General features: G+C 71.7%; 93 protein-coding genes and 3 pseudogenes (1 of these 96 only partly in view). 49 read left to right on the top strand and 47 right to left on the bottom strand.

The window, feature by feature from the left end:
- From ACH4ZA_RS28815 to ACH4ZA_RS28780, 8 genes are all read right to left on the bottom strand, one after another.
- Positions 1 to 650, bottom strand: partial view of a phenylacetate--CoA ligase family protein gene (locus ACH4ZA_RS28815; RefSeq protein WP_398432290.1) — the 5' portion only. The gene continues 637 nt to the left of window position 1, outside the view; only the first 650 of its 1287 coding nucleotides appear in the window; the start codon lies at positions 648 to 650; its stop codon lies off the left edge, out of view.
- A complete protein-coding gene (locus ACH4ZA_RS28810) occupies positions 647 to 1666 on the bottom strand; it encodes a TauD/TfdA family dioxygenase (RefSeq protein WP_398432289.1) in 1020 nt (339 codons plus the stop codon). The genes ACH4ZA_RS28815 and ACH4ZA_RS28810 overlap by 4 nt, the downstream gene beginning before the upstream one ends.
- Positions 1660 to 4809 (bottom strand): amino acid adenylation domain-containing protein, encoded by a 3150-nt coding sequence (locus tag ACH4ZA_RS28805; protein ID WP_398432288.1) that lies wholly within the window; start codon positions 4807 to 4809, stop codon positions 1660 to 1662. Before ACH4ZA_RS28805 ends, ACH4ZA_RS28810 begins: the two co-directional genes overlap by 7 nt.
- Entirely contained in the window at positions 4785 to 5375 is a 591-nt protein-coding gene (locus tag ACH4ZA_RS28800) for a DUF6817 domain-containing protein (RefSeq protein ID WP_398432287.1), read from the bottom strand. Before ACH4ZA_RS28800 ends, ACH4ZA_RS28805 begins: the two co-directional genes overlap by 25 nt.
- Positions 5368 to 12960, bottom strand: coding sequence for an amino acid adenylation domain-containing protein (locus tag ACH4ZA_RS28795; protein ID WP_398432286.1), 7593 nt, complete (start codon positions 12958 to 12960; stop codon positions 5368 to 5370). Before ACH4ZA_RS28795 ends, ACH4ZA_RS28800 begins: the two co-directional genes overlap by 8 nt.
- 23 nt (positions 12961 to 12983) lie before the next feature.
- Positions 12984 to 18734: an amino acid adenylation domain-containing protein gene (locus tag ACH4ZA_RS28790; protein WP_398432285.1), complete on the bottom strand. Its 5751-nt coding sequence runs from the start codon at positions 18732 to 18734 to the stop codon at positions 12984 to 12986.
- Positions 18735 to 18818: 84 nt separating this feature from the next.
- On the bottom strand, positions 18819 to 20114 hold the full coding sequence (locus ACH4ZA_RS28785; RefSeq protein ID WP_398432284.1) for an MFS transporter: 1296 nt from the start codon (positions 20112 to 20114) through the stop codon (positions 18819 to 18821).
- 86 nt (positions 20115 to 20200) lie between these two features.
- A complete protein-coding gene (locus ACH4ZA_RS28780) occupies positions 20201 to 20407 on the bottom strand; it encodes an MbtH family protein (protein WP_398432283.1) in 207 nt (68 codons plus the stop codon).
- A 553-nt stretch (positions 20408 to 20960) separates the two neighbouring features.
- Here ACH4ZA_RS28780 and ACH4ZA_RS28775 point away from each other — a divergent pair.
- The 3 genes from ACH4ZA_RS28775 (at position 20961) to ACH4ZA_RS28765 (ending at position 24208) form a co-directional block, all read left to right on the top strand.
- Positions 20961 to 22217 carry a helix-turn-helix domain-containing protein gene (locus ACH4ZA_RS28775; protein ID WP_398432282.1) on the top strand — a complete coding sequence of 419 codons (1257 nt, stop codon included), beginning with the start codon at positions 20961 to 20963 and terminating at the stop codon, positions 22215 to 22217.
- Between the two features lie 145 nt (positions 22218 to 22362).
- A complete protein-coding gene (locus tag ACH4ZA_RS28770) occupies positions 22363 to 23703 on the top strand; it encodes an AMP-binding protein (RefSeq protein ID WP_398432281.1) in 1341 nt (446 codons plus the stop codon).
- A 100-nt stretch (positions 23704 to 23803) separates the two neighbouring features.
- Positions 23804 to 24208 carry a hypothetical protein gene (locus tag ACH4ZA_RS28765; protein ID WP_398432280.1) on the top strand — a complete coding sequence of 135 codons (405 nt, stop codon included), beginning with the start codon at positions 23804 to 23806 and terminating at the stop codon, positions 24206 to 24208.
- Positions 24209 to 24228: 20 nt separating this feature from the next.
- On the opposite strand, the gene ACH4ZA_RS28760 is transcribed toward ACH4ZA_RS28765, so the two are convergent.
- From ACH4ZA_RS28760 to ACH4ZA_RS28750, 3 genes are all read right to left on the bottom strand, one after another.
- Positions 24229 to 24582, bottom strand: a complete 354-nt coding sequence (locus ACH4ZA_RS28760) for an antibiotic biosynthesis monooxygenase family protein (protein ID WP_398432279.1) — start codon at positions 24580 to 24582, stop codon at positions 24229 to 24231.
- 97 nt (positions 24583 to 24679) lie between these two features.
- Positions 24680 to 25723, bottom strand: a complete 1044-nt coding sequence (locus ACH4ZA_RS28755; protein ID WP_398432278.1) for an SPFH domain-containing protein — start codon at positions 25721 to 25723, stop codon at positions 24680 to 24682.
- A 4-nt stretch (positions 25724 to 25727) separates the two neighbouring features.
- Positions 25728 to 26159 carry an NfeD family protein gene (locus ACH4ZA_RS28750; RefSeq protein ID WP_398432277.1) on the bottom strand — a complete coding sequence of 144 codons (432 nt, stop codon included), beginning with the start codon at positions 26157 to 26159 and terminating at the stop codon, positions 25728 to 25730.
- A 308-nt stretch (positions 26160 to 26467) separates the two neighbouring features.
- Between ACH4ZA_RS28750 and ACH4ZA_RS28745 the strand changes: the two genes are divergently transcribed.
- The 7 genes from ACH4ZA_RS28745 to ACH4ZA_RS28715 all read left to right on the top strand — a co-directional run bounded on the left by ACH4ZA_RS28745 (position 26468) and on the right by ACH4ZA_RS28715 (position 32644).
- A complete protein-coding gene (locus tag ACH4ZA_RS28745) occupies positions 26468 to 28153 on the top strand; it encodes a ribonuclease J (RefSeq protein WP_398432276.1) in 1686 nt (561 codons plus the stop codon).
- 93 nt (positions 28154 to 28246) lie between these two features.
- Positions 28247 to 29020, top strand: a complete 774-nt coding sequence (locus ACH4ZA_RS28740) for a spermidine synthase (protein WP_398432275.1) — start codon at positions 28247 to 28249, stop codon at positions 29018 to 29020.
- Positions 29021 to 29055: 35 nt separating this feature from the next.
- Complete coding sequence (locus ACH4ZA_RS28735; protein WP_398432274.1) at positions 29056 to 29541, top strand: MarR family winged helix-turn-helix transcriptional regulator; 486 nt, start codon at positions 29056 to 29058, stop codon at positions 29539 to 29541.
- Between the two features lie 102 nt (positions 29542 to 29643).
- Positions 29644 to 31128, top strand: a complete 1485-nt coding sequence (locus ACH4ZA_RS28730) for an MFS transporter (protein WP_398432273.1) — start codon at positions 29644 to 29646, stop codon at positions 31126 to 31128.
- Between the two features lie 62 nt (positions 31129 to 31190).
- Complete coding sequence (locus tag ACH4ZA_RS28725) at positions 31191 to 31676, top strand: pyridoxamine 5'-phosphate oxidase family protein (RefSeq protein WP_398432272.1); 486 nt, start codon at positions 31191 to 31193, stop codon at positions 31674 to 31676.
- 120 nt (positions 31677 to 31796) lie between these two features.
- Positions 31797 to 32213: an SRPBCC family protein gene (locus tag ACH4ZA_RS28720; protein ID WP_398432271.1), complete on the top strand. Its 417-nt coding sequence runs from the start codon at positions 31797 to 31799 to the stop codon at positions 32211 to 32213.
- Entirely contained in the window at positions 32213 to 32644 is a 432-nt protein-coding gene (locus ACH4ZA_RS28715) for a MarR family winged helix-turn-helix transcriptional regulator (protein ID WP_398432270.1), read from the top strand. Before ACH4ZA_RS28720 ends, ACH4ZA_RS28715 begins: the two co-directional genes overlap by 1 nt.
- A 107-nt stretch (positions 32645 to 32751) precedes the next feature.
- Here ACH4ZA_RS28715 and ACH4ZA_RS28710 read toward each other — a convergent pair.
- Both ACH4ZA_RS28710 and ACH4ZA_RS28705 read right to left on the bottom strand, forming a co-directional pair.
- Positions 32752 to 32939: pseudogene (locus ACH4ZA_RS28710) on the bottom strand (diacylglycerol kinase); the annotation flags it as partial.
- Positions 32940 to 33035: 96 nt separating this feature from the next.
- Positions 33036 to 36443 carry a hypothetical protein gene (locus tag ACH4ZA_RS28705; RefSeq protein WP_398432269.1) on the bottom strand — a complete coding sequence of 1136 codons (3408 nt, stop codon included), beginning with the start codon at positions 36441 to 36443 and terminating at the stop codon, positions 33036 to 33038.
- Positions 36444 to 36608: 165 nt separating this feature from the next.
- Between ACH4ZA_RS28705 and ACH4ZA_RS28700 the strand changes: the two genes are divergently transcribed.
- Complete coding sequence (locus ACH4ZA_RS28700) at positions 36609 to 37022, top strand: cytidine deaminase (protein WP_398432268.1); 414 nt, start codon at positions 36609 to 36611, stop codon at positions 37020 to 37022.
- Positions 37023 to 37658: 636 nt separating this feature from the next.
- Here the strand turns inward: ACH4ZA_RS28700 and ACH4ZA_RS28695 are convergent.
- Both ACH4ZA_RS28695 and ACH4ZA_RS28690 read right to left on the bottom strand, forming a co-directional pair.
- Positions 37659 to 38225: a GNAT family N-acetyltransferase gene (locus ACH4ZA_RS28695; RefSeq protein ID WP_398432267.1), complete on the bottom strand. Its 567-nt coding sequence runs from the start codon at positions 38223 to 38225 to the stop codon at positions 37659 to 37661.
- A gap of 182 nt (positions 38226 to 38407) precedes the next feature.
- Complete coding sequence (locus tag ACH4ZA_RS28690; RefSeq protein ID WP_398432266.1) at positions 38408 to 38845, bottom strand: Lrp/AsnC family transcriptional regulator; 438 nt, start codon at positions 38843 to 38845, stop codon at positions 38408 to 38410.
- Positions 38846 to 39014: 169 nt separating this feature from the next.
- Between ACH4ZA_RS28690 and ACH4ZA_RS28685 the strand changes: the two genes are divergently transcribed.
- From ACH4ZA_RS28685 to ACH4ZA_RS28675, 3 genes are all read left to right on the top strand, one after another.
- Positions 39015 to 40292 carry an ArgE/DapE family deacylase gene (locus ACH4ZA_RS28685; RefSeq protein WP_398432265.1) on the top strand — a complete coding sequence of 426 codons (1278 nt, stop codon included), beginning with the start codon at positions 39015 to 39017 and terminating at the stop codon, positions 40290 to 40292.
- Positions 40293 to 40812: 520 nt separating this feature from the next.
- Positions 40813 to 41580: a hypothetical protein gene (locus ACH4ZA_RS28680; RefSeq protein WP_398432264.1), complete on the top strand. Its 768-nt coding sequence runs from the start codon at positions 40813 to 40815 to the stop codon at positions 41578 to 41580.
- Positions 41581 to 41963: 383 nt separating this feature from the next.
- The gene (locus tag ACH4ZA_RS28675; protein WP_398432263.1) at positions 41964 to 42269 is read left to right on the top strand and encodes a WhiB family transcriptional regulator; all 306 of its coding nucleotides are present in this window, start codon (positions 41964 to 41966) and stop codon (positions 42267 to 42269) included.
- Positions 42270 to 42334: 65 nt separating this feature from the next.
- Here ACH4ZA_RS28675 and ACH4ZA_RS28670 read toward each other — a convergent pair whose 3' ends face one another.
- The 4 genes from ACH4ZA_RS28670 to ACH4ZA_RS28655 form a co-directional block, all read right to left on the bottom strand.
- Complete coding sequence (locus tag ACH4ZA_RS28670; RefSeq protein WP_398432262.1) at positions 42335 to 43885, bottom strand: polysaccharide lyase family 1 protein; 1551 nt, start codon at positions 43883 to 43885, stop codon at positions 42335 to 42337.
- Between the two features lie 1088 nt (positions 43886 to 44973).
- Positions 44974 to 47007, bottom strand: a complete 2034-nt coding sequence (locus ACH4ZA_RS28665) for a calcium-binding protein (protein ID WP_398432261.1) — start codon at positions 47005 to 47007, stop codon at positions 44974 to 44976.
- A 215-nt stretch (positions 47008 to 47222) separates the two neighbouring features.
- On the bottom strand, positions 47223 to 48740 hold the full coding sequence (gene glpK / locus ACH4ZA_RS28660; protein ID WP_398432260.1) for a glycerol kinase GlpK: 1518 nt from the start codon (positions 48738 to 48740) through the stop codon (positions 47223 to 47225).
- Positions 48741 to 48764: 24 nt separating this feature from the next.
- Entirely contained in the window at positions 48765 to 49610 is an 846-nt protein-coding gene (locus tag ACH4ZA_RS28655) for an MIP/aquaporin family protein (protein ID WP_398432259.1), read from the bottom strand.
- Positions 49611 to 49982: 372 nt separating this feature from the next.
- Here ACH4ZA_RS28655 and ACH4ZA_RS28650 point away from each other — a divergent pair, with 372 nt between their 5' ends.
- From ACH4ZA_RS28650 to ACH4ZA_RS28640, 3 genes are all read left to right on the top strand, one after another.
- Positions 49983 to 50423, top strand: coding sequence for a DUF6325 family protein (locus tag ACH4ZA_RS28650; RefSeq protein WP_398432258.1), 441 nt, complete (start codon positions 49983 to 49985; stop codon positions 50421 to 50423).
- A 78-nt stretch (positions 50424 to 50501) separates the two neighbouring features.
- The gene (locus ACH4ZA_RS28645) at positions 50502 to 50789 is read left to right on the top strand and encodes an SHOCT domain-containing protein (RefSeq protein WP_398432257.1); all 288 of its coding nucleotides are present in this window, start codon (positions 50502 to 50504) and stop codon (positions 50787 to 50789) included.
- 315 nt (positions 50790 to 51104) lie between these two features.
- Positions 51105 to 51899: an SDR family oxidoreductase gene (locus ACH4ZA_RS28640; protein WP_398432326.1), complete on the top strand. Its 795-nt coding sequence runs from the start codon at positions 51105 to 51107 to the stop codon at positions 51897 to 51899.
- A 68-nt stretch (positions 51900 to 51967) separates the two neighbouring features.
- Here ACH4ZA_RS28640 and ACH4ZA_RS28635 read toward each other — a convergent pair whose 3' ends face one another.
- Positions 51968 to 53806, bottom strand: a complete 1839-nt coding sequence (locus tag ACH4ZA_RS28635) for a glycoside hydrolase family 15 protein (RefSeq protein WP_398432256.1) — start codon at positions 53804 to 53806, stop codon at positions 51968 to 51970.
- A gap of 422 nt (positions 53807 to 54228) precedes the next feature.
- Between ACH4ZA_RS28635 and rph the strand changes: the two genes are divergently transcribed.
- Positions 54229 to 56832 carry a rifamycin-inactivating phosphotransferase gene (gene rph, locus ACH4ZA_RS28630; RefSeq protein WP_398432255.1) on the top strand — a complete coding sequence of 868 codons (2604 nt, stop codon included), beginning with the start codon at positions 54229 to 54231 and terminating at the stop codon, positions 56830 to 56832.
- Between the two features lie 69 nt (positions 56833 to 56901).
- On the opposite strand, the gene ACH4ZA_RS28625 is transcribed toward rph, so the two are convergent.
- A complete protein-coding gene (locus ACH4ZA_RS28625; protein WP_398432254.1) occupies positions 56902 to 57213 on the bottom strand; it encodes an NIPSNAP family protein in 312 nt (103 codons plus the stop codon).
- A 117-nt stretch (positions 57214 to 57330) separates the two neighbouring features.
- Between ACH4ZA_RS28625 and ACH4ZA_RS28620 the strand changes: the two genes are divergently transcribed.
- The 3 genes from ACH4ZA_RS28620 to ACH4ZA_RS28610 are packed head-to-tail and all read left to right on the top strand — an operon-like array spanning position 57331 to position 59565.
- The gene (locus ACH4ZA_RS28620; RefSeq protein ID WP_398432253.1) at positions 57331 to 58308 is read left to right on the top strand and encodes a GNAT family N-acetyltransferase; all 978 of its coding nucleotides are present in this window, start codon (positions 57331 to 57333) and stop codon (positions 58306 to 58308) included.
- Between the two features lie 5 nt (positions 58309 to 58313).
- Complete coding sequence (locus ACH4ZA_RS28615) at positions 58314 to 58892, top strand: GNAT family N-acetyltransferase (protein WP_398432252.1); 579 nt, start codon at positions 58314 to 58316, stop codon at positions 58890 to 58892.
- Positions 58893 to 58923: 31 nt separating this feature from the next.
- Positions 58924 to 59565 carry an ATP-binding protein gene (locus ACH4ZA_RS28610; RefSeq protein ID WP_398432251.1) on the top strand — a complete coding sequence of 214 codons (642 nt, stop codon included), beginning with the start codon at positions 58924 to 58926 and terminating at the stop codon, positions 59563 to 59565.
- An 80-nt stretch (positions 59566 to 59645) separates the two neighbouring features.
- Here ACH4ZA_RS28610 and ACH4ZA_RS28605 read toward each other — a convergent pair whose 3' ends face one another.
- Complete coding sequence (locus tag ACH4ZA_RS28605; protein WP_398432250.1) at positions 59646 to 60923, bottom strand: MFS transporter; 1278 nt, start codon at positions 60921 to 60923, stop codon at positions 59646 to 59648.
- Positions 60924 to 61048: 125 nt separating this feature from the next.
- On the opposite strand from ACH4ZA_RS28605, the gene ACH4ZA_RS28600 reads away from it, so the two are divergent.
- A complete protein-coding gene (locus ACH4ZA_RS28600; protein ID WP_398432249.1) occupies positions 61049 to 61483 on the top strand; it encodes a VOC family protein in 435 nt (144 codons plus the stop codon).
- Between the two features lie 54 nt (positions 61484 to 61537).
- On the opposite strand, the gene ACH4ZA_RS28595 is transcribed toward ACH4ZA_RS28600, so the two are convergent.
- Positions 61538 to 62173 carry an RraA family protein gene (locus tag ACH4ZA_RS28595; protein ID WP_398432248.1) on the bottom strand — a complete coding sequence of 212 codons (636 nt, stop codon included), beginning with the start codon at positions 62171 to 62173 and terminating at the stop codon, positions 61538 to 61540.
- Between the two features lie 356 nt (positions 62174 to 62529).
- Here ACH4ZA_RS28595 and ACH4ZA_RS28590 point away from each other — a divergent pair, with 356 nt between their 5' ends.
- Positions 62530 to 62685, top strand: a complete 156-nt coding sequence (locus ACH4ZA_RS28590) for a DUF6131 family protein (protein ID WP_351686184.1) — start codon at positions 62530 to 62532, stop codon at positions 62683 to 62685.
- Positions 62686 to 62772: 87 nt separating this feature from the next.
- On the opposite strand, the gene ACH4ZA_RS28585 is transcribed toward ACH4ZA_RS28590, so the two are convergent.
- Positions 62773 to 63969 (bottom strand): PP2C family protein-serine/threonine phosphatase, encoded by a 1197-nt coding sequence (locus tag ACH4ZA_RS28585; RefSeq protein WP_398432247.1) that lies wholly within the window; start codon positions 63967 to 63969, stop codon positions 62773 to 62775.
- A gap of 140 nt (positions 63970 to 64109) precedes the next feature.
- Here ACH4ZA_RS28585 and ACH4ZA_RS28580 point away from each other — a divergent pair, with 140 nt between their 5' ends.
- From ACH4ZA_RS28580 to ACH4ZA_RS28570, 3 genes are read left to right on the top strand one after another with little or no spacing between them, the layout of a single operon-like run.
- The gene (locus ACH4ZA_RS28580) at positions 64110 to 64463 is read left to right on the top strand and encodes a VOC family protein (RefSeq protein ID WP_398432246.1); all 354 of its coding nucleotides are present in this window, start codon (positions 64110 to 64112) and stop codon (positions 64461 to 64463) included.
- A gap of 46 nt (positions 64464 to 64509) precedes the next feature.
- Positions 64510 to 64899, top strand: coding sequence for a DUF4440 domain-containing protein (locus ACH4ZA_RS28575; protein ID WP_398432245.1), 390 nt, complete (start codon positions 64510 to 64512; stop codon positions 64897 to 64899).
- Between the two features lie 59 nt (positions 64900 to 64958).
- Positions 64959 to 65933, top strand: coding sequence for a DUF1648 domain-containing protein (locus ACH4ZA_RS28570; RefSeq protein ID WP_398432244.1), 975 nt, complete (start codon positions 64959 to 64961; stop codon positions 65931 to 65933).
- Between the two features lie 5 nt (positions 65934 to 65938).
- On the opposite strand, the gene ACH4ZA_RS28565 is transcribed toward ACH4ZA_RS28570, so the two are convergent.
- Entirely contained in the window at positions 65939 to 66652 is a 714-nt protein-coding gene (locus ACH4ZA_RS28565; protein ID WP_398432243.1) for a hypothetical protein, read from the bottom strand.
- A 130-nt stretch (positions 66653 to 66782) separates the two neighbouring features.
- On the opposite strand from ACH4ZA_RS28565, the gene ACH4ZA_RS28560 reads away from it, so the two are divergent.
- On the top strand, positions 66783 to 68174 hold the full coding sequence (locus ACH4ZA_RS28560) for a penicillin-binding transpeptidase domain-containing protein (RefSeq protein ID WP_398432242.1): 1392 nt from the start codon (positions 66783 to 66785) through the stop codon (positions 68172 to 68174).
- Positions 68175 to 68256: 82 nt separating this feature from the next.
- Here the strand turns inward: ACH4ZA_RS28560 and ACH4ZA_RS28555 are convergent, their stop codons facing one another.
- The 5 genes from ACH4ZA_RS28555 to ACH4ZA_RS28535 form a co-directional block, all read right to left on the bottom strand.
- Positions 68257 to 68781, bottom strand: a complete 525-nt coding sequence (locus ACH4ZA_RS28555) for a hypothetical protein (RefSeq protein ID WP_398432241.1) — start codon at positions 68779 to 68781, stop codon at positions 68257 to 68259.
- 95 nt (positions 68782 to 68876) lie between these two features.
- Positions 68877 to 69722 carry an RNA polymerase sigma factor SigF gene (locus tag ACH4ZA_RS28550; protein WP_398432240.1) on the bottom strand — a complete coding sequence of 282 codons (846 nt, stop codon included), beginning with the start codon at positions 69720 to 69722 and terminating at the stop codon, positions 68877 to 68879.
- Positions 69723 to 69816: 94 nt separating this feature from the next.
- Positions 69817 to 71580, bottom strand: coding sequence for a thiamine pyrophosphate-dependent enzyme (locus ACH4ZA_RS28545; protein WP_398432239.1), 1764 nt, complete (start codon positions 71578 to 71580; stop codon positions 69817 to 69819).
- Positions 71581 to 71594: 14 nt separating this feature from the next.
- On the bottom strand, positions 71595 to 73178 hold the full coding sequence (locus ACH4ZA_RS28540; protein ID WP_398432238.1) for an FMN-binding glutamate synthase family protein: 1584 nt from the start codon (positions 73176 to 73178) through the stop codon (positions 71595 to 71597).
- A 157-nt stretch (positions 73179 to 73335) separates the two neighbouring features.
- Entirely contained in the window at positions 73336 to 73539 is a 204-nt protein-coding gene (locus tag ACH4ZA_RS28535) for a cold-shock protein (RefSeq protein WP_059190954.1), read from the bottom strand.
- A gap of 361 nt (positions 73540 to 73900) precedes the next feature.
- Here ACH4ZA_RS28535 and ACH4ZA_RS28530 point away from each other — a divergent pair, with 361 nt between their 5' ends.
- The 4 genes from ACH4ZA_RS28530 (at position 73901) to ACH4ZA_RS28515 (ending at position 79136) form a co-directional block, all read left to right on the top strand.
- On the top strand, positions 73901 to 74728 hold the full coding sequence (locus ACH4ZA_RS28530; RefSeq protein WP_398432237.1) for an IclR family transcriptional regulator: 828 nt from the start codon (positions 73901 to 73903) through the stop codon (positions 74726 to 74728).
- 151 nt (positions 74729 to 74879) lie between these two features.
- Entirely contained in the window at positions 74880 to 77075 is a 2196-nt protein-coding gene (locus tag ACH4ZA_RS28525) for an MMPL family transporter (RefSeq protein ID WP_398432236.1), read from the top strand.
- 169 nt (positions 77076 to 77244) lie between these two features.
- A complete protein-coding gene (locus ACH4ZA_RS28520; RefSeq protein WP_398432235.1) occupies positions 77245 to 78435 on the top strand; it encodes a sensor histidine kinase in 1191 nt (396 codons plus the stop codon).
- Between the two features lie 23 nt (positions 78436 to 78458).
- The gene (locus tag ACH4ZA_RS28515) at positions 78459 to 79136 is read left to right on the top strand and encodes a response regulator (RefSeq protein ID WP_398432234.1); all 678 of its coding nucleotides are present in this window, start codon (positions 78459 to 78461) and stop codon (positions 79134 to 79136) included.
- 24 nt (positions 79137 to 79160) lie between these two features.
- Here ACH4ZA_RS28515 and msrA read toward each other — a convergent pair whose 3' ends face one another.
- The gene (msrA, locus tag ACH4ZA_RS28510) at positions 79161 to 79673 is read right to left on the bottom strand and encodes a peptide-methionine (S)-S-oxide reductase MsrA (RefSeq protein WP_351687585.1); all 513 of its coding nucleotides are present in this window, start codon (positions 79671 to 79673) and stop codon (positions 79161 to 79163) included.
- A 381-nt stretch (positions 79674 to 80054) separates the two neighbouring features.
- Here msrA and ACH4ZA_RS28505 point away from each other — a divergent pair, with 381 nt between their 5' ends.
- On the top strand, positions 80055 to 80774 hold the full coding sequence (locus ACH4ZA_RS28505) for a hypothetical protein (protein WP_398432233.1): 720 nt from the start codon (positions 80055 to 80057) through the stop codon (positions 80772 to 80774).
- A 36-nt stretch (positions 80775 to 80810) separates the two neighbouring features.
- On the opposite strand, the gene ACH4ZA_RS28500 is transcribed toward ACH4ZA_RS28505, so the two are convergent.
- Together ACH4ZA_RS28500 and ACH4ZA_RS28495 are read right to left on the bottom strand one after the other, a co-directional pair.
- The gene (locus ACH4ZA_RS28500) at positions 80811 to 81257 is read right to left on the bottom strand and encodes an ATP-binding protein (protein ID WP_398432232.1); all 447 of its coding nucleotides are present in this window, start codon (positions 81255 to 81257) and stop codon (positions 80811 to 80813) included.
- Positions 81258 to 81563: 306 nt separating this feature from the next.
- Positions 81564 to 82496, bottom strand: a complete 933-nt coding sequence (locus ACH4ZA_RS28495) for a hypothetical protein (RefSeq protein WP_398432231.1) — start codon at positions 82494 to 82496, stop codon at positions 81564 to 81566.
- A gap of 530 nt (positions 82497 to 83026) precedes the next feature.
- Here ACH4ZA_RS28495 and ACH4ZA_RS28490 point away from each other — a divergent pair.
- Positions 83027 to 84232: an FAD-dependent oxidoreductase gene (locus tag ACH4ZA_RS28490; RefSeq protein WP_398432230.1), complete on the top strand. Its 1206-nt coding sequence runs from the start codon at positions 83027 to 83029 to the stop codon at positions 84230 to 84232.
- Positions 84233 to 84360: 128 nt separating this feature from the next.
- On the opposite strand, the gene ACH4ZA_RS28485 is transcribed toward ACH4ZA_RS28490, so the two are convergent.
- Positions 84361 to 85269, bottom strand: coding sequence for a restriction endonuclease (locus ACH4ZA_RS28485; RefSeq protein ID WP_398432229.1), 909 nt, complete (start codon positions 85267 to 85269; stop codon positions 84361 to 84363).
- Positions 85270 to 85488: 219 nt separating this feature from the next.
- Between ACH4ZA_RS28485 and ACH4ZA_RS28480 the strand changes: the two genes are divergently transcribed.
- Positions 85489 to 85839 (top strand): hypothetical protein, encoded by a 351-nt coding sequence (locus ACH4ZA_RS28480; RefSeq protein WP_398432228.1) that lies wholly within the window; start codon positions 85489 to 85491, stop codon positions 85837 to 85839.
- A gap of 72 nt (positions 85840 to 85911) precedes the next feature.
- Positions 85912 to 87048, top strand: coding sequence for a VanZ family protein (locus tag ACH4ZA_RS28475; protein WP_398432227.1), 1137 nt, complete (start codon positions 85912 to 85914; stop codon positions 87046 to 87048).
- A gap of 1 nt (position 87049) precedes the next feature.
- Here the strand turns inward: ACH4ZA_RS28475 and ACH4ZA_RS28470 are convergent, their stop codons facing one another.
- Both ACH4ZA_RS28470 and ACH4ZA_RS28465 read right to left on the bottom strand, forming a co-directional pair.
- Complete coding sequence (locus ACH4ZA_RS28470; protein ID WP_398432226.1) at positions 87050 to 87499, bottom strand: hypothetical protein; 450 nt, start codon at positions 87497 to 87499, stop codon at positions 87050 to 87052.
- A gap of 166 nt (positions 87500 to 87665) precedes the next feature.
- A complete protein-coding gene (locus tag ACH4ZA_RS28465) occupies positions 87666 to 87947 on the bottom strand; it encodes a hypothetical protein (protein ID WP_398432225.1) in 282 nt (93 codons plus the stop codon).
- A 137-nt stretch (positions 87948 to 88084) separates the two neighbouring features.
- Between ACH4ZA_RS28465 and ACH4ZA_RS28460 the strand changes: the two genes are divergently transcribed.
- On the top strand, positions 88085 to 90217 hold the full coding sequence (locus tag ACH4ZA_RS28460) for a DUF4139 domain-containing protein (protein WP_398432224.1): 2133 nt from the start codon (positions 88085 to 88087) through the stop codon (positions 90215 to 90217).
- A gap of 7 nt (positions 90218 to 90224) precedes the next feature.
- Positions 90225 to 91820 (top strand): mucoidy inhibitor MuiA family protein, encoded by a 1596-nt coding sequence (locus ACH4ZA_RS28455; RefSeq protein ID WP_398432223.1) that lies wholly within the window; start codon positions 90225 to 90227, stop codon positions 91818 to 91820.
- On the opposite strand, the gene ACH4ZA_RS28450 is transcribed toward ACH4ZA_RS28455, so the two are convergent.
- Entirely contained in the window at positions 91807 to 92349 is a 543-nt protein-coding gene (locus ACH4ZA_RS28450) for a hypothetical protein (protein WP_398432222.1), read from the bottom strand. The genes ACH4ZA_RS28455 and ACH4ZA_RS28450 overlap by 14 nt on opposite strands.
- A gap of 136 nt (positions 92350 to 92485) precedes the next feature.
- Positions 92486 to 93274 carry a heparin lyase I family protein gene (locus ACH4ZA_RS28445; RefSeq protein WP_398432220.1) on the bottom strand — a complete coding sequence of 263 codons (789 nt, stop codon included), beginning with the start codon at positions 93272 to 93274 and terminating at the stop codon, positions 92486 to 92488.
- A 248-nt stretch (positions 93275 to 93522) separates the two neighbouring features.
- Here ACH4ZA_RS28445 and ACH4ZA_RS28440 point away from each other — a divergent pair, with 248 nt between their 5' ends.
- On the top strand, positions 93523 to 94239 hold the full coding sequence (locus ACH4ZA_RS28440) for a glycoside hydrolase family 75 protein (RefSeq protein WP_398432219.1): 717 nt from the start codon (positions 93523 to 93525) through the stop codon (positions 94237 to 94239).
- A gap of 29 nt (positions 94240 to 94268) precedes the next feature.
- Here ACH4ZA_RS28440 and ACH4ZA_RS28435 read toward each other — a convergent pair whose 3' ends face one another.
- Genes ACH4ZA_RS28435 through ACH4ZA_RS28415 form a run of 5 tightly spaced genes read right to left on the bottom strand, consistent with a single transcriptional unit; the run spans position 94269 to position 98611 of the window.
- Complete coding sequence (locus tag ACH4ZA_RS28435) at positions 94269 to 94580, bottom strand: L-rhamnose mutarotase (RefSeq protein WP_398432218.1); 312 nt, start codon at positions 94578 to 94580, stop codon at positions 94269 to 94271.
- Positions 94577 to 95659 carry an aldo/keto reductase gene (locus ACH4ZA_RS28430; protein WP_398432216.1) on the bottom strand — a complete coding sequence of 361 codons (1083 nt, stop codon included), beginning with the start codon at positions 95657 to 95659 and terminating at the stop codon, positions 94577 to 94579. Before ACH4ZA_RS28430 ends, ACH4ZA_RS28435 begins: the two co-directional genes overlap by 4 nt.
- Positions 95656 to 96414 (bottom strand): SDR family NAD(P)-dependent oxidoreductase, encoded by a 759-nt coding sequence (locus ACH4ZA_RS28425; RefSeq protein ID WP_398432215.1) that lies wholly within the window; start codon positions 96412 to 96414, stop codon positions 95656 to 95658. The genes ACH4ZA_RS28430 and ACH4ZA_RS28425 overlap by 4 nt, the downstream gene beginning before the upstream one ends.
- Positions 96411 to 97748: an enolase C-terminal domain-like protein gene (locus tag ACH4ZA_RS28420; RefSeq protein ID WP_398432214.1), complete on the bottom strand. Its 1338-nt coding sequence runs from the start codon at positions 97746 to 97748 to the stop codon at positions 96411 to 96413. Before ACH4ZA_RS28420 ends, ACH4ZA_RS28425 begins: the two co-directional genes overlap by 4 nt.
- An 11-nt stretch (positions 97749 to 97759) precedes the next feature.
- Positions 97760 to 98611, bottom strand: a complete 852-nt coding sequence (locus tag ACH4ZA_RS28415; RefSeq protein WP_398432213.1) for a fumarylacetoacetate hydrolase family protein — start codon at positions 98609 to 98611, stop codon at positions 97760 to 97762.
- Positions 98612 to 99485: 874 nt separating this feature from the next.
- Between ACH4ZA_RS28415 and ACH4ZA_RS28410 the strand changes: the two genes are divergently transcribed.
- From ACH4ZA_RS28410 to ACH4ZA_RS28395, 4 genes and pseudogenes are all read left to right on the top strand, one after another.
- Entirely contained in the window at positions 99486 to 100535 is a 1050-nt protein-coding gene (locus ACH4ZA_RS28410) for a sugar ABC transporter substrate-binding protein (protein WP_398432212.1), read from the top strand.
- Between the two features lie 120 nt (positions 100536 to 100655).
- Positions 100656 to 102257: a sugar ABC transporter ATP-binding protein gene (locus ACH4ZA_RS28405; RefSeq protein WP_398432211.1), complete on the top strand. Its 1602-nt coding sequence runs from the start codon at positions 100656 to 100658 to the stop codon at positions 102255 to 102257.
- Positions 102258 to 102259: 2 nt separating this feature from the next.
- Positions 102260 to 103303 (top strand): ABC transporter permease, encoded by a 1044-nt coding sequence (locus ACH4ZA_RS28400; RefSeq protein WP_398432210.1) that lies wholly within the window; start codon positions 102260 to 102262, stop codon positions 103301 to 103303.
- An 87-nt stretch (positions 103304 to 103390) separates the two neighbouring features.
- Positions 103391 to 104059 (top strand): annotated as a pseudogene (locus ACH4ZA_RS28395) (FadR/GntR family transcriptional regulator); the annotation flags it as partial.
- 305 nt (positions 104060 to 104364) lie between these two features.
- Here ACH4ZA_RS28395 and ACH4ZA_RS28390 read toward each other — a convergent pair.
- A complete protein-coding gene (locus ACH4ZA_RS28390) occupies positions 104365 to 104583 on the bottom strand; it encodes a hypothetical protein (protein WP_398432209.1) in 219 nt (72 codons plus the stop codon).
- A 41-nt stretch (positions 104584 to 104624) separates the two neighbouring features.
- On the opposite strand from ACH4ZA_RS28390, the gene ACH4ZA_RS28385 reads away from it, so the two are divergent.
- Complete coding sequence (locus tag ACH4ZA_RS28385) at positions 104625 to 104909, top strand: alpha/beta fold hydrolase (protein WP_398432325.1); 285 nt, start codon at positions 104625 to 104627, stop codon at positions 104907 to 104909.
- A gap of 97 nt (positions 104910 to 105006) precedes the next feature.
- On the opposite strand, the pseudogene ACH4ZA_RS28380 reads toward ACH4ZA_RS28385, so the two are convergent.
- From ACH4ZA_RS28380 to ACH4ZA_RS28370, 3 genes and pseudogenes are all read right to left on the bottom strand, one after another.
- A pseudogene (locus ACH4ZA_RS28380) lies at positions 105007 to 106074 on the bottom strand (arabinofuranosidase catalytic domain-containing protein); the annotation flags it as partial.
- 150 nt (positions 106075 to 106224) lie between these two features.
- Positions 106225 to 106632, bottom strand: a complete 408-nt coding sequence (locus ACH4ZA_RS28375; protein WP_398432208.1) for a hypothetical protein — start codon at positions 106630 to 106632, stop codon at positions 106225 to 106227.
- A gap of 442 nt (positions 106633 to 107074) precedes the next feature.
- Positions 107075 to 107872, bottom strand: coding sequence for a FadR/GntR family transcriptional regulator (locus ACH4ZA_RS28370; protein ID WP_398432207.1), 798 nt, complete (start codon positions 107870 to 107872; stop codon positions 107075 to 107077).
- Between the two features lie 373 nt (positions 107873 to 108245).
- On the opposite strand from ACH4ZA_RS28370, the gene ACH4ZA_RS28365 reads away from it, so the two are divergent.
- The 6 genes from ACH4ZA_RS28365 to ACH4ZA_RS28340 all read left to right on the top strand — a co-directional run bounded on the left by ACH4ZA_RS28365 (position 108246) and on the right by ACH4ZA_RS28340 (position 114881).
- A complete protein-coding gene (locus ACH4ZA_RS28365) occupies positions 108246 to 109610 on the top strand; it encodes an ABC transporter substrate-binding protein (RefSeq protein WP_398432206.1) in 1365 nt (454 codons plus the stop codon).
- Positions 109607 to 110521, top strand: a complete 915-nt coding sequence (locus ACH4ZA_RS28360; RefSeq protein ID WP_398432205.1) for a carbohydrate ABC transporter permease — start codon at positions 109607 to 109609, stop codon at positions 110519 to 110521. Before ACH4ZA_RS28365 ends, ACH4ZA_RS28360 begins: the two co-directional genes overlap by 4 nt.
- Positions 110522 to 110636: 115 nt before the next feature.
- Positions 110637 to 111488 (top strand): carbohydrate ABC transporter permease, encoded by an 852-nt coding sequence (locus tag ACH4ZA_RS28355; RefSeq protein WP_398432324.1) that lies wholly within the window; start codon positions 110637 to 110639, stop codon positions 111486 to 111488.
- A 105-nt stretch (positions 111489 to 111593) separates the two neighbouring features.
- Positions 111594 to 113609, top strand: coding sequence for a hypothetical protein (locus tag ACH4ZA_RS28350; RefSeq protein ID WP_398432204.1), 2016 nt, complete (start codon positions 111594 to 111596; stop codon positions 113607 to 113609).
- Positions 113606 to 113953, top strand: a complete 348-nt coding sequence (locus ACH4ZA_RS28345) for an L-rhamnose mutarotase (RefSeq protein WP_398432203.1) — start codon at positions 113606 to 113608, stop codon at positions 113951 to 113953. The genes ACH4ZA_RS28350 and ACH4ZA_RS28345 overlap by 4 nt, the downstream gene beginning before the upstream one ends.
- A 37-nt stretch (positions 113954 to 113990) precedes the next feature.
- Entirely contained in the window at positions 113991 to 114881 is an 891-nt protein-coding gene (locus tag ACH4ZA_RS28340; protein ID WP_398432202.1) for an amidohydrolase family protein, read from the top strand.
- Positions 114882 to 115026: the final 145 nt, after the last annotated feature.

The raw sequence follows: 115026 nt of genomic DNA, 5'->3' as shown, positions 1-115026 counted from the left end.
TAGCCGCTCACCAGGTGCAGCTTGCGCGGCGAGGTGATCCGGCGGCCGAGCCGTCGCGCCCACCTCGTGAGGAAGGCGAAGTGCGTCGAGTCCACCACCAGGAGATCGGGTTCGTAGAGCTCGATCTCGTCGAGTGCCTTGACGATCTGCCACTCCGGGGTGGCCAGGAGGTCGTGGGCCACGGTGAGCACCAGGGTGCCGTCCGCGAGGGTGCGGTCCTCCATGGTCGAGAATCCCGTGGCGCACTCCACGTCGGAGCAGTTCGGCGGGGCGAAGCGACAGATCCTGGGCCGGCTGCCGGGACGCCACAGCTCGTCGAAGCGGCGGTTCACGCCGAGTGCGGTCGCCTGCCGTCTCGCCAGGTCGTAGGCCAGGATGGCGCTGTTCAGCCGCTCGCCGGAGGTGCCGGAGCTCTGGAAGCGCATGACGTGCGGTGAGTTGAGGGTGTAGCCCTTGGCCAGCACGCCCGCGGGGAAGTTCCGCCGGTAGTGGGACTTGGAGGTGGGCGGCAGCCGGTGGAAGTCCGCCAGGCCCCGGATGTCCTCCGGCCGCAGACCGCTGGCTTCCATGTGCTTGCGGAAGAAGACGGTGTTGTCGAACGCGTAGGCGATCTCTTCCCGCACGGCTTCGAAGGTCGTCGAGTCGCTCATGCCATGGCCACCAGGACCGTGCGGGAACCGGTGTAGGGGTTCCGGCCGTGCGAGAACTGCTCGTTGTCGACGATCATGATGTCGCCGGCCTGCCAGGGCAGGGCGATCTCCTCCGCCGCGTAGGCGGCGCGGATCTGCGCCAGATCCTCCGGGTCGAGGGGCGTGCCGTCGCCGTACAGCGCGTTGCGGGGCAGCTCGTCCTCGGCGAAGCTCTCGCGCAGCTCGCGCTCGACGTGTTCGGGAAGCGAGCTGACGTGGAACAGGTTCGCCTGGTTGAACCAGACCGTCTCCCCCGTCGCCCTCGCCTTGACGGTGGCCTGCACCACGTGCCGGGTGCGCAGCCGCTCGCCGCCCAGCCACTCCGCCTGGATGCCGTGCTGCTCGCAGTAGGCGTCGACGTGGGCGCGGTCCTCGGTCTGGAAGGCCTCCTGCCAGCTCAGGTCCATGCCATGGCCGAAGTTGCGCACGTACATCACGCCGTGCCGCTCGAAGCGCTCACGGGTGGCCTGCGGCAGCCGGGCGTGGACGCGGGCGCTGTCCGCGACGGGCGTCTCGCCGCCCGTGGCGGACGGGACGACGCAGGTGAGGAACAGGGTGGCGGGCCAGGAGTCCGTGTACGACATCTCGTTGTGCTGCGGGATGGTCTGGTCGGCCGGGTACTCGGTGGACGTGAAGACGTTGCCGTCGACCCGCCGGCGCGGCGTGGAGCGGTTGTCGTAGTCGCGCAGCTCGCCGTCGAGGCCGGTGGCGAGTTCGGCCAGGCCCGCGGCGTCCAGCGGTGCGAAGCCGCGCAGCAGGACGGCGCCGTGCTCGTCGCGCAGCCGGGCGAGGGCGTTCCCCGAGTTCGCGAGCCACTCCCGTGCGTCGAGGCCGGTGAGGGTCGGTGTGCAGGACACCGCGCGCGTTCCGTCGATCAGCGGGGCCACGCGGACCAGCGTCTCGCTGGTGACCGCGACGGACCTGCGGGCCCTGCCGAAGCGGCCGTTCGCGCCGGTGTCGGTCGTCTGGGTCAACATGCGTCTGCCGCCTTCTTCTCGAGGAGCCGGTCGATGTACTCGGCGAGTTCCGACACCACGGGGAACTCGAAGAGGTTGCGCAGCTTGAAGCTCACCTTGAAGTCGTCCCGCAGCCTGGCGACCAGTTGGGTGGCGAGCAGCGAGTGGCCGCCCACTTCGAAGAAGTCGTCGTCGGCGCCGACCTGACGCAGCAGCAGCAGTTGGGCGACGATGTCGGCGACCCGGCGTTCGGTCTCGGTCCGCGGCTCGACGTAGGCGGTGGATCCCTGGGTGTAGAAGCCGGGTTCGGGAAGCATCGAGGCGTCGACCTTCCCGCTGCTGGTGAGGGGGAAGGCGTCCAGGGCCACCAGGTGGGCGGGCAGCATGAAGTCCGGGAGGCGTTCGGCCAGGAACTCGCGGAGCCACTCCGCGTCGCCGCGACCGCCCTCGGCGTCGATGAGGTAGCCCACGAGGTGGGCGCCCGTGCTCTCGCCGGCCTCCACGACCAGGCTGCCGGTCACCCGCGGGTGCTGGCGCATGACCGCCTCGATCTCGCCCAGCTCCACGCGGAAGCCGCGCAGTTTGATCTGCCGGTCGACGCGGCCGAGGAACTCGACGGTGTGGTCGGGAAGGAGGCGCACCTTGTCACCGGTGCGGTACATCCGGCCCGCCGGGTCCGGGCTGAACGGGTCGGCGACGAACCGGGCGCTCTGCTCCTCGGTCGGGGACAGATAGCCGTGCGACACGGACGAGCCGCCGATCCACAGCTCGCCCGGCACACCGACCGGCAGTGGCCGGCGCCCGGGGTCCAGGACGTAGGCGCGGGCGTGCCGCATCGGGGTGCCCAGCGGGACGCTGGAGGCCAGGGCGGCCAGGTCGTGGGAGGCGGTGGCCTCCCCGCAGAGCACGCCGACGGTGGTCTCGGTCGGGCCGTAGTGGTTGTAGAGCCTGCAGTCGCCGAGGTAGTCCTTGAACAGGTTGTACCAGCCCCAGCCGAACGGCTCGCCACCCGCGACCAGCGCCTGGTGCGGCATCAGCCGTTCCGGCGCCTCGGCGACGGTGAAGACTGCCTCCAGGTGCGAGGGGGTGATCTTCAGGAGGTCGTAGCTCTCGCGGGAGAGCAGCTCGGCGAGCGCCTGCGCGTCCGCGGAGACCTCCGGCGCGACGATCAGCAGCTCGCCCCCGGTGACCAGCGGCGGGAACAGCGCGGTGTTGCCGAGGTCGGTGCCCAGGGTGCTCAGGGCGACCGAGTCGACCGGGCCGGTCAGGCGCAGCCGGTCGAGCACGCCGTCGAGGTAGGCGGCGAGGTGGCCGTGCCCGATGAGGACGCCCTTCGGGACGCCGGTGGAGCCCGAAGTGAAGATCACGTACGCGGGGTCGTCGTCGGCGGTCGCCACCTGCGGGCCGTCGCTCGTGTGATGGGCGCAGACCGTGAGGTCCGCGTCCAGGAGGACGGTGTCGCAGTCCTGCGGAAGGGTCGGGGCCGTCTCCTCGGTCGCCACGGCGTGGCGCAGACCGACCGCGTCGAGGACCGCGGACCGGCGTTTGGCGGGCAGGCTCGGGTCGATCGGCACGTATCCGGCCCCGGCCTTGGCGATCGCGAGCATGGCGACGACGGCGAGGTCGGAGCGTTCGAGGCACAGTCCGACCAGGTCGCGGGCGCGCACGCCGCGCCCGGCCAGCTCGTTGGCCAGCCGGCCCGAGGCCTCGTCGAGCTGCCGGTACGTCCACGAGCGCGTGGCCGTCCGCAGCGCCGTGGCGTCGGGGGCGAACCGCGCGGTCCGCTCGACCTGGCGGTGCCAGTGCTCCCCGGGGCGCTGTGACGGCTGCGCGGGGTTCACGGCCGCGACGAGCTCGCGCGCGGCGTCCTCGTCCAGCATGGCCAGGTCGGGAACGGCGATCCCGGGATCGCCGCCCAGCGCCGACAGGGCGGCGCGCAGGCACGCGAGGAGCGCCTCGATGCCGCCCTCGGCCAGGCCGAGGACCTGGTGGCGCAGGGTGAGCCGGATGTCGCCGTCCAGGACCTGCGCGCTGAGGGCGACCTTGCGCGTGTCGTCGGACGGTTCGATCCACAGGTCGCCGAAGACCGGCTCGTGGGGTGAGCCGAACTCCGTGACGTCGTGAAAGGCGAAGCCGGGGATGCCCGCGACGTGCTGGCCGGCCGGGTCCAGGGAGCTCTCGTCGGCCTGCTCGAAGCCTTCCAGCTCCAGGTCCACCGAGCGCAGCAGATCGGTCAGCGTCGTTCCGTCGGCGACGTCGGCGAACACCGGCGCATGGGTCTCGAACAGGCCGATCGAGGTCCGCAGTTCGGGGAACGGCCGTCGGGTGAGTCGCGCGGCGACCGCCAGGCGTTCCGGCCGTCCGGCGGCGTGCCACAGGGCGACGAACCAGCCGGTCAGCAGCACGCTGCGCAGACCGCCGTCGCAGTCGTCGCCGAGGCTTCGCAGCCGCTGCGCCAGGGGTGCGGGGACAGTCCAGCGCACGTCGGCGAGGGAGGTGTCGTCGGAGAGGAGTTCGAGCGGCAGGTTCAGCGGGGGCAGCTCCGTGAGGCGGGCCGCGCGGTCGGCCGCGAGCTCCTTCTGGCGCGGGCTCGCCGCCCCCTCGTCGACCTGCCACTGGGCGTAGTCGGCGTACTGGACGATGCCGTCGCGGCTCCAGGGGGCGCCTTGCAGCCGGGCGGCGCAGGCCTGCCGGAGGTCCCGGAGGAACACCTCGGCCGAGAGGGCGTCCATGCTCATGCGCGGTGCGGAGACGACGAGCGAGCGCTGTCCGCCGGTGTGGGTGAAGAGGGTCAGGCGCAGGGGCTCGGCGTCCTCCTCGGCGCTCTGCGCACGCGTCTCCTCCTGTACGAGGGCGGTGAGTGCGGCGTCGTCGCCGGAACGCTCCGACAGGAGGAACCGGGGACGGTCCTCGATCACCATCAGCGCGGTGCTGTTGTCGCCCAGCACCTTGCGGTAGACGGTGCGCAGGCTCTCGTGCGCCGATGCCACGTCGTGCACGGCGTGTTCCAGCACCTCGCGGTCGAGCGACGTGCCGAGGCCCACCCGGGCCACCGTACGGCCGGCCCGTCCGCCCGCCACGAGCCCCAGGACGTGCTCCTGCTGCCTCGACAGACGGAAGCCTTCCCAGGCCTGCGACATCAGTTCTGCTCCGGCTCGATCCACAGCTGCCCCTTCGTGTACGTGTTCCATGTGTCGACTGCGTCCGGACCGAGGTATTCGGCGGCGATCTGCCAGAAACCCGCGTATTCGGCCGGGAGGTTGAGATGGGAGTGGCTGACCTGTTGCGGCATGTGCGCCAGGACGTCGCCGAGTTTCATGCGCAGGAGGTCCTCGAATTCATCCCGGTCCAGCGGAATGTCCTCGCCGGTGCGCCGGTCCTTCAGGGCCGGCTCCCCTTTCGGGCGCATGATGTTGCGGAAGCTCTTGCCGAGCGACGCGTAGTTCATGACGGAGAATGTGTGGATCATCTGCTCCACCCGGGCTCCGACGAACGCTCGGACCTCGACGCGTCTTTCCTCGGGAATGGACTCGACGTTGTCGTTGTGCAGGCCCTCCGTTCCGTACACGCCGTGGAACAGTCCCGCGAGGCAGACGTGCTCCCCCGCCTTCATGTCCTGGAGGATGGCGCAGGCCCGGAACATGTGGTCCAGGAGGGTCTCGTCCTGGTGCGCGATCTTGTGCAGGCCCAGCTGCACCAGGTCGCCTCGATATCGTTCGGCGTCAAGCATTCGGCATTCCTCGGTTGTCCTGCGGTCGCCGCTGCGACCGGATGTCGTTCCATGACCTCTTCTTCCGCGACTCTTCCTTTCCTTCCCACAGGTTTTCCAGAGTGCGGTTGACGACGCTGAGCCTCGCGTCCGGTTCGGTGGACAGGAGTTTCACCAGTTCGGTCAGGCACTGCGTCAGACGACGGACGGTGGATTCCGCGAAGAGGCCGACGCGGTAGTCGATTCCGCCTTCCATTCCGCCTTCGGGGGTGGCCACGAGCGTGAGCTTGATGTCGTGGACCGACAGGAGGAATTCCGCGTCGATCTCCTCGGCGCTCACGTCGGGGAGGTCCCAGTCGGGCAGCGGGACGTCCTCCAGCAGGAACCAGGTGCGGTAGACCGGCGCCGACTCGCCGGCGCGGCGTTCCGGCCTGACGGCCTGGACGACGTGGTCGAAGGGCACGTCCTGGTTCGCGTACGCCTCCAGCGCCTTCTCACGGACCTCCCTGAGCACGTCCGTGAAGGTCGGGTCGCCGGTGAACCGCGTGCGGATGGCGAGGCTGTTGACCAGGAACCCGATCGTGTTCTCCAGCTGCGGGTGCGCGCGGTGGCCGGCGGGGACGCCCACGACGACGTCCTGCTGACGGCACCACCACTGGAGCAGCACCTTCCAGGCGGCGAGGTACCCCATGAACGTGGTCGCGCGTTCCGCCGTGCAGACGTCCCTGAAGCCGGCGGCCACCGCGGGGTCGACCGCGAGCGGCGCCCGGGCCCCCTCGATCACCTCGGAGTCGTCGATCGTCCCCTCGGTGGGGAGGGCCAGCACGGGCAGCGGAGCGGCCAGTTCGCGGCGCCAGAAGTCGATCTGCCGCCGGAAATCGTCCGAGTCGGCCTGCCCGGCCTCCCAGAGGGCGACGTCGGCGTACCCCACGCCGGGTTCGGGGAGGACGGCCGCGTTCGCGCCGCGGTACAGCGCGCTGATCTCACGGACCATGATCGAGGTCGACCAGGCGTCCCAGACGATGTGGTGCACGGACACGACCAGGACGTGCTCGCGCGGTCCGACGCACAGCAGCCGCACCCGGAAGTGGGGTCCGCTCGCGAGGTCGAAGGGGGTGCGCGCTTCCTCGGCGATCACCCGCTCGGGAGCGAGCATCACCGGGTCGTCGCTCACGTCGACGACCTGGAAGTCCAGCGGTTTGCCGGTGCCCGGCATCTGGTGCGGGGCGTCCCCCGTCGCCTCGAACGACAGCGACAGGACGTCGTGCCGGTCGACGAACGTCTCGAAGGCGCCGCGCAGGGCGGCGACGTCGAGCGGCCCGGTGAGGCGGAACGGCTGGACCAGGTTGTACGTGGTGCTGCCCGGGACGAGCTGGTCGTGGAACCAGAGGCGGGCCTGGGCGGCCGTCAGCGGAACCGGGGCGCCGGCGTGGTCCGTGCGGGTGGGCCCGGACGCCGGGGCGGGGGCGCCGCCGCCGTCCGCGGAGTCGATCGCCGCCGCGATGCGCTCCAGCGTCGGGTTGTCGAAGATCACTCGGATGGGGATCTCGACGTCGAGGGCCTTGCGCAGCCGTACGACCGTGCGCATGGCGGTGAGCGAGTCGCCGCCGAGCTCGAAGAAGTGGTCCTGCCGGCCGACCCGTTCGACGTTCAGCATGCTCACCCACACGGCCGCGACGATCTTCTCGACCTCCGTGGCCGGCGCCTCGTACACCGTCGGCTCGTCGGGCTCGTCCGGCACCACGAGGGCCTTGCGATCGACCTTGCCGTTGGCCGTGAGCGGGAGTTCGGAGATGCCGACGACGGTCTCGGGCACCATGTAGCCGGGCAGCTTGGCGCCGAGGAACTCCCGTACGTCCGCGGGGACCTGGTGGCCCTCCTCGGGCACGACGAACGCGATCAGCCGCTTGGCCCCCTGGGGGCGGCCGTGGACGACGGCCACCGCGCCGCGCACGGCGGGGTGCTGGAGCAGCGCCGTCTCGATCTCGCCCAGTTCGATCCGGTACCCCTGGAGCTTGACCTGGAAGTCCGCACGGCCGAGGAACTCGATCTCGCCGCTCGGCAGGAACCGTCCCAGATCGCCCGTCCGGTACAGGCGTTCGCCCGTCACGGGATGGCGCACGAAGCTCGCGGCGGTCTTCGCCTCGTCGTGCAGGTATCCCTCCGCGAGGCCCGTGCCGCCGATGCACAGCTGCCCCGGGACACCGGTCGGACGCGGCCGGAACGCCTCGTCGAGGACGTGGAAGGTCTGGTTGCGCATCGGGCGGCCGTAGGGGATCGACGGCCAGTGGGCCGGTACCTCGCCCACGGGGTGCAGGATGGACCAGATGGACGCCTCCGTGGCGCCGCCGAGGCTCACGATCTCCGGCGTGCCCAGGACCCGCCGGATACGCTCGGGCAGGGTGACGGGGAACCAGTCACCGCTGAGCATCACCAGCCGCAGCGCGTCGCTCTTCGCCCCGCCCACCGTCATGTGCTCGACGAGCAGCTCCATCAGCGCCGGCACGGAGTTCCACACGGTGACACCGGACCGTTCGGCCAGGTCGAGCCAGACCGCCGGGTCGCGGTGCGAGGCCGGGTCGGGGACGACGACGGCGCCGCCGACGGCCAGCGGACCGAAGATGTCGTAGACGGACAGGTCGAAGCTCAGGGACGACAGGGCCAGCGTCCGGTCCTGCTCCCCGACCGCGAAGCGCTCGTTGACGTCGGCGACCGTGTTCAGGGCGCCCCGGTGACTGATCATCACGCCCTTGGGCACTCCGGTCGAGCCCGAGGTGAAGATGACGTAGGCGAGGTCGTCGGCGGCCGTGGCCGGCCGGGCTGCGTGCGGCGCGCCCGGGTCGGAGGGCAGCGTGTCCACGGCGAGCACCGTGCCGTCCGGCCCCAGCGGCCCGGTCAGCCGCCCGGCGATCCAGGACTGGGTCAGCACGGCCCGGACCCGGCCCTGGGCGAGCAGGAAGCGGATCCGCTCCTCGGGCAGCTCCGCGTCCACCGGCAGGTACGCCGCGCCCGAGGCGAGGATGCCGAGCACCGCGGCGCTCTGCTCCCAGCCCTTCTCCATGACCACGGCGACCAGGTCGTTGGGCCGGACGTCCAGCGCGGTGAGCCGGTCGGCGATCACCCGGGCGCGGCCGGCGAGCTCTCCGTAGCTCAGTGTCCGGGTCTGTGTGATCACAGCGGGCCGGTCCGCGGCGCGCTCGGCCATGGCGAAGAACGGCTCGTGGAGCAGGCCCGACGGCAGGCGCCCCGCGGTCCGGTTGTAGTCCTCCCGCGCCGCGGCGTCCGCGGCCGGCAGGAGCGAGGGCACAGGCTCGTTCCAGCGCGCCTCGTCGTCCGCCAGCCATCGCAGCAGGTCCAGGGTCGCGGAGTGGATCGAGGCGACCAGCCCGTCGGGGAACAGCTCGTCGACCGCGTCGATGTCCAGGGTCAGGGCGCCCTCCGACTCGAAGACCTGGGCGTCGATCCACACCTGCGGCGTCTGGGAGATGCTGAACACCTCCTGCCCCAGGCCGATGTCCTGGCCGTGGTCGAGGAAGAGGCTGGTGAACACCGCCGGCATCGCCGCGTCCGGGCGCACCTTCTTGATCTCGCGCAGGACCCGGACGCCGCTGAACAGACGGTGGTCGATGTCCGTCAGCAGCTGGTCGCGCACCGCCCGCGCCCGCTCGCCGAACGAGCCCGCGTCGGACGCGTCGACCTCCAGCAGCGTCACCGAGGTGAAGTCGCCGACGACGGCGTCCACGCCCGGGTGAAGCGGAAGCCGGTTCGCCATGGGCAGGTTGAGCGTGAACCTGCGGTGCGTGGCCCAGGTCGCCATAGCCTCGCTGTAGGCCGCGATGGTCAGCGCGGTGGGGGTGATGCCGCGGCGGGCCGCGACCGCCTTGAGCCGGCTCCAGCGGTCCTCGTCCAGCGTTCCGCTCACCCTGCTGAAGCGGGGCGTGTCGATGCTGCGCGGCTCGCGGGCCAGCGGCAGCTCGGGGGCGGGGGCGAAGTCCGGCACCCGCTCGATCCAGTACGCCTGCGCACGGCGGTACAGGTCGCTCTCCTCCAGGCTCTGCTCGGCCAGGACGTAGTCCCGGAAGGAGAGCTGGACGTCGGGCAGGTCGACGTCCGGGTCCCGGTAGAGGCCGGCGAGTTCGCGCAGCAGGACGTTGGAGCTGCGGGCGTCGGTGATCAGACCGTCGATGCTGTAGTGCAGGCGGGTGCGGTCACCGTCCAGGAGGGTGGCGCGCAGCTCGAACAGCGGCCAGCGCTCGGGCGCGAACACCTGGTGGGACATGGCGTCGCGGGTGGCCTGCAGCGCCTCGCGCGCCGCGTCGTCCCCCAGCCCGCGCACGTCCTGGGCGGCGATGACGTAGTCGGGCACGTCGGTGAGGATCCGCTGCTCGCCGGTGGGCAGCACGATCGCACGGAGCATGCCGTGCCGCTGGATGAGCGTGCGGAACGCGTCCTGGAGCCGGGGCAGGTCGAGGCCGGCGACCTCGAACTCCTCGTAGCCGTGCATGCCGACGTTGCCGATGTCGAAGACTCCGGTGCGGCCGATCCAGTAGGCCTGCTGCACGTCCGTCAGCGGGAAGGGCTCCGCCACGGCGGCCGGGTCGGCCACGGCGAGCGGCAGCGCCGCGGGGGCGTCGTCGCCGGACTCGTCGCGGGCGGCGGCCACCGCGCGGGCCAGGCCGCGGATCGTCGGCGCCTCGATGAAGGTGCGCAGCGCGACGTCGACGCCGAACAGGGCCCTTATCCGGGAGACGAGCTGGGTGGCGAGCAGCGAGTGCCCGCCCAGCTCGAAGAAGCCGTCCTGCGGTCCGATGTCCCGGCCGCCGAGGAGGTCGGCGAAGACCGCGGCGACCTCCCGCTCGGTCGGGTCCTGGTAGTCGGGTGCGGTCGTCGGCACCGTCTCCTGGACGGCCGGTTCCCGTGCCGCGCTCTGCTCGGTCCGGCAGCCGCAGCCGCCGACCGCCCCGGCGGGCGGCGGGTCGATCCAGCAGCGCTCGCGTTCGAACGGGTACGACGGCAGGACCGTGCGGTGCGGCGGGGCCCCGCCGGCGAGCGCCTCCCAGTCGACCGCGACGCCCTCGCACCAGAGTTCGCCGACGGCCGCCAGCAGTTCCGGCTCGTCCGTCCCGGCGACCGTGGGCAGGCAGGCGACCGCGTCGGCGCCGGCGGCCCGGGCAAGCCGGGTCAGCACCTGTCCGGGGCCGACCTCCAGAAGCACCGCACCGGTGTCGCGGACGGCGGACAGCGCGTCGTCGAAGCGGACCGTGGCGCGGATCTGCCGGGCCCAGTACGCGGGGCTGGTGGCGTCCTCGTCGGTGATCCAGTCGCCCGTCACGTCGGAGAGGAACGGGATGCGCGGGGGCGAGAGCGTCAGCCGGGCGGCCTCCTCCTCGAAGGCGGCCGCCGCGCCGTCCATGAGGCGCGAGTGGAAGGCGTGGGAGGTGCGCAGCCGCTTGGAGACGACGCCGAGAGCGGCGAGCCGCTCCTCGAACGCCGTGATCGCGTCGGCGGGACCGGAGACCACGCACTCGCGCGGTCCGTTGACCGCGGCGAGGTCCACGCCGTCGAGCAGCGCCGACACCTCGTCCTCGGGCAGCGGGACGGCCGTCATCACGCCGGCGGGCGCGGACTGCATGAGGCGGCCGCGCACGGCGACCAGACGCAGCGCGTCCTCCAGTGACATCACGTCGGCGACACAGGCAGCCACGAGTTCGCCGAGGCTGTGACCGACCAGGGCGACGGGGCGCACGCCCCAGGACTCCCAGAGCCGGGCGAGCGCGTACTCCAGGACGAAGAGCGCGGGTTGCGCGATCTCGGTGCGGTGGACCGTCGGATCGTCGCCGCGGACGGGGCCGTCGAGACCGAGCACGGGCCGTACGTCCACGGCCCCCTCGGTCAGCGACAGCAGGAGGGCGGTCGCCCGGTCGGCCTCCGCCCGGAACACCGGCTCCTGGGCGTAGGCCGCTCGGGCCATGCCGGCGCGCTGGGCGCCCTGGCCGGGGAAGCCGAAGACCACCTCGCGGTCCTGGCCCGCGACGGTCGCACCGGCACGCGGCCGGACGCCGGCGCTCAGCGCCTCGACCGCCTCGCCGACGCCGCCGGCGACGACGAACCCGCGGTGCGCGAGCCGTCCGCGGCCTCGCTGCAGGGTGTACGCGACCTCGTCGAGGCGCTCGTCGGGGTTCGCCCGGAGGTGACCGGCGAGCCGGTCGACGGCCGTCGCCAGCGCGGTGGGGGTCGCGGCGGAGACCGGCAGGACGTGCCGGGCACGGCCGCGGGCGGCGGCGGGCGTGCGCGCGGGGGCCTCTTCGAGGACGACGTGGGCGTTGGTGCCGCCGATGCCGAACGAGCTGACGCCCGCCCGCAGGCGCTCGCCCTCCCAGGGCGCCAGGGCGGTGTTGACGCGGAACGGGCTGTCGTCCAGGCCCAGTTCCGGGTTCGGCTCGGTGAAGTGCAGGGACGGCGGGAGCTGCCTGGCCCGGAGGGAGAGGACCACCTTGATGAGACCGACCGCACCGGCCGCCGTGTCCAGGTGCCCGACGTTCGTCTTCACCGAGCCGAGGGCGCAGCGGCCGGCGGGGCCCGTGCCGAAGACGCTCTTGAGCGCGGCCACCTCGACGGGGTCGCCGAGCGGGGTGCCGGTGCCGTGGGCCTCGATGTACGTGACCGTGGACGGGTCGACATCGGCGACGGCGAGCGCCTCCGCGATGACGTCCGCCTGTCCCTCGACGCTCGGCGCGGTGAAGCCGACCTTGCGCGCGCCGTCGTTGTTGACGGCGGACCCCCGGATCACGGCGTGGATGACATCGCCGTCGGCGAGGGCGTCGTCGAGCCGCTTGAGCGCGACGACGGCGGCGCCGCTGCCGGCGACGGTGCCGTCCGCGGCGGCGTCGAACGCGCGGCAGTGGCCGTCGGACGACCTGATCCCGCCCTTCTCGTGCCGCTGTCCGCGCCGCTGCGGGATGACGGTGGCGCCGCCGGCCAGCGCGACGTCGCACTCGCCGTTGTTCAGGGACTGGCACGCCATGTGGACGGCGACGAGGGAGGTCGAGCACCCCGTCTGGACGCTGACGCTCGGCCCTCGCAGGTCCAGCTTGAAGGAGACGCGCGTCGGCACGAAGTCCTTGTCGTTGCCGAGGGCCGTCTGGAACTCGCCCACCCGTGCGACCAGGTCACCGTTGGGCAGCAGGTTGCGGTGCAGGTAGGCGCTCTCGCCGACACCCGCGTAGACGCCGGTGACCTTGTCCGTGGCGCCCGGGGCGCACGCCGCGTGCTCCAGGGCCTCCCAGGCGCACTCCAGCAGCAGCCGGTGCTGCGGGTCGAGCATCTCGGCCTCGCGGCGGGAGAAGCCGAAGAAGGACGCGTCGAAGCCCTCCATGTCGTCGAGCACGCCGAGCCGGCGCACGTAGTCCGGCCGGGCGGCCTCGTCCGGGTGGACGCCGGCGGCGTGGAGTTCCGCGTCGGTGAACGTGGTGAGCGACTCGACGCCGTCGCGCAGGTTGCGCCAGAAGGCGTCGAGGGTGTCCGCGCCGGGACATCGCAGGGCCATGCCCACGACGGCGACGGCTCCGGCGGGCGTGCCGCCGTCGTCCGGGAGGTCGTTCGTCATTCCTGTCTCCAAGATGTCGGAAGTCACCGCGCGGTCCTCCGCGGTGCCTGTGCGCGCGAACGCGCCTTGCGTGCGGCCGCCCGGCGGCGTCCCGCGTCACCCGTCGCGGAGAGGCCGTGCCCCTCGTCGGCGAGATGCCGGGCCAGGCTCCGGACGGTGGGGAACGTGAACAGGTCCACCACCGGGATCTGCCGTCCGAGCCGTTCCGTGAGCCGGGCCTGCACGCGCAGCAGAAGCAGCGAGTGCCCGCCGGCCTCGAAGAAGTTGTCCTCGGCGCCCACCTGTTCGACCGCCAGGACCTCGCTCCACACATCGGCGACGAGGCGTTCCGTCGCGCCGTTGAGCGGGGCCCGGGCCGGGGCGCCGCCGGCCCGGGCGGGAGGGGGCAGGGCTCGCCGGTCGGTCTTTCCGCGTTCGCCCCGGGGCAGTGCGTCCATGAGGACGATCGAGGCGGGCACCATGTACTCCGGCAGCTTCTGTTCGAGGTGCGCCCGCAGCTCGGCCGCCGTGACGGATCCGGCGAGGGCGGCGTAGCCGACCAGCACCGGTCTGCCGGGGACGTCCTCGCGGAGCACGGCCGCCGCGTCCATGACGCGGGGGTGGGCGTTCAGGGCGGCCTCGATCTCGCCGAGTTCGATGCGGAAGCCGCGGAGTTTGACCTGGGTGTCGTCGCGGCCGAGGAATTCGAGGGTTCCGTCGGCGGCGGCGCGGACCCGGTCGCCCGTGGCGTACATGCGCTCACCCGGCGGCCCCCAGGGGTCGGGCAGGAACGACGCCGCCGTCCGCCCGGGGTCGCCCAGGTAGCCGAGGGCGACTCCGGGTCCGGCGAGGTGGAGGTCCCCGTGGACGCCCGGCGGGACCGGCCGCAGCCGCTCGTCGAGCACGTACGCGCGGACCCCGGCCAGCGGCCTGCCGATGGGGACGGTCGTCGCGTCGTGCGAGTCGTCCGGCCCGGGTTCGTGCAGGGTGGCGGTGATGGTGGTCTCCGTGGGGCCGTAGGCGTTCAGCCAGCGCACTCCGGCCGGCGCCGCGGCCCGCCACTGGGCGAGCCGTCCGGCGTCGACCCGTTCGCTGCCGACCACGACGAGCCGCAGAGCGGGGCAGGCGTCCGCCGGGTACCGGTCGAGCTGGGCAACCCACTCGTGCCAGTACGACGCCGGAAGGTTGAGCACGCTCAGGCGTTCCCGGCGGGCCAGCTCGGTCAGCTCGGCGATCCCGGGCACGGGTCCCGTCGGGAGCAGGACGACCCGGCCGCCCCGGACGAGGGTGGCGAAGAGCTCTTCCGCTGCCACGTCGAAGGCGGTGGAGGCGAACTGGAGCACCCGGTCGTCGGGGTGCAGCCCGTAGCGGTCCGCGACCGCTCGCAGGGTGTGGGCGAGGTTGCCCTGGCTCACGCACACCCCCTTGGGGGCGCCGGTGGTTCCCGAGGTGTACAGGACGTAGGCGGTCGCCGCCGGGGAGGTGACGCCGGGCGCGGGGTCAGGGGCGGTCCCCTCCGCGCCGAGCGCCTCCTGTACGGCGACGAAGGGGAGGTCGCCGCGCGCGGGCCGGCCGTCCGCCGAGGAGCCCAGCACCAGGACCGCCCGCGAGTCCGCGCACACCTGCTCGAGCCGTTCCTGCGGGGCGGCGACGTCGACCGGGACGTAGGCGGCCCCGGCCTTCATGATCCCGATCAGCGCGGCGGGCCAGTCGGGGCCGCGCTCCATGCGCACCACGACGGCGCTGCCCGGCCGGACGCCGCGGGTCCGCAGGTGGGCGCAGATCCTGTCGGCCCGGGCGGCCAGTTCGGCGTAGGTCAGGGACCGGCCGTCCTGGCTGACCGCGGGGCGCTCGCCCCAGCGGGCGCAGGCCTCGTCCAGCAGCCGCACCAGCGTGTCCGCGTCCGCCCCGGACGTCGTCCCGGCGTCCGCCGAAAGGGCCTCCAGCTCGGCCGCGCCGAGGAGGGACAGCGTGTCGAGCCGCGCCTCGGGGGCGGTCAGCGCGGACTCCAGCAGGGTCGTGAGGTGACCCGCGAACCGTTCCACGGTCGCCCGGTCGAACAGATCGACGTCGTACTCGATCGCGCCGCGCAGGGCCCCCGACTCGAGCGAGGACTCCTCCCAGACCAGGGTGAGGTCGAACTTGGCCACCGGGCTGACGGATTCGTCCACCGTCATGGAAAGACCCGGTGCAAGGACGGTGTCCCCCGGCACGTTCTGCATCGCCATCATGACCTGGAACAGGGGGGTCCAGCTGGGGTCGCGGGGCGGCCGGACCGCCTCCACCACCTGCTCGAAGGGCACGTCCTGGTGGTCGAAGGCGCTCAGCGCGCTCTCCCGGACGACCGCAAGGAACTCGGCGAACGTCTGCTCCTCGTCCCAGCGGGAGCGCAGCACCAGCGTGTTGACGAAGAACCCGATCATGTCCTCGAGTTCCGGACGGGTCCGGCCGGACACCGGCGTGCCGACGCTGACGTCCCGGACCCCCGCGTACCGGCCGAGCAGCAGCGTGAAGACGGCGAGCAGGGTCATGAAGCGGGTGGCGCCGAGGCGTTGGCTCACCTCGCCGAGCCGGGCCGTCAGCTCGCTCGACAGCAGCACCGGGACCGAGTCGCCGACATGCCGGGGGGAGGCGGGGCGCGGGCGGTCGGTGGGCAGGTCGAGCACCGGCGGCGCGCCCGCCAGGCAGTCCGCCCAGTAGCCGACCCGTCCGTCCCGGTCGGCACGGTCGAGGAGCGCGCGCTGCCAGACGGCGTAGTCCGTGTACTGCACCGGGAGCGCCGGTCGCGGTTCGGCCGAGCCGTCGAGCGCCGCCCGGTACAGCGCCACCAGGTCGCGCAGGAGGACGCCCACCGACCATCCGTCGCAGACGGCGTGGTGCATCGTCACCAGCAGCACGGACCGTCGCTCGTCCAGTCGCAACAGGCGGAAACGGACGAGCGGGCCCTGCGAGAGGTCGAAGGGGAGCAGGGACTCCGCCCTGGCGCGCTCGGTGGCCGTCGCGCTTCGCACGGACTCGGGCAGCCGCTCGAGGTCCTCGGTCTCCAGCCGGACGTCACCGGCCTCGTCGACCATCTGGACGGGTTCGCCGTCCGCGGTCGCCACCAGCCGGGTGCGCAGCGAGGCGTGGCGCCGCACCAGTGCCCGCAGGGCGTGGCGCAGGGCCGTCGGGTCGAGGACGCCGGTGAGCGTCACGGCCAGGGGGACGTTGTAGAGGGCGCTGCCGGGGTCGAGCCGGTCGAGGAACCACAGCCGCCGCTGGGCGAAGGACAGCGGCTGGGGTCCCGGACCGGCGGGGACCAGGGGCGAGGCGGCGCGCACGGACCGGGCCGCGGCGGCGCGCCGCGCGAACGCCGACACCGAGGACGCCTCGAAGACGTCCCGGACTCCGAGCTCGGCGCCGAGACCGGCGGCGACGCGGGCGACAGCCTGGGCCGCGAGCAGGGAGTTGCCGCCGAGCACGAAGAAGTCGTCGTGCGCGGAGATCTCCGCGGCCCCCAGCAGCTCCGACCAGACCCGGGCGACGAGTTTCTCCGTCGCGCCCCGCGGGGGGACCCGCGTCGCGGACCGGACGGTGTCCCGTTCCTCCGGCTCGGGCAGGGCCCTCAGGTCCGCCTTGCCGTTCGGGGTGACCGGCAGTTCGTCGAGGGGCACGTACCAGGTCGGGATCATGGCAGCGGGAAGCCGCTCGGCCAGGAACGACCGCAGGCGGCGCGGCTCGGCCCGCGTCCCGTTCGTCATGACCACGTAGGCGGCCAGCGCGCGCCGCTCGCCCTCCCCCTTCAGGGCGACGACCGCCTCGCGCACGCCGGGACAGGAGCGGAGCACGCCGGCGATCTCGTCCGGCTCGATGCGGACCCCGCGCAGTTTCACCTGGGAGTCGGCGCGGCCGAGGTATTCGAGGACGCCGTCCGCCCGCCAGCGGACGATGTCCCCGGTGCGGTAGAGGCGTTCGCCGTTTCCGAAGGGGCTCGGCACGAAGCACTCCGCGGTGAGGCCGGGCCGTCCGACGTATCCGCGGGCCAGACCCGGACCGCCGATGTGGAGCTCGCCGGGAACGCCGATGCCGGCGTGTCCGCCGTGCGCGTCGAGGACGTACAGGTCGGTTCCGGCGATCGGCCGGCCGATCGGGACCCGGGCGTCGGCGCGCGGGACGCCCACGTCGTGGCAGCTCGCGATGGTGGTGCCCTCGGTCGGGCCGTAGGCGTTCACCAGCCGGACGTCCGTAGCGGCGTCCCGTACCGCCCGCACCCTCCGCTCGTCCGCGGCCTCGCCGCCGAAGTAGAGAGTGCGCAGCGGCCGGAACATCGCCGGGTCCGCGTCGGCGCACTTGTGGAACAGGGCGGTGGTGAGCAGCATCGTGGTGATGCCGTCGGCCTCGATGCGCCGGCGGAGCGCCGGGGGCGACAGGACGTCGTCCTTGGGGACGCCCACCAGCCGCGCGCCGTTGAGCAGCGCCCCCCAGATCTCGAAGGTGGCCGCGTCGAACGAGGTGTTGGCGACCTGGCCCACCACGTCGGAGGAGTCCCAGCCGAGGTAGTCGGTGTCGCGGACCAGGCGCACGATCCCGCGGTGGGTGATGGCCACGCCCTTGGGCAGGCCGGTCGAGCCCGAGGTGTACAGGACACAGGCCTGCTGGTCGGGATGCGGCGTGGGGAGCTCCGCCGGTCCGGCGGACTTTGCGCCCAGGTCGCCGACCGGGAGCACGGGGACCTCGCCCGTGAAGGAGACGTCGCGGTCGGCGATCACCAGGCACGCACCGCTGTCGGCCACCATGTGGGCCAGCCGCGCGTCGGGATGACCCGGGTCGAGCGGTACGTACGCGGCGCCGGCCAGCAGCACCGCCAGCATCGCGACGACCAGCGAGGCCGAGGGCTCCATGGCGAGTCCGACCGCGCTCTCCGGCCGTACGCCGCGAGCCACCAGGACCCTCGCCGTGCGTTCCGCCCGGGCCTGGAGCTCCCCGTAGGTCAGGGTGGCGTCCGGGTACACCGCGGCCACGGCGTCCGGGGCGGTCCGGCACCGGTCGCGCACTGCCTCGGTCACGCCGACGGCGGCCGTACGCACCGGTTCCGTTCCCCACGCCGTGAGCAGCGCCCGCTCCTCGGCGGTCGTGTGCGCGAGCCGGTGCAGCGGGGATGCGGGTGCGTCGAGGGCCGACTCCAGCAGGGCCGTGAAGTGGTCCGCGAACCGTTCCACCGTGGCCCGGTCGAAGAGGGCGGTGTCGTACTCGATCGTGCCGCGCGGGGTGCCGGCGGGTGACGCGCCTTCCCAGAACAGGGCGAGGTCGGGGGACGAGGGCCGGGTGGGGCCGGGGGCCGGTGCACAGTGCGTGTCCCGCACGGCCGTCATCAGCCGGAACGGCGTCGTCCGGGCGGAGTCGTCGCGTTCGTCCGGGTGCTCGGAGGCGTCCGGCAGGCCGTCCCTGATCCCCGTCAGGAACTCCCCGAAGGTCTGGGTGTCCTGCCAACGGGAGCGCAGCGCCGTCGGGTCGTGCGGAGGGGGCCCGGCCGGCACTCCGACGCAGACGTCGGCGGCTCCCGCGCAGCGGCCGGCCAGCAGGGCGAACACGGCCGTCAGCGTGGTGAACCGGTCGGTGTCGTGAGCGGCGGCGACCCGGTCCAGACGTCGTGCGATCGACGCGTCGAGCGCGACCGTCACCGAGTCGCGCGGTTCACGGCGTACGGAGGACCGCAGGCGGTCGGTGGGGATTCCTGGCGACGAGGGTGACGACGGCGACGAGGGCGACGAGGGCGCTTCGCCGGAGGGGTACCGCTCGTGTGCGATGTCCGCCACGTCGGGCTTCTCCTTCAAAAGGGCGTGGCTCACTGGCATACGGAGCCGGGGGCGCGGATCCGGCCTGCTCGCCGGACGGGATTCTCAGGTGGAGCTGACCCGGCTCGGCTGCGCCGGACCGTCCGCCGGCTCGGGCAACTGCCGCATCGCGCGCACCGGTGACAGGAGCACGACCAGGGAGGGCACGAACAGTCCGGCCGCGGACACGACGACCGTCTCGCGCAGACCCCAGGAACTTGCCAGGGCGCCGCCCATGAGCGAGCCCAGTGAGAGGGTTCCCCAGGAGAGCGAGCGCACGGTCGCGTTGACCCGGCCCTGCAGATGCTCAGGGGTGATCGACTGGCGGAAGCTGATCACGGTCACGTCCCACACGGGGATGCCGAAGAACCCGACGAAGGTGGCGACTGCGGCCAGCGCGGCCGAGCCGAGGGAGTTCCCGTCCACGGCGGCGAGCAGGAGAAAGCCGACTCCGGGCAGGGCCACGGCGGCCGCCAGGGTCGGGCCGACGCCCAGCAGGGTGTTCAGCCGCTCGGACAGCAGGGCTCCGACGAGCCCGCCGACGCTGCCGACCGCGACGATGAGCCCCACGGCCGTGGAAGTGAGTCCCACCTCACGGATGAGGTAGAGGAAGTAGACGGCCATGATCGAGCTGAAGAACAGGCTGAGGAAGAAGACCGCGACAGTGCACCAGCGGAGCAGCGGGCTGCGGCCGACGACGGCGAATCCCTCGCGGAGCGAGGCCCGGACCGACTGCTTGCCCTCGGCCTCCCCTTCTGCCTGGGGTGCGGTGTCCGCGGGCAGTCTGGTCAGGGCGAGGGCCGAGATCAGATAGCTCACGGCGTCGATGGCGATCACCGCGGGAGCGCTCATCACGCCGATGAGTCCACCGGCGATGCCCGGGCCCGCGACCTCGGCGGTCGAGGCGGACGCCTGCAGCTTGCCGTTGGCCTCCATCAGCCGCTCGCGACCGACCAGTCCGGGGAGATAGGACATGTAGGCGATCTCGAAGAAGACGGTCATGACGCCCACGAGGAAGGTCACGACGAGGAGCTGGGTGATCGTCAGCACGTCGAGCGAGTAGGCCAGCGGGACCCAGGCGAGTGCGGCGAACCGGATCGCGTTCGCCGCGATCAGGATGGGCCGCCGGGCCCGGCGGTCCACCAGGACACCGACGAAGAGGCCGAACAGCAGGAAGGGGAGCGTCTCGAGGGCGCTCAGCAGGCCGGCCTCCATCGGCGACGCGTGCAGGACGACGACCGCGGTGAGAGGCAGGGCCACATAGGTGATCTGTGTGCCCAGGAACGAGATCGACTGACTCGACCAGAACAGGGCGAACGCTCTGTTCCGGAAGAGGGAGCCGGGCGGATGCGGTGTCTGCACGGCCGTACCTCCGGTTTCGGCGGGAGTGGGATGGGAGCGAGGGAGGGAAGGGAGCGGCTGCGGGCCCGCACCTGTGCCAGGTGCCGTCACTCCATGGAGAAGCGGAGGCTCAGCGGCCTCATGTCCGTCCAGTGGGTGTCGACGTAGGCGAGGCAAGCCGACCGGTCCGCCGGGCCGTGGACGACGGTCCAGCCGGCGGGCACGGCGCGGTGGTCCGGCCAGAGCGCGTGCTGCCCTTCGTCGTTCGCCACCACGACCAGACGGCTCCGGGGATCGTCCAACGCATTCACCATCGGTTCACTCCTCGGGTTGCCCGATCGTTCCAGCGGCGCGTCACCGCGGACCGCTTTGCGGGCTTCACGTTGTCACGTTGATGACATCACCTTTCCACAGTGATCAGAATTTTGGCAACTACTTGTCAAACCCTGTGCCTGAACGCTAGCGTGACGTCACGTCCGGCTCGGACACCACAGCAGCAGCAACACTCTCCAAGCCTTACGAGGGGATCTCCTGACATGCGATGTTTGCACCGACTCGGCGCCGTTCTCGGTCTGGTCGCGATCGCTTTCGCCATCGGTTGCGGCAGTGCCGCGACAGAGTCGACCAGCCCGACCGGAACGGCCTCGATCGCAGGTCCCGGAACCCCGAGGATCGACTGGCCGTGACCCCCGGCCCCATCGGAGTCCCGCGACGGATGCCAGAAGGTTGCCAACCTGACCTCAGTGTCATTACCAAAAATTGACAACCGAACTGACAACTGCCAAACTGTCGGTGACATGGGGGTGGGGGAAGCCGCGATCAACGGCTTCCCCCACCCCCGTATACGTGGCAAGGGAGGGTTGAGCCGTGGTCGATCGGTCGGACTTCGGTAAGCGACTGCGAACGCTCAGGCAGGAACGCGGAATGTCTCAGGCGCAGTTGGCCGGCGACGAGATGTCCGCCGGCTATCTCTCCCGCCTGGAGTCCGGTGCGCGCCCGCCCACCCCCAAGATCGTCTCCTACCTCGCCGAACGGCTCGACGTGGCCCCGTCCGCGTTCGACGCCCCGCCGGTCGCGGAGGAGGCGCCGGTCGCGGACCTGGTCCGCGCGGTCACCGCCACACCCGACGGCGACGGCCGGGTCGACGAGCTGCTGGAGCGTCTGACGCGCCACCAGGCCGATCTGTCCCTGCCGTTGCGATGGATGGCGTTGTGGTCACTGGCCGGGATCCGGTCGGAGGGCGCCACGCACGAGGCTCAGCTCCCCCTGGGCCAGGAACTGCTCCGGACCGCCGAGGAGAGCGGCATCCCCGAGCTGCGTGTCCGCTCGCTGGTCCACGTCTCCCGGATCCACCGCTCGCTCGGTGACATGAAGGCCGCCAACGCCTGTGCCGACGACGCCTATTCCACCGCGATCGAGCATGACGTGCCCCGCGCCGACACGGTGCGCGCGCTCATGATGCTGATCTCCACGGAGGCCGAGGCCAGCCAACTGCACGACGCACTGAGGTATGTGGCGGACCTGGAGGTGCTCTCGAAGGACACCACGCGGACCATGCGGGTCGAAGCCCTGTGGACCGCGGCGAGCGTCTACGTGCGGCAGGGGAACCACGCGGCCGCCGCGGCCCGCCTGGCCGAGGCGCTGGCCATGAGCAGCAGCGCCGACGACCTGCGGCTGTGGGTGCGGCTGCGCTTCGCCGCCGCGTCGCTCTACCTGCAGATGCACCCCTGCCGGCTCGCCGACGCACAGCAGATCCTCAAGGAGGTCGAGCCCGCACTCGCCCTGGTCGGGGACGCCGGTCAGCGCCTGGAGTTCCGCACGATCCGCGCCCACGCACATTTCCAGGCGGGTGAGCTCGACGCCGCACGCGCCCTGTGCGAGGAGATCCGCCCGGACGCCAAGAAGCTCGAGTTCCGCGACATGATCCGGTTCGAGGTGCTGGTCCATCTGCTCGACATCATCTCCGGGCAGGTGGAGGCCGGGGTGCGCGCCATCGAGGCGCTGGCCGGCAAGGCGCACGAAGCGTCCAACATGGATCTCGCCGCGGAGATCTGGAAGAACCTCGCGGAAACCCTGGCCTTCGTCCAGTCGGCGAAGTCCGGGCCCGGGGCAGTCGATTCATAGCCCCCACCTCACGGTCCCCGCCCGGTCCCCCGCGCTCGCCGTCCCCGCCTCGCGTTCTGCTCCGAGGCGGGACGCACGGGCCTGCGCCAGGGACTTCGGCGGCAACGGACAGGGTGGGTCCATTCCCTGAGCTGGAGGAAGCACAGTGATCACCGATCCCGCCCTGGCCACCCGCCGGGCGCCCGCCGTGCGCACGCCTCACGCCGCATCCGCCCCCGCCCCGGCACGGCCCGCGAGTCCCGGTGCGCGGACCGCCGCCGCGGCACGGACGCTCTCGCCGTCGGCGTCACCGAGCACACTGGACGCCCTGTTCGCTCAGACCGCCCGGCGCCACCCGGACGCGGTCGCCGTCCAGGACGCCCGCGGCGAACTGCGTTTCGCCGCGGCGGAGTCGTGGGCCGCACGCCTGGCATCGGTCCTGGTGCACAGTGGCGTCCAGCTCGGCGATCCGGTGATCATCCACTGCGACGACCACCGGCAGGCGCTGGCAGCGCAGTTGGCCGTCCTGAAGGCGGGAGGCGTGTGCGTGCCCGCCGCGCACGGTCTCGGCCGTTCGCAACTGCGGGGCATCGCCTCGGTCAGCGGCGCCTCGACCGTCCTGTGCAGCCGCTCCACGCGGGAAGCCTGGTCGCGGCGGTACACCACTCTCCCGCTCGACGACGAGGACACCCGCCGGCGGATCACCGCTCAGCGGCTGGAACCGGCACTCCCCCTCTCCCACTCCAGGGAGGCCGCCTACCTGCTGGTCGACGACGGCGGCCGGCACGGGCTCACCGGGCACCTGGTCGACCACCACGCCTGGCGGCTCGCCGTGGCCGAGCGGATCCGGACGGCGGGCCCCGCTCCGCGCCGGGTCTTCGTGGCCGGACCGCCCGCAGGCCCCCGCGCGCTGTCCGCGATGTGGTGGGCGTTCGCCGGCGGAGGCTCACTGCGCACACTGCCGGGTACGGGAGCCCCGGCGCACCGCGACGGGACGGTGTCCGCCGCCGTGTTCAGCCCCGAGGAGTACGACGCCCTCGTGGACGTCCTCCCCGTCCGGCCGCGGCTGGTGCAGCTGGTCGGCGGTCCCGTGCCGAGCGACCTCGTGGCACGACACTTCACGGCGCTGCCCGGCACCCGGCTGCGTGCCGACTTCGCACCCGCGGACGGCGCCCTGCCCTGGATCTCCCGGGAGTTCACCGCGGCCGGCGGCACGACGTCCTGGGCGGGCACGATCGGCGCCCCGCTGCCCCAGGTGCAGGTGAGCGTGGTGGACGGCCGGGGCCGACCGCTCGCGGACGGACAGACGGGCGAGCTGTGCGCAGCCGGCCGCGCTCTCCCCTTCGACACCGTCCGCCGCCCCGGGCGCGCCCTGCCCGCCTGGGAGGACGCTCCGCTGCTGCGTTCCGGAATGTCCGGCCGACGCCTGCCGGGCGGCGCGTTCGAACTGGTCGATCCGCCGGCGGCGGCCAGGGAGGAGAACCGGGTGGGGGTCGAGGGGCGCTGATGCTCACCGATCGCCCCTGGCCGCTCACCGGTCGCCGCTCGCGCCGCCGAAGCCGGAGAAGGGCGTGGAGGGGCGCCGGCGCCCCTGGCAGACTGTCGCCATGCCGCAGGACGATCTCGAGACAGTGCAAGGCGAGCTCATCAGGACTCGCGCGGAGCGCGACGCACTGCGACGAGAACTCGGCGACCTGAGAGCCCTGCTGCGCATGAAGCTCGGCGTCGCCACGGACGCCGAGATCGTCGACGAGGTCCAGCGCCTGTGCGACGAGCTGGCGGGACTCACGTCGGCGGAGCAGGCGGACGACGGGCGGTGGTCGGGAATCGACGGCCTGATCACGGAGAACCGCAGGATCCACGCGATCCAGGCCATCCGCACCGAGTTCGGAACGAGCCTGCAACTGGCCGTGGACCTGCTCAACGAGCGCTACACCCGTCTGCGTCACAGGCATCCCGACCGCTTCCGCGAAAGCGCCGACACCTACTGGGACGGCTTCCGCTCCTTCTGACAGCGGCTCCCCCGGCGGGCCTACGCCCGCGTGAACCCGTGACTGCGCTCGACCTTCGCCACGTGCAGCGTGTAGGCCTCGTACCACTCGGCGCGCCCGCGCTCCTGCGCCGCGAGGTGCTCGGCGTCGCACCGCCACTGCGTGAGCTCGTCGGCGTCGCGGAAGTACCCGACGGTGATGCCCAGCCCGCCGGGGGTCTGCGCGTGATCCATCCCCAGATATCCGGGGACGTCCTTCACCAGCTCCTCCATGCGTGCGGCAGTCTCGGCGTATCCGCTCTGGTCCTGGGTGCGCACCGTGGTGAACACAGCCACGTAGTAGGGGGGTTCGTAGGCGTCGACGGGCACGACAGGCGCTTCCGAATGATCACTCATGGCACCACCGTAGGACAGGATCCGCCCGTCGATCGGCGTCTTCGCCGAACCGGCTCCCTGACGCGTCCCCCTCCGACCAGGCCGACGAGGCGTGCTGTCAGCGAGAGGGCTCGCCCGGGAGGGAGTCCGGCGGCGGAGTGCCGCGTTCGGCCCTGGCCGCGTCGGCGAGGGCCGCGGCGGCGGCTTCCGCCGCCTGGGCCGCGTCGTCGGCGGCCTGGGCGTCCATGTCGTCCCCGGGTCGCTCACGAGTGGCCGGCGACGGGGGCAGCACCTCGCTGAAGGCTCGGGACATGCCTTGGAGCGCGGAGGTGATCTCGCTGGGGATCACCCAGAAGTTGTTGCCCGGACCCTGCGCGAGCTGGGGCAGCGTCTGGAGGTACTGGTAGGCGAGCAGCTTGGGATCGGGGTCGTTGCGATGCACGGCCTGGAACACCTCGTCGATGGCCCGGGACTGGCCCTCGGCCTGGAGGATCGCGGCGGTGCGGTTGCCCTCCGCGCGCAGGACGGCGGCCTGTTTGTCACCCTCGGCGGTGAGGATCTGCGACTGGCGCTGCCCCTCGGCCCCCAGGATCGCGGCCCGCTTGTCCCGCTCCGCCCGCATCTGCTTCTGCATCGCGTCCTTGATGCTCTGCGGGGGGTCGATGGCCTTGATCTCCACCCGGTTGACCCGCAGCCCCCATTTCCCGGTGGCCTCGTCCAGCACGCCCCGGAGCTGGCTGTTGATGGTGTCCCGTGAGGTGAGCGTCTTCTCCAGGTCCATGGATCCCACGACATTGCGCAGCGTGGTGACGGTGAGCTGCTCGACCGCCTGGAGGAAGTTCGCGATCTCGTAGAAGGCCGCCCGCGGATCCGTGACCTGGAAATAGAGGACGGTGTCGATCTCGACGACCAGGTTGTCCTCGGTGATGACCGGTTGCGGCTTGAAGGAGACGACCTGTTCCCGCAGGTCGATCACTCCGTGCACACGGTCGATGTACGGGATGACGAAGTTGAGGCCGGGATTCAGGGTCCGGAGGTAGCGGCCGAGCCGTTCGACGTTGCGGGCGCGCGCCTGGGGCACGATGCGCACCGCCCGCACGACGGTGAAGACCGCGAACACGGCGACGAGCAGGCCGGCAATCAGGAACGCCGAGGTTTCCATGGTTTCAGTCCCGGGGGTAGACGATCGCGGTGGCTCCGTTGATCTCTATGACGTCGACGGTTCTTCCGGCGGGGATCACCAGCGTTTCGTCGTAGGCGCGGGCCGTCCATTCGTCGCCGTCGATACGGACCCTGCCGCCCAGGCCCGTCACCTCCGAGACGACGAAGGCGCCCTTGCCGATCAGGGCGTCCACGCCGAACCGTGCCGCTTGCGGCTGGAGCACGTGGCGCAGCGCGATGGGGCGCACGAACAACACCGTGGCCACGGCGACGACCGTGAACACGGCGAACTGGAAGGGGAGCGGCAGCCCGACCGCCGCGGACCCCGCCGTGACGAGGGCGGCCGCGCTCAGCATCCCGAGTGCCGCGGTCAGCGTGAAGATCTCCACCACAGCCAGGACCGCTGCGATGATCAACCAGATCAGCCATGGTTCCATGACGTGCCTCTTCTGACCGGTGCCGGCATGAAAGGGCGGGACTCCCACCATTGGACCCCGAAACGGGACGGTTCAGGTACCCCTGGGCGGGCAATCCCCGGCGATCCGACGGTGGCACGTCGGCCATGCCACGCCCGGATCGACCGCTTCACACCCCTCATACGGGTTTCTACCCCTCAGGGAAGATCACTCCACCCGTGCCGCCGGGCGGGGCCGGGGGCGCGCGCGGCCGGGCCGCGCGGCGCGACGCAGGGCGGCACAGGGCAGGCGGTGGATCACACCGCCGGACTCTTCGGTAACGTGAGGTCATGAGCCATCCGCACCCAGAACTCAAAGCCGCCCCGCCCTTGCCCGAAGGCGGGCTGAGGGTCACCGCCTTGGGCGGCTTGGGCGAAATCGGTCGCAACATGACCGTCTTCGAGCACGCCGGCAAGCTGTTGATCGTGGACTGCGGTGTGCTGTTCCCCGAGGAGAACCAGCCCGGGGTGGACGTGATCCTTCCGGACTTCACCTCGATCCGTGACCGCCTGGACGACGTCGTGGGCATCGTGCTCACCCACGGGCACGAAGACCACATCGGTGGCGTTCCCTATCTGCTGCGGGAGCGGACGGACATCCCGGTCATCGGCTCGAAGCTCACCCTCGCATTCCTGGAGGCCAAGCTCAAGGAGCACGGCATCCGCCCCCGCTCGGTGCGCGTACGCGAAGGCGACCGGCGCCGCTTCGGTCCGTTCGAATGCGAGTTCGTAGCGGTCAACCACTCCATCCCGGACAGTCTCGCCGTCGCGATCCGCACCGGCGCCGGGATGGTGCTGCACACCGGCGACTTCAAGATGGACCAGTTCCCCCTGGACGACCGGATCACGGACCTGCGCGCCTTCGCCCGCCTGGGCGAGGAGGGCGTGGACCTGTTCCTCACCGACTCCACCAACGCCGAGGTCCCCGGCTTCACCACCTCCGAGCGCGAGCTGAATCCCGCGATCGAGCAGGTCATGCGCACGGCGCCGCGCCGGGTCATCGTCTCCAGCTTCGCGAGCCATGTGCACCGCATCCAGCAGATCCTGGACGCCGCGCACCAGCACGGCCGTAAGGTGGCCTTCGTGGGCCGTTCCATGGTCCGCAACATGGGCATCGCCCGCGACCTCGGTTACCTCAAGGTCCCGTCGGGCCTGGTGGTGAGCACCAAGGAGCTGGAGAAGCTGCCGGACCACCGGATCACGCTGGTGTGCACGGGCTCCCAGGGCGAGCCGATGGCCGCGCTGTCGCGGATGGCCAACCGCGACCACGCCATCCGCATCGGCAGGGGCGACACCGTCCTGCTCGCCAGTTCCCTCATCCCCGGCAACGAGAACGCCATCTACCGGGTGATCAACGGCCTGACCCGGTGGGGCGCCAACGTCGTCCACAAGGGCAACGCCAAGGTGCACGTGTCCGGCCACGCCAGCGCCGGGGAACTCGTCTACTGCTACAACATCGTCCGCCCGCGCAACGTCATGCCCGTCCACGGCGAGTTCCGCCACCTGCGGGCCAACGCCGACCTCGCCATCCGCACCGGCGTCGACCCGGACCGCGTCGTCATCGCGGAGGACGGCGTCGTCGTCGACCTCGTCGACGGCCGTGCCTCGATCACCGGCAAGGTGCCCGCCGGGAACGTCTACGTGGACGGCATGGAGGTCGGCGGCGCGACGGAGGCGTCCCTCAAGGACCGGGTCACGCTCGCTCAGGAGGGCGTCATCACGGTCGTCGCCATCGTCGACGCCGACACCGGCGCCCTGGCCGAGGCTCCCGACTTCCTGGCCCGCGGCTTCGTCCATGACGACGCCACCTTCGAGCCGGTCGTTCCCGTCATCGAGAAGACGCTGGCCAACGCCGCTCAGGAAGGCGTGGGCGACGCCCACCAGCTGGAACAGCTCATCGCCCGCTCCGTGGCCAACTGGGCCTTCCGCACGCACCGGCGCAGGCCGCTGATCATCCCCGTCATCATCGACGCCTGACCGGCCGGACCGCTCCACCGCTCCCCCACGCCCCCGCTCCCTCGCCGGAGCGGGGGCGTCAGCCGCCCCGGCTCACACGCGAAAGGTGAACGGATGGGCCTGCGTTTCGAGGAGATCGACTGGCAGCCGACACCCCTCGGCGAGATCAGTCTGCGGCGCCGGCGCCACCCGGTCTCGGGCGACGACGTGTACGAGGTGAAACTCGGCGACGAGTTCCTGATGTCCAGTCTCTTCACCGCCGGCGAGATCGCGCTCACGGAGCTCGCACTGGCCGAGCTGCCGGACGCCGAGGGGACCGCACTGGACGTCGCGGTCGGCGGACTCGGGCTCGGCTACACCGCCCGGGCGGCCCTGGACGACCCGCGCGTGCGCTCGCTGACCGTAGTCGAAGCGCTCGCCGAGGTCATCGACTGGCATCGGCGGCACCTGGTGCCCCTCGGCGCCGGGCTGACCTCCGACGAACGCTGCCGCCTGACACACGGTGACTTCTTCGCGCTGGCCGCCGACCCCCGCGGCCTGGACCCGGAAGCCCCGGGCCGGCGCTTCGACGCCGTCCTGCTGGACGTCGACCACTCGCCGCGTCACGTGCTCCACCCGCGCCATGCGGCCCTCTACCGTCCCGCCGGACTCCGCGCGCTCGCCGAACACCTGCGTCCCGGCGGGGTGTTCGCGCTGTGGTCGAACGATCCCCCCGACGAGCAGTTCATGTCGGCGCTCTCGGAGGTCTTCGCGCACACGTCGGCCCGGGTCGTCGGTTTCGACAACGCCCTGCAGACCGGCACGTCGACCAACACGGTCTACCTGGCCCGCACGGCGCCCGGCACAGCGCCCGGCACGACGCCCTCCAGCAAGGTCTCTTCCGGATAATCCGTCTCGGATCCAGTTGCCCTACCCTGGCAGACATGACCGCCATGGCACCCAAGCGCACCGAACCGGACCTGTCGTTCCTCCTCGACCGCACCAGTCACGTCCTGCGCAGCAGGATGTCCGCCGCCCTGGCGGAAATCGGCCTGACGTCCCGCATGCACTGCGTCCTCGTCCACGCCCTGGAGGAGGAGCGCACGCAGGTCCAGCTCGCCGAGCTCGGCGACATGGACAAGACGACGATGGTGGTGACGGTGGACGCCCTGGAGGCGGCGGGCCTGGCCGAGCGCCGCCCTTCCCGCACGGACCGGCGGGCCCGGATCATCGCCGTGACCGAGGACGGCGCGCGCGTCGCCGGGCAGAGCCAGGAGATCGTCGACCGCGTGCACCGCGACGCCCTGGCCGCACTGCCCGCCGGGGACAGGGAAGCCCTTCTGCGCGCCCTCGAACACCTGGTCGCCGACGACCTGGCGCATCCCGTCGAGACCCCTCGCGCCGCCCGGCGGGCACGCCAGACGAGGTGAGGGGGCCAACGAGAGCAACGTAAGACCGAAGCAAATAGTCTTCAACAAAACTATCTGCTACGGTCTCTCCTGTCGTCCCGACCGACCGACAGGAGGCCCCCCATGTCCACCTCAGTGAGCCCCGCCCGCTTACCCGCCGCAGCCCGCACACGTCGGCTCGCGCTCGCCGTCGTCGCCGCCGGAATGCTGATGATCGTCCTGGACGGCTCCATCGTCACCGTGGCGATGCCGGCCATCCAGGACGAGCTGGGATTCACCCCAGCCGGGCTCAGCTGGGTCGTCAACGCCTATCTCATCGCGTTCGGCAGCCTCCTGCTGCTGGCCGGCCGGCTCGGCGACCTGATCGGCCGCAGGCGCATGTTCCTGGCCGGCACCACGCTCTTCACCGCCGCCTCGCTGCTGGCCGGCGCGGCCACCTCGTCCGCGGCGCTGATCGCCGCCCGCTTCCTCCAGGGCATCGGCAGCGCCATGGCCTCCGCCGTCGGCCTCGGCATCCTCGTGACGCTGTTCACCGAGCCGAGGGAGCGCGCCAGGGCCATCGCCGTCTTCAGTTTCACCGGCGCGGCCGGCGCATCCATCGGTCAGGTCCTCGGCGGCGTGCTCACCGATGCGCTCGACTGGCACTGGATCTTCTTCATCAACCTGCCGATCGGCGTCGCCGTCCTCTCGACCGCCGTACGCGTGCTGCCCCGCGACGTCGGCCCGGGCCTCGAAGGGGGCGCCGACGCATGGGGCGCAGGCCTGGTCACCGCCGGTCTGATGCTCGGCATCTACACCGTCGTCAAAGTCGAGGAACACGGCTGGTCGTCGGGGCGCACCCTGGGCACGGGAGCCGTCGCCGCCGCCCTGCTCACCGCGTTCCTCGTGCGTCAGGCCACCGCCGGTAACCCCCTGATGCCGCTGCGGATCTTCCGCTCGCGCAGCGTCCTGGCCGCCAACCTGGTCCAGGTCCTGATGGTCGCCGCGCTCTTCTCCTTCCAGATCCTCGTCGCCCTCTACCTCCAGCAGGTGGGCGGATACGGCGCCGCCGAGACCGGGCTCGCGATGCTCCCGGCGGCCGCCGTCATCGGCGCCGTCTCACTGGGGGTCTCCGCCCGTCTGAGCACCCGGTTCGGCGAGCGCGGCGTCCTGCTGGCGGGCATCGCAGCGCTCATCGGCGTCCTCGCCCTCCTCAGCCGCCTTCCCGTGCAGGCCCATTACGCCGTCGACCTCCTGCCCGCCATGCTGCTCGCCGCAGGCTTCGGCCTCGCGCTGCCGGCACTGACCGCACTGGCCATGTCCGGCGCCGACGAGGAGGACGCCGGTCTGGCGTCCGGCGTCTTCAACACCACCCAGCAGATCGGCATGGCGCTCGGCGTCGCGGTCCTGTCGACCCTGGCCGCCTCCCGCACCCGGAGCCTCACCGCGGGCGGGCACACCACGGCCGAAGCGCTGACCGGCGGATACCGGCTCGCGTTCGCGGTCGGAGCGGGGCTCCTCGTCGTCGCCTTCGCCCTCGCGTTCACGATGCTGCGCCGTCCAGGACGCCGAACCGCCGCGGAGCCGTCCGCCGGCACGGCGGCTCCGGCCCACGCGACGAAGGCCTGACCGCCACACCCGTCACCGCACACCCGTCACCGCCCGCACGACTCCCCCGAAAGGCTGATCCCATGAACGACCACGCCGCCCACGAGACCACCGCCGACGTCACCGACTCCCGCGCCGAGGGCGTCACCGACGGGAGCGCCGGCTCCGGCGCCGAGAACGACGGCCCGGCCCCTCGCGCGCTCTCCGGCCAGGAGCTCTCACGTCTGCTGGAGCAGCAGCGGTTCGGGGTGCTCGCGAGCGTCAGGAGCACCGGCCACCCCCACCTGTCGACCGTCCTGTACGACTGGGACGCCGAGGAGCGCACACTGCGCGTCTCCTCGACCGCCGACCGGCTCAAGGTCCGCCAGCTGCGCCGGAACCCGCACACCTCACTGCACGTGAGCGGCCCGGACGTCTGGTCGTTCGCCGTGGCGGAGGGCGAGGCCCGGATAGTCGACCCCGCCGACGAAGCGGTCTCCGGCGAGCCGCTCCCCGACCGGCGGGTGACCATCGTGATCCGGGTGTCCCGCCTGTACGGGACCGCCCTCGACATCCCCGCCCAGACGTGAACGACGGCGACGCCTCACGGCCGGGGACGGCCGGTGAGGCGGCGCGAATACCGCTCGCCCTCTGGACAGATGGTCTTCGCACAGATAGTCTGTGGACACATCATCTTCGCGGAGGCATTCATGTGGGAGTACGAACACGCCGTCGAGACCAGCGCCGCCCCCGAGGCGATCTGGCGGCTCTGGGCCGACGTCGACAACTGGGGCCTCTGGAACGCGGAGATCGAGAAGATCGAGATCGCCGGCCCCTTCGCGCCGGGCACCCGGATCACGATGACACCGCCCGGGGACGACCCGATCGAGCTGCACATCGCCGAGGCCCGGCAGAACGAACTGTTCGTCGACGAAGCCCGCTTCGGCGACCTGCTGCTGCGCACGACGCACCGGATCGACCCGATCGGCACCGGCCGCGTCCGAGTGGTGTACCGCATGGAGATCACCGGCCCCGGGGCCGACGAGGCAGGCGCCCACATCGGGCCCGGGATCACCGCCGACTGGCCCGACACCATGGCCGCTCTGGTCGACCTGGCGCAGCGCTGATGCCCCTCGACCCCGAGGACAGCCCGGGACTGCTGCTCTGGCACGCCACACTGCGCTGGCAGCGCGACATCGCCGCAGCACTGGCCCCCCTCGAACTCACCCATGTCCAGTTCGTGTTGCTCGCCTGCACCTGGTGGCTCAACTCCCAGGGCGAACACCCCAACCAGCTGGCTCTGGCCCGGCAGGCGGGCACCGACGTCAAGATGACCTCCCAGGTCCTGCGCACCCTGGAGCTCAAGGGGCTCATCGAGCGCGAGACCGACCCCGCCGACACGCGCGCCAAGCGACTGCGCGTCACCGACGTCGGCGCCGAGCTGGCCCCGCGCGCGGTCGCGGCCGTCGAGCTGGCCGACGCGCGCTTCTTCGAGCCGGTGCCCGTCGAGGACGCGGTGGCGCTCCTCCGTCGGCTGGCCCGTCCGCAGCACCCCTGAGACCGGCGCCGGGGGCAGACGCGCGGGCCGTTCGCCATCGGTGACCGCACTCTGGAGATTGAGCCGATGAGGCAGCGGGGCGGCCCGATCCCGCAGCCGGGTCAGCCTCAGGTGAGCGCCGCCCTCCGGAGCCGCCTCAGTCCCTGGGGGACTTCACCGGAGGGACGCCGGGGCGGTTACGGGGCACCCGTACGCGCAGGGCATGGGGCCGGATCGTGCGGCATACGGGGGTCGGCAAGGCCGAAGCCTCACCGTCGACACCGACCTCGATCCCGGGTTCGTCCGCGTCGACCATGCCCCCAGGATGCCGAGAGGACGCCTTGATTCTCTACCGGTCAGCACCTGCCGCTGACCGAGATCTCTGGTGCGTCTCACCCCCGCCGCGGAGCGGTCATTCCTTCTCCGTCATGACCCTGTGCGCCTCGTGGCGCACGTCGGCGCTCGCGTGCGTGCGCAACCGGCGCAGCACAGAACGCCATTCCTCGGGCCAGCGGAGCGCGCCGCCGGTTGCCCTCACCAGGCCGACCGCCAGCAGGCCCGTGGTGGTACCGCCGTCTCGGGCGAACCGGTCGGCCTCAGCCAGCAGGGTTGCGACGCGCCACGGAACAGCGCGCGACGCGCGCGACGCGCGCGACGACCACAACCGCTCGGACGTGTGCACGGCGACGCTCACCCCGGCGCCTTCGAGGGCGTCCGCGAGTTGCTGGAGCCGCTCCATCAAGGCGGCCGACCCCACGGCGTGCTCCACCAACCCGACCAGCAGCCCGGCTCGTTCACCGATCAGCAGGGGCTCCGGCGCCAACTGACCGGCGACCGCGTCGAGCAACTCGGCCCCCGCCCCTTCCACATGGCCGAAGTACGTCAGATTCCGTAGCCGCTGCAGCGCCGGCAGGTCCCGGCCCTCCTGCGCCTGACAGCCGCCCTGCGCCGTGTGCATCGCCGCCAGCAACTCGGCCACCGCACCGTGGTAGACGCTCCCCGGCGCGGCGCCGCCCAAGGGGTGCGGCAGTCCGGACAGGGCCAGGTCGCGCAGCACGGACCCGGCGGTCTGCCAGTACGCACGCTCGTCGAGGTCGCAGGCCGTACGGGAGATGCGTACCGCGAGTTCGGGTGAGTAGCGGCACCACGCCCCCATGGCGCGCAGCAGGCCGTAGCCGCTCCCGACGCCCTCCGTGAGGGCCAGGGCGGCGTCGTACACCGCGACGATCACCGCGGAGTAGGCACGACGGTGCGTCTCGGTCAACTCCCAGGGAGTGACGTCCAGGAGGGCTTCGTGCACGGGGCGGGTGTCGCCGCGAGCGACGTCGTCGAGGAGGCGCCAGGCCTCCGGCTCGCCGAGCAGCGGCGGCAGAGCGCGCACGACGGCCGCGCGCACGTCCGGGTGGCGGTCGGGAGCGCCGAAGGCGTTCGCCAGCAGGGCCACCGCCCGCCGGGGCGGCAGGAACCCCGCGGCGAGCCGTACGGCCTCCTTGCGGGAGGTCACCTTCACCGGCCGCTCTGCGGTGAGCAACGCGTCCAGCGCAGGGGCGAGTTCGGACGGGGCGGTGAATCGGGCGACGCGGGACGCCGCGTACACGGCGACCCTGGCACGGTCGCCGTCCGCCTGCTCCAGCAGCGCCGGCAGGACGGCGTGCGGCCGGTCGGTCCAGGGCAGCGCGCCGAGGGCCGCCTCGGCGACGACCACTTCCGGGTCGTCCTTGTGCGCGAGCGCCAGAGCCCTGCCGAAGCCGGGCACCGGGGCCGCGGCCCGGATGAGGGCGGCTCGTTCGTCGAGCGGCAGCGAATCGTCCGCGACCGCCTCCTCGACCAGCCCGACCGCCCTGCGCTGCTGGCGCGGCAGCCACCGGTCGCTGTCGCCGAGGTCGGGCAGCGGCCGCCGGGCCCCGTCCGTCAGGAAGCGCCCGTACGGCGGCGCGGCGCCGAGCAGGGTGTCCAGCAGGTCCGTGCGCTGCCGGGCGAGCACCCGCAGCACGGACGGCAGGACGACGGACGACGGCTCTAGCGCGACGATCCTGGCGACCCGTTCGCCGCGGGTCTTTGGCGCGGCCAGCCACAGTTCGGCGGCCGCCCGGAACGTCGCGTCGTCTCCGCGCTCCACGGCCGCGGCCAGCCGCTCCTGCACCTCGGGCATCCGACGGGCGCGCGGTCCCAGTGCGGTGGCCAGGCCCAGCAGCAGCCGGTAGTCGGCCCTCCCCGCCCCGGCGTCGAGCCAGGGGCGCAGTGCGTCGAACACCTGGTGTTCCTGACCTCGGCGCAGGGTCCGGTGCAGCGGACCGAAGTCGGGGACGCCGACGCGGCCCGTGATGCCCTCCAGGGCGCCCAGCGCCCAGTCCCGCAGGTCCGACGCCTGCGCCGGAGCGTGCTCCACCAGCACCCGTACGGCGAGGGTGCGCAGCGCCGACAGGGTCTCGGCGGAGGTGTCCCGTGCCTCCAGCGCACCGGTGGCGATCGCGTCCAGGAGCGGGGCGTCGCCTGAGCCGAAGAGCCGTGGGTGCGTCCAGGCGAGTGCGCCGAGCGCCTCGGCGCGCACCGGGTCCTGCTCGTTGCGCAGCCGCCGGGCCATCGTGGCCAGCATCTCCGTGATCGCCCCCCGGCTGCCGTCCCGGGCGGCGCAGGCCACGAACAGCGGCCAGGCGGTGGCCCGGTCGTCGGCGTCGAACCGCCCGATCCCGGCGAGCAGCGCGGGACGTGCGTCCTCGATCGGGCCGTGGGCGAGGATGTCCAGCTCCTCGAACCAGTAGTCGGTGCCGTCGAACCCGGCCTTCGCCCGCCGGACTTCCGCCGAGCGGCGCTCGCGCGTCAGCAGGCCGAGGACGCTCAACGCCGGGTCCACGCCGCCCGGTTCGACGGCGACCGCGTCGATGAACGCGGGGCGCCGGCCGGGCGGGATCGCCTTCACCAGCGCCGGGAAGTGACTGCCGCGGGTGAGCCAGTGCCGGCCGAGTGCCGCCAGCGACGAGGGTGCGGCCGCCCGCACGAGCCTGTGCAGCACTCCGGACGGGGGAATCGGCTCGTAGCGTTGTTCACGGCGGTCGGGCGAGGTGATCCAGCGGATGACGCGATCGGCGTCGGCGGTCACCAGGGGGCTCAGTCCCCGGTTCAGCTCGGGCGGGAGACTGCCGGGGCCCTGCCGTTCCAGCAGCGTCAGCACCCGCTCGGGGCGCATCGGAGCGAGCGCCGCGACCATGGTGGCGTGCCGGCGCCACCACTCGTCCCGCTGCTCCCCCTCGGTCCGGTCGGCCAGCGCCCGCCCTGCGTGGTCCAGCACCGGGTCCGGATGCCGGCGCGCCAGTCGTGTCCAGTCGTCGACGGCGTGTGCCAGCCCCGACAACTCCCGTGTCACGAAAGGGGTGGAGCAGGCCGGAAGCAGCCGCGCGGCCTCGGCGTCACCCCACTGCGCGCGCATGCGCGCCACCAGTCGCTCGGCCAGTGCGCGACGGTCCCCGCGGCCGAGCAGACGGGCCAGCCGGATGCGCAGCACGGCCGGTGCGTCGGCGTACGCCTCTTCCACCGCCTCGTCCGGTAGGGGCAGTTCCCGAGCGCCGCGCAGCGCGTATCCGGCGACGACCGGATCCGGGTCGGCCAACCGCTCGGCGAGGAAGCCCCCGTCCCGTCCCACCAGGGCCGCCAACGCCGCCAGCCGCCGCTCGTACGGCCCGCGCCCGTCCAGCTCGGACAGCAGTGGGGCGAGTGCCCCGTCGTCCGCGAGCCCGCGTGCGGTTCGCGCCGTCAGGGTCAGGCGGGCGGGGAACGGCAGCGGTTCGAGGGCGGCGAGCAGTTGCTCCGCGGTGATCGGCATCCGCCGATTGTGCCCGGCGGGCTCTGCTCGAGCGAGTGAACAGACGCCCTGCCCCGGCTCGCCCCCGTCGGCGCACACCCCGTGATCGCAGGCGTCGCCGATATCCACTTGCGCGCGCTCCTCGCGCAGGTCAACGTCATCTGACCCCTCACGAAGGCGAAGAAGATGACCACGCAGACCCACCCCGTCGACCACGAGCTCATCCAGGCCGCAGCGCAGGTCGCCCGCACCCGCTGTCGGGGCGACAACCACACCGTGGCGGCGGCGGCCCGCGATCGTGACGGCCGGATCATCACCGCGGTGAACGCGTACCACTTCACCGGCGGTCCCTGCGCCGAGCTGGTCCTCATCGGCACGGCAGCCGGCCAGGGCTCCTACGAGCTGGACACGATCGTCGCCGTGGGTGACCGCGAGCGCGGAGTGATCCCGCCGTGCGGCCGGTGCCGGCAGGCCCTCCTCGACTACTTCCCCGCTCTCAAGGTCATCGTCGGCGACGGCGACCGCGTCCGCACCGTGCTGATCACCGACCTGCTGCCCCACACCTACGTCTGGGCCGCCCACCAGCTCGACGCGGAGTGAACCGCCGGTTCCGTCGTCGGCCGTCGGGCCGTCGGGCTGTCGGGCTGTCGGACGGGGCCTGTCGGACGTGCGGAGGGCACACCGCAGGTGGGGTGGGCGGAGCGCCGGCAGCGGTACGCACGCTCGACGTGCGAGCGGGCGTCCACCGGGTCATCTTGGGGGGAGAGACGGTATGCCGTCGCCGTCACCTCCACGTCTGGAGGCACCATGCATTACGACCCAACGGACGCCCAGAAGAAGGCCTTTGAGGAGAGCGAGGCCGATCCCCACAGAGTCGGCGAGCACACGGGACACGTCCGGGAAACCACCCGGGTGAGACTGACGGACGACGGGCTGGGTGGGCCCGACCCGAGTGAGCGCGTCCGCTGCCTGTCCTGCCCGTGCCCCGACTTCCAGGCCGGCGGCCCGCTCGGGCGATGCAAACGCAGCAGCTGCCGCCACGCGATCAGCGAGCACGACCTGCCCACCTGAGCGCCCGGTGGTAGAGCGGATCGACGTCGCCAGTAGGGGCCGCCGCGGAACTGACCCCCGCGTCCCGACCCACCGGCCCACCGGCCCACCAACCCACCGGCCCACTGACTCACCGACTCGCCTGCGGGACGGGCGCGAGGGTGTCAGCGGCTCGTCGGTGGCTCGTCAGTGGCTCGCGCGACGTACGTGCAGGTGGCCCGGGTGGGGGAAGGAAGGTGGCGCCGCAGGCAGAACGCGGTGGAAGTCGAACCGGCTCTTCTGCGCGACCCGGCACGACGCCCGGTTGTCCACCTGGTGGAGGAGTTCGAGACGCTCCAGCCCGTCGGCTTCGAAGGCGCCGAAGGCCCAGCCGCAGAGTGCGTCCACGGCGCGAGAGGCCACTCCCTTCCCACGGGCGTGGGCCGCGGTCCAGTAGCCCACCTCGGCGGCCGGTTCGCCGGACGCGACGCCCTTGAGGACCACACTGCCGAGCAACGGCCCGCGGAGGCCGTCGGGTTGCGCCTCGAGGACGGCGAAGTTGAACCGGTCCCCCGCCGACCAGCTCTGCTGCTGGGACCGCACCCACCGCGTCCCCTCTGCTTCGTTCCGCACGGTGTGGCTTGTCCACCGGCGCAGTTCGGCATCCCGGAACGCCTCGGCCAGCGGCGCTGCCTCCTCCAGGCTCCAGGGGCGAAGAACGAGCGCGGGAGCAGCCGGCGTCGCGGCGACCCGGAGAACGACAGGACTGATCACCGGCCGATCATATGCGGCGGCGCCCTCACCGGAGTCCGACCTGCTCCGCCCTGACCTGCCGCTTCGGTCTCCTCTTCGATGTGCGCTTCGGTTTCCGCTTCCGTCAGTCGGCCCCTTCGAGCGCCACCGCCGGCCGGCGGACGACGTGAGCCTCGGCGCTCGCGGTGATCCCACGGTGTCGCTCACACGCGAGGCCGGTTCAGCAGCCGGGAGAGCACGATGGCGCTCTCGGTCCGTTCGACCGGAGCGGTGGCGCGCACGCGTTGGATGGCCTGTTCCAGATGCGTGATGTCTCTGGCGAGCATGTGGACGACCGCGTCCGCGGCGCCGGAGACGGTACAGGCTTCGACGACCTCGGGGATGCCCTCCAGGGCTCGGCACAGTTCGGCGGGGGTGGGATTGCCGGTGCAGTAGATCTCGACGAAAGCCTCGGTGTGCCAGGCCAACGCCTGAGGATCGATGAGAGCGGTGAAACCGCGGATCGCGCCGGTGGCCACCAGACGGTCGAGACGCCGCTTGGCGGCGGGCGCGGACAGCCCGGCCGCCTTGCCGATCTGGGCGTACGGGGCGCGTGCGTGGTGCATCACGTAGCGGATGATCGCTTGATCGATGGCGTCCATGACCTCACTCCAGACGTCAGAGCCCGCCGCTCGGCGCAAGGAATCGCCGTGAGCCCGCTGACATTGCAAGAAAGCGACGGTAGGCAGCATCAAATGGCGATTGCTTGCGTTGCCCGCCGAACATAGTCTCCGGCTTGTCCTGATGTCACGTGCCGGGAGAAGTGTCGAGATGACAGCACGTCTGAGCGATGTGGAAGCCTCCGCGCTGGGCGCGGTGGACGAGGCGGCCATCGCCCGGTTGCTGCTGGAACTCCTCGCCGTCCCGAGCGTGACGGGGAGCGCCGCGGAGTCCGAGATCCAGCACGTCCTGGCCCGGCGTCTGGAGCGGATGGACCTCGATGTCGACCTGTGGTCCATGAATTTGCCCGAGCTGCGTGCCCATCCCCGGTTTCCCGGCAGCGAGGCCCCGCGCACGGAGGCGTGGGGCCTGGTCGGCGGCACGCGGCCCCAGGGCGACGGGCCGACCCTGGTCCTCCAGGGGCACGTCGACGTCGTCCCCTCCGGGGACCTGGCGCGATGGGAGGGCGACCCCTTCCGCCCCCGGGTCGCCGGGGACGTGGTGCATGCCCGAGGAGCGTGCGACATGAAGGCGGGGGTGGTGGCGATACTCGCCGCCCTGGCCGCGATACGGGAGGCGGGCGCAAGGCTGCGCGGCCGACTGTCCGCGCACTTCGTGGTCAGCGAAGAGGACGGAGGACTCGGAGCGTTCGGCACCCTCGAACGCGGCCACACCGGTGACGCCTGCATCATCACCGAACCGACCGGCGGCGCGCTCATGACTGCGAACGCCGGCGCCCTGACCTTTCGCATCCAGGTACCCGGCCGGGCCACCCACGGCAGCACCAGATACGTGGGAGTGAGCGCCATCGACGCCTATCTGCCCATCCACCGCGCGCTCGCCGACCTGGAAGCCCGCCGCAACGCCGGCTGCGACCCACTCATGTCCGAATACCCCATCCCCTACCCGCTGTCCGTCGGCACCGTCCGTTCCGGCGACTGGGCCAGCAGCGTGCCCGACCTGCTGGTGGCCGAAGGAAGACTGGGCGTCCGGCTGGGCGAGGACCCTGCCCGGGCACGCACCGAACTGGAGGCGTGCGTGGCCGAAGCCTGCGCGGCCGACCCCTGGCTGCGCTCCCACCCGGCCACGGTGACGTGGCCCGGCGGACAGTTCGCCAGCGGGCGGCTGCCGGCCGGGCATCCGCTCGCAGCCCGGGTCGGCGACGCGCACGCCGACGTCACCGGCGGCCCGCGACCAACTGAGCGAGGCGCCCCGTACGGCAGTGACCTGCGACTGTACGCCGGGGCGGGCATCCCCACACTGCAGTACGGCCCCGGCGACGTACGCCACGCACACGGTCCGCAGGAACAGGTCCGCGTGAGCGAAGTCGTCACCGTCACCCGGGCACTGGTGCTCGCCGCACTGCGCACGGTCGGCACGAAGGAGTAGCCCCCGGCGGCGGCGCCGACGGTGCGGAGGCGCGGCAGCGCCGAAGCGGCCGACTGGAGTGGTCGACGGCCGACTCGGGCGCTCAGTCACAAGATCACGCACCCGGGTGCTTCGGTCAACTCTGCGATCAGCGAACCGAGTCCGGTTCAGCCCGAACTCGGCAGGCCGGCGAGCAGTGCCGCGGCGGCCCTGCCGAAAGGGTCGATGCCGCCGGCAGCGCGACAGAGGATGTGCGCGCTTTCGCCGTGACGATCATGAGTGTGGCCAGATCAGCGGCCTGGGACGGGCTCATTCACAGCCCCGCTCCGCCCGAACGACACAATGCGCCCGGCAGCGGCCTTTCGGGCACCACGCGGAGGCCGAACCCAGACAGTACGGCGGCACCGCAGATTGATCCCGCCCGACGACTCGACGCCCCACTGCAGGGCCGTGCCGCACGAGCTCACTGCCGCACATGATTGCGGTTACCGACGCAAGGGCATACCAACGCTCAAGGGCTGAGGGGACCTCTGGGGGGCGCATGCTGGCTTCGAGCTATGCCGGAATCTCATACGAAGCCTGGAGCCTCCTCTTCGGCTGCATCCAAACTGTCACAGTCTTCACGGCGCTTGTCTTCGGCATTTCCCAACTGCGGATCGTGCAGCGTCAGCGCAGTGCGGAGTCGCTTTCTTCGATGCACACAGAGTGGCGTGAGATTGAAAGCGAGGCGATGTACCTGCTTTACGATGTGCCTGCTTTCCGCGGGTCGCTGGACGACCGCGCAAGCCAGCTCGTCGACTGGCTGGCCTCCAACACAAGGCCTTCTTCGTCACCGCCGGACGGACAGCAGCAATGCGAAAAATACCTGGAGTACGCACCGCTTGTCATCAATGCCCTGAGTAACCTGTCGGCCTATCTCGAGAACTCGGCCCTGCGCGAAAAAGCCCTGTTCTCTCAAATGCATACGCGCCTCTTGGAGATCTACTACGCCCTGGAGCCGTACATTCTCCTGGTGAGTTACAGCCGCCAGTCCCGGTGGGGACTTCGGGTCCGCAGGCTGGGAATAGGAGCCGCACGCTATCACCTGCGATCACGCGTTCAAGCCGCATACGGCCTGTCTTTGCGTGGCGTCAACATACTGCCCGAGATCAGGTCTGGAATATCCGACCTCCCCAGGGGTGGGAAAACTTTCATTCCCGGCATGCGGCAGTGCGCCGAAAGAGACAGGCGCGACATGGACCGGATCGGGAGCATTGCCGCCCAGCACGTGGAGTGGGAAAGGGTGGCGGAGATTCTGCGCAAGGTATGACCTCCTTCCGCTTGCGGGATCCCAGCCACGACGCGACGGATAGCCCGGCACGGGGAGCCGTGATCGCGTTCATGAGGTGAGCGCAGAGCCCTCGGCCATGCGGAAGTCGAGCCCCCGCCGAGGAGCCCTGCGGCCCATCGGGCGGGCGGCCCGCGAAGCTGTGGTCGACCGGGCCTTCCGGACCCCGGGGCGGTCGAGCCCGGTCCACAGCAGCGACCGCTTCGTGCCGTCGCGGTCCTGGATCGCGGGCGGGCCGCCGTCACCCCCTATCGCAAATGAGACATACAAGCCTAAGATGCTCGGAACCTCTGCCGGAGTCGCGGCGCTGTGGCGCGCCGCGACCATCGCTCGTCCTGCCCTCGGGCGGCTTTGAGAGGTGCACCATGACCCGCTCATGTTGCGAACACCCGGAATCCGACGACTGGCGCGAACGCGCCGCGTGCATCGGAGAGGATCCCGAGATCTTCTTTCCGCTGTCGGACGTCGCGGCTCCCGGCGCGGAGGCGTCCCTGGCCCGCGCCGTCTGCCGCCGCTGCGCCGTGCTCGTCGCCTGCCGCGACTGGGCCCTCGAGCACGGCGAGGACGACGGGATCTGGGGCGCCACCACGGCTGCCCAGCGTCGTGCCATCCGAAGAGCGGCCATGGATCCGGCACCGCAGGCCAGACGCCACGGGGGCGGGGCGGGCTGAGTCGAGGGGTCGGCGGGAGGGAACCGGCCGGCCGCCTGCGCGGCCGGCCCGGCGTCGCCGTTCGGTCAGGCGTAGGTCTCGAACTCGGCCACCTTCGGCGTGGCGCTGGACCCCGTGATCTCGAAGGTGACCTTCTTCAGTGAGGTGGCGGTGAAGGAGATCGTGCCCGCTCCGCTGCCCGAGGACAGCACCGCCCCGGTGTCGCCGTTGAGCACCCGCCAGGAACGGATGTCGCCCGCGGCTCCGGCAGCCTCCCGAAGGGTCACCTTGGAGATGGCGGTCGTCGTCCCCCACTTGATCGAGATGGATCCGGTGGAGCCGGCCGGTGACCAGTACGTGCTCGCGTCACCGTCGCGGACATTGCCGTAGCTGGTGCCGGACGCCTTGCTGGAGCCGTCGGCGGCCGCGGCCGCACCGAGGCTCAGGTTGGCCCCGGTGGGCGCCGACGATGTAGCGGTGGGCGTCTGCGTGGGCGTGGGATTCGAGGGGGGCGTCGCGGTCGGCGTCGTCGCGGCGCAGTTGCCGTCCGACACCTTGAGCCCGGTGTTCGCGCCCGCCGTCGCGGTCACGATCGCCGACACGCAGGACGCGGCGTCCAGGCTGTAGGCGTAGGGAATGGCGACGGTCGTGTTCGACGTCGGGTTCGGTCCTGCGGGGTTGTTGTCCTCGCCCCGCGCCGTCCACGTCACGTTGTCGAAGACGTTCCCGCCGACCTGCCAGTACCCCGGCAGGTCGGTGTAGAAGGTGCCGAGGACGTCCTTGGAGTCCTTGAAGTAGTTGTTGTCGACCTTGGCCTTGCCGCCGGCGCGGGGATTGATGCCCGATTCGTTCAGCCGGACGTAGTAGTTGTTGTAGATGTGCGCGGTCGCGCCACGCAGCAGGGGCGTACGGGAGTCGATGTTCTCGTACCGGTTGTGGTGGAAGGTGACGGGACCATTGCCGAGGTCGCTGTCGCTGGAGCCGACGAGGCCCCCTCGACCGGAGTTGCGCAGGACGCTGTAGGACAGCGTCACGTACCGGGTGTCGTCCTTCATGTCGAACAGGGCGTCGTAGCCTGCCGATTCGCCGCCGGAGGCGGTCAGCGTGGCGTGGTCGACCCAGACGTTGTGCACGTCGCGCTCCATGCCGATGGCATCGCCGCCGTTGGAGGTGGGCGAACCGGACTTCTTCACGTTCTGGACGGTCACGTTCTGCACGATGATGTTGCTCGACTGCCGGAGGTGGATGCCGATCTGATCGAACACGGCCCCACCGCCGACGCCGACGAGGGTGACGTTGCTGATGCCCTTCAGCTCGATCACGCCGGCGGCGGTGTTGCAGCTGCCGCCCGACACCTTCGCCGTGTTGCCGACGGTGACGGTCCCCTCGACCTGGATGACGATCGGGGTGCTGCTGGTGGCCCGGCTGCACAGGGCCTGGTGGATCTGAGTGCCCGTGGTGGCCCTGACCGTGGCCCCTCCGGCGCCGCCGGTGGTGCCGCCGTTCTGGGTGGCGAACCCGGTCGCGCCGGCGCCTGCCGCCGACGCGGCGGGCAGCGACAGGACCATGCCGGTCGCCGCCGCCAGGGTCAGCGTGCCAAGTGCCGCGGAGAGTCGCAGAGCGACTGGCTTTCTCATTCTCGCCTCGTTTTCGTCGTCGAGTACCGGGGGTGCCTGCCTGCCACGTCCTGGACGTGTCCGGCCGTCGAGGGCCGTCGTGAGCAGTCAAGGAGCCCCCAACCCGTCATGCTCATGTCATTCATTTGGACGACTTGGCCCTGCCGGCCCATTGCTGTGTCAGGCCCGCCGCGCATACGGAACCGGCGGCGGTGTCGCTTCCGTACGAGCGGGGCGGTGTTGCTGCGATGCGAGCGGGAAACGCCGCCGCGGGCGGGAGACCGACCGGCTGAACGGGCTGGGGAACTGCCGGCCGGCGGCCGTGGCGAGCAGGCTCGTCACGCGGCCGCGGCCGTGGTGTGACCGCGATGCAGCGATGCATCCGCGCCCGGAACGCACTCCCGGGCGGCCCGGGGTGCAGCCCGAGCCGAGCCGGGAGTGCGCCCCGGAGTTCCGCGGCGCATCTCGGTGCGGTCGGCCCGGGTCAGCCTCGCGCCGGATCGGTATCGGCGCGTAGGCATGTCCCACGGCTGATACCGCGGGCCGCTTCCCCGCCACGTTCGGCAGCGTCGGGAAAGCGCTTTCTCTCCGCGAGGATAGGACGACCTCTCGCGGGTGACAAGTATGTGAACGCCGATCGATCGTCGAAATGTTGTCACCACCCTGAAGCTGGCCCACAGACGCAGATCACACTGAACAGACAGGGATTTCCGCAGGCGACCCCGCCCCGCCCCACCACGCCGCTGTGCACATTCGAGTTCATATACGTGATCAATGTCTACCGATCTGCCGCAGGACGGCTCGTGCCGAAGCGGTTCCCTCTGTGCTCCCCCCGCGCCTGCGTCGTCGTGGTGGTCGTGCGGCTCGTTGTCTCCGCCTGCGAGCCGGGGGGAGGGGCCATGCTCGCGCTGCTGCTGAGCAAGTGGCACGACCGGCGGTTGCCCCGCCTGTCTTGCCTGTCCCGTTGACCGCCTGACCGGCCGGCCTTGAGCCGACGACGCGCGCAGCCCGGCGGTGGCAGCGTCTGCGGGCGCGCACACCGGGGGGCCGGGGTACGTGTCGGGCCCCGCACGGCGTGCGGGGCCCGGGTCGCCGGTGTGCGGTGCGGCTCAGGGGCAGCTGAGGCGCGTGTCGCCGGGGTCCGTGGTGCAGGTGTCCGTCTGGAGACCGCCGTTGGCGGTGTCGTTGCCGGACACGTTGTCGACGGTGTTCAGGTTGTCGGTGCCAGAGTTGCCGATCAGGTTGTCGTTGCCGGGGCCCGCGGTGAGGGTGTCGTTGCCGGGGCCGCCGTCGAGGCGGTCGTTGCCGTACCCGCCGTGGACGGTGTCGTTGCCGCTGCCCGCGTCGACCGTGTCGTCACCGCCGAGGGCGCAGATCACGTCGTTGCCGAAGGTTCCGGTGATGGTGTCGTTGCCGCTGGTGCCGATGCGGGTGCAGCCTCTCGCGTTGTCGACCGTGGTGATCGCCGTGGCGGTGTTGTTGCCGGTGCTCGGGTCGGTCTGGGCCGCGCCGGCCGTGGCCCGGTCGGTGAGGGTGCCGGTGGCCCGTGGCTCGGCGGCGACCGTCACCGTGGCTACGGCTCCGGGGGCGAGGACGCCGAGGGAGCAGCTCGCGGTGGTGGCGGTGATGGTGCAGGTCCCTGAACCGGTGGTCGCCGAGACGACGGAGACGGCGACGCCGCTGAGGGTGTCGGACAGGGAGACGCCGGTGGCGGTCGCCGTGGTGCTGTTGTTGGTCACCCGGACCGTGTAGGTGGCCCGGTCGCCGATGCTGACCGTGGTGGGGCCCGACTTCGTCACCGACAGGTCCACGCCGGTCGGCGGCGGGGAGCCACCGCCCTCGAATCGGGCCAGGGCGAAGTCGTCGCCGGGTCCGCCGGCGCCGGCGGCGACGATCTTGCCGTCCGTCTGGAGGGCGACCCCACGGGCTGCGTCGTTGCCGCCGAAGTCCGCGGTCGCGAGGCCGCCGGTGCCGAAGCCGGTGTCCTGGCTGCCGTCGGGGTTGTAGCGCAGGACGGCGAGATCGCCGCCGGTTCCGTTGCTTCCGGCGACGACGATCCGGCCGTCGCCGGGCTGCAGTCTGACGTCCGCTGCTCCGCCGCCGGGGGTGATCACCCTGCCGTTGCCGTCGAAGCCCGTGTCCAGGGCGCCGTTGGGGAGGTAGCGGGCCAGGGCGAACCTGGCGCCGCTGCCGCCGACGGCGACGATCTTCCCGTCGGGCTGGAGCGCGAGTCCTTCCACGGACTCGTAGTCGCCGAAGTCCGTGCGGACGATGCCGTCGCCGTCGAAGCTCGTGTCCACGCTGCCGTCCGCGTTGAAACGCATCAGCGCGAAGTCGAACCTGGTCGAGCCGACCTGCCCGCCGACGACGATCCTGCCGTCGGGCTGCAGCGCCAGGGCGCGGCCGTCGCCGCCTTCCTGGAGAACGGGACCCGCCGGGTTGGCGGTCACCGTGCCGTCGCCGCCGAACGTGGGGTCCGGGGTGCCGTTGCCCGTGAGGCGCAGCACCGCCATCCGCCCGCCGGCATAGCCCGCCGCGACGATCCTGCCGCCCGGGTCGACGGCCACGTCGAGGGCCTCGGTCGGTCCGTCGAAGTCGGCGAAGACCCGGCCGTCGTCGCTGAAGGAGTCGTCCAGGGTCCCGTCGGAGTTGTAACGGGCGACCACGAACCAGCAGCAGTCCTCGTAGTCCCGCCAACTGCTGCCCACCACGACGATCTTGCCGTCGGCCTGGAGCGCCACGGCGTGCGCCTCGCTCCATTGGAGGCTCGGGCCCATGTTGTTGACGGCTGTCGTCACGGTGCCGTCACCGCCGAAGCCGGTGTCCAGGGTGCCGTCGGAGTTGTGGCGGGTCAGCGCGAAGCGGCTTTCCACCGCTGACGCGTCGACGGAAGCACCGACGGAGACGATCTTCCCGTCGGGCTGGACCGCCACGTCGTCGGCATGATCGTCGTCGGCGATGCCGGTGAGCACCTTGCCGTCGCCGCTGAAGGTGACGTCCAGCCCGCCCGGGGCAGCGGCCGCGGCGCCGGGGAGAGTCAGGACCAGGGCCAGGACGGTCGCCGCGACGGCCGCGACCCGGGCCGGAAGGGACCGGCGGCCGGCGTGTCGCTGTCGCGCCGGTCGTGTATGTGGTGTGAACATGCGCGACAGCCTTGCGTCGTCCCTACGCGGCGACGGCCACCACGAGCGGCGTTGCCCTCACCGGACGCACGAATCCATCCCGGCGGGTGAGCACGGTCGGCGGCTCGGCGGCGGCTCGGCCGGCCACGGGCTGCGTCTTCGCGCACGCCGGGACCGGGCGCCGCCCGATGGCACGGGCGGCGCCCGGTCCCGTCCGGACTGCTCGACCTTCGCGACTACTCGACCTTGGCCCAGTCGAGCGTGCGCTCCACCGCCTTCTTCCAGCCCGCGTAACCCTCCGCGCGCTGGTCCTCGGACCACTGGGGCTCCCAGCGCTTGGACTCCTGCCAGTGGGTGCGCAGCTCGTCGGTGTCACGCCAGAATCCGGTGGCCAGACCCGCCGCGTAGGCCGCTCCGAGCGCGGTGGTCTCGGCGACGACCGGACGGCTGACCGGAACCCCGAGGACATCGGCCTGGATCTGCATGCACAGGTCGTTGGCCGTGACCCCGCCGTCCACCTTCAGCACGTCCAGGTGGACTCCGGAATCCTGCTCCATGGCCTCGACGACGTCGCGGCTCTGATAGCAGATGGACTCCAGGGTCGCCCGGGCCAGGTGGCCGTTGTCGTTGTAGCGGGCCAGACCGACGATCGCCCCACGCGCGTCGGACCGCCAGTACGGAGCGAACAGACCGGAGAAGGCGGGAACGAAGTACATTCCGCCGTTGTCCTCGACGGAGCGCGCCAGGGTCTCGCTCTCCGCCGCATCCTTGATGATCTTCATCTGGTCGCGCAGCCACTGCACCGCGGACCCGGTGACGGCGATGGAGCCCTCCAGGGCGTAGACCGCCGGACTGTCGCCGAACTGGTACGCCACGGTCGTGAGCAGGCCGTGCTGCGAACGCACCAGCTCCGTACCGGTGTTGAGGACGAGGAAGTTGCCCGTGCCGTAGGTGTTCTTGGCTTCGCCCGGCGCGTAGCAGACCTGTCCCACGGTGGCCGCCTGCTGGTCGCCGAGCACCCCGGCGATGGGGATGGCGGCGCGGAGCGGCCGGGAGGTGCGGGTCACGCCGAACGCCTCGCGGTGGGAGGACGGGTTGATGGTGGGGAGCATCTGCCGGGGGATGTCGAAGAAGCCCAGCAGCTCGTCGTCCCAGTCGAGGGTCTCCAGGTCCATGAGCATGGTGCGGCTGGCATTGGTCACGTCGGTGGCGTGGACGCCGCCGTCGGGGCCGCCGGTGAGGTTCCACAGGACCCAGGCGTCGGTGTTGCCGAAGAGGGCGTGGCCCGCTTCCGCCGCCTCGCGGACGCCGTCGACGTTCTCCAGGATCCACTGGATCTTGCCGCCGGAGAAGTAGGTCGCCGGCGGCAGCCCCGCCTTGCGCCGGATCACGTCGCCCCGGCCCGAACGCTCGAGGGCCGCCGCGATGGAGTCGGTGCGGGTGTCCTGCCAGACGATGGCGTTGTAGTAGGGACGTCCGTTGCGCGGGTCCCAGACCACCGTGGTCTCACGCTGGTTGGTGATGCCGATCGCGGCCAGGTCCTCGGGTGAGAGGTTGCCGTGCCGCAGAGCGTTCTGGATCACCGAGTTGGTCCGCTCCCAGATCTCCACCGGGTCGTGCTCGACCCACCCCGAGCGCGGGAGAATCTGTGCGTGCTCCAGCTGGTGCTTCGCCACCTCGTTGCCGGAGTGGTCGAAGATCATGAAACGGGTGCTGGTGGTGCCTTGGTCCACCGCGCCCACGAAGTCAGCCATGGGTTGCCGCCTCTGCTGTGGGGGTCATTCCTCGGGGGCCGGAACACGGCCGGGAGGCTCCGGCTCCGCCGTAGGCAGGAACCGGCCGATGAAGGCCTTGTAGAGCCCGGCGCCGAGCAGGCCGCCGATCAGGGGGCCGATGATCGGCACCCAGAAGTAGAGGTTCCCGTACTGATCTCGCCATGCCGTGCCGTAGCCCGTGATGAAACTGGCCAATCGGGGTCCGAAGTCACGTGCCGGGTTGATCGCGTACCCCGCGTTGGTGCCCCACGCCATGCCGATGGCCACGACGATCAGACCGACGATGAACGGGGCCAGGTTGGCGCCAGGCGGCGTGTTCAGCAGGTCCGTGACGGCCAGGATCAGCAGGAGCAGGATCGCGGTGCCGATGATCTGGTCGCGGAACGCGCCCCACTCGTGGACCGGCAGGTTCGGATTGCCGTTGGCGGGGAGCGTGGAGAACACGCCCTGCGTCTTGATGGTGTGCCCGGGGTCGGCCTTCGCCAGCGCCTCGGTGTAGTTCCACCGCACGAGGAGTGCCGCCACGAAGGCGCCGGCGGTCTGCGCCAGCGCGTAGGGGGCGACCTTGCGCCACGGGAAGCCCTTGAACGTGGCCAGGGCGACCGTGACCGCGGGATTGAGGTGGGCGCCGCTCAGTCGTGCCGCGACGTAGACGCCCAGGGTGACGCCGAGGCCCCAGGCCCAGGCGATGCTGTCGTGGTTTCCGAGTCCCCCCGGCGGTGTCGTGAGCGCTCCGCCGGCGACCACCTGGGCCACCACGCCACAGCCGAAGAGGATGAGAATCATGGTGCCCACGAACTCGGCCGCCAGTTCGCCGACCAATCCGTGCATTTTCAATCGCTCAGCCATGGAAGCCCGCTTCCCGCCGGCTCGGCGCCGGCACGTCGACTGCTCGAGCTCTCCCGCACAACAGCATAGGGCGATCATGGACTAAACGCACAAAACGATCCGGAGCGGAATCCCGTGCATGCTGCATCCTCCGCACCCGAGACCCGGGCCGCCACGCCGCGCCCCCTGCCGCCCCGGCCATGCCACGGCCGTCCCGGCCAGGTCACACGTCCGCGACGTGACGGACGTACTGATGTCCCTGACGTCCCGGACATGCAGCGCCCCTGACCCAGTGCTGCAATGGCTGGAAAGCACCGTCCCTCGGATCCGGGCGCGGGCGACCGACACCGCGGCGGAACACGGCCGGGCCGGACCCACCGCTGAGGAGTGGCCATGCAACAGGACGTCGCGGACATGGGGCCCATCGACTATCTGATCGTCGAGTTCCCCGGAAGCCGCATGACGGGCGAGGGCATGCCCCTGCTCGTCGAGCTGGTGGAGGACGGCGTCATCCGCATCCTCGACCTCGTCTTCATCCAGAAGGGCGCCGACGGATCGGTCGCCGCAGTGGAATTCAGGGAGCTCGGCGACCGGGCCGAGCTGACGGTGTTCGAGGGAGCCTCCTCCGGTCTGCTCGACCAGGGCGACCTGGACGAGGCCGGGGCCGCGCTCGAGCCGGGGAACTCCGCCGCCGTCATCGTGTACGAGAACCTGTGGGCCGCTCCCCTGGCGCGTGCGCTGCGACGCGGCGGCGCCCAGATGGTGGCCGGCGGACGCATCCCCGTGGACGCGTTGATGGCATCGCTGGACGCCACCGAGCCGGCGGCCCCGTGACCGCCCCCTGACACCGCCCGCGCCGCGCACCGCCCGCCGTGCGGCCCGACTTCGCACCGACCCAGGGAGATGAGTGACATGCCAGGACTTCTTCGCGGTGTGGCCCGCACCGCCGTGGTCGCGGGGACGGCCACCGCCGTGTCCAACCGCGTCTCGAGGCGGCAGGCCGGCCGGTGGGCCGAGCAGGACAGTACCCGCCAGGCCGCCGAGCAGCAGGCGGCCGCCCCCGCACCCGCCGCCTCGCAGACGCACGCCGACGACATGACCGCCAAGATCGACCAGCTGAGGCAGCTCGCCGACCTCAAGGCTCAGGGCATCCTCACCGAGGACGAGTTCGAGGCACAGAAGCGTCAGCTCCTCGGCTGACCCTGACGTGAGCGCCCGTGCACACCTGCCTGAGCCGCCGCCGTGGGACCGTGTGCGCCCACCCCGGGGCCTTTCATGTCCCGCACCCGGCGTTCCGCACTCCGCCCCCGGCGCCCGAGATCCGGTGGGCGAATCTCCTCCCCCGGTCGGCCCAAGGCCGCTCCCCACGACGCGCCGCCGCGCCGCCGCGATGCTTGGGTGAATGTCTGACCCCGGGGCCGTGAGGTGGGCCCTGGAAGACCCGGCCGCGCAGTGGAGGAGACAGCCGTCGTGAGTCCGACCGAGAGTGCGCCCCGTGACGTGATCCCAGCCCACCTGCTCAAAGGCCAGAAGGCCCTGGTCACCGGGGCGAACTCCGGGATCGGCCTGGCGACCGCGGTCGCGCTGGGCCGGGCCGGAGCCGACGTGGTCGTGAACTACGTGGCCGGCCGGGAAGAGGCCGACAAGGTGGTGGAGGAGATCAGGTCGTACGGCGTGCGAGCGGCGGCCTACGAGGCGGACGTCTCCGACGAGAAGCAGGTCGTCGCCATGACGAACCGGATGGTCGAGGAGTTCGGCACGATCGACATCCTCGTGGCCAACGCCGGGATGCAACGGGACGCCGCGTTCACCGAGATGACGCTCGCGCAGTGGCAGAAGGTCCTCGAGGTCAACCTGACCGGGCAGTTCCTGTGTGCGAGGGAGGCGACGAAGGAGTTCCTGCGCCGCGGGGTCGTCCCCGAGGTGTCGCGCGCCGCCGGAAAGATCATCTGCATGAGCTCCGTGCACCAGGTCATCCCGTGGGCCGGGCACGTCAACTACGCCGCCTCCAAGGGCGGTGTGCAGATGATGATGGAGACCCTCGCCCAGGAGCTCGCGCCGAAGAAGATCCGCGTGAACGCCGTCGCCCCGGGAGCCATCAAGACTCCCATCAACCGCAGTGCCTGGGACACCCCCGAGGCCCGCGAGGACCTTCTGCGGCTGATCCCCTACGACCGCGTCGGCGACCCCGAGGACATCGCCCACGCGGTCGTGGGTCTCGCTTCCGATCTCATGGACTACGTGGTGGGCACCACGCTCTTCGTGGACGGCGGGATGACCCTCTTCCCCGGCTTCGCGACCGGCGGCTGACACCGGTCCGGCCGGCGCTCACCGCACTCGCCGACAGGCTCGGCCCGACGAGAGTGATCCGAACCGGCCTAGGTGCGGTTGAGCGCTGCGTCCAGGGTGATGGCCGCGTCGATGAGGGCGAGATGGGTGAACGCCTGGGGAAAATTGCCCAGTTGGCGTCCCGTCGGGTCGATCTCCTCGGAGTACAGGCCCAGATGGTTCGCGTACCCCATCATCTTCTCGAACACGAGCCGCGCCTTCTCGGTGCGGCCCGCTCGCGCCAGGGCGTCGACGTACATGAAGGTGCACAGCGAGAACGTGCCCTCGGAGCCGCGCAGGCCGTCGGGTGAGGCCTCGGGGTTGTAGCGGTAGACCAGGCTGTCGCTGACCAGTTCCTCCTCCATGGCGTCCAGGGTCGAGGACCACATGGGGTCCTCGGGGGTGATGAAGCCGACCGTCGACATGCGCAGCAGCGAGGAGTCGAGCACGTCGCCGCCGTAATGCTGGACGAAGGCCCGACGTGCCTCGTTCCATCCCTTGGACATGACCTGCTCGTAGCAGTCGTCCCGGGCGCCGCGCCAGCGTTCGACGCCGGCCGGCCGGCCGTTGGACTCGGCGAGCCGCAGCGCACGGTCGAAGGCCACCCAGGACATCACGCGGCCGTAGGTGAAGTTCTCGCGGCCGCCGCGGGTCTCCCACAGGCCTTCCTCCGCCTGGTCCCAGTGGTCGACGAGCCAGTCGAGGTCGGTGAGCAGCGCCCGCCATCCATGGTGCCCCACCTGCAGACCGTGCCGGTGTGCGAAGTAGATGCTGTCGAGCGCCTCTCCGTAGATGTCCAGCTGGAGTTGTGTGGCGGCGCCGTTGCCGATGCGCACCGGCGCGGAGCCCGCGTAGCCCTCCCAGTGGTCGAGCGTCGTTTCGGTCAGGTCGGAGGAGCCGTCCACCGCGTACATGACGTTCAGCGGACCGGTGTCGCCGTCCTTGCCCGCGTGTTCCCCGACGCGGTCGGAGAGCCACTGGATGAAGGCCCGGGCCTCGTCGGTGAAACCCAGCCCGAGCAGGGCGTACACCGAGAAGGAGGCGTCGCGGATCCAGGTGAACCGGTAGTCCCAGTTGCGCTCGCCCCCGAGTTGCTCCGGAAGCGCGGCCGTCGGCGCGGCCACCACCGCGCCCGTCGGGGCGAAGGTCATCAGCTTCAGCGTGATCGCGGAGCGCTCCACGGTCTCGCGCCAGCGCCCCGTGTAGCGCGACTGACGCAGCCAGGAACGCCAGAACGCGATCGTCTCGTCGAAGAGCCGGCCGTACTCGGCGAGGCGCATCTCCCTGGGCGGTCCGCCGGAAGACCGTTCGAGGACCATTCCGCGTTCCTGGCCGGCCTCCAGAGTGAGCGTGAAGTGCAGGGAGTCCCGCCGGTCGGTCAGCAGATCGAGCAGCCGCTCGTCCTCCGGCTCACGGATGGGGTGGACGGTGACCTCGACGCCGTCCTCCGAGACGAACACCGCCCCGTGCTCGCTGAGATGCAGGCGGTGGCTCTTGCGTCCGTAGTCGAACCGCGGCTCCACCTCGACGTCGAACGTCATCCTGCCGCGCACACAGCGCACCATGCGCACGAGTCGGTGCCCCTCCATGACCGACGTGCCGGTCACCGGCATGAAGTCGACCACCTCACCGGCGCCCGCCTCGGTCATGAACCGGGTGACCAGGATCGCCGTGTCGGGGAGGTACAGCTGTTTGGTGGCGTACGCCTGGTGCTGCGGCCGGATCGTGCAGTGGCCGCCCTTTTCCTTGTCCAGCAGCGCGCCGAACACGCTGGGCGAGTCGAATCTCGGCGCGCAGAACCAGTCGACGCTGCCGTCGGTGGTCACCAGCGCCGCGGTCTGCAGGTCACCGATGAGTCCGTGGTTCTCGATCAGCGGGTAGTCGTCCATCAGGGGGTGCCTCTCGGTGCGCGATTCACCCGATCGCCCCCTTGCTACAGACTAGGCCGAGCCTCCGGAATCGGCGCGCGGGCCGTCGACCGGGCCTGCGGCTCCAGCTGCCCGCAGCGCGTGGTCGCTCAGCACGGCCGCCGTCGGCAAAAAAGAGAAGGGCAAGGAGTTCCCTCTCCTCACCCTTCTCAACGTATAGCGCACCGGGGGGCTTGCGGCAAGGCCCGGGGGGTGCCGCAGAATCGTCGGCCAAGGCCACAACCTGCGGAAATGAGGGCGCGAGTGCGTGTGTTGTCGACGTACCGGGGACACGATGACATCGGCGGGAAGGCAAACGCGGTGTGGCCGTGGAGAGCGTCCGCGCCGGTGATCCGGTCGGCCAGGGCACTGCGACGGAACACGAATGCTTCGGAGGCGCGGCGATGAGCGGGCCGTACGTGTGGAATCTTCACGACGTCGACGGGACGAAGGTCGCGGCCGTCGGGGGCAAGGGCGCGAACCTCGGCGAGCTGTCGCGGATCGAGGGCATCCGGGTACCGGCCGGGTTCTGCGTGACGACGGACGCCTTCCGGCGGGTCATGGCCCAGGCGCCGTCGCTGGACGATCGGCTCGATCAGTTGTCGCGTCTGGGTCCGGAGGACGGGGACGCGGTCCGCGCGCTGAGTGCGGAGATCCGGCGGACCATCGAAGGGCTGGCCGTCCCGCGCGAGTTGGCGAGTGCGATCGCCGACGCGCTCGCCGAGCTGGGTGAGGACGCCGCCTGCGCCGTCCGGTCCAGCGCCACGGCGGAGGACCTTCCGACGGCGTCCTTCGCCGGCCAGCAGGACACGTATCTGAACGTCGTGGGACCGGCGGCGGTCCTGGAACACGTCAGCCGGTGCTGGGCCTCGCTGTTCACCGAGCGGGCCGTGGTGTACCGCCGGCGCAACGGCATCGACCACCGCACGGTCCACATGGCCGTGGTCGTGCAGCGGATGATCCTCCCTCAGGCGTCCGGCGTCCTGTTCACGGCCGACCCCGTCACCGGCAACCGGAAGGTCGCCACCGTGGACGCCGGTCTCGGCCTCGGTGAGGCGCTGGTCTCCGGCCTGGTGAACCCGGATGTCTTCAGGGTGCGGGACGACGAGGTCGTCGCCAGGACGGTCGCCGCCAAACACCGGGCCCTGCACGCCCTGCCCGCGGGCGGTACGCGCGAGGTGGCCGTCGACCCGCGGCTCCGGGAGCGGCCGGCGCTGACGGACGCGGAGGCGGTGCGGCTCGTTCGGATCGGCCGGCGGATCGAAGCGCACTTCGGCCGCCCGCAGGACGTCGAATGGTGCCTGGTCGACGGCGACTTCCGGATCGTCCAGAGCCGGCCGATCACGACGCTGTTCCCCGTCCCCGTCCGGGAGAGCGGCGACCGGGAGAACCATGTGTACGTCTCCGTCGGCCACGGTCAGATGATGACCGACCCCATGAAGCCCCTGGGGCTGTCCATGTGGCGGCTGACGGCCATGGTCCCGATGCACGAGGCAGGGGGGCGGCTGTTCGTCGACGTCACCCCGCGTCTGGCCGCACCCGCGAGCCGCGCGGGTCTCCTCGACGTCATCGGCAGGGGCGATCCGCTGACCAGGGACGCGCTGGAGACCGTCCTCGAGCGCGACGGCTTCGTGCCGTCGCTCCCCGACGCGGCTCCCGGCGGGCCGCCGGTCGGCGGTGGGCCCGACCCGACCGAGACCGATCCGGCGGTCGTCGCGGAGCTCATCGCCCGCAGCCAGGCGTCCGTCGCCGCCCTGGAGCGCGGCATCGGCGCCCAGAGCGGGCCGGCGTTGTTCGACTTCCTGCTGGAGGCCTTCGAGGAGCACAAGCGCGTCGTCGGCGATCCGCTGAACATCCGGGCGATCATGGTGGCGATGGAGGCCACCTGGTGGCTCAACGACAGGCTGCAGGAGTGGCTCGGCGAGAAGAACGCGGCCGACACGCTCACCCTGTCGGCCCCCGGCAACGTCACGTCGGAGATGGGACTGGCGCTGCTCGACGTCGCGGACGTGATCCGTCCCCACGCGGAGGTGGTGGCGTTCCTGCAGGACGTTCAGGACGACGACTTCCTCGACGAGCTGGCCGCGCTCGCGGGCGGCGCCGAGGCTCGCGACGCCATCCAGGCATACCTCGACCGGTACGGCATGCGCTGCGTCGGCGAGATCGACATCACGCGGCCGCGCTGGCGCGAGCGACCCTCCACGCTCGTGCCCGTGATCCTCGACAACGTCAGGAACATCGAACCGGGCGCCGCCGCGCGGCGCTTCGAGGAGGGCCGGCAGAAGGCGGAGAAGAAGGCGGCGGAGGTGCTGGCACGCCTGCGGGACCTGCCCGACGGTGACCGCAAGGCCGACGAGACGCAGCGGATGATCGACCAGGTCCGGGCCTTCATCGGCTATCGGGAGTACCCCAAGTACGGCATCGTCAGCCGCTACTTCCTCTACAAGCAGGCACTGTTGAGGGAGGCCGAACGGCTCGTGCGGGCCGGTGTGCTCTCGGCCGCCGAGGACGTCTTCTACCTCACGTTCGAGGAGTTCCGGCACGCCGCGCGCTCGAACCGGGTGGACGACCGGCTCGTTCAGCAGCGCAAGGAGGCGTTCCGGTCGTACCACGCGCTGACGCCGCCCCGGGTCCTCACCTCGGACGGCGAGGCCGTCACCGGGGCGTACCGGCGCGACGACGTGCCGGCCGGCGCCCTCGTCGGCCTGCCGGTGTCGGCCGGGGTCGTCGAGGGCCGGGCCCGCGTCGTCCTCGACATGGCGCAGGCCGATCTGGAGACGGGCGACATCCTGGTCACCGCCTTCACCGACCCCAGTTGGTCGCCGCTGTTCGTCGGGATCACGGGCCTGGTGACGGAGGTGGGCGGGCTGATGACGCACGGCGCGGTGATCGCCCGGGAGTACGGTCTGCCGACGGTCGTGGGCGTGGACCGGGCCACCCGGCTGATCCGGGACGGGCAGCGGATCCGGGTGCACGCGACCGACGGGTACGTCGAGATCCTGTCCTGACCGCCCGGGACGTGACGGGGGTCCCGCGGTCGGCGCCCGCGGGACCTCCTGGGACGCGCCGCCGACGGGTCAGGACACCCCGTCGAGCGGGCGGAGGAAGCGGCGCAGGTACCGCCTGATGCAGCGCGTGCGACGTGCCAGTTCGAACGCCTCCTGGCACTCCGGATCGGTCGTGCTGTCCGTGCGGTACTGCTCGTACGCGGCAAGGCTCGGGAACGAGAAGAGGGCGTAGGCGATGTCGCTGTCGCCCTCGCTGGGCAGGAAGTAACCGTGGTGGGTCCCGCCGAAGCGGTTGACCAGTCCGACCCAGCGGCGGCCGTACTCCTCGAAGTCCTCCAGTTTGTCGGCGTCGATCTCGTAGGTCAGGTGCACGGTGATCATGTCTCCATCATGCAGCGGGACCCCTCGGCGTCGGAACGGGGCTCGACCGCACCCGGGGCGACGCCGGCCGGGGAAATCGGGTCGACAGGCGGACGCGGACGGCGCAGGGTTCGCCTTGTGCCCGACTCTGCCCTTCCCCACCTGCCGACCGGCTACCGGAGCCGCCCGGCGACGACCGCCGACGTCCCGGAGATCCACCGCCTGGTCGCCGCGTGCGAACACCGCTTGCACGGCCGTGCCACGACCGACGCCGACGCCATCGCCGCCGATCTCGCCCAGCCCGGTCTGGACCTCGCGTGCGACTCCGTGCTCGTCCACGACCGCGACGGGCGGCCGGCGGGCTGGGCGTGGGTGCGGGGGCGGCGGTCCACGGTCGACGTCCACCCCGACCACCGAGGACGGGGACTGGGCCGGTCACTGCTCGCGCGCGCCGAGGCACGGGCCCGGCAGCGGGGCGGGGATCGGCTCGCCCAGACCGTCTCGGACAGCGATCGGGCGGCCGTCGCCCTGCTGATGCCGAACGGGTACTCCCCTCTCGTCACCGAGTGGCTGCTGGAGTTCGCGATGCCCGAGGAGCCGGTCGTGCCCGAGCCGCCCGAGGGGATCACTGTCCGGCCGTTCCGCCCCGGCGACGCGCACGCGGTGCACCGGCTCGCCGAGGACGCCTTCGACGAGTGGCAGCAGCGGCGGCAGCCGTACGAGGAGTGGGCCCGCCACACCGTCGAACGCGCGACGTTCGAACCGGCGGCGTCACCGATCGCGTTCGCGGACGGGCAGATGGTCGGCGCGGTGCTGTCCCTCAACGGCCCCGGCAGGGACGAGGGATACGTCGAACGCGTCGCGGTGCGGCACGACCACCGCAACCGGGGGATCGCGCGCATGCTCCTGCGGGAGGCGTTCCGCACCTTCCACACCCACGGAGTGCGGACCTGCACCTTGTGGACGCATTCGGACACCGGAGCGCTGTCGCTGTACGAACGGATCGGCATGACGGTCCGGCGCAGTTCCACGGTCTACAGCAAGGAGCTCACTCCCTGGAGGGCGGGAGACCGGGCGGTGGACGCCCTGCACTTCCCGGCGGCACCGGGACAATGACCGGCATGCACCCGTTGCCCACACTGTCCGCCGCGGAGATCGGCACGGACCGCCTTCGCCTGCGCAGAGCGCACGACGCCTACGTCGACGGCCTCATCGAGCTCCTGACCGATCCGCAGGTCCGGGGCCACCTCGGCGGCCCACGGCCCCGCAGCGCCGTCGAGCAGTACTTCGGGGAGAACGGGATCGGCGCCGTCGCCGCCAGGCCCGGCGCCTATGTCGTCGCCGACCGGCAATCGGACCGCTGCCTCGGGATGCTGGTGCTCGACCGCCGTTCCCCCGACCTGCCCGGGCACGTGATCGAGAAAGGCGCGGAGCTGGAGCTGAGCTACGAGCTGCGGCGCGGCAGTTGGGGCGCGGGGCTGGCTCTCGAGGCCGCCACGGCGGCGCTTCGGGCCGCGGCCGGTGAACTGCCCGACCAGCCGGTCCTGATCGTGACGCAGAGCGCCAACGAGCGTTCGCTGCGGCTCGCCGCCCGCCTAGGATTCCAGCGCGTCGGCACCTTCGAGGCGTTCGACGCGGAGCAGACCCTCGCCGTCGCACACCTGCATGCGTTCAAAGCGCCGACGCCGACTCACGGGTAGGGCGGGCGCAGCGGTGTCCGATACTCGTCGGATGAACGAACCAGCGGCCTCCTCGTGGACCAACACCACCCACGACTGGGCCAGTTACGTGGATCTGGACCATCTCGCCCGGATTCGCCGCCAGCCGCGGCTCTTCGCCCCCGGCGGCCCGGCGCACCTCGTCCTCGAAGTCGTCGCCTACGCCGCCGACGAGGCGTCCCATCGAGGCGGCGGCCGGTGCCTCGTCACGCTGCATCGCGACGGCTCCGTGTCCGTGGCGGACGACGGACGAGGCACCGACACCCGGGTGGACGCACACGGCCGGACCGTGAAGAAGCCGGTGATGGCGTCGAAGGACCTGAGGTTCTTCGACTTCCCGGATGCGGAACGCCTTCCGGACGGGCACCCGCGGCGCGGAATGTCCGTCGTCGCGGCGCTCAGTGAGTGGCTGGTTCACACCAACCGCCGTCGCGAGGGGGCCTGGACCCAACGCTATGAGCACGGTGTCCCGGTGAGCGACCTGACCCCGCTCGACGCCGACGGGACCACCGGAACGCTCGTCCGCTTCCTGCCGCTCGGCTCGCTGCGCGCACAGGGCCCGCCCGCCGCGGACGCTCTGCCGCGGTGGTGCGCGCACTGGGCCGACCTGGCGGTTCGCCTCGAGGACGAGCGCGGCCTGACTTCACGACCCTGACAGCGTTCGGCGCCCCGGGCCCGGGATCGCAGAACCCGCGCGGGGGCGCCGTCGACGGACTGACGGCACTGCCCGGGCCGTTACGTCCGCTCCGCCTCGCGTCGGTCGTGCGTCGTCCTCGGCCGGTCGACCGGAGTCAGGCGGTTGACCCGGTGAACGGCCGGGACGCAGAGGTTGAGCACCGTCGCGGCGGCGATCATCGCGGCGCATGCCAGCAGCGCCGTCCGACCGTCCCAGGAGTGGGCCGCGAGAGCGGTGATGACGTATCCGGCAGGCATGGCCAGGCGCTCCCCGATCCCGTTGAAAGCGATCAGCCGGCCCTGCTCCTCCGGAGGCACATGCTGCGAGAAAGCGGTGGTCCAGGCGACGACCGCGATGTCGAGTCCGACGCCGGCCAGCAGGGCGGCCACCAGCACGAGCAGCAGCGGCAGCCCCCCGGCCATGGCCGCCAGGGGGAGCACGAGCGCGCCGCCCGCGGCGATCGCGACCACGAGCAGCCGGTACGGCTTCCAGCGCAGGCACACCAGGGTGCCCGCGAGCAGTCCGCAGGCGAAGGCCGCCTGGATCAGACCCCAGTCGCGGGCACCCGCGTACTGCGACGCCGCGACGAGCGGGCCGAGAAGCTGGAAACCCGCCAGCCACGCGGCGACGAGGACGGTGCCGGCGGCCGTGTAGGTCCACAGCCAGGTGCGCGACCAGAAGCTCGCCCAGCCGGCCCGCAGATCCGCCGGCGCGCTGCCGGACGTGGTGGGCGGGGCGTCCAGGCGCAGACCGAGCAACAGGACGGCCGCCGCGGCGAACGTGAACGCGTCCCAGGCCAGGGCCCATGCCGCGCCGCTTGCGGCCACGACGAGCCCTCCGGCGACCGGAGCCAGTACCTTGACCACGTTGGCCGGCAGTCTGAGCAACGCGTTGGCCTGTTGCAGATGCTCGGCGGGAACGATCTGCACGACGGCGCCCTGCGCGGCGGGCCCGATGAACGAGGCTGCCGTGCCCGACACGAAGCCGCACGCCGCGATCGACGCCGTGGTCGCGTGCCCGGTGGCCACCGAGAGGGCCAGCACCCCTTGGGCGCCCGCGGCCAGCAGATTGCCGAGAAAGAGCAGCCGGCTTCGGGACAGGCGGTCCGCGAAGACCCCGCCCGCCAGCAGGAACAGGATCATGGGGACGGTGTTCGTGGCGAGCACGAGGCCGAGTGAACCCGCTCCCCCGCCCTGCTCGATGACGGAGTAGGCCAGGGCGAGGGGCGCCATCGCTGAGCCGGTCACCGAGATGAGATGGGCCGAGAGGTACCGCCGGAACGGCGCGATCCCCCATGGCGTGCCGGTGGTCGTCGGTGACTCCTGGGCCAACTCCATGATCTCCCCCTGTGTCAGGCGCAGCGAGCACCATAGCCCCGGCGTGCGCCGTGTCGAAGTCCCCGCGGCAATCGCCTGACGCCTTTCGTCCGAGGGCAGTTGGGTCCCCCTGCTACGGTGACGCGATGGCATCGATCAAGGAGTTCCAGGTCACCTTCGACTGCGCGGATCCCCGGCGCGTCGCCCGCTTCTGGTGCGAGGTGCTGGGGTACGTCCTGCCCACGCCGCCGTCGGGATTCGCCACTTGGGACGACTACGACCGCTCGCTGCCGTCCGATGAGCGGGGTGCGTGGTCCGTGTGCCAGGACCCCGCGGGCGTGGGCCCCCGGCTGTACTTCCAGCGTGTTCCCGAAGGCAAGGTCGTCAAGAACCGGGTGCATCTCGATGTGCGCGTGGGCACCGGCCTCGTGGGCGAGGAGCGCGTGGCCAGGCTCGAGGCCGAGTGCGCACGGCTCGTCGCGCTCGGCGGGGTACGCGTACGGCTCCTGGTCGCCGACGAGCAGAACGAGTCGTGCCTGCACATGCTGGACGTCGAGGGCAACGAGTTCTGCCTCGACTGAGCACCGGCGAGCGGCACCACGAGCGGCACCACGACCGGGCGCGGCGGGACGGTGTCAGCCCTCGAAGCCCTGGGCGCGCAGGATCTCGTCGATACGCGTGCGGTGGGCCCTCTCCCACGCGTCGAGGGTCTCGCCGGCCTCCTTGCTGAGCTTGGCCCGGGCCGCGGTCAGCGTCTCCTGCGTGCGGGCGGAGGGGACGACCACGACGCCTTCCTCATCGGCGACGACGATGTCACCGGGGTGCACGGCGACTCCCCCGCAGCGCACCGGGGCGTTGAGCGGCTCGACCGCCTTCTTGCTTCCGGGGAAGGGGATCACCCCGCGGGCGAACACGGGGAAGCCCATCTCGCGGACCTCGGCCAAGTCCCGGACGAGCCCGTCGGCGACGAAGGCCGCGACGCCCCGGCGTTGCGCGACGGCGCACACGTTGCCGCCGGCCAGCGCGTAGTCCAGGTCGCCCGACTCGACGACGATGACGGCGCCCGGTTCGGCACGGTGGACGGCCGCGTGGAGCATGAGGTTGTCGCCCGGCGGGCACCGCACCGTGAACGCCGGCCCGGCCACGCGGGGCACGGGCGCCCACAGCGGGCGGATGCCGATGCCCATGACCTGCGCGCGGCCCAGGACGTCAGCGAGCGTCGTGGTCGGTGTCTGCGCGAAAGCGGCAACCGCTTCGTTCGTGTCGGTCATGTGCGTCTCCCCCTCGTGATGAACGGGCCCGTGCCGTCCCGGGCCTGTCCGTTTCTACACGACGGTCGCGTCGTGGACGATCGGATTCCGGCCGTGCGGACGGGGCGGCCCGGGAGATCACGCCCACGTCGGCCGATTCGACGGCGCCCGTCCCGTTCGCGGCTCCGGAAAGGCGGGTACTCGGAGTCGGCACCCTCATCGGACACGGGCGGGGCGATCGCCATGACACACGAGACCACCAGCGCCTTCCGCGCGACGGGTCGTCCGGGCGCCCCGCCCCCTCTCTCCCCTCCGCCACCCGTCCAAGGCGCCGCCGCTCGCGGCGCGGCCGTCAACCGCTCCCCAAGGGGGAAGCCATGATCATCCTGGGTGTCATTCTGCTCATCATCGGTCTCGTCGCCGGCATCGCCTTCCTGTGGACCATCGGGGTCATCCTGGTGGCCGTGGGCGCGGTGCTGTGGGTTCTCGGCGCGATGGGACACGCCGTCGCCGGCCGGCGTCACTATTGGTGACCGGGGACGTCGGGCACTCGCCGCCGCCCGCCGCTCCCGCCGGATCCACCGGATCCACCGGACGCGAGGAGAGGCCCGCCGCGGGCGTCACCGCGGCCCGGGTCTCTTCCCCACAGATCCAGGTCCGTGCCGATTTCCGTGCCAGTCCAGTACGACCACCGTGGCGTCGTCCCTGAGATTTCCGTGACAGGCCTCGAGCACGGCGGCCGTCAGGCTGCGGACGGCCTCCCGCGGGTGCAGCTCGCGGGTCTCCTGGAGGATCGAGGCCAGATCGGCGGCGGCCGCGCCCCGCTCCTGCATGCCGTCGGTGAGCAGGACCAAGCGGTCCGCAGGACGCAGGTGCAGCTTCTGCACGCGGTACGACGTGGGCGCCGCCACTCCGAAGGGCAGGTTGACGGCGAGTTTCAGCTCTTCGACAGCGCCGTCGCGAAGCCGCAGCGGCCGGGGATGGCCGGCGTTGACCAGCTCGCACACACCGGTGTCCAGTGCGACGCACAGCAGCTGGCCGGTGGCCAGACCGCGGCTGTGGCTCAGCAGGGCCTGATGCGCGTGGTCGGCCTGTTTCAGCGCGTCACAGCCGCTGCGGCGCGCCCGTCTCAGCGCCCCGACCAGCAAGGTGGCCAGCAGGGCCGAGTTCGTGTCGTGGCCCATGGCGTCGGTGATCGACAGGTGCAGGGTGTCACTGTCGAGGGTGTAGTCGTAGGTGTCGCCCCCGATGTCGTCCGCCGGGACGAGCCCGGCGGCGAGGGTGAACTGGGCCGCCTCGCAGCAGGCGGCGGAGGGCAGCAGCTGGTGCTGGATCTCCGCGGCCAGGCTCGTCTCGGTGGTGCGACGGACCAGGTGGTAGAGGTCGGTGAAGCGGCGGTCCGTGACGATGATGTAGGCCAGCGTGTGCGCCGCGTCGCGGACCTGCCGGAGCACGGTGTCGTCGACGGACTGCAGGGTCACCTCGAGGACGCCGATGCAGTCACCGCGGTTGGTGACCGGCGTGATGACACGCTGCCCTTCCTGTCCGTCCGGTTCCACATGCTGGCGTTGGCTCCGCAGGACGCCGTCGTAGACGGTGCCCACCAGATCCATCGGCTCGCCCCGGTCCTCGACGTCACTGCCGGCCGCGACGAGTCGCACGAGCCGCTGTCCGACGAGGTCGACGAACAGGAAGGACACGCGCTCGGCGCCGAACCGCTTCTGCAGATCGTGCGCCACCACGTCGACGGACTCACCGGGCGGAGCCGCCTCCGCAGCGGCCAGCAACTCGCCCAGTTCCAGATCTCCACCCTTCACAGCAACCTCCCATCGGCTGCCGAATCTTCTTCCCCGAATCCCCGCGAGGTCACCTGATGCGCCAGTTTCCGGCTGGCCGAGACGGCGGGCCGGGCCGCCTCGGCACCCCCCGTCCCCCCGGTCCTGGCAGGATGGCGGGCATGGAACGTGTGCTTGGAATCGGTGGATATTTCCTGCGGGCCGCCGACCCGGAGGCCCTGACCGCGTGGTACCGCGAGTGCCTGGGTCTGGACGCCGACGACCACGGCTTGTGGCGTCAGGAGAGCGGCCCGACGGTGTTCGCGACGTTCGAGTCCGGGACCGACTACTTCGGGTCCCGTGACCAGCGGACCATGCTCAACTTCCGCGTCCGCGACCTCGACGCGATGCTCGCCCAACTGCGAGCGCGGGGAGCGGACGTGGCCGAGGAGACGCAGGACATGGAGGGGGTCGGCCGGTTCGGCTGGGTGGTCGATCCGGAGGGCAATCGCATCGAGCTGTGGCAGCCCGCCTGACGGCGCCGCGCAGCGAGGCGAGTCGGCCCTTGCGTAGGGTTCGGTCATGACCGACGAGAGCGAAAGCGGGCGTGCCGTACAAGAGGCCGTCGACGCCGAACTGCGGCTGCTCGATCCCGAGGTGCGGGCTTCTCCGGCCCTCGTGTCGGAGCTGCTGGATCCGGAGTTCACCGAGTTCGGTGCTTCGGGACGCCGCTGGGACGCGCGGTCCGTCCTCTCGGTCACCAGTGCGGGGACGGTGTCGTCGCAATCCCCGGTGCAGGTCGACGAGATGGCCGGAGTCGTTCTTGCTCCCGGCGTGGTTCATCTGACGTACTTCAGTGACAACCAGGGGCGGCGGGCCTGGCGGAGCTCCTTGTGGCGGCTGACGGAGACGGGCTGGCGCATGTACTTCCACCAGGCGACGCCCGTCCCGTCCGCGCCCGATCGGCCCTGAAGGCCGCCGGCGTCGACGGAGACGGGGCGTATGCGCCCCGGACACGATCAGGGGGATCGGTGAGCGGACGGGCGCGCAGGAGCGCTGTGGTGTGGGTGGCCGGTTGGGGCATCGGTGTCCTGACCCTGCTGGTGGCATTGCCCTTGGCTGCGGGCAGCAGGCTCCCGGACCGGGTCGCCACCCACTGGCAGGGTTCGGGCCGGCCCGACGGCTCCATGCCGCTGTGGGCCGCGGCCCTGTTCCCAGCGCTGATCTGGGGTGTTGCGGCGTTGGTCGTCGTGCTGAGCGCGCGCCGGGCGGGGTCCGGGGGCAGGGTGCCCGGCTGGGCGGTCGCGGGTCTCGGCTTCGGCGGCGTGACGCTGCTGGGCGGGCAGGCGTCGGTCGTCCGGGCGAATCTGGGCCACGGTGACTGGCACGAGGCGGGATCGGTGACGACGGGTGTCGTGGGCGTCCTGGTCGCGGCGACCGTCGTCGGAACGGCCGGCTTCCTGGCCGCGCGTCAGGAGCGGACCGGGGCCCGGCCCGCGGCCGCCGGCTCGGCTCCGGGGATGTCCGCCGGACAGCGGGACTCGTGGTCCGGCCGCGCCTCGAACGCCTGGCTGCATGCGCTGGCCGCCCTGACCGGGATGCTCGGGATCGCCGTCGTGACGTCGGTGCTCGCCGGCCTCACGGGACTTCCGTTCCTCCTGGCGGCAGTTCCGTTCGCCCTGGCCTGCGTGCTGGTCGGCGGCTGCGCGACGGTGCGGGCACGGGTCGACGAGACCGGTCTGACCGTCGCCTTCGGGCCCTTCGACCGGCCGGCACGGCACTGGACCGTGGACGACGTCGAGGGGGCGCGGGTCGAGCGCCGCGGGCCCGGACAGGTCGGCGGCTGGGGCTACCGGCTCGGCGGCCCGGGCTCCACCATGCTGGTACGCGGCGGAGAATGCCTCGTCATACAGCTCTCGAAGGGCGGGGAGTTCGCCGTGAGCGTGGACGACGCCGAACACGGAGCCGCGCTGCTGAACTCCCTGCACGCCGGACGGGCCGCCTGAGCGGCCTACGTCCGGGAGAGCCACAGGCGGCCCAGGCTCCTGGCGGCGCGCAGGGCGACGACGCACGCGCCGAGGTACGCGGCCACGATGCCGGCGAAGACCAGATGCCAGGTGAAGCCGGCTCCGGCCGAGTAGTCCCCCGTGCCCAGCCACGCGAAGCAGCCCAGGATGATCTCGAAGACCGTGAGGACGGCGATGGACAGACCCCACGGCATGGTCGGCACGCCGATCAGGAAGGCGAGAAAGCGCAGGTTGGTGGTCTCCCGGCGGACGACGGCGATCACCAGCACCGCCAGCGCCGCGATGAAGTAACCCTTGGTGAAGGTGTTCCACTGCAGCCAGTCCACGAGCGACGCGGCATCCCGCGTCTGAAGCTCGAGGAACGAGTGCCCGGACTTCTGGTAGGCGAAGGCGATCAGGTTCCCGATGACGAGCACGCCTGCCAGCCAGCCGCACACCACCAGCAGGAGCAGCAGCGACAGCCCCACGGCCGCGGTGACCTGCGTCGCGGACATCTCCACCAGCCGGTCCTGGGCGTCACGGGCCGCCCCGCCCAGACGGCGGGCCAGCGTCACGGTCGACCTGATGGTGCCCAGCCACGCCGTCACCAGGACGTACAACAGGTAGGCGGTGACGGCGACGCCCGGTCCGAACACGCCGTTGACGGCGAATCTCCACACATCCTCGGGCTGTGGGATGCCCTGCACGACCGTGTCCACGAACGCCGCTCCTCGCCCCCCGCCCCCATCGCACGGGGCGCACTGGGTAGATGGTGACACGAAGGCGGCAGGAGCGGACCTTCTGTGCACAACCACCCCTGCCCTCGGGCCGGTTCTCTAAGATGCGGCCATGCACACGACCACGGGAGGGGCGCTTCGCGTCTCGGGGATCCTCATCGCTCTGGCCACCGTGACGAGCGGCTGCACCCAGGACGCGCCCTCCGACGGCGCCCCGGGCCCGTCCTCGGGCACGTCCTCGGGCACGTCCTCGGCGAAGGCTTCCTCTCCGGCTTCCTCGAGGCGCGGGCTGGGCGACATCCTGGTCGGCGGGAAAGCCGTCACCGGTTCACAGCCCACCGGCCTCGCGAAGGTCCCCTACCGGCGTACCTACACCGAGGGCGCTCTCTACGCTCCGGTCACGGGCTTTCGGTCGATGGCGTTCGGCGGGTCCGGCCTGGAGCGGGTGTACGAAGACGTCCTCGGCGCCGCGTCCTCGTCCGGCGCCGCCCCGGGCGACGTCGCGACGACCATCGAACCCGCTGTCCAGAAGGCCGCGTTCGCCGCGCTGGGCGACCGGCGGGGCGCCGCGGTGGCGCTCGACGCGGAGTCCGGGAAACTGCTCGCGCTCGTGAGCACGCCTTCCTACGACCCGGCGACGTTCAGCGGCCGGTCGACGAAGGACGCGCAGGCGTGGAAGTCGGTCAACGCCGACGCCCGTTCGCCGATGCTGAACCGTGCCCTGCGGCAGCCCGACGCGCCGGGGGCGACCTTCAGCGTCGTCGTCGCGGCGGCCGCCCTCGACCAGGGGCTCTACGCGTCGGTCGACGAGGCGACCGCGAGCCCTCTCGGCTACGTCCTGCCCCTGTCGACGACGCGGGTGACCGGCGCGTCGCCGGCGTGCGTGAACGCCTCGATCAGAGTGGCGCTGCGACACTCGTGCGCCAATGTGTTCACCAAGTTGGCCGCCGACCTCGGGCAGGACCGACTCCGCTCCGTGGCGCGGAAGTTCGGCTTCGACGACGACACACTCGACGTGCCCCTGCGGGTCGCCGAGAGCAGCTGTCCCGGTGCCGGCACGTCGGCCCCGGCGGCGGCATTGGCGGGGATCGGAGCCGGGGACGTGCGCGCGACCGTGCTGGAGATGGCCCGGGTCGCGGCAGCGGTCGCGAACGACGGGCGGCTCGTTCCCCCGTCGTTGGTGGAGCGGGTGACGAACGCGGACGGCACCGCCCGACCGCCCGCGGACCGCGGCGGCGCCCCCGTGCAGGCCGTCTCCCGTGGCACCGCCGAGGCGTTGCGGGCGGCGCTGGGGAGCGGCGGACAGACGGGATGGGTCCCCGGCGGTGGGGGCGACTCGGCCTCCTCGTGGTTCATCGGTCACGCTCAGGCGTCCGGCGGACGGCGCATCGCCGTGGCCGTCCGCGTCGAGGGGCTGCCCTCCACGGCGGGCGCCGACGAGGCCGGCGGCGGGCGGGCGGCGGCGCAGGTCGCGGCGAAAATCATCGCCGAGATCGGCGGTTGAGCCGGCCGGCCGAGTCACCGGCATGCGCGCGGACCGGCCGACCGGACGGTCCGCGCGCATGCCGGTGACGACCGCCGGTGGGTCACCGCTTTCCGGGCGGCGGCCGGACGGTCCGCCAGCGTGGGGCCTCGTCGTCGGGGACGTCCGGAGAGGGGAAGTGGAACGGCACCCCGAGGAGGTCGGCCAGGGCACGGCCCGCCGCGGCGGCCGCCTCGCCCGGAGGGGGGCCGCCACGGCGGTGGTGGACGAAGGCCAGATCGGCTTCCCCGCGCTGGTCGTCGTCCAGGACGGCGACCAGCACCACGAACCAGTCGTGGACGGTGTCGCCGTCCCACAAAGCCTCGACCGCCACCACCCGGCCCGGCAGCGACGCGGCGCGGGCCGCGAGTGTGGGGGTGTCGAGCGGATCGGGCGGCCGGTACCGCACGCGGTCGCCGAGGGCCGCGTAGCGCGCGTGAACGACCTTCTGCGCCTCCAGCAGATCCAGTTCCAGCGGTCGCAGGGCCTCCAGGACGACCTTGATCGCCGTGATCTGGCGATCGCGCAGCACCTCGGCGTCGACCTCCCGGCGGGTCTGTTCCTCCAGATAGGCCCACCAGCCGCTCATCGGGCCACCGGCCCGGGTCCCCTGTTGTCCGTCATGGGCCAAAGGTACGGCAGCCCGCCGCTGTCCGGCCGTCCCGCTGCGAGGCCCCCGCCCGTTCAGGCGGTGCTGAGCATGCCCTCGCGCAGCCGGGTCAGCAGACGGGAGATCAGCCGGGAGACGTGCATCTGCGAGACGCCGAGGCGTTCGCCGATCTGGGCCTGGGTGAGCTCCTCCACGAACCGCCAGTGGATGATCTTGCGGTCGCGTTCGTCGAGTTCGGCGATCATCGGGGCGAGCGCGTGGAAGTCCTCGATCAGACCCAGGGCGGCGTCCTCGTCACCGATGAAGTCCGCCAGCGCGGCCTCGCCGTCCTCGCTGCCGCTGATCGCCGCGTCCAGGGACGCCGACGTGTAGCCGTTGGAGGCCAGCTGGGCCTCGACGACCTCGTGCTCCGGCAGGCTCATCAGCTCGGAGAGTTCCTTCGTGGTGGGCGTACGGCCGAGGCGGCTGCGCAGTTCCTCCTTGGCGCGGGCGAGCTGCACACGCGCCTCCTGCAGCCGGCGCGGCACATGGACCGCCCACGTGGTGTCCCGGAAGAACCGCTTGATCTCTCCCACGATGTACGGAACGGCGAACGACGTGAACTCGACCTCACGCGTCAGCTCGAACCGGTCGATCGCCTTGATCAGACCGATCATGCCGACCTGGACGATGTCCTCCATCTCCTCCGGCCCCCGACTGCGGAACCGGCCGGCCGCGAACCGCACCAGCGACATGTTCATCTCGATCAGCGTGTTCCGCGCGTACTGGTACTCCGGCGTGCCCTCCTCCAGCACCGCGAGCTGGTCGAAGAACAGCTTCGACAACCTCCGCGCGTCCTTCGGCGCGACCTTGGAAGGGTCTGCGATCTCCGGTACGTCCACTGTCCGTTCAGCGGTCTGCACGGTCGTCGTCGCCGGCATGGTGCCCTCCCCATCGATCGTTTCCTGTCGCCGGTCCGTCGTCCGGCAATCACGCGTGTACCCCCGACGCCCGCCGGCATTCCTGGAACTTCCGTCAGTCGCCGTCCGGCTCTCCGTGGCTTCGGACGACCTCCTTCACCTTGGCTACCGCGAACCCCCAGCCCTGTTCGACCGTCGGCTTGGCCGGGACGGCGATCTCGTCGGGGTTGGTGAGGACGTCCAGCAGGACCGGTCCCGCAGTGCTGAAGGCGCGCCGCACGGCGCTGTCCAGGTCGGCCGGGTCGGTCACCCGGATGCCGGTGATGCCCATGGCCTGCGCCACGGCGGCGAAGTCGGGGTTGTCGAGCACGGTGCCGAACTCGGGCAGGCCGGCCTGCTCCTGTTCGAGTTTCACCATGCCGAGCCGACGGTTGTCGAACACGACGAGTTTGACGGGAAGGCGATACGTCTTCAGGGTCATCAGATCGCCGAGCAGCATGCTGAGTCCGCCGTCGCCGCAGAACGCCACGACCTGGCGCTCGCGGTCCAGGCACTGGGCGCCGAGCGCCTGGGGCATGGCGTTGGCCATCGAGCCGAGGTTGTAGGAGCCGATGAGGCGTCGCCCGCCGCGCATCTCGACGAAGCGCGAAAGCCACACCGTGGCCATGCCGGTGTCGGAGGTGAAGACGGCGTCGTCGGACGCGATCCGGTCGACGGCGGCGGCCAGCGCCTCGGGGCGGATGTCGTGGGCACGGTTGTCCAGTGCGGACCGGATGCGGCCCACGACTCCCTTGTCGTGGTCGGGGTCGGCGAGTCGGGCCTGCCCGGTGCGCCACTGGTCGAAGCGTTCGCGTGCCTTCTCCAGATGGGAGCGCTCGCGCGCTCCTTCCGATCCGGCGGGCGCCGCGGTGAGGTGGTCCAGGAGGTCGCGCACGCCGGCGCCGGTGTCCCCCACGAGTCCGACGTCGACCGGTACGCGGCGCCCGATGTGCGCGGCCTCGGTGTCGATCTGGATCACGGTCCGGCCCTCGGGATACCAGTCCCGGTAGGGGAAGTCGGTGCCGAGCAGCAGGAGGGTGTCCGCGTCCTGGAGGGCCGCCGCGGCGGCGGGGTTGCCGATGAGGCCCGTCTGGCCGACCTGGTAGGGGTTGTCGTCTCCCTCGAAGCCCGCCTTGGCCTTCAGGGTGAGCACCATCGGCGCTGCCAGCCGGTCGGCGAGGGCGAGGACGTCCTCGCGTGCGGCCCGGGCGCCTTCACCGACGAGGAGGGTGACCCGTTCGGACCGGTCGAGGAGTTCAGCGGCGCGGCGCACGGCCGCCGCGTCGGGCCGGCTCAGCGGCGGGTTCAGGGAGAAGCGGGCCGGCCGGTCGGAGGGCAGGTGCCGCTCGCCCAGGTCGCCCGGCACGGTGAGGACGGCGACGCCCTTGCGTCCCACCGCGTGACGCACGGCCGTCTCCAGCATCCGGGGCAGCTGATCGGGGGAGGTGATGGTCGCGCGGAAGACGGCGACGTCGCTGAAAAGGGCGTCGTTGTCGACTTCCTGGAAGTAGTCGCTGCCGAGTTCGGCGAGCGGTACCTGACCGGCGATCGCCAGGACCGGCGCGTGGCTCTTGGCCGCGTCGTACAGCCCGTTGAGGAGGTGGACGGAGCCGGGTCCGACGGTGCCCATGCACACGCCGAGCGTGCCGGTGAGCTGTGACTGGGCGCCGGCGGCGAACGCCGCCGCCTCCTCGTGGCGGCAGCCGACCCACTCGAGGCCGTCGGTGGTGCGGATGGCGTCGGTGACGGGGTTGAGGGCGTCCCCCACGACGCCGAACACCTGGCGCACTCCGAGCTCGCTGAGCGCGTCGACGATGACACGGGCGACGGTACGGGTCATGTGGGTCCTCCGGTTCAGACGGTGAAGCGGTCGGGGTCGGCGGCCCGCCAGTCGGCGGCCCAGGAGGCGGGCGGCTCGGCGAGGAGCTGTCCGGGCGCGAGCCACTCGTACAGCTCCTCGAAGGAGCGCTCGGTGCTGGGGTCGACGCGCCGGCGGAGCATGTGGGGGCGAAGGTCGGCGGGGTCGGTGACGCCCATGGACGCCATGATCTGCAGGGCGCTCGCGACGGTCGCCTCCTGGAAGCGCCGGACGCGCGCCGTCTTGTCGGGGACGTCGAGGGCGCGGGCGCGGCGGGGGTCTTGGGTGGTGACGCCGGTGGGGCAGGTGTTGGTGTGGCACCGCTGGGCCTGGATGCAGCCGACGGCGAACATCATGGCCCGGGCGGCGTTGCCGTAGTCGGCGCCCTGCACCAGGCGTTTGACCAGGTCGGCGCCGGTGGCGATCTTGCCGCTCGCTCCGATCCGCACCTGGTCGCGCAGTCCCGTCCCCACGAGGGCGTTGTGCACGGTGAGCAGACCCTCGGTGAGCGGAGTGCCCACATGGTCGGCGAACTCCAGCGGCGCCGCGCCGGTCCCTCCCTCGGCGCCGTCCACCACGATGAAGTCGGGCGCCGTGCCCTCCTCCAGCATGGCCTTGCACACGGCCAGGAACTGCCGGCGCGAGCCCACGCACAGTTTGAAGCCGGCCGGCTTGCCGCCGGACGACTCGCGCATGCGGGCGATGAAACGCACGAGTTCGCGGGGAGTGGAGAACACCCGGTGGTACGGCGGTGAGATGACCGTCCGGCCCTCGGGCACCTCGCGGACCCGGGCGATCTCGGCGTTCACCTTGGGTCCGGGCAGGACTCCGCCGATGCCGGGCTTCGCTCCCTGCGACAGTTTCAGGGACACGCACTTCACGTGGTCGTGCGCGGCCTTGTCGGCGAACTCGGCGGCGTCGAAATCGCCCTTCTCGGTACGGCAGCCGAAGTAGCCGGTGCCGATCTCCCAGACGAGGTCGCCGCCCGGACGGAGGTGGTACTCGGAGAGTCCGCCTTCGCCGGTGTCGTGGGCGAAGCCTCCGGCCGCCGCGCCCCCGTTGAGTGCGAGCACGGCGTTGGCGGACAGTGAGCCGAAGCTCATCGCCGAGACGTTCAGCAGGGCCATGTCGTAGGGCCGGGTGCAGTGCGGGCCGCCGATCCGCGCGCGCGGCGGTGTGTCCGGCACCGGGCACGGGGCCATCGACGGGACCAGGAACTCGTGACCGGGCTGGTACACGTCCCGCTCGGTGCCGAACGGCTCCTCCGCGTCGGTGCCCTTGGCGCGCTCGTAGACGATGCTGCGCACGTCCCTGTCGAAGGGGCGTCCGTCGTAGTTCCGCTCGATGAAGTACTGCTGCAACTCCGGGCGTATGCGCTCCAGGAGGAAGCGGGCGTGGCCGAGGACGGGATAGTTGCGCAGCACCGAGTGCCTGCGCTGCAGCAGGTCCCGGGCTCCCAGCGCGCCCAGGAGCGTGAGCGGGAGGGCCGCGCACCACCAGTAGGGGGAGGCCATGATCGCCGCGGCCACGGTCCCGAGGGCGGTCAAGAGGGTCAGAACGACGATTCCCACACGTGTCACACCAGGCGCATTGCCCGGATGGCGTGCGTCATGCGCGACAGCCGCGCACGGGACGGCGTCCGTCGCGCAGGGACGCTGGTGGGGCGGCGCGCGGGGGCCGGACATGGATCAGGTCCCGGAGCGGGAAGCGCTCCGGGACCTGACAGCCGTGCGAGGGTCAGGCGGGGGTGATGTTCTCCGCCTGCGGGCCCTTCTGGCCCTGGGTGATGTCGAAGGTGACCGCCTGGCCTTCCTGGAGCTCACGGAAGCCGGAGGCGTTGATGTTGGAGTAGTGGGCGAAGACGTCCGGTCCGCCGCCGTCCTGGGCGATGAAGCCGAAGCCCTTCTCGGAGTTGAACCACTTCACAGTTCCGCTGGCCATGCTGGTGCCTCCCAGTCAATGTCGGGCACCGCACCGCGCGGCCCCGGAGGTGATCGCCTTGGTCCGGCACTGCACAGCAAAACGCCCGCGCGCAGCGCGGGCAGGTACTGCCAACCACGACATCTGAGAGCGACGCTACACGGTGAGAGCGGCCGCCACCAGAGAGCAACGGCCATGATCCGCCGTCAAGTTCCGCGATTTCTCCCGGCGCCGGTTCCTCGCCGGCCCGGCTCACGTGGCTCGGTGTCCACGCATCCAGGTGACGCCCGACGCGACCGACGAGGTACCGGCCGGGCGGGCGGGTCCAGCCGGTTCGGTGACATGGCCGCACATGCCGTGATCGCCCGGGAGCGGCGGTACAGTGCGGACCGACGATCACGGGGGCGGCCCCGCGCAGGCGCACGTCGGCAGGGCGGAGGAGCACGTGGACTCGAGCGTGACGAAGGGGCTCGACGCCCTGTCCGCGCTGGCCCGCGCCACGGCCGACGGCCGGCGGCACGACACCGCCGTGACCGTCTCGGAGCTGGCCCGTCGGATGGACCGCGACCGCAGCCAGCTGTCCCGGATGCTCACCGCCATGACCGCCGAGGAGTTCGCCGTCCGCGACGACGCCTCGGGCGGGGTCGCACCGCACTGGCGCCTCTACGCAGCGGCGCGCGACCTCACGGCCCACCGTCTGCGCACGGACGGGCTCACCGCCCTGGAGGGCATGGCCGCCGAGACCGGGGAGAGCTGCTACCTCGGCGTCCTGGTCGGCGACACCACCGTCACCATCGCCGAGCGGGTGCCGCCCGGCAGCCGGCAGCTCGGCTCGTGGATCGGCCGCCCCTTCCCCGCGTACTGCAGCGACTGCGGCCAGGCCCTGCTCAGCGACGCCGACGACGACGAGGTGGCCGCGGTCTTCGCCCGCACGGAGTTCGTCGGTCACGGCCCCAACACACCGACCGGCCTGGACGACTTCCTCCGCCGGCTGGAGGAGACACGCCGACGCGGTTACTCGATCGTCGACGAGGAGGCCGAGCCCCACCTGTACTCCGTCGCCGTGCCGGTCCGCGACTTCAGCGACGAGGTCGTCGCCGCCGTCCAGGTCGTCGGCCCGCGACGGCGCGTTCAGCCGAGGACGCAGGAGTGCGCGGCGGCCGCCCTGCGCTGGGCGCGCCACCTGGAGACGGCCCTGCGCGGAGCCTGAGCGCACACCGTTCCGCACCCCGTCTACTGCGCTCGCAGCAGACGCAAGTGTCTGCGTACGCCCAACGACGGGAGATCGCGGGACTGCGAACGTGAGAGTGGGCCGAAACCGCCGGCCCGATCGCGTGACGCACCCCTTGAAAGGCCCGTCGATGTCCTCTCTTGCCCGCTGGTGCCATCGGCACCGGCTCGCCGTCGTCCTGGTATGGGTGGGTTTGCTGCTCGCCCTGGGAGCCGGGGTCGGTGCGGCCGGCAGCGCTTTCGGCAACAGCCCGACCTCACAGGACACCGACTCGGCCAGGGCGACGGCCCTGCTGCAGCAGAGCGCCGACAGCGCGGCGGGTAAGAGCGGACGGGTCGTCTGGCAGCTGAACGACGGCGGCCGGGTCACCGAGCCCGCCGCCGAGCAGGCCATGACCGACACGCTGAAGGAGATCGCCGCCGCGCCCGGCGTCGCCTCGGTGAGCAGCCCCTACACAGCGGCGGGCAGGGGGCAGATCAGCGAGGACGGCAGAACCGCGTACGCCACGGTCGCCTTCGCCGGGGAGGTGGCGGACGCCCAGGTCGACCACGTGAAGGACCTCGCCACCGAGCCGGCCTCGGAGAAGCTGCACATCGCGCTCAACGGGCAGGCGTTCACCGTCAACCCGGAGCCGAACCCGATCGCCGACGCCATGGGCATCGCGCTCGCCTTCGTCGTGCTCCTGTTCGTCTTCAGGGCGGTGTGGGTGGCCGCGCTGCCCATCATCACGGCCGTCGTGGGCGTCGGCACCTCCGCGGTGGCGGTGATCCTGCTCAGCCACGTCATCACCCTCTCCGACACCACGCTCACCCTCGGGTCGCTGATCGGCCTCGGAGTGGGCATCGACTACGCCCTGTTCATCGTCAACCGGCACCGCGCCAACCTGACGGCGGGCATGACCGTCCCCGAGTCGATCGCCAAGTCCCTCGACACGTCCGGCCGCGCCGTGCTGTTCGCCGGCCTCACCGTCGTCGTCGCCCTGCTCGGCATGCTCACCCTGAACGTCGGCATCATCAACGGCATGGCCGTCGGCGCCGCCGTCACCGTCGTCCTGACCGTGCTGGCCGCCGTCACTCTGCTGCCCGCGCTGCTCGGCATGATCGGCCCCCGGGTCCTCGGCCGCCGGGAACGCAGGGAACTCACCGGGGAGGTCCGGCGGCCCTCCCGGCGGCCGGGACTGTGGACCCGGTGGGCCGAACAGGTCCAGGCGCGGCCCAGGGCGCTGGCGCTCGTCGCCCTCGCCGTGCTGGTCGCGCTCGCCTTCCCCACGCTCTCGCTGCGCCTGGGAGCGTCCGACGACGGCAACCTTCCCGCCGCCTCGACGAACCGCCAGGCCTACGACATGATCGCGGAAGGGTTCGGACCCGGCTTCAACGGGCCGCTCGTCCTCGCCGTTCAGGCACCCACCGCCGCCGACAGGGCGGCCGAGGCGAAGCTGGTCACCGCGCTCGGGAAGGCCGACGGCGTCGCGCGCGCCTTCGCGGCCCCCATGAGGGAGGGGCAGACGGTCGGGGTGATCTCCGTCGTCCCGACGACCTCGCCCCAGTCCGCGGCCACCTCCGACCTGATCCACCGCCTGCGTGACAAGGTGATCCCGCCGGCCGAGCAGGGCACCTCCATGAAGGTGTACGTGGGCGGCGTCACCGCGAGCAACGACGACTTCGCGTCGGTGCTGATGTCCAAACTCCCGCTGTTCGTGCTGGTGATCGCCGTACTCGGCTTCCTGCTGCTGACGATCGCCTTTCGCAGCCTGCTCATCCCGGCCGTGGGCGCGCTGCTCAACGTCCTCAGCATCGGCGTGGCCTTCGGCGCCATCGTCGTGGTCTTCCAGTACGGCTTCGGCGCGGGGGCCCTCGGCCTCGGCGCGGGCGGACCGATCGAGTCGTTCGTGCCGATCCTGGTCGTCGGCATCATGTTCGGCCTTTCCATGGACTACCAGGTGTTCCTGGTCAGCCGGATGCGCGAGGAATGGGCCCACACCGGCGACAGCCGCCGGGCGGTCCGGGTCGGGCAGGCCGAGACCGGCAAGGTGATCGCCGTCGCCGCCACCATCATGGTCTGCGTCTTCGGCTCCTTCGTCTTCGGCGGCATGCGGGTCATCGCCGAGTTCGGCGTCAGCCTGGCGGTGGCCGTCGCCGTCGACGCCCTGCTGATCCGCATGGTCCTCGTGCCCGCGCTCATGCACCTGTGCGGAGCGGCCAACTGGTGGCTGCCCCGCCGCCTGGACAAGGCACTGCCGAACGTGTCAGTCGAAGGCCCCGCGGACGAGCCCGTGCGCTCGCCGCTTCCGGTCCGCGAGCCTCAGACCGCGGGTGTGACCGACTGAGAGCCGTCCGTGGGTCCGCAGTCCGCGGACCCACGGCGGACCCACCTACCGACGGACCCACGGACCCTCGGTGAACGGACCCGAGCGCGAACGGGCCGACGGCGAAGGTGCGGTCCGGCCGGGCGGTGGACCGCTCCTGCAGCCCGCCCGCACTGCTTAGAGTGAGGAGATGGACGTGAGTACGGAGTGGCGCCAGTGGCTTGCCCGTCATGACCGTGTCAGGGATGCGCTTCCGGCGGCGCCGCTGATCGGGGTGGCCGTGGCGGCGACCGCCGTCGGTGACTCCTCCTGGCACGAGCCGCACTGGCAGGAGGCGGTGTGGGCGGGACTGTCCTGTCTGCCCCTCGTCGTCCGCAGCCGGTGGCCGCTGCCCGTCGCCCTCGTCACGGTGGCGAGCGGACTCACCCTGATGGCCCTGGCCCCCGGCTCCGCCATGGCCCCTGCCGCCGGACTCGTGGCGCTGTACACCCTCGCCTCACTCGGCAGCCGGCGAACCGCGTGGACCGTCGGCCTGGCCGCGGCCGTGGCGATCGCGGGTGTCCACGCCGCCACCCACGCCGAGTCCCTGGTGGGCAGTTCCGCACTGTTGCAGTTCGACTTCGCGATCGTCGCCACAGCACTGGGCCGCGCCGTACGCAACCGCCGCGACCACCTCGCGGAGGCCCGGGCACGCGTGGAGCGCGCCGAGAGCAAGCAGGAGGAGGAGGCCCGGCGCCGCGTCGCCGAGGAGCGGGTGCGCATCGCGCGCGATCTGCACGACGTGGTGGCCCATCACATCACCCTGGTCAACGCCCAGGCGGGAGTGGCCCACCACCTCATGCGCCTCAACCCCGACCAGGCCTTCGAGGCGTTGGCCCACATCAAGGAGAACAGCCGCGCCGCCCTCGACGAACTGCGCGCCACAGTAGGCCTGTTGCGCCAGCACGACGACGCGCCCGGCACCCGGGCCCCCATCCCCCGCCTCGCCGATCTCGACGCCCTCGCCGGCGGACTCCGGGCGGGGGGACTGTCCGTGCACGTGGCCCGCACCGGCGCCCCCGCGCCGCAGGCCCCCGCGACCGAACTGACCGCCTACCGCATCGTCCAGGAAGCCCTCACCAACACGCACAAGCACGCGTCCGCCACCCGGGCCACCGTGACCCTCGACTACGGCCCGCACACGCTCCGGGTCACCGTCACCGACGACGGACGCCCCGGCGGCGCGCCCGCGGGCTCGGGCCCGGGCGGCGGCCACGGACTGATCGGAATGCGCGAGCGGGCAGCCGCCATCGGCGGGACGGTCACCGCCGGCCCACGGCCCGAAGGCGGCTTCCAGGTCGTCGCCGACCTGCCGCTCACCCTCGCCCCCGCAGCAGCCTGACGACCCGTGAGGACAACCCGCCCGTGACGATCCGCGTTCTGCTCGCCGACGACCAGGCCCTCCTGCGGGGCACCTTCCGGCTGCTCCTCGACGCACAGCCGGACATGGAGGTCGTCGCCGAGGCGTCCAACGGCCGCGAGGCGGCACGGCTGGCCCGCGCCGAACGCGCCGACGTCGTGGTGATGGACATCCGGATGCCCGAGGTCGACGGCATCGAGGCCACCCGCCTGATCGGCCAGGACGAGGACCTGGCCGGCGTCAAGGTCCTCGTCCTCACCACGTTCGAGGAGGACGAACTCGTCGTGGAGGCGCTGCGGGCCGGCGCCAGCGGCTTCCTCGGCAAGGGCATCGAACCGGTTCAGCTCCTCGACGCCGTCCGCCTCGTCGCCGCGGGCGAGGCGCTGCTGTCCCCCACGGCCACCAAGGGACTCATCGCGCGGGTCCTCGCCCACCCCTCCCCCGGCGACCTCGTCGACCCCGCGCGGCTGGCCGCACTGACCCCCCGCGAACGCGAGGTGATGACCCTGGTGGCCATCGGCCTGTCCAACGACGAGATCGCCGAACGCCTCTTCGTCACCCCGGTCACCGCGAAGACGCACGCCAACCGCGCGATGACCAAACTGGGCGCCCGCGACCGCGCCCAGCTGGTCGTCATCGCCTACGAGACCGGTCTGGTCCGGGCCGGCGACGGGCAGCGCTGACGCCGGGAGCCTGGGCGACCCGGGTCAGGCCTCCGTGCGGGCGGGAAGCCGCCAGCCCGGGCGCGGGAAGTGGCAGGTGTAGCCGTCGGGGTAACGCTCCAGGTAGTCCTGGTGCTCGGGCTCGGCCTCCCAGAAGGGCCCGACCGGCTCCACCTCGGTGACGACCTTGCCCGGCCAGAGTCCGGAGGCGTCCACGTCGGCGATGGTGTCCTCGGCGATCCGCTTCTGCTCGTCGTCCACGTAGTAGATCGCCGAGCGGTAGCTGAGCCCGATGTCGTTGCCCTGGCGGTTCTTGGTGCTCGGGTCGTGGATCTGGAAGAAGAGCTCCAGAACGGTCCGGAAGTCGGTCTTCTCCGGGTCGAAGAGGATCTCGATGGCCTCCGCGTGGGTCCCGTGGTTGCGGTAGGTCGCGTTCGGCACGTCACCCCCGGTGTAGCCGACCCGGGTCGCGGTCACGCCCGGGAGCCTACGGATCAAGTCCTGCATTCCCCAGAAGCATCCGCCCGCCAGCACGGCCCTCTGCGTCTGCGCTGCCATGTCCGTTCCTTCCCCTCGCCCGCCTCGGCCGCTCACGCTGCTCGCTCGCACACCGTCGGCGTCCTGCCTTGGTGGATACGACAGCACGGGCGGAGCCCGGATAATTCCTCGCCCGCCTCGCCCGCGCCGCCGGGAAGGCGGTGCTCCGCGACCGGCCCGCCGCTTCCCCAAGACAAGGCAAAAACTCCGCGGGCTCGACGCTTTGACCTGGCCTTGAGCGTCCGGTGATCATTCCGTGGCCGCCGCCCGCCTAAGGTCGCTCCGGGCTCGGCAATCCTGCGGCCCCGTCGGCCAGGCCGTAGGCGCCGCACTTCCCGTGCGCCCGCTCCCGGTCCCCCGCCCAGGCCTGGCGCATCACGCGTTTCACTGTTGAGGATCTCCATGCGTCTCCCGTCCCCTGCCGCCAGGATGCTCGCCGTCGCGGCGCTCCCGCTGGCCCTGGCCGCCTGTTCCTCCTCCACCTCCGCGGACTCCTCCGCCGGCGGTCCGGCCGCGTCCGCCACGCCGTCCAAGGCCGCCGACCCCGACGCGGGCCTGCTGACGGGGACGCAACTGAAGAAGGCCCTCGCGCCCGCGTCGTACTTCCCCTCCGGCTTCGCCGCCGACGCGAGTCTCGCCCGCGACACCGGCGACACCTACCAGACGCCGGTCACGAAGAGCGCCGCCAAGCCGCGCTGCGCCGACCTGTCGGCCACCAGCTGGATCAGCCTCACCGGCATCGAGGGCGTCTCGTTCGCGCAGAGCTCCTACATCGACCGCAACACGTCCGCCGAACTCGACCAGGAGATCGACGTCTACCGTGGCACCACGGGTGCGGACGTGCTCAAGGGCCTGGCAGACGTCGTCGCCGCCTGCCCCGGCTACACGGACTCCGACACCCACAGCAAGGTGAAGGTCACCGGCGCCGTCACGGCCGGACTCGGGGACGAGGCGTACACCATCAAGCTGACCAGCAGCGCCTGGGAGACCGGCACCACGCTGATCGCCGCCCGCACCGGCACGGCCGTCGTCAGCGTGCTGTCCACGGACGGCCCCGACGACGGCGCAGCGAGCGCGAAGAAGCTGGCGGCGCATGTGCTCGCCTCGTTGAAGGCCCGATAGCGCTCTGCCGGGTCCTGTCGCCGGCCCGCCGCTCCGCTACGACGGACGGCCCTCGCCGGTGCCGCCTTCGTCGCCCGGGTCGCCGACGAGTGGGTCGGCCAGGGTGATCCGGGCCGTGATGCGCTTGCCGACCGGTTCCTGCTCGACGAAGAGGTGCGCGGTGACGGCCTTCACGATCTCCAGACCGTGCTGGCCGATCCGGTCCGGGTCGGCGGGCCGGGCCACGGGAACGGTGGGGTCGTTGTCCCACACGGCGACGTCCACGCTGTCGGCGGTGAGACGCAGTTCCATCAGCACGGGGCCGGGAGCGTACTTGCGGGCGTTGGTGACCAGTTCGCTGACCACCAGCTGGATGATGTCCCGCACACGGTCGGGCACCCGCAGACGATGGTCGGCGCGGGCTCGGTCGAGGAAGGCGAGCGCGTGGTGGCGGGCGTCGGCGATGCAGCCGTCTGCGCCGCCCATCGCGTAGGCGGTGCGCATGAGGTGCTGTCGCGGCCCGGTACAGCCGTCTCCGTAGGCATGCGGTTCCACTCGTTACGCCCTCACTCCCCCGTTCACGTGCGCCGGTACCCGCGATGCCGCTCGGCATGCCTGCCACAGGAGTGTCGTCCGCCACAATCGCCCGAAGCGGTCTCGCCGGGCCCGGGCGCCGGAACGGGCCTCCCGCGCGCGGGCACGCGGGCGTGCCGCCCGGACCGGCCGGAACCGGTTCTGCCGAACGGGTGCGGGGCACGTGCGCCTCGCCCCCGCAGAACCCGCACCCGCAGGACTCCGCGTCCGGCCCGGCTAGCCGCGCGAGAAGCGTGCCGTCAGCGCGACTCCCTCCTCGGTGAGCCCGACGTGCTCGCCCGCGTCGTCCGACGTGGCGACCTCGGTGAACTCGCCTTCGTGCCAGCGGAACACCGAGGGACTCAGCGCGCCCGGTGATGCCTCGTGGCCCGCGGCGGCGAACCGGGCCATGAGGTTGAGTGAAGGCACCACGTCGCTGTCACGGACGACGTGGTAGGCGAGTTGGTGGCGGTGCGCGAGCGCGACGAGGATCCCGTCCGGCGTCGGTGCGTCCTTGCTGTGCCGGTGTACGACCTCGTCCAGGACCAGGGCGAGGCTCGCGACGAAGTAGGAGCCGCCCATCAGCACGTCGAAGCGGGCCCCGCTCCCGTCCCCGACCCTCTCGTGCCTGTCGACGCGGACGGCGCGCAGGTTCCGCAACGCCCGCTCGCGCAGGGCCGTGAGGTCGCCCAGGCCGGCGAGGTCCTCCGCCGTCAGCATGGCGACCGTCTCCGGGAGGTCGAGCGCCAGCACCTCCAGCAGGCCCGGAACCGACGGGGGGCCGTAGCCGAACGCCTTGAGGAGCCGGGGGCCGCCGGGAATGAACCGGGGGTGGAGCCGGGCCAGCACCTGTTCGTGCGGCAGCGCCTTGAGGGCCTGCGGTCCGTCCAGCGCCCGGACGACCCGGTCGACGTGGGTGTTCACGAGGGCGGGCCAGCGTCGGGGCCCCCGGCTGTCGTTGTGGCAGGCGGCCGCGAGGTTCGTGAGGCCGAACTGCCAGCCGGTACCCGTGGTCACGCGCCCCGGCTCGACGGTCACCTCGATGCCGCGCTCCGCGAAGGCGTCACGGACCAGCACCCGCAACCGGGCGGCCTCCGCCTCGGACAGGTACGTGAACTCCCGGTCGCGCGGCTGCTCCACGCCGTCACGACGCTCTCCACGCCCGAACATGCCCACAGGGCGGCCCCCTTCGTACCGAGGACGCGGATCGTAGTCGCAGCCGGTAAGAGCTCCTTCTCACCCGGCGCGCAGGCATGTGCCCCGGGGGGGCACGATCCCGTGGCAGGCGGTCTCGGAGCCGCTCGGCGCAGCACGGTCTCCGCCGGATCGGTCCCCGCCGGCATCGGATCGACGGCGTCGGGCGTGCGCCGGACGGAGCGAATGCGAGCACGTATTCCGGCATCGGTCAAATCGCATTTGGCCGACCAGATATCCCGCTATGCGTCAAGACCTGTCGCGCCAATCAAGCGATGGCTTTTCCAAGGAGCGGAGGAAGTGAAATCCCGCACATCACGGGGTTGATCCGTCCCTTGCAGCGGACTTTCGATGTATTATCCGAGGGCACACGAAATTGCTTTCCGGTTGGTAGTCCGGACCGCAGGTGACCGGTTTTCCGTTCTGCGTCAACGTCCTCCCTTTCAGGGAGTCCTGGTGTGCTCCGAGTACGAGAAGAACTCTGCACTGGGAGTACTGTGTCTGAAATGCGCATTGTCATCGCCGGCGGAGGACTCGCCGGGCTGACACTGGCCCACCACCTCAACCGGCACGGCCTGGACGTGGCCGTCTACGAGCGCGACGCCGATATCGCCGCCCGCGAGGCCGGGTACCGAATCCATATCAACTCCACCGGCACCTCCGCGCTGCACGCTGCGCTGGAGCCGCGCCTGTGGGAGTTGTTCCTGGCGACCTGCGGCATGCCGAGCGAGGACATGCTGCTCTTCGACGAGCGGCTCAACCTCCGCCCCGGCCGGGACAGGTCGGCCACCGAGGGCACCGGCGTGCCCGCCGACATCCCCGAACATCTGGTGGTGTGCCGCTCGACCCTGCGCCGCATCCTCTACCTCGGCCTGGAAAAGGCCGTGCATTTCGGCGCCAAGGTCACCGGATACCACACCCGTCCCGACGAGACGATCACCGTGATGCTGGACGACGGCGCCACGGTCGAGGCCGACGTGCTCATCGCCGCTGACGGCATCAACTCGGCCGTCCGCGCCCAGCGCCTGCCTCAGGTCCGGGTCGCCGACCTCGGCTCCCGGCACATCGCTGCGAAGATCCACCTCACCGACGAAGCGAAGGCCAAGCTGCCCGACGAGCTGTTCAACGCCTTCTCCCTGGCCTACGACGCCGACTTCACCGGGCTGACCCTCGGCCCGCTGGAGCGGACCGACCCCACATCACCGCTGATCGCCGAGCAGGACCCGGGCTTCCGGCGCGAGGTCACCGCCGACTACGCGCTGAGCATCTTCAATTCCCTGCCCGAGCGGATGCTCCCCGACGACGAACTGTTCACCGCCGGCCCCGACAGGCTCAAGGCGCACGCCCTGCAGCGCGTCGCCGGCTGGCACCCGGCCCTGGTGGACACCGTCCGGCTCTGGGACACCACCACCGTGCAAGCCCTCAAGTGCCGCAGCTGCGTACCCGTTGACGCCTGGGAACCGTCGAACATCACCGTCATGGGCGACGCGATCCACGCCATGAGCCCCGCCCTGGGAATCGGCGCCAACACCGCGCTGCGCGACGCACACACCTTGGGTGATCAACTGCTCGCGGTCACCGCCGGCGACAAGCCGCTCCTCGACGGCATCGCCGCATACGAGCGGGCCATGCGCGACTACGCCTACCACGCCCTTCGTATGTCCGCGTTCGTCGGCCAGAAGGTGATCGGGCACCTGCCGCTGCCCGCATAGTCACGGCGGCGCTCCGGCGGCGCTCCGGCGGCGCCCGGAAGCACCGCCGGAGCTCACCGCCCACTCACACCGCACCGGCCGCCTTCGCCACCCACCCTGGTGCGCCCGGCTCTTGACGGCGTCGCGGGCTACCCCTCGCTCGGTGTCTCTGGGCCGGCCGGGAACTCGTGCTCCCACGGTCGTGGTCCCACGCCGTCCTGCCAGCGCAGGAGTGCGCTGCCGTCCACGCAGACGATGCCGCAGTGCTCGGCGTACTCGAGCGCGGGACCGGTGAAGTCGCTGGTGGTGACGACAACGGCGACGTCGGCTCCGTGAACGGTGTAACACGTGCCGCCGAACCGCTGCATGTCCTGGGAGCCGACTCGATTGGCTTCGCAGTAGTGCTTGCACTGGACGACGAGCAGGCGTCCGTCCGGCGTCCTCGCCACGACGTCCGCGCCGAGGTCACCGGCCCCGCCCACGACGTCCACGTCCCGGCATCCGTCGCGTCGGCACAGGTCGGCCACCGCCTGCTCGAACTCGTAGGGGTCCAGGGCCTCGTAGACGATCTCCTCGGTGTCGAGGGCAGCCTGTTCCACGGGGTCGACGAGCAGAACGGTGGGTTCCGTGCCGTCGCGACCTGCAGAGGGCTCGGCCCCGCAGCCGGGGGCGACGGCGTTGGAGTCGGGGGCAGGCGCCGGGGCGGGAGCGGGTGACGGGGTGTCGAGGACGTCGACCGCCCTCATCGTGGCCTCGTCGAGGGCTGCTGCGGCGCGGCGCGCGACCCTCGCCGCCGATATCCGGCGCCCTCCACGACAGCCCGCCACGACGACGCCGGCGGCCACCAGCGCGAGCGCGACGGCCCATGCCGGCCGGCGTTCGGCGGCGGCCGCAGCCGTGCGGGCGACCGTGCCCACCAACGTCAGCAGGACGGCCAGCAGGACGAAGTACAGGGCCGTGGAACGGAGTTCGAACCGTCGGGTGCGGCGCACGGAACGCGGAGCGGATACGGGTGCGGGTGCGGGTGCGGGTGCGGGTGCGGGTGCGGGTGCGGCCATGGTGATGCTTCCTCCCCGAGGACGTCGATGAAGATCAAAAGCCGTCTTCCCGGGTACGGATGGTTTACCGATGGTTCACGCACGGTCCTGCCGGGCGTCCGCGATCACGTCCGCCTGCTGTGCCGTGTCACGGTGAAGGGCGGGTGCGGTGCACACGCCGCCGCGGGCGACCACCCGTAATCCGCCTCGTCGCATCGCGCCCGCTCGTAGGCTGCGACCATGCAGCAATCCGAGATCATGCAGCGAGTCGTCGGCATCCTCACCGAAGCGATCGAGACGCGGCGACAGGCCCGTGAGAACCCGGACGCCAAGGCGGCGCTGACGGGATCCGTCTCCGCACTCCTCATGGAGACCCTGCCCGAGATCAAGCTGCCCGCCGACGCCACGGCCCAGGAGACGACGGCCATCGTCACGGAGGCGCTGGGACCGGCCATCGTCACGCTTTCGCGATGCTTCTCCTATGCCTTCGTGCACCTCGCCGAGGTCCACGACCAGGGGAACACCGACACCTCGACCGCGGACGTCCTGCAGTCGTTGTCCCTCCAGTTCGCGCGGCAGGACGACGTCTGAGCCCGACGTCGTGTCATCCGTACCCGGGGCGCGCGTCCGCCGCCCCGGGCATGCCGACCTGAGAGTGCTCTCGTGATCGAAGCGTCCGTCGCGGCCGTGCCCGGGCTGCTCGTCTCCTTCCTGGTCCTCGCCGTCGTCGTGGGGACTCCCACCGCGCTGGCGGCGAAGGCCCTCGGCAGGCCCTGGCCGCTGCGTACGGCCCTGGCCGTCCAGCTGGCGGCCGTCCTGGCCGTGACACTGCTCCCCGGTGACGCCGGGCTCCCCACGGGGCAGTGCGACACGGGAGCGCCCTGGTCCCTGTTCACGTCGGAGAGCTCGCTGCTGAACATCGCTCTCTTCGCACCGGCCGGGTTCCTGGCCGTCCGGTTGTTCCGGCGCCCGGTCACCGTTGCGGCCGCGGGCGCCCTCCTGAGCGCGACGGTCGAACTGTCGCAGTCGGCGGTTCCGTCGGGCCGGTCGTGCAGCGTGACCGACCTCGTGGCGAACGCGACCGGTGCCGTGGCCGGTTCCCTGGCCGGGGCGTTGTGGCTCCGGCTGCGACGCACTCCGCCGCGCGGGCCGCTGCGCGATCTCCTGGGAGGCGTCGCCCTCGCGGCGGCCGGCGCCGTGGCGGTGACCGCCGTCTTCGACAGCCGTGTCACCGGGGTGGACGTCGTGGCGCTCGACGAGCACCACCGCGGCCTCGCCGAGTCCTCCGTCCGGGCCGACGAGTGGCTCACGTCCGCGGCCAGGGACATCTACGGCAGCGGCACCGAGATCACCGGGGCCGCCACGGAGCGGAGCGGTGACCGGCTGAGGATCACCGTGGACACGAACCGCGGCAGCGTCTCGGGCTGGTGGCCCGACAGGGAGCTGGTCAGCGCCTCGTCGTCGCACCCGCGCGGTGGAGCGGCGTCTCTCAGCGGGAGACAGGTCTCCGAAGCGGCCGACGTGTTCGCGCGTCGGTGGTTTCCGCAGTACGCCGCCGGACGTGAACGGGCGGTCCGCTCCGTCGAGGACGGCGTCACACGGACCTACCGGGTGACCTACCGGCGTCACACGGAAGGCGTCATGACTCCGATGCGCCTCGACCTCACCATCGCCGCCGCCACGTCCGACGTCGGCGTCGACACCGGCACCAGCACCGGCACCGGCACCGGCACCGACGCCAGGGTCATCGCGTTCTCCGCCGGCAGGGACGAAGACGCCGCCCCGTCTGGCCGGCCCTGAGTCAGCAGGCGTCGTACTTCCAGGCGTCGCCCTCCAACGCCCAGGGCTGGGCCTGCTGGTCGAACTTCGGCAGCCCCGTCACCTTGTAGCCGGCGCGTCCCGTCTTGCCGGACACCTCGGCCCGCACGTCGCTCACCGAGTGGTCCGCGCCGTAGTCGGCCGACGCCTTCTTCACCACCTCGGTGTACGCGGCCTTGGAGATCTCCTTCGCGCAGCGGGAGGACAGCATGCCGTACGCGGTGTCCGCGTCGCCGGCGAAGTAGGAGGCGGTGTAGACGGCGACGGCCGCCTTGAGGTCGTCGCCCTCGTGTTCCGCGGGAACGCTGATGGTGGGCTCCGCGACGGGCGTGCCCGAGTCGCTGGCGGGCGGGGCGTCGTCGCCCGACGAGGAGCAGGCGGTGAGCGCGGCGAGAAGAAGAGCCGTGGTGGCGATGGCGGCGCGGATGCGCATGGTGTCCCCCCTGGACGTGAAGCGTGCGCAGGAATGGTGCCACGGCGGACGCGGGGGCAGGCCCCGCCGACGGGTTTTCGCGGGGCCCTGTGACCAGGCTGCTGCCGAGATGTGACAGTCGGGCGCACAGCGGCGGTAAGTCGGCCTGCACACGTCACGGCGGTGATCAGCCGCCCGGTCTCCCGCCGCGGCCCGCGAGGGAGCGCGCGAGCGCCTCCGTCGGCCGGCAGCACCGTGCGAGGAGGCGACTGGTGATCACGAAGTAGGGGACGCCGACCAGTCCCCGCTCCTTGTCCAGGAGCTGCGGGGCGTCGTCGCGGAGGACGTGCCGGACACAGCGCCTGCGGAGCGGCGCCCCGGCCAGGAGCAGCACCGGCGAGAAGACGAGGACGGCGGCCGCGACGAGCGCCCGCACGGCGATGAGCCTCGCCCGGTTCTCGTAGCGCATGTGCTCAGTGTGCCGACGTGTGCGTGGCTTGTCAGCCCGCTCGGCGCGGTGTGTGCGCCGGGCGACGGCTCCGGCCACGGGCCCGAGCGCCCTGGACGTAGGCTTCGTCCAGCACTGACGTGACGGGGGCGGAGCACATGACGGCAGGGACAGCACCGAGGTGGGGGTCGGCCCTCGATTCGGTCGTGGTGTACGCGCAGGGCGCCGTCTGCCGCCGCCTGGCCCGCGGCAGCGTGCCGCCGGACGGCCGGGTCCGCGTGACGGGTCTCCCGCGCGCGCTGGACGCCGGATCACTGCGCGTCCGTGTCACGGGCGGGGCGGGTTCACGCGTCGTCGAGGCACGCGTGGAGGTCGAGGCGGAGCCGCTCGGCGCCACCGTGCCCGACGCGTTGCGCAGCGAGGTGGAAGCGCTGCGCGAGGAGTGCGCGGCGGCGCAGGCGCGCCACGACCGGCAGGTGCGCCTGATCGACGAGGTCCGGGCTCTGCGTCCGGTCCCGCCCGCCCGCAGACGGGACGATCCGCACCGCCGCACTCCGGTCGACGCATGGCTGGAACTGGCGGACTTCGTCGACGAACGACTCACCGCACTGCACTCCCGCCTCGCCGAGTCGGAGAAGGCGCTGGCCCGGGCGGAGCACGCCCTCGCAGTCGCCGCCGACCGGCTCGCCCGCGCCTCCACCGACGCACCGGCCGCCCATGTGCGGACCACGGTCTCCGCGCTGGTGACCTTCGACGGCGCCGGTGGTGACACGGAAGTGGAGCTGGAGTACGCGGTGCCGGGCGCCGTCTGGGCGCCTGCCTACCGGCTCACGCATCGTCAGGGCGACGGCAGCGGTCGTCTGGTGCTGCGCGCCTCCGTCGCCCAGCGCACCGGCGAGGACTGGACCGGCGTCCGGCTCGCTCTGGCGACCGCCGACCTCGGGCGCCGCACCGACCTGCCCAGGCTCCGCTCGCTGCGCATCGGACGGCGTCAGCCGGACCCGACGCCGTCGGGCTGGCGTGAACCGCCGTCGGGCCTGGCCGATCTGTTCGCCGGGTACGACGCGGCCGGGCGCCGCCCCTCCGCGGCACGGCCCGCCGGCGGCGCCGGGGGCCGTCCCGTGCCCGTGGCCGCGGCCGGCGCCCCCACCCCTCTCCCCCCGCCCCCGCCCCCGCCCCCAACGGCCATGCCGATGGCACCGCAGGGTTACGACCAGGCACTCGCCGCCGCTCCCGGTTACGGCGCACCGCCCGGTTTCGGCGCACCGCCCCCGGCGCCCGGCGGCGCCCACCCGCAGGCGTTCGGCGGAGGAGGAGACGGTCACGCGTCCCGCGCGAGCCGCTCTCCGGCCGCGCCGGCCGCCATGCCTCCCGCCGCCGCCATGCCCGCGGCCCCCGGACAGGCCCCGCCCCGGCCTTCCGCAGCCGCGCCCGTGGGCTCCGGTCAGGCCGGTCCGCCGCGGCCCAGCGGATCCGAACTCGACTACACGGCTCTCGTCCTGTGCGGACCGGACGAACAGCACGGCCGCCGCGGCAGGCTTTTCCCCGTCGTCCCCTTCGACCCGACGGCCGCCGAGTACCGGCGGCGCGCCGAGAGCGTGGTCTCGCTGCCGCGGCCCGCGCACGCCGTGCGGCCCCGCGAGTCGGCGGGTTCGTTCGACCACCGCTTCGACGCCCTGGCCCGCGCCGACATCCCGTCCGACGGCGCCTGGCACACCGTCACCGTCGGTGAGATCTCGGTCGGTCTGCGCACCGAGTACCTGTGCGTGCCGTCCGTGGAACAGACCGTGTACGCGACGCTGGTGCTGTCCAACGCCACCGACCAGGCTCTGCTGGCGGGCCCCGTGGAGATCACCGCGGGCGACGACTTCCTGCTGACCGCGGCCCTGCCCACCCTCGCGCCCGGCGGTGTGTGCCGGGTAGGGCTGGGCCAGGCCGAGGGCGTCCGGGTGACCCGCCGCACGCATCTGCACGAGACGACCGCCGGGCTGCGCAACACCACCACCGTGCTCGACCACCGCGTCCACGTGGAGCTGGCCAACCGGCTCGGTGAGCCCGTAGCCGTCGAGGTCCGCGAACGGCTTCCGGTCTCCTCGGATCCGGACGTCCGGATCGAGGAACGAGCCGACTGGACCGCGCCGCGCACGGACGGCGACGCCGAACACCACGCGCCCGGCACCCGCGTCTGGCGGGTGGAGCTGCCCGCCGGCGCCACGGCCGCCCTCGACGGCGGCTACGAGATCCGCATCCCCTCCGCCAAGACCTTGGCCGGCGGCAACCGCAGGAGCTGACGCACCCATGTCCACGGCACCCGAGCCGATCCCCCTGCCCGTCACGGCCGTCACCTGTCTGGAGGACCGCGCCCACGTCGAGCGCACCGCCGTCCTCGGCCTCGGGGCCGGCGTCCAGCGACTGCGCCTGGGCCCGGTGAGCGCGCTGGCCGTCGATCGCACACTGCACGCCGAGCTCACCGCCGACGCCCCGGCGACCGTGCTCGACGCGCGGATCGTCCGTGGCTGGAGCCCGCGCGGGCCCCGGCCCGCCGACGGCGACACCGCGCTGCGGCACCGTGTGCACGCTCTCGAAGAGGAGCTGCTCGTCCTCGGCCGGCAGCGCGACCGGCTGCACACCCGCCTCGACACGCTCGGCCGTCTCGCCGCCGATCTTTTGCGCGAGATCGGTGAGGGCGCCGGTCACGGAGAGGTCGAAGGGCCCCGCTGGGAAAGCGAACTGGACCGTCTGGACGGCGAGCGGGACTCCCGCGGAGAGCAACTGCGCACCGTGGAAGCCCGGTTCGCCGCCCGCACCGCGGAACTCGCGGCGGCCCGGGAGGCCATGGAGCTGGCCGAGGAAGAACCGGCCGAACTGACCGCCCACGTGGAACTGACCGTGGAGGCCACGGCCGCGGGGCCGGCCGGTCTGCGGCTGAGCCACCTCACCGCCTGTGCGCTGTGGCGGCCCGTCTACCGGGCCGTGCTCGACGGAGACTCCCTGTCGCTGGAGACCGACGCGATGGTCTGGCAGCGCACCGGAGAGGACTGGTCCGAAGTGACGTTGACGCTGTCCACGGCCCGTTCGGCGCAGGCCGCCGCCCCGCCCCGGCTGCGCGAGGACCGGCTCACCCTCCAGGACCGCTCCCCCGCCGAACGCCGCAGCGTCGACGTCGAACTGCGCGAGGAGGAGATCGCGGACCTCGGCCCGACGCCGGTGGTCGGCCTGCCGGGAGTGGACGACGGCGGCGAGACGCGGGTGCTGCACGCCCCCGCGCCGGTGCGTGTCCCCGGGGACGGGCGCGGCCACCGCGTGCCGCTCTCCGCGTTCACCACGACCGCGAGTGTGGAGCACGCCTGCGCGCCCGAGCTGTCACCGCTGGTCACCCAAGTGGCCGGGTTCGACAACCTGTCCGGCCACGCCCTGCTCGCCGGCCCGGTCGACCTGGTGCGCCGCAGCGGGTACAGCGGCCGCGGCGCCCTGGATTTCACCGCTCCCGGGGCCCGCGTCGAACTCGCCTTCGGCAGCCTCGACGACCACCGCGTCGTCCGTGACGCCGAAGAGGTTCGCGACACCTCCGCCCTCACCCAGCGAACGGTCGTGACCCGTACCGTCCGGCTCCACCTGTCCCGCTTCTCCGCCCCGGACGCCACCGCCCCCGACGCCGGCCCAGACGCCCCTGGAACCCCCGGCGAGAGAGTGGTCGTCGTGCGTGAGCGGGTGCCGGTCTCCGAGATCTCCGCCGTACAGACGCGCCTGCGCGAAGACGCCTGCTCCCCCGCGCCCGACGCCGTCGACGCCGACGGCATCGTCCGGTGGGACCTCGCCCTCGCACCCGGCGGCCACCGCACCGTCACCCTCGTCTACGAGATGGCGGCGAGCAGCAAGGTCAGCGGCCTGTGACAGACCGCGGCCCCGGGCCCGCCCGGCCGGGGACGAAGGCGTTCTTCACGGCCTGCTCCCACAACTCCAGCCCCACGGCCAGCAGTTCGCGCACCACCCGGGCCTCCTGGTCCGTCCGGGCTTCGTCGCCGGCGGCCGGCTCGAGGGACTCACCGCCGAAGAGCTTCTCGTAGGCGCGGTCCTGGAGCGGTCCCCGCGACGGCGGGGCCGTCACGACGCCCAGGCTGTGGGAGAGGTCGTCGAAGAAGTTCCAGGCTTCGAGCAGCAGGCCTGCCGGGGGCGGTCCCTGCTCGGGGTGTTCCACCCACCGGCGTACGCCGACGAGATCGAGAGTGGCCCCGCCCTCCCGGACGAGCTCCCAGCCGTTGCGGTCGCAGTGGTCCTGGAGGGCGTCGAGATCCTGGAACGCTAGGAGCCTTCCCAGGTCGTCGACGGCGAGCGCATCGGGGTCGTCGCCCTCGCCGGGCCGCCAGATCAGGGCCACTTCCCCTCCCCTGGCGGCGATCCGGTACGGATAGCAGTCAGCCATGCAGAATCTCCCGTGGGCCCCGGTGCCGTGGCGCGCGGCGGCCACGGGGACCATCCTGCCTGGTCGTGTCCTCGGACGCGGACCGGTTCTGCGTGTGCGTGCGCCGGGAAGGGCTGCGGTGGCGGCGGACGGCTTCTCACACGAGCTGGTAGCCGCGCAGAGCGGTGAGCAGGAGGTAGGTGTCCTGCAGCGACCCGGAGGCGTCTCCGAGGGAACGGTAGATTCCCCATTTCGGGCGCACCCGGTCGGCCAGAAAGGTGTCGACGCCGGTCTTCGAGGCGTCCACGACGGTCGTGCCGCCGCTCTTGAGGATCCAGCGGACCGAACCCGCCGAGCCGTTGCCGACCTTGATCTGGAAGTCGACGTCGGTCCACCGGTCGTGCAGCGGTTCCAGATCGGTGCGGCCGACGAGGATGTCGTCCGCGGCGAGTTTCAGCTCGATGGTCTGCCGGCCGTTCACCCTGCGCAGCGACTGCACGACGATCGGGGAGGTGCCGTTGCCGGGCTGCTTCATCTGCATGATGTGCGTGAAGGTGGTGGTCGCCTTCAGCGAGCTGGGGATGTACATCGAGTAGGTGACCCGCCAGGTCTGCCCCGGGGTCCAGGTGAGGTAGTCGGCGCCGCTGCCGTTGCGCAGACCGGTGACCTCCTGGCGCTGACGGTCGGTCGAGGTGTCCCGGTCGACCTTGTGCATGGTGAAACGCCAGTTGTCGCCGTCGGTCCGGATGTGCGGCTGCCCGCCGGGGTGGGAGTCGGCGCGGTCGTCCTCCACGGTCTCGAAGGCGCCGAGGCCGTCGCGGCGCGCGGTCGGGGCCCACTTCTGCTGCCAGGCGGCGGCGTGCGCGACGCCGGGCAGACCGACGACCGAGGCCGTCGCCGCGCTGCCGAGCGCCGCGCCGAGCAGGGTCCTGCGGGATGTGGCCAAGACTGTCTCACCTCGTTCACGTGGGGAGTTCATGGGTTCACGTACATGACGCAGATTCACCCAGTGGTTCCGGGGGTGTGCAACAGAGTCCCGGTCGCATGAGGTCCCGGTCAATGGTCCAGACCGATGAGGCAATGGGTTTCCGGCCAATCTCCGGTTCCAGCAAGGGGGTTGACGGCATCGACGGCGAGGGTCCACGTTGTAGCGCACCCAGTAAGGAAACTTTCCTAACAGAAGGGTCCCCCACAGTGCGCCCTCGTTCACTGACCCTCACGGCGGCCGCCGCCGCCCTCCTGGCCACCGCCTTCCTGCCGTCGAACGCGTCCGGTCTCGCCCGGGGTCCCGGCGCGGACGCCGCCGGCCCCGCCGCGGTGCGGGAGGGCTCGGTCAGCGCCTCCGCCCTGCTCGCCAAGGTGACGTCCTGCTCGCAGATATCGAGCGGCAAGTACCGGACCGACGAGGAGACGTCGGCCACCGTCCCGGTGTGCGGCAAGAACGGCGCGGTCTTCTGGAAGGCCGACATGGACGTCGACTGCGACGGGCAGCGGACCTCCAAGTGCAGTGAGGCCACCGATCCCTGGTACCAGGACGACACGGCGTTCCACCAGTCGGACGGCAGGCCGCTGCGCGCCGACACCCTGCCCTACGTGGTCGTGCCCAGCTCCAGCTCACTGTGGAACTACAGCTCCGCCGGCATCAAGGGCGGCGGGGTGGTCGCGGTGATCTACCAGAACAAGGTGGAGTACGCGGTCGTCGGCGACACCGGCCCGACGAAGATCATCGGCGAGGCCTCGTACGCGACGGCCAAGGCGCTCGGCATCGATCCGGATCCGGAGAACGGCGGCACCGACTCCGGCGTCACCTACATCCTGTTCAAGAACTCGAAGGCGTCCCCCATCGAGAGCCACAGCGCGGCGGTCGCCCTCGGGGACCGGCTGGCCCAGGCGTTCCTCCGCGACAACTGACGCCTCCGTGCCGTGCGGTCGCCGCGTGGTCACAGCTCCCAGACGACCGGCAGCGAGGCGTCCGCGCCGTCCGCGGAGTAGTCGTGGGCGACGTCGAGCAGACCGGCCATCCGCGCCTGCCACGCGATGTTGACGGGCAGCCTCTCGAGCTCGGCGATCATCGCCGGGTAGTCCGCGACGTCCAGCAGGTGGAAGAGGTCGGTGCCGCTGCGCCAGATGGTCCACTCGCTCACCCCGGCGGCGCGGATGGCTGCGGTCAGCTCCTCGGGCACCTCGCGGTGTGCGGCCTCGTACTCCTCGACGCGGTCGGCGCGGACCTTGGTGTGCAGGGCGACCCTCATGACGGCTCCTTCGGCGGCGCGGATTCCCCGACGCGGGCCGGGCGTCCGGCAGGTGCGGTGCGCCCGGCGGGTGCGGTGCGCCCGTCCGGCGTGGCCGGGGGGACGGGGGTCTCCGGGTCGAGCAGCCCCTCGGCGCGCAGCTCGTCCCACAGGGCGTCCGGGATCGGCCGTCGCAGCTGGTGCACGGTGTCGTGCACCTCCTGCGGCGACCGTGCGCCGGTCAGGACGCTCGCCACCGCGGGATGACCGAACGGGAAGCGCAGCGCGGCGGCCCGCAGCGGCACGCCGTGGCGTTCGGAGACAGCCAGCAGCCGCAGCGCCCGGTCGAGCACCGGTTCGGGCGCCGGCGCGTAGTCGTAGGTGGCGCCGGGCCGGGGCGCGGTGAGCAGACCGGAGTTGAACACCCCGCCGACGAGGACGCCACGGCCGCGGGCGGCAGCCTCCGGAAGCAGTTCGGTGAGCCCCTGCTGGTCCAGGAGCGTGTAGCGGCCGGCCAGCAGGACCACGTCGATGTCGGTCTCGCGCACGAACCGGGCGGGCAGAGCCGACTGGTTCATCCCGACGCCGATCGCGCCGATCACGCCTTCGGCGCGCAGCCGCTCCAGTGCCGGGTACGCCTCGCGCAACGCCTGCTCGGCGTGGTCGTCCGGGTCGTGCAGCAGGACGACGTCGATCCGGTCGACGCCGAGACGGTCCAGGCTCGCCTCCAGGGAGCGGAGCACCCCGTCCGCGGTGAAGTCCCACACCCGGCGGTGGGTGGCCGGGACGGCGAAGCCGTTCGCGAGGTCGTCCCCGGCGCCTCCCTGCGGTTGCGGGACGAGCAGCCGCCCCACCTTGGTGGAGAGGGTGTAGGCGTCGCGGGGGCGCTCGCGCAACGCGGCGCCGAGCCGGCGTTCGGACAGGCCGAGCCCATAGTGGGGCGCGGTGTCGAACGTGCGGATGCCGGCGTCCCAGGCGGCGTCCACTGTGGCCCGGGCGTCGTCGTCGGACACCGGTCGGTAGAGGTTGCCGAGGGCGGCGCAGCCCAGCGCCAGCTCCGAGACGGCCACCGCGCCGGCGCCCAGCCCGGTGGTCCTCACGACCGGTCCGCCGGGCGCAGCCGCAGCCCCTGCATCCCGCCGTCCACCGCGAGCGAGGCGCCGGTGACGGAGGCCGCGGCGGGACTCGCCAGGTAGACGATGGCGGCGGCGACTTCGTCCGCGGTGACCAGGCGTCCCATGGGCTGGCGGGCGTTGAGCGCGGCGCGCTCGCTCTCGGGATCGTCCGCCGCGTCGAGCAGCCGGGAGACCCACGGTGTGTCGGCGGTGCCCGGGTTGACGCAGTTGACGCGGACGCCCTCGCGGACGTGGTCGGCGGCCATGGCGAGAGTGAGCGAGAGGACCGCGCCCTTGCTGGCGCAGTACAGGGCACGCTGGGGAAGGCCCGCGGTGGCGCCGATCGAGCAGGTGTTGACGACCGCCGCGTGGGCGGAGCGACGCAGATGCGGCAGGGCGGCGCGGGTGACACGCACGATGCCGACGACGTTGACGTCCAGGACCCGGTGCCAGTCGTCGTCCGCGTTGTCCTCGATGGTGCCCACCGCGCCGATGCCCGCGTTGTTCACCACGATGTCCAGGCCGCCGAGCCGCTCGGCGGCCTCTCCCACCGCGGCCCGCACCGAGACGTCGTCCGTGACGTCGGCCCGCAGGCCGAGCAGTGGTTCGCCGACGCCGTCCGGGTCGAGGTCGAGGACGGCGACCGACGCCCCGCGCGCCGCCAGCGTGCGGGCGGTCGCGAGGCCGATGCCGGACGCGCCCCCGGTGACGATCGCCCTGAGCCCTGACAGATCGGTCATGCGGTCTCTCCCTGAGCGGCGCGGTCGGCGGTCCAGAACGCGCCGTCCGGGTAACGGTACGCGGCGATGGACTCCTCCTTCATGGTGGCGGAGAAGCCGGGCGCGCGCGGCGCACAGTAGTGGCCGTCACGCATGACGACGGGTGCGGTGAAGTGTTCGTGGAGGTGGTCGACGAACTCGATGACGCGGTTCTCGGTCGTGCCGGAGAGCGCGAGGTAGTCGAACATCGACAGGTGCTGCACCAGCTCGCACAGCCCGACCCCGCCGGCGTGCGGGCAGACCGGCACCCCGAACCTGGCGGCGAGCAGCAGGATCGCGAGGTTCTCGTTGACTCCGCCGACCCGGGCCGCGTCGATCTGCAGGACGTCGATGGCGCCGGCCTGGAGGAGCTGTTTGAAGACGATGCGGTTCTGCACGTGCTCGCCGGTGGCGACCTTCACGGGCGCGACGGCGCGGCGCACGGCGGCGTGGCCGAGGATGTCGTCCGGGCTGGTGGGCTCCTCGATCCAGTACGGGTCGAACTCGGCGAGCGCGTTGGTCCATTCGACCGCCTCTGCCACGTTCCACCGCTGGTTGGCGTCGATGGCGATGCGGATGCCGTTGCCGACGGCGGCGCGGGCGGTGCGCAGGCGGCGGACGTCGTCGTCCCGGTCCGCGCCGACCTTCAGCTTGATCTGGGTGAAGCCGTCGGCGACGGCCTGCTTGGCCAGCCGGGTGAGCTTGTCGTCGGAGTAGCCGAGCCAGCCCGGGGAGGTGGTGTAGCCCGGGTAGCCGCTCTCCAGCAGGATCGCCTCCCGCTCGGCGAGGCCGGTGCGGCCCTCGCGCAGCAGCGTCAGCGCGTCCTCGGGGGTGAGGGCGTCGGCGATGTAGCGGAAGTCGACCTGGGAGACCAGCCACTCGGGGTCTGCGTGGGCGAGCAGCTGCCACAGCGGCTTGTCCGCGCGCTTGGCGGCGAGGTCCCACACGGCGTTGAGCACGGCGCCGATCGCCATGTGCATCACGCCCTTCTCGGGGCCGAGCCACCGCAGCTGGCTGTCGCCGATCAGGTCGCGGCTGAGCGAGCCCGGGTCGTCGCACAGCTCCCGGACGCTCCGCCCGACGACGTGGGGTCTCAGCGCCCCGATCGCGGCGACCTGGACGTCGTTGCCCCGTCCGATGGTGAAGGTGAAGCCATGGCCTTCGTGTCCGTCACCGGCGTCGGTGCGCAGCACGACGTAGGCGGCGGAGTAGTCGGGGTCGGGGTTCATCGCGTCGGAGCCGTCCAGTTCCCGCGAGGTGGGGAAGCGGACGTCATAGGTGTCGACCGCGGTGATCCGGGCGGAGGTTGCAGTCAAGGTGGTGCCTTTCACGCTTGGGCGAAGGTCTGGCGCTGGGCGCCGAGGCCGTCGACGGAGAGCTCGACGGTGTCGCCGGGGCGGAGGTAGGGGGTGCCGGGGAGGCCGAGGGCCACGCCGGCGGGCGTGCCGGTGTTGATCACGTCGCCGGGTTCCAGGACCATGTACCGGCTCAGATAGGACACGAGATGGTCGACCGAGAAGATCATGTCGCCGGTGTGGCCCTGCTGCCGTTTCACGCCGTTCACGCTCAGGTTCAGGGCGAGGTTCTGCGGGTCGCCGACCTCGTCGGCGGTGACCAGCCAGGGGCCGAGCGGGTTGAACGTCTCGCAGGACTTGCCGAGGTCCCACTGGGACGAGTACTCGAGCTGGAACTCGCGCTCGGAGACGTCGTGGCTGATCGCGTATCCCGCGATCACGGCCCGCGCGGCCCCAGGGCCTTCGAGGTAGCGGGCCCGCTTCCCGATGACGACCGCGAGCTCGACCTCCCAGTCGGTCTTCACCGAGCCCCGGGGGATCAGCACCTCGTCGTACGGGCCGACGACCGTGCCCGGGTCCTTCATGAAGACCACCGGGCGCGGAGGGATCGCCGCGCCGGTCTCGGCGGCGTGGTCGCGGTAGTTGAGACCGACGCAGACGATCTTGCCGGGGCGGGTGACGGGGGCGCCGACGCGCAGGCCGGCCGGGTCGAGCTCGGGCAGTTCTCCCGCCGTGACGGCCGTGCGGGCACGGTCGACTCCGCCCGAGGCCAGGAAGACGCCGTCGATGTCCGGCGTCACCGACGACAGGTCGAGCAGCCGCCCGTCGTCGGTCCGGACGGCGGGGTGCTCCTGTCCGTGGGCTCCGACTCGAAGCAGTTTCACTGGGGCAACTCCTCTGCCAGGCGGGTTTCTGCCATGCGGGTTCCGGTCCGGGGGCGGCCGGCCGTGGGGCGGGGGCCGGTCGGTCCGGGCTGGGACCGTTCCGCGGTCCTCACTCGTCCGCGTACCGAGTCATCGGATGTATGGCGGCAGAGTGACCATAGATGCGGAATCCGCAGCTGACAATGGATTCCTCGGATGAATTTCCGGACGCGTCTCGGCCCAATGCCTTCCGGGCCCTGTCCGCCATGGCCATGCCCAGACGTGAGGGGCGCCACAGGAGCCACCATCCGATGAATCCCGGGCCGCGCGCTCGGTGATCCGCCTCGATGAGGGCGGGATGAGCGCACATGCCACTGATTGTCCCGAGAGCGATGCCGGCCCGGGGCAGCCGCCTCCGCCCTGCCCCTGCCCGCCCCGGGGACGTCGTTGCCGAATCGTGAGCCCTGCGGCGACCCGGCGCCCGCCGCCTGTGCCGCCTTGAAACCCCAGGTCGAACGGTATGGGGAACGGTGATAGCGGGAGCCTGAGCAGTGTCCGGGCGACTCACCGCACGAGGTGGCGCAAATCGTCGGCCGCGGACTCTTGTCAATCTCGGCAACGTCGTCGTAACGTCCTGGTCGTCCGAGATACATCGGAGGAATGGTTCGCATCGTCCGGCGCGCCGTTCGGGCCGCACCCGTGCGACCGCCCCGCTGCCACCGTCTCGGTCACCGGCTGACCCTCATTCCCTTCTCCTCGGGCACGAGCCCCGCATCCCACACCAGGATCGGCGCGTGCCCGGCCGGCGCCTCGCCCCCTCCCGACAGGCGGGTACGCCTCCCCTCCCACCGTCGCCCTGCGGCCCCGCGCCCCTGGCTTAGGAGAGAACACGGCCATGAAGCTCGCTCACACCCGCTCCACCGCCGCAGCCGTCACCGCCGTCGTCGCGGTCCTGGCCCTCGCCACCGCGTGCAACCGCGAGAGCAGCGGCTCGACGTCCGCGGGCGGCGACAAGCCCGCCCTCGGCATCGACCTGCCGCGCTCCGACTCCGACTTCTGGAACTCCTACGCGCAGTACCTCAAGGGCGACATCAAGTCGGACGGCGTCAACGCCCTGCCCCTGAGCAACTCGCAGAACGACGTCACCAAGCTCGTCGCCAACGTCCAGGTGTTCCAGAACACCGGTGCCAAGGCCGTCGTCATGGCCCCCCAGGACACCGGCGCCATCGCGTCGACCCTCGACACCCTCGCGTCGAAGAAGATCCCGGTGGTCAGCGTGGACACCAGACCGGACAAGGGCGACGTCTACATGGTCGTCCGCGCGGACAACCGCGCGTACGGCACCAAGGCCTGCGAGTTCCTCGGCAAGCAGCTGGGCGGCACGGGCAAGGTCGCCGAACTCCAGGGGGCGCTGGACTCGATCAACGGGCGCGACCGCTCCGAGGCGTTCTCGGACTGCATGAAGACGAAGTTCCCGAAGATCAAGGTGTTCGAGCTGCCCACCGACTGGAAGGGTGACGTGGCCTCCGCCAAGCTGCAGAGCCTGCTCGCCCAGCACCCCGACCTGAACGGCGTCTACATGCAGGCCGGCGGCGTCTTCCTGCAGCCGACCCTGGCCCTGCTGGAGCAGAAGGGCCTGCTCAAGCCCGCGGGCCAGAAGGGCCACATCTCCATCGTCTCCAACGACGGCATCCCGCAGGAGTTCGACGCGATCCGCAAGGGCCAGATCGACGCCACCGTCTCCCAGCCCGCGGACCTCTACGCCAAGTACGCCCTGTACTACGCCGAGGCCGCCGCCGAGGGGAAGACGTTCAAGCCGGGCGCCACCGACCACGACTCCACGATCATCAAGATCCCCAACGGCCTCGAGGACCAGCTGCCCGCGCCGCTGGTCACCAAGGACAACGTGGACGACAAGAGCCTGTGGGGCAACAACGTCGGCTGACGGCCGGCAGCCCCAGCACGCCGCGCCGGGGGACGGACCACGCCCGAGGCCGACCCCCGCCGGCCGGGTGCACACCCGCCCCCCGGTCCCAGCTCCCGTGAACGAAGGACGGTATCCACCATGGCGGACACCGCGACCGCCCCCGCGGCCGGCCCCGGCACCCCGGCTCCGGTCGCCGAGGCGACCGGCATCAGCAAACGATTCGGCGCGACCGTGGCACTGCGCGACGCCCGTATCGCCGTCGCTCCCGGCGAGTCGCACGCCCTGGTCGGACGCAACGGCGCCGGCAAGTCGACACTCGTGTCCATCCTCACCGGCCTCCAGCAGCCCGACACCGGAAGCCTGCGCTTCGCCGGCGCGCCCGCCCCCGCCGTCGGCGACATCGACGCCTGGCGCTCCCGCGTCGCCTGCGTCTACCAGCGCTCCACGATCATCGGTGAGCTGACCGTCGCGGAGAACCTCTTCCTGAACCGGCAGAGCGGCGGCGCCATCCGGCCCATCCGGTGGAGGCAGCTGCGCCGGCGTGCCGAGGAACTGCTCGGCGAGTACGGCGTGGCCGTAGACCCCGCCGCGCGGGCCAGGGACCTCACCGTCGAGCAGCGCCAGTTCGTGGAGATCGCCCGGGCCCTGTCGTTCGGCGCGCGCTTCATCATCCTCGACGAGCCGACGGCCAAGCTCGACGCCCGCGGCATCGAGCGGCTGTTCGACAAGCTGCGGGACCTCCAGCGCCAGGGCGTCGCGTTCCTCTTCATCTCGCACCACCTGCAGGAGGTGTACGACCTCTGCAGCACGGTCACCGTCTACCGCGACGCCGCCCACATCCTCACCGCGCCCGTCGCGGAGCTCGGGCACCAGGCCCTGGTGGAGGCCATGACCGGCGAGTCGGCCGGCGTGGTCACCGCCGCCGGGCGGCCCCGGGCAGCCCGCGCGGACGCCCCGGAACTGCTGACGCTGGACGCGCTGACGCTGCCCGGCGCCTGCGAGGACGTCTCCCTGACCGTCCGCTCCGGCGAGGTCGTCGGGCTCGCCGGGGCGACCGCCAGCGGCAACGTCCAGGTCGGTGAGGCGATCGCCGGGCTGCACCGGGCCAGGACGGGCCGGATCTCGGTCCGCGGCAGGGACGTCCGCACCGGCAGCGTGCCGTCCGCGCTCGCCGCCGGGGTCGGGTTCGTCCCCGAGGACCGCCATCTCCAGGGCCTGGTCGGCAACCGCAGCGTGGCGGAGAACGCGACCCTCACCGTCACCGACCAGCTCGGCCCGTTCGGCACCGTCCTCCCCGCCCGGACCAGGGCGTTCGCCCGGGACATGATCCGCGACCTCGACATCAAGACCCCCGGAGCCGGCACCGCGGTCTCCGCCCTCTCCGGCGGCAACCAGCAGAAGGTCGTCGTCGCGCGCGCCCTGGCCACCGTCCCCGACGTGCTGGTGGCCATCCGGCCCACCAACGGCGTGGACGTCAAGTCCAAGGAGTTCCTGCTCGCCAGGATCCGGCGGGTCGCTGACGAGGACAGGGCCGCTCTGATCGTCTCCGACGAACTGGACGACCTCAAGGCCTGCGACCGCGTCGTCGTCATGTTCCACGGGCGGGTCGTCGCCGAGTTCGACCGCGGCTGGAGGGACGAGGACGTCGTCGCCGCCGTCGAGGGCGTCTCCGGCGACGCCGCCCCCGCCATCGCGTCACCCCTGTCCGCCTCATCCGGCGCAGACGAGCACGGAAGGTAGTCATGTCCGCCACCACAGATCTCACCGAGCCCACCGCGAGCAAGGCCGCGCCGGCCGGCGGCGACGCCGTCCGCCGCCGGGTCGACCTCGGCCGCTTCCGTGAACTGTCCCTGGTCCCGGCCATCCTCGTGCTGATGCTGATCGGGTTCATCGTCTCGCCGGCGTTCCTCACCGCCGACAACCTGATCGGTGTGGCCCAGCAGTCCACCGAGCTGAGCCTGCTGGTGCTCGCCACGACGTTCATCCTGATCGCCGGACGGATGGACCTGTCGCTGGAGTCCACCATCGGCGTGGCCCCCGTCATCGCCGTCTGGCTCGTACTGCCCTCCAGCGGCGGCCGGTTCAACGGGCTCGGCCTGCTCCCCGAGTGGACGGCCGTCCCGCTCTGCCTGCTGGTCGGCGCGCTGATCGGAGCCGTCAACGGCTTCCTCATCCTCAAGCTGCGCCTCAACGGCTTCATCGTCACGCTCGGCGCCCTGACCATGCTGCGCGGTCTGCAGGTCGCCCTCTCCGAGGGCCAGTCCATCGTGGAGCTGCCCTCGTCCTTCACCTACCTGGGCAAGGCGTCCTGGCTGGGCATGCCCGCCGCGATCTGGGTGTGCGCGCTGCTCTTCGCCCTCGGGGGAAGCGCACTGGCCTGGCTGCGTCACGGCCGCGCGCTGTACGCGATCGGCGGCAACGCGGAGGCGGCCCGTACGGCGGGCATCCGCGTCGACCGCATCGTGTGGATCGTCCTCGTCCTCGGCAGCGTTCTCGCCGCGTTCGCCGGCATCCTCTACAGCGGCCACTACGGCTCCATCTCCGCCACCCAGGGCAGCGGCTGGATCTTCCAGGTCTTCGCCGCGACCGTCATCGGCGGGGTCAGCCTCAACGGCGGCAAGGGATCCGTCTTCGGCGCCCTCACCGGCGTCCTCACCCTGCAGCTGGTCGTGAACGTCATGACGCTGGCGGGCGTGCCACCGCTGTGGAACCAGTTCCTCAACGGCGCCATCATCATCGTCGCCCTGGTCATCTCCCGCTTCGCCTCCGGCGAGAAGCAGGAGTAACCGCCTCCCGCCCGCGGCTTCGCCGGCGCCGCGCCGGGCCCGGCAGAGCCGCCGCACCACCCACCCCCTGCACGGAGAGGCACCCCAGTGGCACTGACGGACGACGCGATCGACAAGATCAAGGCGATGATCGTCGCCGGCGAGCTCGCGCCCGGTTCCCGGCTGCCGAAGGAGGAGATCCTCGCCGAGCAGCTCGGGCTGTCCCGGAGTTCGCTGCGCGAGGCCGTCCGCGCGCTGGCCGCCATGCGGATCCTGATCACCCGTCAGGGCGACGGCACCTACGTCTCCAGCCTGGAGCCCCATCTCCTGCTGGAGACCCTCTCCTTCGCCGCCGACGTCTCCCAGGGCCACGCGGCCCTGCAGCTGCTCCAGGTGCGCCGGCTGCTCGAACCGCAGGCGACCGGGCTGGCCGCCGCGCTGCTGACACCGGAGGACCACCAAGAACTGCGCGACATCCTCGACCGGTCCCGGACCGTCGCCACCGTGGAGGAGTTCGTCGCCCACGACACGGCCTTCCACCTCAGGATCGTCGAAGCGGTCGGCAACCCCGTGCTGTCGATGCTGCTGCAGGTGGTCTCCACCCGCACCCAGCGCGTCCGCATCGTCCGGGGCAGCCGGACCCGTCATGCCCTGGAGCACGCCCACCGGGACCACGAGCAGATCCTCGCCGCCCTCGTCTCGCGTGACGGCCTGCTCGCCGCCTCCGCCGCGACCGTCCACATCACCGCCGTCGAACAGTGGCTCGCCGCCAGCCTGACCGACGCCACGGACGAACCGCCGACGCCCGACCCCTCCGGTCCCCGCCCCGTCGCCGAGGCCGTCCGCTCCGCCTCTCCGGCGACCCCGGCTCCGCTCCGCCCGGGCGACGGCCCGCCCCACGTCCCGGGTGCCGGCGCCGGTCCGGCGGCGCCGGCGGCCCGTTCGGGTTCCGGCTCGCACCACGAGCGCACGGATGTCGCGCCGACCCGCTGACACGCCGCCCGGGCGACGACACGGGCTCGCGCGGGGCGCTCCCACAGAGCGGTCGTCGCCGCGCGTCCGTGGTCCGGGAGTGCGGCCCCCTACCCCTCGGCCGCGCCCACGGATGCGTCCTCTCCCCCGCCCCGCCCCTCGATCTTCAGCAGCAGCCCGAGCAGCGCCTGCCGCTCTGCCTCCGCCAGGCCCTCGAAGCACTCCGCGAGCACCGAGTCGGCCACCTCGTGACCCGCCTTCAGCAGCCGCTGCCCCTCGGCGGTGAAGCGATGCTCGATGCGCCGACCGCGCCCGGAACGCCGGTCCACCGAGCCCTGCGCCGCGAGCCGACCGGCCAGCTGCCGAACGCCTGCTCGCTCTGGAACGTGGCGGCCGCCAGCTCCCGCGCGCTGGCCCGGGCATGAGCGACCCCGCCCTCCGGCCACGCCTCGCGGCCGTCGAAGTACCGACCCTCGTCCTGTGGGGCGAGAGCGACCGCATCGCGACGCCGGCCTACGGCAAGGAGTACGCCGCGTCGTTCGGGAACGCACGCTTCGAGACGATCGCCGAAGCGGGCCACCTGCCCCACCTCGAACAGCCCGCGCGCACGTTCGCCCTGCTCGACGCCTTCGCCGCGCAGACCGGGGGCCGCTGAGGCGTCCCAGCGGTCGGGGCGGCGGCGGCCCGGTGCTCGAGCCGATGCTCGGGAGCGCCGGGCCGCCGGTGGGAACCGGTGCTTCTCAGGACCTGCCGTAGCCGGCCGTGTTGACGTTGGCCTGTACGGCGTTCTCGGTGGCGTCCGTCGGGTAGCCGGCGGTCATGACGCCTTCGTAGAAGGTGCCGGCGGCTCCATGGCTGTTGTCGCCCCCGATGCCGAGGATGATGGCGCCTTCCTTCTTCATGGGGTTGTAGCCCGCCACGTTGGGACGCGGCCCGTTGTAGAACGTGGACAGCCCGCCCGACTGGGCGTTGCCACCGCGTATCGACCAGTGGTTCGGCTCGCCCTTGACGATCGCGGTCAGGTACCGGTGGCTGATGCTCGGGTCGTTGGCGTTGTAGCGTCGGTTCACCCCGGAGAACAGGCCGTTCTCGAGGTCGGCCATGATCCAGGGTCCGTTTCCGGCGCCATAGCCCCAGACCTTGTTGTTGCCGAAGTAGATGGTCTCCATGGTGCCGTTGCCGTTGTCCCGGCCGTTGGTCTCGGCGTTGCCGTAGTCGAAGCAGCAACCGCCGTTGTAGTGAGTGCCGTTGAGGACGGCGTACATGCCCTCCGGCTGGTCTCCCTTGGCGACGCCGTTGGTGTTGTTGTTGCGGTAGCCCGTGCCGGGGGCGACGAACACCCCGTACGCCTTGTGGCCGCCGATCGTGATGGGGGCCGCGGCCGCGTTCGCCAGGTTGTCGTAGCCGCCCGGTGCGGGGCCGGGGAAGCCGCCGGGAGGCGCCTGGGTCAGCCGGTTGCCCCTGCCCGACTGGTCGTAAATGACGGTGATGAGGCACGTGGTGCCGGCGCAGAACGAGTCCTGGGCGGCCGCGTTGGCGTATCCGCCCTGACCGAGGAGGCCGATGTCCCTCGTGGCGTTGTCGGAGGCGCGGCGCACCTGGTACAGCGGGCCGTTGTAGGAGCCGTAGAGGGCACGCGTCGTGCTGTGGGCGGCGACGCACGGGGTGCGGCCGGAGGCGTAGATGTCGCAGGGTCCGGTGCCGGCGGCCTGGGCGGTCGAGGCCGTGCCGGTGAGCAGCCCGGCGCTCAACGCGACCGCCGCTCCGGTCGCCGCCACGGTGAGCGGCAGGCGGCGTAGCCACTGATGACGGTGGGTCATGTGTGCGCTCCTGGTTCGGGGACGGAATCTCTGTCGCGCAGGGGATGCTCGCCCTCGGTCGACGTCCGTGCGGGGCGCGGACTCCGGCCTCTCGCGTGCCGTGGTCCGGGCCCGCGCCGGTCTTCGACCCGGGGCGCGGTCGTGAACGCTCTAGAACTGGCTGAAGAACTTCCAGATCTCGCCCGGCACCCAGGCCCTGGAGCCGCTGTCGCCGCCGGCCCCGTCCTGCGGAGCGGCGATGTGGCCTTCGTCGAACGCGGCCCAGACGACCGGATGGCCGGCCGAGCAGCCGGAGTAGGCGGTGACCCGGTGGGTACGGCTTTCCTGCGCCGGTTCGGGCGGGTTCTGGGCGGCGCAGCCGTTGTTGCGGACGAACCGGTCGCGCAGGCCGCGTCCGCCGGAGACGCCCAGGACGGCGTCGGTGAAGGCCACGTCCTCGCCGCCGGAGTTGGCCCAGCCGTTGTCGAGTCCCTGGGGCGCGACGAAGACCGTGCTGTTGTTCGCCAGCCGCTCAGCGCCCGAGCCTGCGGCGGACCATGCCGTACGCCTCGGATTCACAAGACTCCTTCCGCGGGTCTGACATTGATGACGACCGTCAGCGAATGTTCAGGATGCCGAACAGAGGTCACCGGCTCGGACACCTCTGGATGATAGGAATCCCACATCAATCGTCAATGGACGTCACATGATTCGACGACGTCGGCCCGCGACTTCGCGCCTTTCCGGCCAATTCAACTCGTCCGAACCGCAGAGCCCCCGACACTCACCCCTCCCATGCACATAAAAAAGCCATACCGGTCACCTCCCTGTGCGAAAGTTTTCGACCTCGACAGCGCATCATGCGGACGGAATTGAGGCGATGCCAGAGATTTCCCCGTGCCAGATGTTCATGCATCAACACAACGTTCAGCATGCAGAACGTCGCCGGCGTCACGTCACCACTCGCAGCGGCCCGGTCCTGCCCTCGGGCAGGACCGGGCCGCTGCTTTTCGAAAACGCTTCAGCCGAACAGGCGGCGCTGGATCTCGCGCCGGTAGTCCTCGAGGGTCCTGTCGAGGTGCGCCGCGGTGGCCTCGGCCGCCTCCTCGGGCCGCCCGTCGCGGATGGCCCGGTAGATCGCCTCGTGCTCCTCGACCGCCGACCGGGTGTTCTCGCCGAGCGTGTCGTGGATGCCGATGGCGCTGGACTGCCGCTGCAGCCGTCGCGCGTCGCGCACGGCACTGACGAGGAAGGTGTTGTGCGAGGCGGCGGTGAGCGCCGCATGGAAGTCGTCGTCGGCCTGGTTGAACACGTCGGCCCGCCCTTGGGTGAACCCGTGTCGGCACTGCTCCACCGCGATCTCGATGCTGCGCAGTTCCGACGGCGTGGCTCTGGTGGCGGCCAGACTGCTGGCGGTCATCTCCTGGACCCTGCGGAACTCGAAGAGCATCAGGACGTGGTCGATGTCGACGGGCCGGAAGAAGCCTCCCCAACGACTGGTGATGAGCATGCCCTCGTCGTCCGCGACGAACAGGCCCCGCCCCTTGTGAGCACGCACCCGCCCGAGCGCCGAGAGGATCTTCACGGCTTCCCGCACGACCGCCCTGCTGGTGTTCAGCGTCTGGGCCAGGTCGTTCTCCGTGGGCAGCCGGTCACCGGCCACCAGTCGCTCCTCGGCGATGTACTCCAGGAGCCGCTCGGCCACGATCTCGTAGCCGGGACGGTAGTCACGCCGCTCGTCCGAGCCGTTCACCGCTGCGGTGGCGGCGGGGAGGGCCTGCGCCGGCAGAGCCGCTCGCGTGGCTGGCGTGTCGTTCATCTGTGCTTCCTCCCGATGACGGCGGCAAGGCGACTGATCGCTCGAGGCCGCGCTCATCATATCCCGGACCAAGCATAAGTCGTACTCATTTCGACGAAGATCTTCAGAGAAAATCTGGCACCAATAATGGGACATAGCTGACATATGACGCAGAACTCCGCCTGCGCTCCTAGCCATCGCTCGCAAATCCGCCGAAGGAACCTCGTACGCACCCTTGACGAACCCCTCGATAGGGCGGCTAATTTCTTCCACGTCGGCAGCAGCACAGCCGCCTTCAGTGCCCGACGCCCGCCCGGGACGGCCCCGGCGTCGGCCCACCCACGCGCCACACCCCGGCCTGCTCGGGGCGCCCGCACACCCAGTGGAGTCATTCATGACCGTCAACAAGCCTTCGTCCGGCCGGAGCAGAGCGCTCAGCGCGAAGCGCTCGGCGTTGCTGGCCGGGTGCGCGGCCACGGTGCTGCTCACCGTGACCGCCTGTGGCAACGGCGGCACCGCCGCCACGACCGACAAGGACGGCTTCGCCCAGGCGCCGCAGAAGGACGGCGCGCTGACCGTCTGGGTGGACGCGACCCGCATGGACGCGGCGAAGCTGTACCAGAAGCTCCACCCGGACGCGAAGCTGGACATCGTCAGCTACGACGGCGACGCCAACGGCTCCAACTACCTCCAGACCAAGGTCCAGTTGTTCAATCGCACCGGCAAGGGCTGGCCGGACGTCGTCTTCAGCTCGCAGAACAACGAGGTGACGTGGGCGGTCGACGCGGGGTTCGCGGCCCCCCTCGACAAGGGCCTGATACCCGCGACCACCCTCGCGGAGTTCGCCAAGGGCGCCAACGACGTCTGCAAGGTGAACGACACCCTCTACTGCCTGCGCAACGACCTCTCCCAGGCGGTGCTCTGGTACAACGCTCCGCTGATGAAGAAGTTCGGCTACACGGTCCCGACGACGTGGGAGGACTACCAGGCGCTCGGCGAGAAGGCGGCGAAGGAGCACCCGGGCTTCCTCGTGGGTGACGCGGGCGACTCGTTCACTCCCGAGATCTACCTGTGGGCGAGCCAGTGCGGCGCCAACGACATCACCGGTCCCAAGTCCGTCTCGGTGAACACCACCAGCGAGGCCTGCACCAAGATGGCCAAGCTGCTGGACGTGCTGATCAAGAACAAGTCCATGTCCATCAGCGGCGTCTTCAGCACCGACTTCGGCAAGAACGAGGCCGACAAGGTACTGCTGATGCCCGGCCCGGCCTGGTATGGCGGCGCGGTGTTCAAGGACACCCTCAAGGTGCCGGCGAAGCAGATCGGCGTGGCTCCCATGCCCCAGTGGAAGGGACAGACCGCTCCCACCACCGGCAACGTCGGCGGCGGCACGTGGCTGCTGTCGAAGCACTCCACCCACCTCAAGGCGGCCACCGACTTCCTGAAGTGGGTCACCACCGACGACGCCTATCAGGCGCAGAAGGCGCCCGGCTATCCGGCCTACGGGCCCGCCGCCGAGAAGTGGCTGAAGGCGCAGCAGAGCGTCGGCTACCTCACCGGGGACCTGAGCGCGCTCCAGAACGCCTCGAGCCAGGTCTGGCCGGGGTGGGGCTCGGGCCAGTTCAGCCAGGAGGCGATCTGGGCGGCCACCGTCAAGCCCGGCCTGACGCAGGGCAAGTCCATCGAGTCGCTGCTGCCGGCCTGGCAGGACTCCATCGTCAAGTACGCCAAGTCCAACGGATACAAGGTCTCCCAGTGACGCTCAGCCACTCCTCGTCCGGCTCTGTCCGCCGGCGCCCCCGCGGCGCCGACCGGCAGGGCCGGGCCGGCATCGCCTTCGTCGCCGCCTACGTGCTGCTGCTGATCGCGTTCGGCATCCTGCCGACCGGCTACGCCGTCTACTTCGCCTTCACCGACGCCGGCGGCACGTTCAGCGGCTTCGACAACTTCGTCACCACGGCGCAGGACTTCCGCTTCATGGACGCCGTCAGTCATGTCGCGCTGTACCTGCTGTTCTGGCTGGCCTCCCTCGTGGTGTTCGTGGTGGGCCTGGCACTGCTCCTGCACCGCCTCTCGTCGGGCGCGGTCAGCAAGTCCCTGCGCTTCTTCTTCTACATCCCCGGGGCCCTCGCCGGCGCGGCCAGCGTCCTGGTGTGGCTGTTCATGCTCGATCCGACGGTGAGCCCGGTCAGCTCCCTGCTGGAGGCGCTGGGATTCGGCACCTTCGGTGAGGTCATCGCCCCCGGCAACCTGCCCGTGCTGTTCACCGTCATCGCGTTCTGGACCGGCGCGGGCGGCTGGATCGTCGTCATCTATGGCGCGCTCAACAACATTCCCAGGGACGTCATGGAAGCCGCGCGCATCGACGGCGCGAACGCCTGGCAGACCGCCTGGCGCGTGCAGATCCCCATGCTCCGCAAGTGGATCGTCTACATGGTGATCCTGGCCTTCGCCGGGGGAGCCCAGCTCTTCGTGGAGCCGCAGCTGCTGTCGCTGGCCAGCGTCGGCGTCGCCGGACGCGACTACTCGCTGAACCAGCTGACCTACGACTTCGCCTTCCAGATGAACAACATCAACGGCGCCGCCGCCGTCTCGGTGGAGCTGCTGGTCGTCAGTGTGTCGGCCGCAGGGGTCTTCGTCGCACGGTCGGGATTCTTCGATGCCGACTGAGACCACTGTCGGACCGGCCGACGCACCATCACGCACGGAACGGGAACCCAGCGTCATGAGCCGCACCCACCGCCAGACCCCGGGGCCACGGCGCCCCCGTGCCCCGCGCCGCCTGATGCCCCGCCTGCTCACCGGCTCCGTACTGCTCGTCTTCCTCGTGTTCTTCGTGCTGCCGGTGCTGTGGCTCGTCCTCGCGTCGACCAAGACCGACCAGCAACTCGTCCACGGCAACCCGCTGTCCTTCGGCTCCTGGCACGCCTTCAAGGCCAACTGGGACGGACTCACCGCGTTCCAGGACGACGCCCTGATGCAATGGCTGGGCAACTCCACGCTGTACGCGGTGATCTCCCTGGTCATCACGCTCTGTGTGGCCGTGCCGGCGGGATACGGCCTGGCGATGACCGAGTTCCGGGGACGGCACACGCTGCTGGTCTCGACCCTCGTCGTGATGCTCATGCCCACCGCCACCCTGGTGGTGCCGCTGTTCCTGGAGATCAACGCCGTGCACCTGATCGGCACGATGTGGTCGATCATCCTGCCCTACTCGTTCTACCCGTTCGGCGTCTACCTCACCTACATCTACTTCACCACCGCCGTGCCGAAGGACCTGCTGGCGGCGGCGCGCATGGACGGCTGCTCGGAGTTCGGCGTCTTCCGGCACATCGCGCTGCCGCTGGCCACCCCCGTCATCGCGCTCGTGGGCTTCTTCAGCTTCGTCGCCAACTGGACGAACTACTTCCTTCCGTACGTGATGCTCCCCGAGAGCGACCAGATGCCGATCCAGGTGGGCGTCGGAAGCCTGCTCAGCAACGTGCCGTCCTTCAACCCGGCCGTCGGCGCCCTCGCCATCCAGCGCCCGCAGCTGGCACTGGCCACCCTGCTGGCCATCACGCCGGTGCTGGTCGTCTTCCTGTTCGCCCAGCGCTTCCTGGTCAGCGGGATGCTCGCCGGAGCCACCAAGGAGTAGGCGCGGGCCGAAGGCTCGGGCAAGGACGCCCCGGGCCGGCGATCGTCCGCCCCACCGCGTACCCGGCGTGCGTATCCCGCCGCCGTCCCCGAACGGAGATCCACCATGCCCTTCAGCCCCTCCGACCGCACGTCGGGTGACGACGCCCCCGCCGTCGGCCGGCCGGCGTCGCCGCCCGAGGTCCAGGCCGAGGTCCCGGTGCTCGAACCGCCGGGCTGGGCCCTGGCCCAACGTTCGTTGTTCGACCTGCTCGACCACGCCTGGCGCCGCTTCGCCCGCGACTTCACCGGCCCCGACGGACGCCTGAACTACTCCGGCCGGCTCACCACCCGGGACGGCGTGGACGACTTCTACGAGGTGTTCTTCAACTGGCCCCAGCTGTACCTGCTCGGCGGCGCGGACGACCTGCTGCCCGCCAGCGAGAAGCACTGGCAGGGCGTGACCCGGCAGCTGACCGAGCTGGACATGCTGCGCGACGAGTACGAACGCGGTTACGACTGGTTCCACCAGGGCGAGAGCCTGCTCCTGCTCTACTTCCTGTGCATGGCCGCACCCGACCGCTGGCGTGAGCGCGCCCTGCGGTTCGCCGAGTTGTACGTCGACCCCGCCAAGGGCAACTACGACCCCGAACACCGCGTCATCACCCGCCCGCACAACGGCAGCGACCCCGAGCGCACCGGTCTGTTCGACGGGGACGTGTACCCGTGGCTGCTCAAGGAGGCCGAGACCTACGGCTACCCGCTCGAATGGCTGCCCGAGGCCCAGGACGGCCCCTACCCGCTCTCGGCGGATCCGCGCCTCGGCGACCAGATGCGCGACCGGACGGGCGTCGGCGACACCGCGGTCAACCTCGCCGCGGCCGGACTGGTCCTCAACGCCTGGATCCTGTCCGGCGAGGAGCGCTACCGGGACTGGATCGTCGAGTACGTGGGCGCCTGGCGCGAGCGCACCCGGGAACAGGGCGGCCTGATCCCGGACAACGTCGGCCCGGACGGGGTCGTCGGCAGCCTGCTGGAGGGCCGCTGGTACGGCGGCCACTACGGCTGGTCCTGGCCGCACGGCTGGCACAGCCTCGGCCACGCGGCCTGCGTGGCGGCGCTCGCGGCGGCCACGGTCACCGGGGACGACGACTACCTCTCCATGGTCGCCACCTCGCTCGACACCCTCATCGACCACGCCAAGGTCATGCCCCACACGGAGTCCGACTCCAGCCTGCCCTCCAAGTGGGCGGTGGAACTCGGCCCGGACCGGCACACGCCCACGCTCCACCTGCCGTTCCGCCACAACGACTCCGGCTGGTTCGACTACAACCCGGCCACTCCCCCCGTGCCGGTGGCCCTGTGGCACCACACCTCCTCCCAGGCCGACCGGGCCCGGCTGGAGGGGCTGCGCGAAGCGGACGGCATCGACTGGCGTACCGTGCGGCCGTTCCGGTCCAAGGAGGACTCCGGGCACGAGAAGGCGTGGTTCGCCTTCCTCGCCGGCGACGACCCCGACTACCCCGAGCGCATCCTCGCCACCGCCCAGGCCCAGGTCCGCCACCGGCTGCGGCGCATCGACCGCTACCGCGACCTGGACGTGCCCGAGGCCGACATCCACGTCTGGCAGCTGTGCAACCCGGTGGTCACCGAGGCCCTGGTGCACCTCACCTGGGGCGGCCCGCAGGTGCTGTACCAGGGCGGCCTCCAGCAGGCACGGCTGCGCTACCACGACGCCGACGCCCGCCGGGCCGGCCTGCCGCCGGACGTCGCCGCACTGGTCACCTCCATCGACTCCGAGGCGACCACCGTCGAGCTGGTCAACCTGGCCCCCGAGACCGACCGCACGGTCATCGTCCAGGCCGGCGCGTTCGCCGAGCACACCATCACCGGCGTCCGGTACACCACCTGCGCGGACGACGGCTGGATCGGCGACATGTACGACTACGGACACACCGAGCCCGTCGTCACCGAGGAAGAACTGTCCTGCGACAGCCCCTTCCTGACCGTCCGGCTTCCCGCGTCCACCCGGATCAAGCTCGTCCTGCGGCTGGACCTGCGCGCCAACACCCCCAGCTACCGCACCCCGTTCGACACCGGTGCCAACGAGCCCGCCCCTGGCACAGAAGAGAGCACGGCGTGAAGCGCATCGCCCAGACCATCAGGCTCCGGCCCGAGCACCGGGAGAGATACCTCGAACTGCACTCCGCCGTCTGGCCCGGGGTGGAGGCGGCCATGCACCGGGCGAACATCCGCAACTTCGGCATCTTCCTCCACGGCGACGTCCTGTTCGCCTACCTCGAGTATCACGGCGACGACTTCGAGGTTGACATCGCCGCCCTGGAGGCCGACCCGGTGACGCAGGAGTGGTGGAAGCTCACCGACCCCTGTCAGGAGCCGTGGCCCGACCGGGGCGTCTCACGTCAGTGGACGGAACTCACCGAGATCTGGCACCTCGGTCCGCCCGGCGACGACCCCACCGCCTGACACGGCCGGCACCGGAACGACCGACTTGGAACCCCACGTGACCTCCACCCCCGCCCCCGCGCCCGCTCTCGTCGACGCCCACCACCACCTGTGGGATCTCGACCGGCGTCCGCAGCCCTGGCTCGACGATCCCGCCCTCGCATCGATCAGCCGTACCTTCACCCCTGACGACCTGCGCGCCACCGCGACCCGGCCGATCGCAGGCCGTCGCCTGCACCGCACGGTGGTCGTGCAGTGCATACCGGACGTGCCGGAGACCGAGGACCTCCTCGCCCTCGCGGAGCACGAGCCACTGATCGGGGCCGTGGTCGGCTGGGCGGACCTGACCTCGCCGGCGATCGGCGACGTCCTGGACCGGCTGATCGCCGGCCCCGGCGGCGGCCGGCTGCGCTCCCTGCGCCATCTCGTCCAGGGGGAGACGGATCCCGGCTGGCTGCAACGCCCCGATGTGGAGCGGGGGCTGGCCGCGGTCGACGGGCGCGGACTGTCCTACGACGTCCTGGTCCGCAGCCATCAGCTCGATCAGGCGATCGCCCTGGCGGAACGCTTCCCCGACCTGCCCCAGGTACTCAACCACGCGGGCAAGCCGGGCATCGCCCGCGGCGAACCGGCGGAGTGGCGGCGGGACGTGCAACGGCTCGCCGCGCATCCCCAGGTCGTCTGCAAGCTGTCCGGACTGATCACCGAGGCCGACCACGCCACGTGGACCGTCGCCGACATACGGCCCGTCTGGGACGTCCTCTTCTCCGCCTTCGGGCCCGACCGGCTGATGTTCGGCTCCGACTGGCCGGTCGCGAACCTCGCGGGCGGCTGGAACCGCTGGGCGGCCACCGTGGACGAACTGCTCGACGACTGCTCCGCGAGCGAGGTCGACGCGCTGCTCTGCGGCACCGCAACCGCCTTCTACCGACTCACCGCCTTCCGCTGACCGTCGGCGTCCGCGCCGAAGGAATCCGCTGAAGGAAACCCTGGAGTACTCGATGACGACTCTCGCCGTTCGTTACACCGCTGCCCGTTCGCTGGAGACCGCGTCCGTCGAGGCCTGCCCGCCGGGCCCCGGCGAGGTGGAACTG

Origin of the sequence: Streptomyces sp. NPDC020597, from assembly GCF_044335095.1 — a bacterium.
Lineage (GTDB): Bacteria > Actinomycetota > Actinomycetes > Streptomycetales > Streptomycetaceae > Streptomyces.
The sequence above is the reverse complement of the archived record's forward strand: the minus strand, read 5'-3'. Positions and strand labels throughout refer to the sequence as shown.

Bases quoted from the DNA above. Each gene is read 5' to 3' on its own strand.
- ACH4ZA_RS28810 (WP_398432289.1), bottom strand. From the start codon at position 1,666: ATGTTGACCCAGACGACCGACACCGGCGCGAACGGCCGCTTCGGCAGG.
- ACH4ZA_RS28800 (WP_398432287.1), bottom strand. From the start codon at position 5,375: ATGCTTGACGCCGAACGATATCGAGGCGACCTGGTGCAGCTGGGCCTG.
- ACH4ZA_RS28795 (WP_398432286.1), bottom strand. From the start codon at position 12,960: ATGACGAACGACCTCCCGGACGACGGCGGCACGCCCGCCGGAGCCGTC.
- ACH4ZA_RS28780 (WP_398432283.1), bottom strand. From the start codon at position 20,407: ATGGTGAATGCGTTGGACGATCCCCGGAGCCGTCTGGTCGTGGTGGCG.
- ACH4ZA_RS28765 (WP_398432280.1), top strand. From the start codon at position 23,804: ATGCCGCAGGACGATCTCGAGACAGTGCAAGGCGAGCTCATCAGGACT.
- ACH4ZA_RS28760 (WP_398432279.1), bottom strand. From the start codon at position 24,582: ATGAGTGATCATTCGGAAGCGCCTGTCGTGCCCGTCGACGCCTACGAA.
- ACH4ZA_RS28755 (WP_398432278.1), bottom strand. From the start codon at position 25,723: ATGGAAACCTCGGCGTTCCTGATTGCCGGCCTGCTCGTCGCCGTGTTC.
- ACH4ZA_RS28750 (WP_398432277.1), bottom strand. From the start codon at position 26,159: ATGGAACCATGGCTGATCTGGTTGATCATCGCAGCGGTCCTGGCTGTG.
- ACH4ZA_RS28745 (WP_398432276.1), top strand. From the start codon at position 26,468: ATGAGCCATCCGCACCCAGAACTCAAAGCCGCCCCGCCCTTGCCCGAA.
- ACH4ZA_RS28740 (WP_398432275.1), top strand. From the start codon at position 28,247: ATGGGCCTGCGTTTCGAGGAGATCGACTGGCAGCCGACACCCCTCGGC.
- ACH4ZA_RS28735 (WP_398432274.1), top strand. From the start codon at position 29,056: ATGACCGCCATGGCACCCAAGCGCACCGAACCGGACCTGTCGTTCCTC.
- ACH4ZA_RS28730 (WP_398432273.1), top strand. From the start codon at position 29,644: ATGTCCACCTCAGTGAGCCCCGCCCGCTTACCCGCCGCAGCCCGCACA.
- ACH4ZA_RS28725 (WP_398432272.1), top strand. From the start codon at position 31,191: ATGAACGACCACGCCGCCCACGAGACCACCGCCGACGTCACCGACTCC.
- ACH4ZA_RS28720 (WP_398432271.1), top strand. From the start codon at position 31,797: ATGTGGGAGTACGAACACGCCGTCGAGACCAGCGCCGCCCCCGAGGCG.
- ACH4ZA_RS28715 (WP_398432270.1), top strand. From the start codon at position 32,213: ATGCCCCTCGACCCCGAGGACAGCCCGGGACTGCTGCTCTGGCACGCC.
- ACH4ZA_RS28705 (WP_398432269.1), bottom strand. From the start codon at position 36,443: ATGCCGATCACCGCGGAGCAACTGCTCGCCGCCCTCGAACCGCTGCCG.
- ACH4ZA_RS28700 (WP_398432268.1), top strand. From the start codon at position 36,609: ATGACCACGCAGACCCACCCCGTCGACCACGAGCTCATCCAGGCCGCA.
- ACH4ZA_RS28690 (WP_398432266.1), bottom strand. From the start codon at position 38,845: ATGGACGCCATCGATCAAGCGATCATCCGCTACGTGATGCACCACGCA.
- ACH4ZA_RS28685 (WP_398432265.1), top strand. From the start codon at position 39,015: ATGACAGCACGTCTGAGCGATGTGGAAGCCTCCGCGCTGGGCGCGGTG.
- ACH4ZA_RS28680 (WP_398432264.1), top strand. From the start codon at position 40,813: ATGCTGGCTTCGAGCTATGCCGGAATCTCATACGAAGCCTGGAGCCTC.
- ACH4ZA_RS28675 (WP_398432263.1), top strand. From the start codon at position 41,964: ATGACCCGCTCATGTTGCGAACACCCGGAATCCGACGACTGGCGCGAA.
- ACH4ZA_RS28670 (WP_398432262.1), bottom strand. From the start codon at position 43,885: ATGAGAAAGCCAGTCGCTCTGCGACTCTCCGCGGCACTTGGCACGCTG.
- ACH4ZA_RS28665 (WP_398432261.1), bottom strand. From the start codon at position 47,007: ATGTTCACACCACATACACGACCGGCGCGACAGCGACACGCCGGCCGC.
- glpK (WP_398432260.1), bottom strand. From the start codon at position 48,740: ATGGCTGACTTCGTGGGCGCGGTGGACCAAGGCACCACCAGCACCCGT.
- ACH4ZA_RS28655 (WP_398432259.1), bottom strand. From the start codon at position 49,610: ATGGCTGAGCGATTGAAAATGCACGGATTGGTCGGCGAACTGGCGGCC.
- ACH4ZA_RS28650 (WP_398432258.1), top strand. From the start codon at position 49,983: ATGCAACAGGACGTCGCGGACATGGGGCCCATCGACTATCTGATCGTC.
- ACH4ZA_RS28645 (WP_398432257.1), top strand. From the start codon at position 50,502: ATGCCAGGACTTCTTCGCGGTGTGGCCCGCACCGCCGTGGTCGCGGGG.
- ACH4ZA_RS28635 (WP_398432256.1), bottom strand. From the start codon at position 53,806: ATGGACGACTACCCGCTGATCGAGAACCACGGACTCATCGGTGACCTG.
- rph (WP_398432255.1), top strand. From the start codon at position 54,229: ATGAGCGGGCCGTACGTGTGGAATCTTCACGACGTCGACGGGACGAAG.
- ACH4ZA_RS28625 (WP_398432254.1), bottom strand. From the start codon at position 57,213: ATGATCACCGTGCACCTGACCTACGAGATCGACGCCGACAAACTGGAG.
- ACH4ZA_RS28615 (WP_398432252.1), top strand. From the start codon at position 58,314: ATGCACCCGTTGCCCACACTGTCCGCCGCGGAGATCGGCACGGACCGC.
- ACH4ZA_RS28610 (WP_398432251.1), top strand. From the start codon at position 58,924: ATGAACGAACCAGCGGCCTCCTCGTGGACCAACACCACCCACGACTGG.
- ACH4ZA_RS28605 (WP_398432250.1), bottom strand. From the start codon at position 60,923: ATGGAGTTGGCCCAGGAGTCACCGACGACCACCGGCACGCCATGGGGG.
- ACH4ZA_RS28600 (WP_398432249.1), top strand. From the start codon at position 61,049: ATGGCATCGATCAAGGAGTTCCAGGTCACCTTCGACTGCGCGGATCCC.
- ACH4ZA_RS28595 (WP_398432248.1), bottom strand. From the start codon at position 62,173: ATGACCGACACGAACGAAGCGGTTGCCGCTTTCGCGCAGACACCGACC.
- ACH4ZA_RS28590 (WP_351686184.1), top strand. From the start codon at position 62,530: ATGATCATCCTGGGTGTCATTCTGCTCATCATCGGTCTCGTCGCCGGC.
- ACH4ZA_RS28580 (WP_398432246.1), top strand. From the start codon at position 64,110: ATGGAACGTGTGCTTGGAATCGGTGGATATTTCCTGCGGGCCGCCGAC.
- ACH4ZA_RS28575 (WP_398432245.1), top strand. From the start codon at position 64,510: ATGACCGACGAGAGCGAAAGCGGGCGTGCCGTACAAGAGGCCGTCGAC.
- ACH4ZA_RS28560 (WP_398432242.1), top strand. From the start codon at position 66,783: ATGCACACGACCACGGGAGGGGCGCTTCGCGTCTCGGGGATCCTCATC.
- ACH4ZA_RS28555 (WP_398432241.1), bottom strand. From the start codon at position 68,781: ATGAGCGGCTGGTGGGCCTATCTGGAGGAACAGACCCGCCGGGAGGTC.
- ACH4ZA_RS28550 (WP_398432240.1), bottom strand. From the start codon at position 69,722: ATGCCGGCGACGACGACCGTGCAGACCGCTGAACGGACAGTGGACGTA.
- ACH4ZA_RS28545 (WP_398432239.1), bottom strand. From the start codon at position 71,580: ATGACCCGTACCGTCGCCCGTGTCATCGTCGACGCGCTCAGCGAGCTC.
- ACH4ZA_RS28535 (WP_059190954.1), bottom strand. From the start codon at position 73,539: ATGGCCAGCGGAACTGTGAAGTGGTTCAACTCCGAGAAGGGCTTCGGC.
- ACH4ZA_RS28525 (WP_398432236.1), top strand. From the start codon at position 74,880: ATGTCCTCTCTTGCCCGCTGGTGCCATCGGCACCGGCTCGCCGTCGTC.
- ACH4ZA_RS28520 (WP_398432235.1), top strand. From the start codon at position 77,245: ATGGACGTGAGTACGGAGTGGCGCCAGTGGCTTGCCCGTCATGACCGT.
- msrA (WP_351687585.1), bottom strand. From the start codon at position 79,673: ATGGCAGCGCAGACGCAGAGGGCCGTGCTGGCGGGCGGATGCTTCTGG.
- ACH4ZA_RS28505 (WP_398432233.1), top strand. From the start codon at position 80,055: ATGCGTCTCCCGTCCCCTGCCGCCAGGATGCTCGCCGTCGCGGCGCTC.
- ACH4ZA_RS28500 (WP_398432232.1), bottom strand. From the start codon at position 81,257: ATGCGCACCGCCTACGCGATGGGCGGCGCAGACGGCTGCATCGCCGAC.
- ACH4ZA_RS28495 (WP_398432231.1), bottom strand. From the start codon at position 82,496: ATGTTCGGGCGTGGAGAGCGTCGTGACGGCGTGGAGCAGCCGCGCGAC.
- ACH4ZA_RS28490 (WP_398432230.1), top strand. From the start codon at position 83,027: ATGCGCATTGTCATCGCCGGCGGAGGACTCGCCGGGCTGACACTGGCC.
- ACH4ZA_RS28485 (WP_398432229.1), bottom strand. From the start codon at position 85,269: ATGGCCGCACCCGCACCCGCACCCGCACCCGCACCCGCACCCGCACCC.
- ACH4ZA_RS28480 (WP_398432228.1), top strand. From the start codon at position 85,489: ATGCAGCAATCCGAGATCATGCAGCGAGTCGTCGGCATCCTCACCGAA.
- ACH4ZA_RS28470 (WP_398432226.1), bottom strand. From the start codon at position 87,499: ATGCGCATCCGCGCCGCCATCGCCACCACGGCTCTTCTTCTCGCCGCG.
- ACH4ZA_RS28465 (WP_398432225.1), bottom strand. From the start codon at position 87,947: ATGCGCTACGAGAACCGGGCGAGGCTCATCGCCGTGCGGGCGCTCGTC.
- ACH4ZA_RS28460 (WP_398432224.1), top strand. From the start codon at position 88,085: ATGACGGCAGGGACAGCACCGAGGTGGGGGTCGGCCCTCGATTCGGTC.
- ACH4ZA_RS28455 (WP_398432223.1), top strand. From the start codon at position 90,225: ATGTCCACGGCACCCGAGCCGATCCCCCTGCCCGTCACGGCCGTCACC.
- ACH4ZA_RS28450 (WP_398432222.1), bottom strand. From the start codon at position 92,349: ATGGCTGACTGCTATCCGTACCGGATCGCCGCCAGGGGAGGGGAAGTG.
- ACH4ZA_RS28435 (WP_398432218.1), bottom strand. From the start codon at position 94,580: ATGAGGGTCGCCCTGCACACCAAGGTCCGCGCCGACCGCGTCGAGGAG.
- ACH4ZA_RS28425 (WP_398432215.1), bottom strand. From the start codon at position 96,414: ATGACCGATCTGTCAGGGCTCAGGGCGATCGTCACCGGGGGCGCGTCC.
- ACH4ZA_RS28410 (WP_398432212.1), top strand. From the start codon at position 99,486: ATGAAGCTCGCTCACACCCGCTCCACCGCCGCAGCCGTCACCGCCGTC.
- ACH4ZA_RS28405 (WP_398432211.1), top strand. From the start codon at position 100,656: ATGGCGGACACCGCGACCGCCCCCGCGGCCGGCCCCGGCACCCCGGCT.
- ACH4ZA_RS28400 (WP_398432210.1), top strand. From the start codon at position 102,260: ATGTCCGCCACCACAGATCTCACCGAGCCCACCGCGAGCAAGGCCGCG.
- ACH4ZA_RS28370 (WP_398432207.1), bottom strand. From the start codon at position 107,872: ATGAACGACACGCCAGCCACGCGAGCGGCTCTGCCGGCGCAGGCCCTC.
- ACH4ZA_RS28365 (WP_398432206.1), top strand. From the start codon at position 108,246: ATGACCGTCAACAAGCCTTCGTCCGGCCGGAGCAGAGCGCTCAGCGCG.
- ACH4ZA_RS28355 (WP_398432324.1), top strand. From the start codon at position 110,637: ATGCCCCGCCTGCTCACCGGCTCCGTACTGCTCGTCTTCCTCGTGTTC.
- ACH4ZA_RS28350 (WP_398432204.1), top strand. From the start codon at position 111,594: ATGCCCTTCAGCCCCTCCGACCGCACGTCGGGTGACGACGCCCCCGCC.